At 70.8% G+C, this 111310-nt stretch carries 116 protein-coding genes, 1 tRNA gene, 6 pseudogenes and 1 other annotated feature (2 of these 124 cut by a window edge); of the genes and pseudogenes, 74 read left to right on the top strand and 49 right to left on the bottom strand.

From position 1 onward, the window contains the following. The 3 genes from MTO91_RS02615 to MTO91_RS02605 all read left to right on the top strand — a co-directional run. Window positions 1–14 carry the 3' portion of a hypothetical protein gene (locus tag MTO91_RS02615; protein ID WP_167379071.1) on the top strand. It extends 151 nt beyond the left edge of the window, so only the last 14 of its 165 coding nucleotides appear in the window; its start codon lies off the left edge, out of view; the stop codon is at window positions 12–14. 35 nt (window positions 15–49) lie between these two features. Continuing rightward, window positions 50–595: a Dps family protein gene (locus tag MTO91_RS02610; RefSeq protein ID WP_476653635.1), complete on the top strand. Its 546-nt coding sequence runs from the start codon at window positions 50–52 to the stop codon at window positions 593–595. 284 nt (window positions 596–879) lie between these two features. Continuing rightward, on the top strand, window positions 880–2661 hold the full coding sequence (locus tag MTO91_RS02605) for a BCCT family transporter (RefSeq protein ID WP_253067443.1): 1782 nt from the start codon (window positions 880–882) through the stop codon (window positions 2659–2661). Between the two features lie 36 nt (window positions 2662–2697). On the opposite strand, the gene MTO91_RS02600 is transcribed toward MTO91_RS02605, so the two are convergent. The 3 genes from MTO91_RS02600 to MTO91_RS02590 are packed head-to-tail and all read right to left on the bottom strand — an operon-like array spanning window position 2698 to window position 4320. After that, window positions 2698–3414: a metal-dependent transcriptional regulator gene (locus MTO91_RS02600; RefSeq protein ID WP_073575890.1), complete on the bottom strand. Its 717-nt coding sequence runs from the start codon at window positions 3412–3414 to the stop codon at window positions 2698–2700. A 29-nt stretch (window positions 3415–3443) separates the two neighbouring features. Beyond that, window positions 3444–3998 carry a TetR/AcrR family transcriptional regulator gene (locus MTO91_RS02595; RefSeq protein WP_073575889.1) on the bottom strand — a complete coding sequence of 185 codons (555 nt, stop codon included), beginning with the start codon at window positions 3996–3998 and terminating at the stop codon, window positions 3444–3446. Beyond that, on the bottom strand, window positions 3991–4320 hold the full coding sequence (locus tag MTO91_RS02590; RefSeq protein WP_062399751.1) for a DMT family transporter: 330 nt from the start codon (window positions 4318–4320) through the stop codon (window positions 3991–3993). Before MTO91_RS02590 ends, MTO91_RS02595 begins: the two co-directional genes overlap by 8 nt. Window positions 4321–4437: 117 nt before the next feature. Here MTO91_RS02590 and MTO91_RS02585 point away from each other — a divergent pair, with 117 nt between their 5' ends. From MTO91_RS02585 to MTO91_RS02565, 5 genes are all read left to right on the top strand, one after another. Continuing rightward, complete coding sequence (locus MTO91_RS02585) at window positions 4438–5325, top strand: nicotianamine synthase family protein (RefSeq protein WP_161152809.1); 888 nt, start codon at window positions 4438–4440, stop codon at window positions 5323–5325. A gap of 103 nt (window positions 5326–5428) precedes the next feature. Continuing rightward, complete coding sequence (locus MTO91_RS02580) at window positions 5429–5854, top strand: DUF4383 domain-containing protein (RefSeq protein WP_083658659.1); 426 nt, start codon at window positions 5429–5431, stop codon at window positions 5852–5854. A gap of 317 nt (window positions 5855–6171) precedes the next feature. Beyond that, complete coding sequence (locus MTO91_RS02575; protein WP_100879384.1) at window positions 6172–6918, top strand: response regulator transcription factor; 747 nt, start codon at window positions 6172–6174, stop codon at window positions 6916–6918. A gap of 14 nt (window positions 6919–6932) precedes the next feature. Then, window positions 6933–8312, top strand: a complete 1380-nt coding sequence (locus tag MTO91_RS02570) for a sensor histidine kinase (RefSeq protein WP_253067440.1) — start codon at window positions 6933–6935, stop codon at window positions 8310–8312. Beyond that, entirely contained in the window at window positions 8309–8497 is a 189-nt protein-coding gene (locus MTO91_RS02565; RefSeq protein ID WP_161152811.1) for a hypothetical protein, read from the top strand. Before MTO91_RS02570 ends, MTO91_RS02565 begins: the two co-directional genes overlap by 4 nt. Here the strand turns inward: MTO91_RS02565 and MTO91_RS02560 are convergent. Next, complete coding sequence (locus tag MTO91_RS02560; protein ID WP_161152812.1) at window positions 8460–8810, bottom strand: TraR/DksA family transcriptional regulator; 351 nt, start codon at window positions 8808–8810, stop codon at window positions 8460–8462. The genes MTO91_RS02565 and MTO91_RS02560 overlap by 38 nt on opposite strands. Between MTO91_RS02560 and MTO91_RS02555 the strand changes: the two are divergent. After that, window positions 8771–9043, top strand: a pseudogene (locus tag MTO91_RS02555) (NUDIX domain-containing protein); the annotation flags it as partial. The gene MTO91_RS02560 and the pseudogene MTO91_RS02555 sit on opposite strands and share 40 nt — an antisense overlap. A gap of 67 nt (window positions 9044–9110) precedes the next feature. Further along, window positions 9111–9314 carry a hypothetical protein gene (locus MTO91_RS02550; protein ID WP_476653632.1) on the top strand — a complete coding sequence of 68 codons (204 nt, stop codon included), beginning with the start codon at window positions 9111–9113 and terminating at the stop codon, window positions 9312–9314. Between the two features lie 5 nt (window positions 9315–9319). Here the strand turns inward: MTO91_RS02550 and MTO91_RS02545 are convergent, their stop codons facing one another. From MTO91_RS02545 to MTO91_RS02535, 3 genes are all read right to left on the bottom strand, one after another. After that, complete coding sequence (locus tag MTO91_RS02545) at window positions 9320–10264, bottom strand: acetyltransferase (protein WP_476653631.1); 945 nt, start codon at window positions 10262–10264, stop codon at window positions 9320–9322. Between the two features lie 226 nt (window positions 10265–10490). Further along, complete coding sequence (locus MTO91_RS02540) at window positions 10491–11501, bottom strand: BtrH N-terminal domain-containing protein (protein ID WP_476653629.1); 1011 nt, start codon at window positions 11499–11501, stop codon at window positions 10491–10493. Beyond that, the gene (locus MTO91_RS02535; RefSeq protein WP_476653628.1) at window positions 11494–12018 is read right to left on the bottom strand and encodes a PadR family transcriptional regulator; all 525 of its coding nucleotides are present in this window, start codon (window positions 12016–12018) and stop codon (window positions 11494–11496) included. Before MTO91_RS02535 ends, MTO91_RS02540 begins: the two co-directional genes overlap by 8 nt. A 162-nt stretch (window positions 12019–12180) precedes the next feature. On the opposite strand from MTO91_RS02535, the gene MTO91_RS02530 reads away from it, so the two are divergent. Both MTO91_RS02530 and MTO91_RS02525 read left to right on the top strand, forming a co-directional pair. Then, window positions 12181–12918, top strand: a complete 738-nt coding sequence (locus tag MTO91_RS02530) for a GntR family transcriptional regulator (RefSeq protein ID WP_224403740.1) — start codon at window positions 12181–12183, stop codon at window positions 12916–12918. A gap of 11 nt (window positions 12919–12929) precedes the next feature. Further along, on the top strand, window positions 12930–14192 hold the full coding sequence (locus tag MTO91_RS02525) for a dicarboxylate/amino acid:cation symporter (protein WP_476653626.1): 1263 nt from the start codon (window positions 12930–12932) through the stop codon (window positions 14190–14192). Between the two features lie 149 nt (window positions 14193–14341). Here MTO91_RS02525 and MTO91_RS02520 read toward each other — a convergent pair whose 3' ends face one another. Continuing rightward, entirely contained in the window at window positions 14342–14803 is a 462-nt protein-coding gene (locus MTO91_RS02520) for a DUF1801 domain-containing protein (RefSeq protein WP_476653624.1), read from the bottom strand. Between the two features lie 134 nt (window positions 14804–14937). Here MTO91_RS02520 and MTO91_RS02515 point away from each other — a divergent pair, with 134 nt between their 5' ends. The 7 genes and pseudogenes from MTO91_RS02515 (at window position 14938) to MTO91_RS02485 (ending at window position 19718) form a co-directional block, all read left to right on the top strand. Then, a complete protein-coding gene (locus MTO91_RS02515; protein WP_208820683.1) occupies window positions 14938–15387 on the top strand; it encodes a helix-turn-helix transcriptional regulator in 450 nt (149 codons plus the stop codon). Window positions 15388–15465: 78 nt separating this feature from the next. Then, a protein-coding gene (locus MTO91_RS02510) for an IS3 family transposase (RefSeq protein WP_476653622.1) occupies window positions 15466–16712 on the top strand; the annotation gives its coding sequence in 2 pieces (ribosomal slippage) (window positions 15466–15748 and window positions 15748–16712; 1248 coding nt in all). Then, window positions 15747–15875, top strand: a sequence feature (AL1L pseudoknot). Its footprint overlaps the gene before it by 129 nt. Window positions 16713–16747: 35 nt before the next feature. Continuing rightward, a pseudogene (locus MTO91_RS02505) lies at window positions 16748–17005 on the top strand (IS701 family transposase); the annotation flags it as partial. Between the two features lie 203 nt (window positions 17006–17208). Continuing rightward, a pseudogene (locus MTO91_RS02500) lies at window positions 17209–17343 on the top strand (aldehyde dehydrogenase family protein); the annotation flags it as partial. Between the two features lie 74 nt (window positions 17344–17417). Then, window positions 17418–17519, top strand: coding sequence for an aldehyde dehydrogenase family protein (locus MTO91_RS02495; protein WP_476653620.1), 102 nt, complete (start codon window positions 17418–17420; stop codon window positions 17517–17519). Continuing rightward, window positions 17512–19179 (top strand): thiamine pyrophosphate-binding protein, encoded by a 1668-nt coding sequence (locus tag MTO91_RS02490; RefSeq protein ID WP_476653618.1) that lies wholly within the window; start codon window positions 17512–17514, stop codon window positions 19177–19179. The genes MTO91_RS02495 and MTO91_RS02490 overlap by 8 nt, the downstream gene beginning before the upstream one ends. 8 nt (window positions 19180–19187) lie before the next feature. After that, window positions 19188–19718: a hypothetical protein gene (locus MTO91_RS02485; RefSeq protein WP_476653617.1), complete on the top strand. Its 531-nt coding sequence runs from the start codon at window positions 19188–19190 to the stop codon at window positions 19716–19718. A 48-nt stretch (window positions 19719–19766) separates the two neighbouring features. On the opposite strand, the gene MTO91_RS02480 is transcribed toward MTO91_RS02485, so the two are convergent. The 21 genes and pseudogenes from MTO91_RS02480 to MTO91_RS02380 form a co-directional block, all read right to left on the bottom strand. Then, on the bottom strand, window positions 19767–20567 hold the full coding sequence (locus tag MTO91_RS02480; RefSeq protein WP_476653616.1) for an IclR family transcriptional regulator: 801 nt from the start codon (window positions 20565–20567) through the stop codon (window positions 19767–19769). 145 nt (window positions 20568–20712) lie between these two features. Beyond that, complete coding sequence (locus MTO91_RS02475; protein ID WP_476653614.1) at window positions 20713–21708, bottom strand: substrate-binding domain-containing protein; 996 nt, start codon at window positions 21706–21708, stop codon at window positions 20713–20715. After that, the gene (locus tag MTO91_RS02470) at window positions 21705–22391 is read right to left on the bottom strand and encodes a class II aldolase/adducin family protein (protein ID WP_476653613.1); all 687 of its coding nucleotides are present in this window, start codon (window positions 22389–22391) and stop codon (window positions 21705–21707) included. Before MTO91_RS02470 ends, MTO91_RS02475 begins: the two co-directional genes overlap by 4 nt. A 19-nt stretch (window positions 22392–22410) precedes the next feature. Continuing rightward, window positions 22411–23187: a 3,4-dihydroxyphthalate decarboxylase gene (phtC, locus tag MTO91_RS02465; protein WP_476653612.1), complete on the bottom strand. Its 777-nt coding sequence runs from the start codon at window positions 23185–23187 to the stop codon at window positions 22411–22413. Continuing rightward, entirely contained in the window at window positions 23184–24431 is a 1248-nt protein-coding gene (locus MTO91_RS02460; RefSeq protein WP_476653610.1) for an NAD(P)/FAD-dependent oxidoreductase, read from the bottom strand. Before MTO91_RS02460 ends, phtC begins: the two co-directional genes overlap by 4 nt. Then, window positions 24431–24628 (bottom strand): ferredoxin, encoded by a 198-nt coding sequence (locus MTO91_RS02455; protein WP_379653263.1) that lies wholly within the window; start codon window positions 24626–24628, stop codon window positions 24431–24433. Before MTO91_RS02455 ends, MTO91_RS02460 begins: the two co-directional genes overlap by 1 nt. A gap of 21 nt (window positions 24629–24649) precedes the next feature. Next, window positions 24650–25435: a 3-(cis-5,6-dihydroxycyclohexa-1,3-dien-1-yl)propanoate dehydrogenase gene (gene hcaB, locus MTO91_RS02450; RefSeq protein ID WP_476653608.1), complete on the bottom strand. Its 786-nt coding sequence runs from the start codon at window positions 25433–25435 to the stop codon at window positions 24650–24652. Beyond that, the gene (locus MTO91_RS02445; RefSeq protein WP_476653607.1) at window positions 25432–25749 is read right to left on the bottom strand and encodes a hypothetical protein; all 318 of its coding nucleotides are present in this window, start codon (window positions 25747–25749) and stop codon (window positions 25432–25434) included. The genes hcaB and MTO91_RS02445 overlap by 4 nt, the downstream gene beginning before the upstream one ends. Beyond that, entirely contained in the window at window positions 25746–26393 is a 648-nt protein-coding gene (locus tag MTO91_RS02440; protein WP_476653606.1) for a 3-phenylpropionate/cinnamic acid dioxygenase subunit beta, read from the bottom strand. Before MTO91_RS02440 ends, MTO91_RS02445 begins: the two co-directional genes overlap by 4 nt. Next, window positions 26390–27781, bottom strand: coding sequence for a Rieske 2Fe-2S domain-containing protein (locus MTO91_RS02435; RefSeq protein WP_476653605.1), 1392 nt, complete (start codon window positions 27779–27781; stop codon window positions 26390–26392). The genes MTO91_RS02440 and MTO91_RS02435 overlap by 4 nt, the downstream gene beginning before the upstream one ends. Window positions 27782–27941: 160 nt before the next feature. Continuing rightward, window positions 27942–28673 (bottom strand): IclR family transcriptional regulator, encoded by a 732-nt coding sequence (locus MTO91_RS02430; RefSeq protein ID WP_476653604.1) that lies wholly within the window; start codon window positions 28671–28673, stop codon window positions 27942–27944. Window positions 28674–28770: 97 nt separating this feature from the next. Continuing rightward, window positions 28771–29568 carry a transposase family protein gene (locus tag MTO91_RS02425; RefSeq protein WP_476653603.1) on the bottom strand — a complete coding sequence of 266 codons (798 nt, stop codon included), beginning with the start codon at window positions 29566–29568 and terminating at the stop codon, window positions 28771–28773. Between the two features lie 244 nt (window positions 29569–29812). Continuing rightward, window positions 29813–30679: a polysaccharide deacetylase family protein gene (locus tag MTO91_RS02420; protein WP_476653601.1), complete on the bottom strand. Its 867-nt coding sequence runs from the start codon at window positions 30677–30679 to the stop codon at window positions 29813–29815. A gap of 143 nt (window positions 30680–30822) precedes the next feature. Next, window positions 30823–31674 (bottom strand): alpha/beta fold hydrolase, encoded by an 852-nt coding sequence (locus tag MTO91_RS02415; RefSeq protein WP_476653600.1) that lies wholly within the window; start codon window positions 31672–31674, stop codon window positions 30823–30825. 328 nt (window positions 31675–32002) lie between these two features. Continuing rightward, window positions 32003–32791, bottom strand: a pseudogene (locus MTO91_RS02410) (IS256 family transposase); the annotation flags it as partial. A gap of 134 nt (window positions 32792–32925) precedes the next feature. Beyond that, on the bottom strand, window positions 32926–34725 hold the full coding sequence (locus MTO91_RS02405) for an IS1634 family transposase (RefSeq protein WP_379674665.1): 1800 nt from the start codon (window positions 34723–34725) through the stop codon (window positions 32926–32928). 169 nt (window positions 34726–34894) lie between these two features. Then, window positions 34895–35350 (bottom strand): annotated as a pseudogene (locus tag MTO91_RS02400) (transposase); the annotation flags it as partial. A 1109-nt stretch (window positions 35351–36459) separates the two neighbouring features. Then, window positions 36460–37713 carry an MFS transporter gene (locus tag MTO91_RS02395; protein ID WP_476653599.1) on the bottom strand — a complete coding sequence of 418 codons (1254 nt, stop codon included), beginning with the start codon at window positions 37711–37713 and terminating at the stop codon, window positions 36460–36462. Window positions 37714–38086: 373 nt separating this feature from the next. Beyond that, window positions 38087–38899 (bottom strand): enoyl-CoA hydratase/isomerase family protein, encoded by an 813-nt coding sequence (locus MTO91_RS02390; RefSeq protein WP_476653598.1) that lies wholly within the window; start codon window positions 38897–38899, stop codon window positions 38087–38089. Beyond that, window positions 38896–39663: a cyclase family protein gene (locus MTO91_RS02385; RefSeq protein ID WP_476653596.1), complete on the bottom strand. Its 768-nt coding sequence runs from the start codon at window positions 39661–39663 to the stop codon at window positions 38896–38898. The genes MTO91_RS02390 and MTO91_RS02385 overlap by 4 nt, the downstream gene beginning before the upstream one ends. Before the next feature lie 222 nt (window positions 39664–39885). Then, on the bottom strand, window positions 39886–40917 hold the full coding sequence (locus MTO91_RS02380) for a LacI family DNA-binding transcriptional regulator (protein WP_476653595.1): 1032 nt from the start codon (window positions 40915–40917) through the stop codon (window positions 39886–39888). Between the two features lie 166 nt (window positions 40918–41083). On the opposite strand from MTO91_RS02380, the gene MTO91_RS02375 reads away from it, so the two are divergent. The 9 genes from MTO91_RS02375 (at window position 41084) to MTO91_RS02335 (ending at window position 51737) form a co-directional block, all read left to right on the top strand. Continuing rightward, the gene (locus MTO91_RS02375) at window positions 41084–41755 is read left to right on the top strand and encodes a GntR family transcriptional regulator (RefSeq protein WP_476653593.1); all 672 of its coding nucleotides are present in this window, start codon (window positions 41084–41086) and stop codon (window positions 41753–41755) included. Window positions 41756–42079: 324 nt separating this feature from the next. Then, window positions 42080–42859: an enoyl-CoA hydratase/isomerase family protein gene (locus tag MTO91_RS02370; protein WP_476653591.1), complete on the top strand. Its 780-nt coding sequence runs from the start codon at window positions 42080–42082 to the stop codon at window positions 42857–42859. Between the two features lie 86 nt (window positions 42860–42945). Continuing rightward, the gene (locus tag MTO91_RS02365; RefSeq protein WP_476653589.1) at window positions 42946–44994 is read left to right on the top strand and encodes an acetate--CoA ligase family protein; all 2049 of its coding nucleotides are present in this window, start codon (window positions 42946–42948) and stop codon (window positions 44992–44994) included. A 29-nt stretch (window positions 44995–45023) separates the two neighbouring features. Beyond that, entirely contained in the window at window positions 45024–47411 is a 2388-nt protein-coding gene (locus tag MTO91_RS02360) for a xanthine dehydrogenase family protein molybdopterin-binding subunit (RefSeq protein WP_476653587.1), read from the top strand. A 14-nt stretch (window positions 47412–47425) separates the two neighbouring features. Beyond that, window positions 47426–48283 (top strand): FAD binding domain-containing protein, encoded by an 858-nt coding sequence (locus MTO91_RS02355; RefSeq protein WP_476653586.1) that lies wholly within the window; start codon window positions 47426–47428, stop codon window positions 48281–48283. Further along, entirely contained in the window at window positions 48280–48780 is a 501-nt protein-coding gene (locus tag MTO91_RS02350) for a (2Fe-2S)-binding protein (protein ID WP_476654791.1), read from the top strand. Before MTO91_RS02355 ends, MTO91_RS02350 begins: the two co-directional genes overlap by 4 nt. A gap of 23 nt (window positions 48781–48803) precedes the next feature. Beyond that, window positions 48804–49274 carry a YbhB/YbcL family Raf kinase inhibitor-like protein gene (locus tag MTO91_RS02345; RefSeq protein ID WP_476653585.1) on the top strand — a complete coding sequence of 157 codons (471 nt, stop codon included), beginning with the start codon at window positions 48804–48806 and terminating at the stop codon, window positions 49272–49274. Between the two features lie 101 nt (window positions 49275–49375). Further along, entirely contained in the window at window positions 49376–50152 is a 777-nt protein-coding gene (locus tag MTO91_RS02340) for an enoyl-CoA hydratase/isomerase family protein (protein ID WP_476653583.1), read from the top strand. Window positions 50153–50483: 331 nt separating this feature from the next. Further along, complete coding sequence (locus tag MTO91_RS02335) at window positions 50484–51737, top strand: IS256 family transposase (RefSeq protein ID WP_476653581.1); 1254 nt, start codon at window positions 50484–50486, stop codon at window positions 51735–51737. Window positions 51738–51988: 251 nt separating this feature from the next. Here MTO91_RS02335 and MTO91_RS02330 read toward each other — a convergent pair whose 3' ends face one another. Next, window positions 51989–52786 carry a transposase family protein gene (locus tag MTO91_RS02330; RefSeq protein ID WP_476653580.1) on the bottom strand — a complete coding sequence of 266 codons (798 nt, stop codon included), beginning with the start codon at window positions 52784–52786 and terminating at the stop codon, window positions 51989–51991. Between the two features lie 372 nt (window positions 52787–53158). On the opposite strand from MTO91_RS02330, the gene MTO91_RS02325 reads away from it, so the two are divergent. Then, window positions 53159–54016 (top strand): hypothetical protein, encoded by an 858-nt coding sequence (locus tag MTO91_RS02325; RefSeq protein ID WP_476653578.1) that lies wholly within the window; start codon window positions 53159–53161, stop codon window positions 54014–54016. Here the strand turns inward: MTO91_RS02325 and MTO91_RS02320 are convergent. After that, window positions 53997–54311 carry a hypothetical protein gene (locus tag MTO91_RS02320; RefSeq protein ID WP_476653577.1) on the bottom strand — a complete coding sequence of 105 codons (315 nt, stop codon included), beginning with the start codon at window positions 54309–54311 and terminating at the stop codon, window positions 53997–53999. The two genes, MTO91_RS02325 and MTO91_RS02320, sit on opposite strands and share 20 nt — an antisense overlap. Window positions 54312–54461: 150 nt before the next feature. Between MTO91_RS02320 and MTO91_RS02315 the strand changes: the two genes are divergently transcribed. After that, entirely contained in the window at window positions 54462–55448 is a 987-nt protein-coding gene (locus MTO91_RS02315) for a type IV toxin-antitoxin system AbiEi family antitoxin domain-containing protein (protein ID WP_476653576.1), read from the top strand. A 57-nt stretch (window positions 55449–55505) separates the two neighbouring features. Further along, entirely contained in the window at window positions 55506–56381 is an 876-nt protein-coding gene (locus MTO91_RS02310; protein WP_476653574.1) for a nucleotidyl transferase AbiEii/AbiGii toxin family protein, read from the top strand. An 85-nt stretch (window positions 56382–56466) separates the two neighbouring features. On the opposite strand, the gene MTO91_RS02305 is transcribed toward MTO91_RS02310, so the two are convergent. Next, on the bottom strand, window positions 56467–56814 hold the full coding sequence (locus MTO91_RS02305; RefSeq protein WP_476654998.1) for a hypothetical protein: 348 nt from the start codon (window positions 56812–56814) through the stop codon (window positions 56467–56469). Here MTO91_RS02305 and MTO91_RS02300 point away from each other — a divergent pair. The 3 genes and pseudogenes from MTO91_RS02300 (at window position 56778) to MTO91_RS02290 (ending at window position 60121) form a co-directional block, all read left to right on the top strand. Further along, window positions 56778–57977 carry a TraM recognition domain-containing protein gene (locus tag MTO91_RS02300; protein ID WP_476653572.1) on the top strand — a complete coding sequence of 400 codons (1200 nt, stop codon included), beginning with the start codon at window positions 56778–56780 and terminating at the stop codon, window positions 57975–57977. The genes MTO91_RS02305 and MTO91_RS02300 overlap by 37 nt on opposite strands. Window positions 57978–58055: 78 nt before the next feature. Further along, a pseudogene (locus MTO91_RS02295) lies at window positions 58056–59295 on the top strand (IS256 family transposase). A gap of 22 nt (window positions 59296–59317) precedes the next feature. Then, window positions 59318–60121 (top strand): excalibur calcium-binding domain-containing protein, encoded by an 804-nt coding sequence (locus tag MTO91_RS02290; protein WP_476653571.1) that lies wholly within the window; start codon window positions 59318–59320, stop codon window positions 60119–60121. A gap of 830 nt (window positions 60122–60951) precedes the next feature. On the opposite strand, the gene MTO91_RS02285 is transcribed toward MTO91_RS02290, so the two are convergent. The 3 genes from MTO91_RS02285 to MTO91_RS02275 form a co-directional block, all read right to left on the bottom strand. After that, complete coding sequence (locus MTO91_RS02285; RefSeq protein ID WP_476653570.1) at window positions 60952–61779, bottom strand: hypothetical protein; 828 nt, start codon at window positions 61777–61779, stop codon at window positions 60952–60954. 94 nt (window positions 61780–61873) lie between these two features. Next, window positions 61874–62224, bottom strand: a complete 351-nt coding sequence (cutA, locus tag MTO91_RS02280; RefSeq protein ID WP_476654790.1) for a divalent-cation tolerance protein CutA — start codon at window positions 62222–62224, stop codon at window positions 61874–61876. 32 nt (window positions 62225–62256) lie between these two features. After that, window positions 62257–62583, bottom strand: coding sequence for a hypothetical protein (locus MTO91_RS02275; protein ID WP_476653569.1), 327 nt, complete (start codon window positions 62581–62583; stop codon window positions 62257–62259). Window positions 62584–62596: 13 nt separating this feature from the next. Here MTO91_RS02275 and MTO91_RS02270 point away from each other — a divergent pair, with 13 nt between their 5' ends. From MTO91_RS02270 to MTO91_RS02230, 9 genes are all read left to right on the top strand, one after another. Beyond that, window positions 62597–62881 (top strand): hypothetical protein, encoded by a 285-nt coding sequence (locus tag MTO91_RS02270; protein ID WP_476653568.1) that lies wholly within the window; start codon window positions 62597–62599, stop codon window positions 62879–62881. Between the two features lie 188 nt (window positions 62882–63069). Further along, on the top strand, window positions 63070–63459 hold the full coding sequence (locus MTO91_RS02265; RefSeq protein ID WP_476653566.1) for a hypothetical protein: 390 nt from the start codon (window positions 63070–63072) through the stop codon (window positions 63457–63459). Then, window positions 63456–63797 (top strand): WhiB family transcriptional regulator, encoded by a 342-nt coding sequence (locus MTO91_RS02260; RefSeq protein WP_476653565.1) that lies wholly within the window; start codon window positions 63456–63458, stop codon window positions 63795–63797. The genes MTO91_RS02265 and MTO91_RS02260 overlap by 4 nt, the downstream gene beginning before the upstream one ends. Before the next feature lie 160 nt (window positions 63798–63957). Beyond that, window positions 63958–65541, top strand: coding sequence for an FtsK/SpoIIIE domain-containing protein (locus MTO91_RS02255; RefSeq protein ID WP_476653563.1), 1584 nt, complete (start codon window positions 63958–63960; stop codon window positions 65539–65541). Between the two features lie 62 nt (window positions 65542–65603). Then, window positions 65604–67199 carry a replication initiator gene (locus tag MTO91_RS02250; RefSeq protein ID WP_476654789.1) on the top strand — a complete coding sequence of 532 codons (1596 nt, stop codon included), beginning with the start codon at window positions 65604–65606 and terminating at the stop codon, window positions 67197–67199. A 13-nt stretch (window positions 67200–67212) separates the two neighbouring features. Beyond that, on the top strand, window positions 67213–67410 hold the full coding sequence (locus tag MTO91_RS02245) for a helix-turn-helix domain-containing protein (RefSeq protein WP_158092192.1): 198 nt from the start codon (window positions 67213–67215) through the stop codon (window positions 67408–67410). Further along, window positions 67410–68573 carry a tyrosine-type recombinase/integrase gene (locus MTO91_RS02240; RefSeq protein WP_476653561.1) on the top strand — a complete coding sequence of 388 codons (1164 nt, stop codon included), beginning with the start codon at window positions 67410–67412 and terminating at the stop codon, window positions 68571–68573. Before MTO91_RS02245 ends, MTO91_RS02240 begins: the two co-directional genes overlap by 1 nt. Before the next feature lie 569 nt (window positions 68574–69142). After that, on the top strand, window positions 69143–71902 hold the full coding sequence (locus MTO91_RS02235) for a DEAD/DEAH box helicase (protein ID WP_476653559.1): 2760 nt from the start codon (window positions 69143–69145) through the stop codon (window positions 71900–71902). Between the two features lie 194 nt (window positions 71903–72096). After that, window positions 72097–74097: a site-specific DNA-methyltransferase gene (locus MTO91_RS02230; RefSeq protein ID WP_476653558.1), complete on the top strand. Its 2001-nt coding sequence runs from the start codon at window positions 72097–72099 to the stop codon at window positions 74095–74097. 195 nt (window positions 74098–74292) lie between these two features. On the opposite strand, the gene MTO91_RS02225 is transcribed toward MTO91_RS02230, so the two are convergent. From MTO91_RS02225 to MTO91_RS02215, 3 genes are read right to left on the bottom strand one after another with little or no spacing between them, the layout of a single operon-like run. Next, window positions 74293–74721, bottom strand: coding sequence for an NUDIX hydrolase (locus MTO91_RS02225; RefSeq protein ID WP_476653556.1), 429 nt, complete (start codon window positions 74719–74721; stop codon window positions 74293–74295). Continuing rightward, the gene (locus MTO91_RS02220) at window positions 74718–75524 is read right to left on the bottom strand and encodes a hypothetical protein (protein WP_476653555.1); all 807 of its coding nucleotides are present in this window, start codon (window positions 75522–75524) and stop codon (window positions 74718–74720) included. The genes MTO91_RS02225 and MTO91_RS02220 overlap by 4 nt, the downstream gene beginning before the upstream one ends. Continuing rightward, window positions 75521–76393: a hypothetical protein gene (locus tag MTO91_RS02215; RefSeq protein WP_476653554.1), complete on the bottom strand. Its 873-nt coding sequence runs from the start codon at window positions 76391–76393 to the stop codon at window positions 75521–75523. The genes MTO91_RS02220 and MTO91_RS02215 overlap by 4 nt, the downstream gene beginning before the upstream one ends. An 85-nt stretch (window positions 76394–76478) precedes the next feature. Between MTO91_RS02215 and MTO91_RS02210 the strand changes: the two genes are divergently transcribed. The 10 genes from MTO91_RS02210 (at window position 76479) to MTO91_RS02165 (ending at window position 83189) form a co-directional block, all read left to right on the top strand. Beyond that, entirely contained in the window at window positions 76479–76880 is a 402-nt protein-coding gene (locus MTO91_RS02210; RefSeq protein WP_476653552.1) for a hypothetical protein, read from the top strand. 325 nt (window positions 76881–77205) lie between these two features. Then, a complete protein-coding gene (locus MTO91_RS02205; protein ID WP_075332859.1) occupies window positions 77206–77394 on the top strand; it encodes a hypothetical protein in 189 nt (62 codons plus the stop codon). 3 nt (window positions 77395–77397) lie between these two features. Beyond that, window positions 77398–77736: a hypothetical protein gene (locus tag MTO91_RS02200; protein WP_476653551.1), complete on the top strand. Its 339-nt coding sequence runs from the start codon at window positions 77398–77400 to the stop codon at window positions 77734–77736. After that, entirely contained in the window at window positions 77724–77930 is a 207-nt protein-coding gene (locus MTO91_RS02195) for a hypothetical protein (protein WP_476653549.1), read from the top strand. Before MTO91_RS02200 ends, MTO91_RS02195 begins: the two co-directional genes overlap by 13 nt. A gap of 199 nt (window positions 77931–78129) precedes the next feature. Continuing rightward, window positions 78130–79464: an FtsK/SpoIIIE domain-containing protein gene (locus MTO91_RS02190; RefSeq protein WP_476653548.1), complete on the top strand. Its 1335-nt coding sequence runs from the start codon at window positions 78130–78132 to the stop codon at window positions 79462–79464. Further along, window positions 79464–79679, top strand: coding sequence for a hypothetical protein (locus MTO91_RS02185; RefSeq protein ID WP_208820661.1), 216 nt, complete (start codon window positions 79464–79466; stop codon window positions 79677–79679). The genes MTO91_RS02190 and MTO91_RS02185 overlap by 1 nt, the downstream gene beginning before the upstream one ends. Then, window positions 79676–80332 (top strand): hypothetical protein, encoded by a 657-nt coding sequence (locus MTO91_RS02180; RefSeq protein ID WP_476653546.1) that lies wholly within the window; start codon window positions 79676–79678, stop codon window positions 80330–80332. The genes MTO91_RS02185 and MTO91_RS02180 overlap by 4 nt, the downstream gene beginning before the upstream one ends. 99 nt (window positions 80333–80431) lie before the next feature. Then, window positions 80432–81802 carry a replication initiator gene (locus MTO91_RS02175; RefSeq protein WP_476653544.1) on the top strand — a complete coding sequence of 457 codons (1371 nt, stop codon included), beginning with the start codon at window positions 80432–80434 and terminating at the stop codon, window positions 81800–81802. Beyond that, complete coding sequence (locus MTO91_RS02170) at window positions 81799–81987, top strand: helix-turn-helix transcriptional regulator (RefSeq protein ID WP_476653543.1); 189 nt, start codon at window positions 81799–81801, stop codon at window positions 81985–81987. Before MTO91_RS02175 ends, MTO91_RS02170 begins: the two co-directional genes overlap by 4 nt. Further along, window positions 81987–83189: a site-specific integrase gene (locus tag MTO91_RS02165; RefSeq protein ID WP_476653541.1), complete on the top strand. Its 1203-nt coding sequence runs from the start codon at window positions 81987–81989 to the stop codon at window positions 83187–83189. The genes MTO91_RS02170 and MTO91_RS02165 overlap by 1 nt, the downstream gene beginning before the upstream one ends. 12 nt (window positions 83190–83201) lie before the next feature. Here MTO91_RS02165 and MTO91_RS02160 read toward each other — a convergent pair. After that, window positions 83202–83274, bottom strand: a tRNA-Lys gene (locus tag MTO91_RS02160). Window positions 83275–83616: 342 nt separating this feature from the next. Here MTO91_RS02160 and MTO91_RS02155 point away from each other — a divergent pair. From MTO91_RS02155 to MTO91_RS02125, 7 genes are all read left to right on the top strand, one after another. Further along, window positions 83617–84198 carry a superoxide dismutase family protein gene (locus MTO91_RS02155; protein WP_476653539.1) on the top strand — a complete coding sequence of 194 codons (582 nt, stop codon included), beginning with the start codon at window positions 83617–83619 and terminating at the stop codon, window positions 84196–84198. A gap of 108 nt (window positions 84199–84306) precedes the next feature. Further along, a complete protein-coding gene (gene dusB / locus MTO91_RS02150) occupies window positions 84307–85428 on the top strand; it encodes a tRNA dihydrouridine synthase DusB (protein WP_476654787.1) in 1122 nt (373 codons plus the stop codon). 153 nt (window positions 85429–85581) lie between these two features. Then, window positions 85582–86469 (top strand): GGDEF domain-containing protein, encoded by an 888-nt coding sequence (locus tag MTO91_RS02145; RefSeq protein ID WP_357438466.1) that lies wholly within the window; start codon window positions 85582–85584, stop codon window positions 86467–86469. 1003 nt (window positions 86470–87472) lie between these two features. After that, window positions 87473–88948, top strand: a complete 1476-nt coding sequence (locus MTO91_RS02140; protein ID WP_476653537.1) for an LCP family protein — start codon at window positions 87473–87475, stop codon at window positions 88946–88948. Between the two features lie 98 nt (window positions 88949–89046). Then, the gene (gene phoU / locus MTO91_RS02135; RefSeq protein WP_062399711.1) at window positions 89047–89703 is read left to right on the top strand and encodes a phosphate signaling complex protein PhoU; all 657 of its coding nucleotides are present in this window, start codon (window positions 89047–89049) and stop codon (window positions 89701–89703) included. A 98-nt stretch (window positions 89704–89801) separates the two neighbouring features. Continuing rightward, window positions 89802–90002 (top strand): dodecin domain-containing protein, encoded by a 201-nt coding sequence (locus MTO91_RS02130; RefSeq protein WP_100879374.1) that lies wholly within the window; start codon window positions 89802–89804, stop codon window positions 90000–90002. A gap of 70 nt (window positions 90003–90072) precedes the next feature. Then, a complete protein-coding gene (locus MTO91_RS02125) occupies window positions 90073–90735 on the top strand; it encodes a phosphate signaling complex PhoU family protein (protein WP_208820649.1) in 663 nt (220 codons plus the stop codon). Window positions 90736–90804: 69 nt separating this feature from the next. On the opposite strand, the gene pstB is transcribed toward MTO91_RS02125, so the two are convergent. From pstB to MTO91_RS02095, 6 genes are all read right to left on the bottom strand, one after another. Further along, window positions 90805–91584: a phosphate ABC transporter ATP-binding protein PstB gene (gene pstB / locus MTO91_RS02120; RefSeq protein WP_073575851.1), complete on the bottom strand. Its 780-nt coding sequence runs from the start codon at window positions 91582–91584 to the stop codon at window positions 90805–90807. Between the two features lie 11 nt (window positions 91585–91595). Further along, window positions 91596–92711: a phosphate ABC transporter permease PstA gene (gene pstA, locus MTO91_RS02115; RefSeq protein WP_357438474.1), complete on the bottom strand. Its 1116-nt coding sequence runs from the start codon at window positions 92709–92711 to the stop codon at window positions 91596–91598. A gap of 1 nt (window position 92712) precedes the next feature. Beyond that, on the bottom strand, window positions 92713–93657 hold the full coding sequence (gene pstC, locus MTO91_RS02110) for a phosphate ABC transporter permease subunit PstC (protein WP_073575849.1): 945 nt from the start codon (window positions 93655–93657) through the stop codon (window positions 92713–92715). Window positions 93658–93784: 127 nt separating this feature from the next. Next, window positions 93785–94888, bottom strand: coding sequence for a phosphate ABC transporter substrate-binding protein PstS (gene pstS / locus MTO91_RS02105; RefSeq protein ID WP_224403747.1), 1104 nt, complete (start codon window positions 94886–94888; stop codon window positions 93785–93787). Window positions 94889–95087: 199 nt separating this feature from the next. Next, entirely contained in the window at window positions 95088–95972 is an 885-nt protein-coding gene (gene mshD, locus MTO91_RS02100; RefSeq protein ID WP_476653536.1) for a mycothiol synthase, read from the bottom strand. Between the two features lie 16 nt (window positions 95973–95988). After that, window positions 95989–96774: a winged helix-turn-helix transcriptional regulator gene (locus tag MTO91_RS02095; protein WP_062399702.1), complete on the bottom strand. Its 786-nt coding sequence runs from the start codon at window positions 96772–96774 to the stop codon at window positions 95989–95991. 200 nt (window positions 96775–96974) lie between these two features. Here MTO91_RS02095 and MTO91_RS02090 point away from each other — a divergent pair, with 200 nt between their 5' ends. The 10 genes from MTO91_RS02090 (at window position 96975) to MTO91_RS02045 (ending at window position 102527) form a co-directional block, all read left to right on the top strand. After that, window positions 96975–97805 carry an LmeA family phospholipid-binding protein gene (locus MTO91_RS02090; protein ID WP_357438480.1) on the top strand — a complete coding sequence of 277 codons (831 nt, stop codon included), beginning with the start codon at window positions 96975–96977 and terminating at the stop codon, window positions 97803–97805. 12 nt (window positions 97806–97817) lie between these two features. Beyond that, window positions 97818–98249, top strand: a complete 432-nt coding sequence (locus tag MTO91_RS02085) for a thioredoxin family protein (RefSeq protein ID WP_251783044.1) — start codon at window positions 97818–97820, stop codon at window positions 98247–98249. 20 nt (window positions 98250–98269) lie between these two features. Further along, window positions 98270–98395 carry a putative leader peptide gene (locus tag MTO91_RS02080; protein ID WP_373324057.1) on the top strand — a complete coding sequence of 42 codons (126 nt, stop codon included), beginning with the start codon at window positions 98270–98272 and terminating at the stop codon, window positions 98393–98395. Between the two features lie 64 nt (window positions 98396–98459). Beyond that, window positions 98460–98918 (top strand): DUF4395 domain-containing protein, encoded by a 459-nt coding sequence (locus MTO91_RS02075; protein ID WP_476653535.1) that lies wholly within the window; start codon window positions 98460–98462, stop codon window positions 98916–98918. A gap of 34 nt (window positions 98919–98952) precedes the next feature. Beyond that, window positions 98953–99789, top strand: coding sequence for a sulfurtransferase (locus tag MTO91_RS02070; RefSeq protein WP_476653533.1), 837 nt, complete (start codon window positions 98953–98955; stop codon window positions 99787–99789). 1 nt (window position 99790) lies between these two features. Continuing rightward, window positions 99791–100090: a DUF1416 domain-containing protein gene (locus MTO91_RS02065; protein WP_208820632.1), complete on the top strand. Its 300-nt coding sequence runs from the start codon at window positions 99791–99793 to the stop codon at window positions 100088–100090. Between the two features lie 150 nt (window positions 100091–100240). Continuing rightward, window positions 100241–100411, top strand: coding sequence for a hypothetical protein (locus MTO91_RS02060; protein ID WP_168169561.1), 171 nt, complete (start codon window positions 100241–100243; stop codon window positions 100409–100411). Window positions 100412–100446: 35 nt separating this feature from the next. Beyond that, entirely contained in the window at window positions 100447–101052 is a 606-nt protein-coding gene (locus MTO91_RS02055) for a heme-binding beta-barrel domain-containing protein (RefSeq protein WP_062404071.1), read from the top strand. After that, window positions 101053–101667 (top strand): 5-oxoprolinase subunit B family protein, encoded by a 615-nt coding sequence (locus tag MTO91_RS02050; RefSeq protein WP_357438489.1) that lies wholly within the window; start codon window positions 101053–101055, stop codon window positions 101665–101667. It abuts the gene before it with no gap. Further along, window positions 101664–102527 (top strand): 5-oxoprolinase subunit C family protein, encoded by an 864-nt coding sequence (locus MTO91_RS02045; protein WP_357438492.1) that lies wholly within the window; start codon window positions 101664–101666, stop codon window positions 102525–102527. The genes MTO91_RS02050 and MTO91_RS02045 overlap by 4 nt, the downstream gene beginning before the upstream one ends. A 3-nt stretch (window positions 102528–102530) precedes the next feature. Here MTO91_RS02045 and MTO91_RS02040 read toward each other — a convergent pair whose 3' ends face one another. Together MTO91_RS02040 and MTO91_RS02035 are read right to left on the bottom strand one after the other, a co-directional pair. Further along, on the bottom strand, window positions 102531–104120 hold the full coding sequence (locus MTO91_RS02040; protein WP_476653530.1) for a hypothetical protein: 1590 nt from the start codon (window positions 104118–104120) through the stop codon (window positions 102531–102533). 43 nt (window positions 104121–104163) lie between these two features. Further along, on the bottom strand, window positions 104164–106095 hold the full coding sequence (locus tag MTO91_RS02035; RefSeq protein WP_476653528.1) for a DivIVA domain-containing protein: 1932 nt from the start codon (window positions 106093–106095) through the stop codon (window positions 104164–104166). Between the two features lie 244 nt (window positions 106096–106339). Here MTO91_RS02035 and MTO91_RS02030 point away from each other — a divergent pair, with 244 nt between their 5' ends. The 4 genes from MTO91_RS02030 to MTO91_RS02015 all read left to right on the top strand — a co-directional run bounded on the left by MTO91_RS02030 (window position 106340) and on the right by MTO91_RS02015 (window position 109285). Then, the gene (locus MTO91_RS02030) at window positions 106340–106828 is read left to right on the top strand and encodes a Fur family transcriptional regulator (RefSeq protein WP_374107533.1); all 489 of its coding nucleotides are present in this window, start codon (window positions 106340–106342) and stop codon (window positions 106826–106828) included. Further along, window positions 106825–107952: a CAF17-like 4Fe-4S cluster assembly/insertion protein YgfZ gene (gene ygfZ, locus MTO91_RS02025; protein ID WP_405420000.1), complete on the top strand. Its 1128-nt coding sequence runs from the start codon at window positions 106825–106827 to the stop codon at window positions 107950–107952. The genes MTO91_RS02030 and ygfZ overlap by 4 nt, the downstream gene beginning before the upstream one ends. 220 nt (window positions 107953–108172) lie before the next feature. Further along, window positions 108173–108376 (top strand): DUF3073 domain-containing protein, encoded by a 204-nt coding sequence (locus tag MTO91_RS02020; RefSeq protein WP_062399683.1) that lies wholly within the window; start codon window positions 108173–108175, stop codon window positions 108374–108376. 165 nt (window positions 108377–108541) lie between these two features. Continuing rightward, window positions 108542–109285, top strand: a complete 744-nt coding sequence (locus tag MTO91_RS02015; protein ID WP_405420003.1) for an NUDIX hydrolase — start codon at window positions 108542–108544, stop codon at window positions 109283–109285. A 22-nt stretch (window positions 109286–109307) separates the two neighbouring features. Here the strand turns inward: MTO91_RS02015 and purM are convergent, their stop codons facing one another. Then, window positions 109308–110405, bottom strand: coding sequence for a phosphoribosylformylglycinamidine cyclo-ligase (gene purM, locus MTO91_RS02010; RefSeq protein ID WP_476653526.1), 1098 nt, complete (start codon window positions 110403–110405; stop codon window positions 109308–109310). A 43-nt stretch (window positions 110406–110448) separates the two neighbouring features. Beyond that, on the bottom strand, window positions 110449–111310 hold the 3' portion of the coding sequence (gene purF / locus MTO91_RS02005; RefSeq protein WP_476653525.1) for an amidophosphoribosyltransferase. 725 nt of this gene lie beyond the right edge of the window; the window shows 862 of its 1587 coding nt (coding positions 726–1587); the start codon falls outside the window, past its right edge; it ends in the stop codon at window positions 110449–110451.

Here is a 111310-nt window from a genome sequence, read left to right as displayed (position 1 = left end):
CTGCGGCGTCCTGAACCACGCACCCGTCACGGAAGGACTGCACAGAACCATGGCCACGATCCGTTACACCGTCCCCGGTCTCGAGCGCGGAGACGCCGAGCAGGTCGTCGACATCCTGCAGCACCGTCTGCACGCCCTGAACGACCTCCAGCTCACGCTCAAGCACGTGCACTGGAACGTCATCGGCCCGAACTTCATCGCGGTGCACGAGATGCTCGACCCGCAGGTGGACGCGGTCCGCGGGTTCGTCGACGACGTCGCCGAGCGCATCGCGACCCTGGGCGGCTCGCCCAACGGCACCCCCGGCGCGCTGGTCAAGGACCGCACCTGGGACGACTACTCGATCGGCCGTGACCAGGCGACCGCCCACCTCGGCGCGCTCGACGTGGTCTACACCGGGGTCATCTCCGACCACCGCACCCAGATCGAGAAGGTCGGCGCGCTCGACCCGGTGACCGAGGACATGCTCATCGCCCAGGCCGGCGAGCTGGAGCAGTACCAGTGGTTCGTCCGGGCGCACCTGGAGAACGCCGACGGTTCGCTGAACACGCAGGGCAAGGCCGGTGAGCAGGGCGCAGCTGACGCCTCCCGTTGACCCTCCTCCACGACGCGACGCCGACCCGGGCCCGGTATCCACACGGATACCGGGCCCGGGTCGTGTCGTGCTCCGGACCGGCCGTGACCGAATCGTTCTCCTCGAGCCCAGGGACGGCCGCCCCGGGCATCCGCCCTGCTCACACCCTGGAGCGACCGCGGGACGGCGTCGACGACCCTGTCTCCCGGCCCCGGGCGTCCTGCCCCGTGCGGCCACTCCACCTACAGTCGCGTGCCGGACATTCCACCTGAATCGACGCGTAAACCCCGAACCGGAGGTACACGGTGATCGCCCGCTATCTCAGGGAGCACACGAGCCCTCCCGTCTTCGTGTCGTCGGCGGTGCTCGCACTCGCCTTCGTACTGTGGGGTGCAGTCGCCCCCGCATCGCTCGGCTCCGTCGCCGACGCCGTGAACTCGGCCGTGACCGGCAACCTCGGCTGGCTCTACATCTTCACCGCGAGCGCCTTCGTCGTGTTCGTCGTCGTGCTCATGGCCTCGCGCTTCGGCCGGGTCAAACTCGGGCCCTCGGACTCGACGCCGGAGTACAAGACCGTCTCGTGGTTCGCGATGCTGTTCACGGCGGGCATGGGCATCGGGCTCGTCTTCTACGCCGTCGCCGAACCGCTGACGCATTTCACGAGTCCCCCGACCGGCGAGGCCGGGACGGCGGAGGCGGCGGAGAACGCCATGCTCTACACCTTCTACCACTGGGGCCTGCACCCGTGGGCGATCTACATCGTCCTCGGGCTCTCGCTGGGCTACTTCTCCTTCCGCAAGGGGTTGCCACTGCGTCCCGCCGCGGCCCTCTATCCGCTGATCGGGAACCGCATCAACTCCTGGCCGGGCTACCTGGTGGACGTCGTCGCGGTGTTCGGCACACTCTTCGGGCTGGCGACCTCGCTGGGGATCGGGGCGCAGCAGGTCGGCGCCGGGCTGGAGACCCTGTTCGGACTGGAGAACAGCACTCCGCTGCAGATCGTGCTGATTCTGCTCATCACCTCGGTCGCCGCCGTGTCGGTGCTGCTCGGGATCGACAAGGGCATCCGGAACCTGTCGTTGATCAACCTGTGGTTGGCGCTGGCGCTGATGCTGTTCGTGTTCTTCTTCGGCCCGACCCGGGACCTGCTGAACTCGGCGGCCGCCAATGTGGGCGTCTACGTCCAGCAGCTGCCGGGACTGAGCTTCCAGACCTTCCCCGGTGACACCGACGCGCAGAGCTGGCAGTCGAGTTGGACGTTGTTCTACTGGGGATGGTGGATCTCGTGGTCGCCGTTCGTCGGCATGTTCCTGGCCCGCATCTCCTACGGCCGCACGATCCGCCAGTTCGTCGCCGGTGCACTGTTCGCCCCGGTCGGCGCGTCCATGGTGTGGATGACGGTCTTCGGCGACACCGCCCTGGACATCCTGCGGGCCGACCCGGCGAACCCGCTGGCGGGCGCCCCGGACTCGCCGGAGACCTCGATGTTCCTGCTCCTGCAGCAGCTGCCGGTCCCGGAGATCCTCACCCTGCTCGCGTCGGTGCTGTCGATCGTGGTGGTGGTGCTGTTCTTCGCGACATCGTCGGACTCGGGTTCCCTCGTGATCGACATCCTGACCAACGGAGGAGACCCGAACCCCCGTTGGCAGCAGCGCCTGTTCTGGGCCGTACTCGAAGGCGTCATCGCCGCCGTACTGCTCGGGGCCGGGGCGGCCGCGGGCGCGGATGCGCTCTCCGCCCTGCAGACCGCCTCCATCCTCGCCGGGTTGCCGCTGTGCATCGTGCTGATCCTCATGGCTGTCGGTCTCATGAGGGGCCTGCGCAGTGAGCGGTTCGTCGTCGCGCTGCCGGTCGAGGCATCGCCGGCTCTGGCTCTGAGGAGCAGCACCGCACGAACGGACGACCTCACGACCGAGCGGGCGGAGGTCGACGGCGGCCAGGCCACCATCGACCCCAACGGGGCCCTCTACTCCGAGACCGCGGTCGCCACCATGGCGACCTCGGATGAGGTCGAGCCGGACTCCGGCGACGACGTCCTCGACCACGCGGGGGACGTCGCGCTCGAGCGGCGCCAGGGCTCGACCTGACGGATCCCGGGGCCCGGATACCCGGGCCCCGGGACCTCACGGGTGCCCGTGCTCGTCGCCGCCCACCCACAGGGCCGTCGCGAGCGCCGGGCCCCACTCGTGCTCGGCCTCGCCCGGGGCGGGGTGTGCCTGCTCGCGGGAGCGGCGCAGCCGCACCACGAACGGCCCCTCGAAGGGCTTGCGGGTCAGCAGGTCCACCCGGTCGCCGAGCCGGACGTCGTGCGCGTCGAGGAAACGGAGCACCTCGGGGTCGGTGTCGTCGACGCGTACCAGGGTGCCACCCTCGCCGTAGCGCAGGTCCGGCAGCCGGCGGGCGTGGACCACGGGCATCGTGCCGTCCCGGGCCGGGATGGGGTCGCCGTGCGGGTCGAACCGCGGGTGCCCGAGTCGGGTGTCGATCCGGTCGAGCAGCCGGTCGGAGACGGCGTGCTCGAGCGCCTCGGCCTCCTCGTGCACCTCGTCCCACGCCAGGTCCAGCTCGGTGACCAGGAACATCTCCAGCAGCCGGTGCCTGCGCACCACGGCGAGCGCGGACACCCGCCCGGCGGCGGTGAGCGTGATCCCGGCGTAGCGGGCGTGGTCGACCAGTCCGGCGTCGACGAGCTTGCGCACCATCCCCGACGCCGACGGCGACGAGACCCGCAGCCGCTCGGCCAGCGCGGAGACCCCGACCGACCCCTCCCACCGCTCCGAGAGCAGGAAGATGGTCTTCAGGTAGTTCTCCACGGACTCCGAGAGGCGCTCCGCGCTCATGCCCACCACGGTATCCCGGCGACGGCGGCTCAGGCGGTCCCGGCCGCGCAGAGCCGGGCCAGGAGGGCGGGGTCGACCGGCGAGCCGAGGGCACCGCTCAGGGTGAGCCCGTTGACCGCGGCGGTCAGCAGCGCACGCCGGTCGGCGTCGTCGGGCAGGAGCCGGGCGGCGGCCGCGGCGAGCGCGACGTCCCAGCGGTCCAGCTCACCGCGTAGGTCCGGGCGCCGCGCGGCCAGCAGGAACAGCTCGTACTCGGCGATCGCGGTGACCCGTTCCTGACGGACGCAGTCCTCGACCAGCGCGACGAGGTCGCCCGGGACGGTGACCGCGTCGAGCCGGGCGATCCAGCGGTCGTTGACCGCGGTGAGCGTCGCGACCAGCAGCGCGTCGACACTGGGGTGGTAGTAGAAGACCGCGCTGGGCGGCACGCCGGCCTCCGCGGCGACCGCGCGCTGGCTGACCGCGGCGACCCCGCCGGCGCCGACCAGCCGCAGCGTGGCCCCGACCAGCTCGCGGCGGCGCCGGTCCCCGCGGCGGCGGCGACCGTCGGCCTCGGAGGTGTCCTGTCCGATCGCATCAGGCATGCGCGGTCGCGCCGCCCAGCTCCAGGGCGAGCACCCCGGCGATGACGAGCGCGATCCCGCCGAGCTGGACCCAGGTCAACGACTCACCGAGGAAGAACACCCCGATCAGCGCGACCAGCGCCACCCCGGCCGCGGCCCAGGTTCCGTAGGCGATCCCGAGCGCCATCCCCCGGCCGAGCGCCTGGGACAGCGACCAGAACGCCAGCCCGTAGCCCACCACCGTGATCATCGACGGCACCAGCCTGCTGAAACCCTGCGAGAACCGCAGCGCCACCGTTCCGGTGACCTCGGCGCCGATCGCGAGCGCGAGCCAACCCCACATCGCCGGACTCCTCCCCCTCTGTCCGCTCCTTGCCATATTGTAGAGCGTTCGCTCAAGTTTCCCGCCACCCGGACGACCGAGCACGAAATGGTTGTCATTGGCTTACGGTGGATCATCGTGACCACGCAGAGCAGTCGGACGACCGCGCCCGGTTTCCCCGCACCCCGCCGTCCCCGCGGCGACGGCTCCGTCGCCGCCGTCGCGACACGACTCGTGGACCTGCGACGACGCCTGGAGCGCACCGACCTGCGCCCCGCCCCGGACACCGACGCCGCGTTCGGCGAGCTCGTCGGACTCTGCTGCTTCCCGCCCGCCGGCTGCACCGAGGGCGTCCTGGCACAGGTCGCCCCGCACTCGGACGCCCTGCGGACCCTCGCCGCGACCGGCGAGGGCCACATGGAGAACCACTGGGCGGGCCGGATCGCCGCCGCCCCCGACCCGCGGGCCGAGCTGGACCGGTTCCCCTACCTGGGCAACTACCACGACCTCGTCCGGCTGGAGCTCGCCGCGCTGACCGCCGTCGGACTGCCCGCGCCGCGGCGCGTCGTCGTGCTCGGGTCGGGGCCCCTGCCGCTGACCGGCCTGGTGCTGGCCACCGGGCACGGCGCGCAGGTGCTGCACGTCGACCGGGACCGGGCGGCCGTCGCCGCGGGGGACGCGGTCACCGCCGCCCTCGGGGCGGACGGGCGGGTCCGCAGCCTGGTCGCCGATCTCGACGACCCGCAGCTGTCCCCCGCGCTCGCCGACGAACTGGGCAGGGCCGACCTCGTGCTCGTCGGGGCCCTGGTCGGTCCGGACGCCGCCACCAAGGCCGCGATCACCGCCCGGCTGACCACCGCGACCGGGCCCGGCACGACCCTGCTCGTGCGGTCCGCCGCCGGGCTGCGGACCCTGCTCTACCCGGAGATCGTCCCGGCCGACCTGCCTGCACTCGACGTACTCCTCGAGGTGCACCCGCGCACCGACGTCGTCAACTCCGTCCTGGTGGCTCGCGCCGCCACGTGAGGTGCGTCGCTACCGCGGTTCGGAGCGCCTCCGGCCGGGCAACCGGACCCCGACGAGGGGCGCAGCGACGCGCCGGAGGACGACGGACCGAGGAGGTCGGGACATGATGCGGACGACGGGCGGGTTCTCCCGGCCCTACACCCCGGTACAGCCGGTCGCGGCGGCGTTCGCCGCGGCGTTCCTGCTGGTCGGAGCCCTGGGCTTCGTCCCGGGCGTGACCTCCGGTGAGCTCGCCGTGCTGCCCGGTGCGGGTACCGCGGCGCTTGCCGGGCTGCTGCCGGTGTCGGTGCTGCAGAACGTGCTGCACCTCGTCATCGGCGTGGCCGGGCTGGCCTCGGCGCGCTCCGGTGCCGCGTCGCGGGTGGTGCTCGTGGCCGGTGGCGCCGTCGCGCTGCTGAGCGCCGCCGTCGCCCTGGACGCCGTGGGCGCGGCCCTGGTGGTCGTCGCCGTCGCGATGGTCGGCTGCGCGACGCTGCTGCGCGGCCGTCCCGTGGTGCGTCCGGGCCGCCGCGGGGCCGCCGCGGCCTGAGACCTGGACGGGGCGTGACCCCCGTGGTCCGATGGCGGTGTGTCCGACACACCGTCCGCCGGGACCCCGGTCACCGGACGACACCCCGACCACGGCCACGAGGCCGAGGTCGGCGACCCGGTGTGCTGGCTGGACCGGCTCTGCCCGGACTGCGGGGCGATGCCCTCGCCCACCGACGACGGCGGGCCGCCGCAGACCTGCTGGCGCTGCGGCGCCGCCGTCACGCCCCCGTCGGACTTGCGATCGCCTGACGATCGTGCCGGGCCCGACGCCGGGGTCGACGGAACCGGCCCGGATCCGGTGGAATCGCCGTCATCATGAGCGAACACGGCCGGACCCGGGTGCTGCTGGTCGACGACGACGTCCGGATCGGGCGCGCGCTCGGCCTCGCCCTGGGCGACGAGGGCGTCGACGTCGATGCGGTCCACACCGGCGAGCAGGCCCTGGTCAGTGCGGCTCGCCCGGGCGTCGACCTCGTGTTGTTGGACCTCATGCTGCCGGGCATCGACGGCCTCACGGTCTGCCGGCGGCTGCGCGAGACCGGTGACCTGCCGATCATCATGGTGACCGCGCGCTCCGACTCCGCCGACGTCATCGCCGGCCTGGAGGCGGGCGCCGACGACTACGTCACCAAGCCCCTGGTGGCCGGGGAGCTGGCCGCCCGCATCCGGGCGCTGCTGCGTCGCCGGCGTCCGACCCCGGCGGCACCGCGCCGGATCACCGTCGGCGACGTCGAGCTGCGCCCGGACGAGGGCACCGTGCTCCGCGACGGCGCCCCGGTACACCTCACCCGCACCGAGTTCCGGCTGTTCGCCGAGCTCGCCGCGGCGGGCGGGCGGATCGTGACCCGCGACGAGCTGCTGTCGCGGGTGTGGGGCTACGAGTACCACGGCGACACCCGGCTGCTGGACGTCCACGTGCGACGGCTGCGGCGCAAGGTCGAGCTCGACCCGGACCGGCCGGTCCTCGTGTTGACCGTGCGCGGCGCCGGGTACAAGGTCGGCGACCCCGGACCGGACGCCGCACTGCCGGGCGCCGCCCCCGCCTCGGGCCGCGGCGGGTGAGCGGGCGCGGCAGGATGCGGTCCGTGCTGGACCGACTGCCGCTGGGCCGGCTTCCGCTGCGTCACCGGATCGGCGTCGCGTTCGCCGGGGTGTCGCTGGTGGTGACCGGGCTGTTCGCGACGGTCACCTGGAACCTCGCGTCGTACTACCTGGTGGAGCAGGGGGTGGAGAGCGCGACCCGGCAGCTCGCGGTGAACCTCCAGCTCGTCGAGCGGGCGATGGCCGACACCGCCGACGTCGGCGGGCTCGACGACCTGTTGACGGGCCTCGCGGGTACCCCGGACACCACGGTCGCGCTGCGCCGCGACGGCGCCTGGACGACCAGCGGCCGCGAGGTCGACCCCGACCTGCTGCCGGCGGGTGTGCTGGCGCTGGCGGAGAACGGGACCGGGGCGCGGCAGCGGGTGATGGTGGCGGGGATGCCGAGCGTCGTCGTCGCGGCGCCGATGCCGGGCGGCGACGTGTTCGTCGAGGTCTTCCCGATGCAGCGGCTCGACGCCAACCTGAGGTTCCTCAGCGTCGTGCTGTTCACCGGGGTCGCGGTGAGCGCGCTGCTCGGGCTCGCGCTGGGCCAGTGGGCCGGGCGGCGCGCGCTGCTGCCGCTCACCGCCGTGACCCGGGCCGCGGCACGGATCGCCGGGGGTGACCTGACCGCGCGGCTGCCGTCGAGCACCGACGCCGAGCTCGCCCCGCTCGTCGCGACCTTCAACCGGACCGCCGACGACCTGGAGCAGCGGGTGTCGCGCGACGCCCGGTTCGCCGCGGACGTCTCGCACGAGCTGCGGTCGCCGCTGACGACACTGGTGAACGCGGCCGCGGTGCTGACCCGGCGGCGCGACGAGCTCGCACCGACCGCGCGGGAGGCGGTCGAGCTGCTCGACGGCGAGATCCAGCGCTTCCGCCGGATGGTCCTGGACCTGCTGGAGATCTCCCGCAGCGACACCCTGCAGCGCGAGGACGGCGAGCTCGGTGCACTGGTCCACGGTCTCGTCGCGGTCCGCGGCGGGGAGCACGTCCCCGAGGTCGACGCCCCGGAGCCGGTGACCGTGCGGGTCGACCGCCGCCGCCTCGACCAGATCCTGGGCAACCTCCTGGACAACGCCGACGCGCACGGCGGCGGCGCGCGGCGGATCGGCGTCGCGCCCCGGGACCGGTACGCCCGGATCGAGGTCGACGACGCGGGCCCCGGCATCCCGCCCGAACAGCGGCTGGCGGTGTTCGAGCGGTTCGCCCGTGGCACCCTGGCCGGCAGCCGCGGCGACGGCGGCGGCACCGGTCTCGGCCTGTCCCTGGTCGCCGCGCACGTGCGCCGGCACGACGGCCGGGTGTGGGTGGAGGAACGACCCGGCGGCGGGACCCGGGTCGTCGTCGAGCTGCCGGGGGTGGACAGGTGAGGACGCGGCTGTGCACCGCCGTGCTGGGGCTGCTGCTCGTCGCCGGGTGCGGGGTGACCCTCGACGACGAGCCGGAGCCGATCGACCTGCCCAGCGGCACGACCTCCCCCACCCCGACGGTGACGGTGCTCCCACCCCCGACAGCGACTACCGGCGACGGCGGCGCGGGTCCGACGCGCAGCTGATGCAGGTCGTCGCGGCGGGCAGCGCCTCCAGCCGTTCCGGCGCGATCGGTCCGCCGCAGACGGCGCAACGCCCGTAGCCGCCCGTGGCCAGGCGGTCGGCCGCCCGGTCGAGCTCGTCGCGCTCCTGCTCGGCGGCGGCGAGCAGCCCCTGCAGCTGGGCACGCTGCACCGCGATCGTGACGCCCTCCGGGTCGTGCTCGTCGTCGTGGCTGGTCAGGGCCTGCTGATCGGCGAGCGCGTCGAGCTCGCGGCGCAGCGAGCCGACCCACTCCTGTGCGCGGGCGCGGGCGGCGGCGAGGGTGGTGGGGTCCACCACCCCAGGATGCGCCCCGGCAGACTGCGGTGGTGAGCCTTTTTCGTCCGGTGTCCGGTGTCGGGGTCGTCCTGGAACGCGCCGACGGCACCGTCGCCGTCGGTCACCGGATCACCGCCGGGGAGAGCCCGAGCTGGTCGTTCCCGGGCGGGCACCTGGAGGGCGGGGAGCCGGTCGTCGCCGCGGCGCTGCGCGAGCTCGCCGAGGAGACCGGTGTCGTCGCGGCCTCCGGCACGCTGGTCGCGGTGTGCGTGCGGCTCGACGGCCCGGGCGTCACCCGCACCGGGAGCGACGGGAGCGGTGACGGGGTCCGCGGTGCACGTGCCCGCGCCCGCCGGCGCCGTGCTGCGGGTGACCGAGCCGCACGCGACCGACTCCTGGACCTGGACCGACCCGGACGCCCTGCCCGGACCGGTGTTCGCCCACACCGCCGCCGTCCGGCACGCCTGGCGCCGCCCCGGCGTCGCGCTCGACGGGTGGGACCTGCACCGCGTCGCGACCTGACGCGGCTACTCGCCGGTGGAGCCGGTGGCGAGCTCGACGACGACGTCCAGGTGGCCGAGGTGGCGGGCGTACTCCTGGACGACGTGCAGCAGGGTCCGTTCGATCGTCGCGGGCGGTGCACCGGCCCAGCGCCCGCTCGGCAACCCCGCGGCTCCGGGCCCCACCGACTCCGCGATCTCGCGGGTACGCAGGCCCTGCGCGGAGAGCGCGGCGACGACGTCGTCCGCGCCGACCCCGGGCGGCAGCGCCCACCGCCCGTCGACGTGGTCGGCCCAGGGGTCCGGGAGGTCGGCGTCGACGAAGCCCCACTCCAGCCAGCGGCGCTCCATGCAGCTCAGGTGGTGCAGCAGCTCCGCGGGAGACCAGCCCGACGGCAGCCGTCCGGTCGTGCGGTCGGCCACCGGCAGCGTGGCGTACCTGGCGAGGACGCGGTCGCGGTAGAAGTCGACGTAGCCGAGCAGCAGCGCGGTCGTCGACGACGCCGGGTCGGACGGCTCGGGGAGCCGGTCGCGGCGCAGGTGCAGCAGCGGGAACGGCCTGCCCTGCCCGTCGCGCCCGGAGCGCCCGGTCCGGACGAAGCCGAGGTGCTCGTAGAACCCGACCGCGCCCGGGTTCTGCTCGTTCACGTCGAGCTCCACCCGCGGCATCCCGGTGGTGGCCGCGGCCAGCAGGGCCGATCCGACGCCCCCGCCGTGCGCGGACGGGTCGACGAACAGCGCCTCCACCCGGTGGCCGTCGGTGCCGACCCAGCCGACCGGGGTGCCGTCGTCGCGCTGCGCGACCAGGACCGTCAGACCCGGCAGGGCCGCCGTGCGGACCTCGGTCTCGATCGCGTCGACGTCGGCCGCGGTGAGGAAGGTGTGCGTGGCCTCGACGGCGCGGCGCCAGATGCGGACCAGCCCGGGGTGGTCGGCGGGGGTGGCCGGGCGGACGGTCGGGAAGCTGCTCACCGGGCCAGGATCGCAGCGGTGTCGACCGGGTTCGCCCGGCACCGGCCGGTGTCCCACCACGGGACGGGTGGGCCGGACCGCGGTCGACACCGGGCCCGGAACCGTCGACGATCGTCCCGTGACCGTCCTGGACGTCCTCCTGCCGCAGCTCGTCGCTGTGCCCGGGGCGCTCGCCGTGCCGGCGGGCGGCGGCCGGGCCCGGGGCACCGACTGACCCCGGCCCGGCTCAGAGCGACCGGAGCGTGCCCATGGCCGCGGTCTCCAGGTCCGCGATCCGTAGCAGCAGCCCTGCGGCCTCGGTCAGGCCGGCCGGGTCCCCGTCGAGCCCGGCGCGCTCGACGAGGCCGGCGACGCGGGTCCAGAGCGTCGCCGACTCGGCGAACAGGTCCCGGCCCCGTTCGACCGCCGCGGCGCGTCCGCCCGGCCCGTCGCCGTCGTCGAGCAGCGGCAGGCAGGCGGTGAGGAAGTCGCGGTAGAGGGTCCGGAACAGTGCCCCGCCGGTACCGGCCCGTTCCATGAGCATCGCCATCTGGGGCAGGTCCCGGGGCGGGTCCTCGACGCGGTCGAGCCAGGACGGGGCGCGCTTCGCCGTCGTCCGGATGCCGCGGTGCCCGATGTTGGCGATCGGCGGGTGCAGGAACGCCTCGGCGCACTCGACGATCGCGGGCACGATCGCGGGGACGGGGTCGACCGGCTCCCGGAGCGGTCCGAGGGTGAACGAGCGGTGCGGCGCCGACATGGGTCCGCGCGCCGCGCGCGCCCGGGCCAGACTCTCCAGGCTCGTGCTGACCCGGCCGCCCTGCTGCGCGGTGTCGAGGAGGTACGCGGACTCCTCGTCGTAGCCGAGGAGGGCCACGACGTGACCCGCGAAGTGGACCCGGGACCCGAAGTAGTCCAGGTCGTGGCTGTCGAGCTGCAGCCCGACGGGCACGCCGTCGTCGACGAGGGTGCGCACCTGGTCCCACCCCCGGCGGGCGGACGAGGTCTCCTGGACGCGCAGGTCGAGGCCGAGGCGGCGGGCGAGGGTGCGGGTCAGCTCGAAGGGCTTGACCCGCCCGCCCAGGAACGGCACCGGCTGCCGCTTCGAGTCCCAGTACACGAACGACAGCCCGGAGCCGAGCCCGAACAGCACCGGTTCGGCGAGGTGGATGCCGGCGTGCCCGAGGAGCGCGCCGAGCGCCGTCGTCTCGCAGTGGACGCCTCCCGTGGCCGGGACGCCGGTGGATGCATCACTCATCGGACACCTGGACCCGCTCGGCGAGCCACGACCTCTCCGCACGGAGCTGGGACAGGGAGAACGAGAAGACGTCGCGCGCCTCCGACGGGAGTGGCTCCTGCCCGGTCCGGGCGGCGGCGACCGCGTCGATGCGGGCGTCGAGGCCGACCAGCCGGGTCCGGAGCGCCGCGTCGACCTCGTGTGCGGGGAGCAGGCCCGCGTGGGCGAGGCCGGCGACGAAGGAGCGGGCGGGGACCCCGGCGTCGGCGAGCAGCTCGCGGACGTCGGCGGCCGCGGTACGGCGCCCCCGGTCGGTGATGCGCACGACGCGGCGGGCCTTCGGGGAGGGGCGGACGTCGTCGGCCTCGGCCAGGCCGCGGGCGGTCAGCTTGTCGAGCAGGTAGTAGATCGAGGAGAAGCCGATGTCGGTCCAGCGGCGGACACCGCGCTGCTCGACGACCTGCTCGATGTCGTAGCCGTGGCGCGGGCGCTCGGCCAGGGTCCCGAGGACGACCAGCTCGCCGAGGGTCAGCTCCACGACTGTATTCTAGCACTGGAATAGCGCTCCGGACCGCCTCGCGTGCGACCTCCCCGTGCGAAACACGACGACACCGGCGCGAGACGCCGCCGCAACGTGCCGCTCCTAGCGTCTCCACCTGCTGTATCCAGCCCTGGACACAGCAGGTGAGGAGGCTTGTCGATGTCGAGTGCCGTCGACGAGGCGGGGACGCCGCCGCTGCGCGAACGCGTCTACGCCGTGCTGCGGGACGACGTCGTCAACGGCGACATCGGCGCGGGCACCCGCCTGACCGAACCGAAGCTCGCCGCGCGGTTCGGCATCTCCCGCACCCCGGTCCGCGAGGCCCTCGGCCGGCTCGTCGCCGACGGCCTCCTGCAGCGCGAGGAGGACTACGGCTACTCGGTCGTCGTCCCCGACCTGGCGGGGGTGCGTGACCTCTGGGAGGTCCGCATCGCGGTCGAGCTGCGCGGGATCGACCGGTGCCGGGAGAACCCGGGCACCGTGCACGACGCCGGAGCGCTCCGGGCGGAGCTGGCCCGCTGGCACCGGATGCTCGAGGAGCCGCCCGCGGCGGGCCCGGGCTTCGTGCTGGAGGACGAACGGTTCCACAGCACGCTGCTCGCGGCGTCGGGCAACCCCGAGCTCGTCGCGGTGCTGGCCGACGTGCACCGCCGGATCCGTCGGGTGCGGATGAACGACTACGTGCTCCCCGGCCGCGTCGAGGCGGCCGTCGCCGAGCACGTCGCCGTCGCCGAGGCGGTCCTCGCTGGACGGCTCGACACCGCGCGCCACCTGCTGCACCAGCACATGGGCGCCTCGCTGGAGATCGTCACCGAACGCGCCGGTCGCGCCCTGCTCGCCACCGACACCCGGGGCCGCCGCCGTGGCCCGGCCACCCTCGACGTGAGGACCTCATGAGACTCGCCGCGATGAAGCATCCCGCCGTCCTGATCGCGCTCGCCGCGGTCGCCGGGATCGTGTTCGGTCTGGTCGCCGGCGAGTGGGCCGGCAACCTGAAGGTCGTCGGCGACGCCTTCATCCGGCTCGTCCAGATGGCGATCGTGCCGCTGGTCATGACTTCGGTGATCGCGGCCTGCGGGTCGATGACCGGGTCCGGTACCGGCAGGCTCGCGCTGCGGACCTTCGCCTGGATGATCGGTCTGTCGGTCGTGGCCGCGGTGGTCGCGGTCGCGCTCGGGCTCCTGTTCCGCCCGGGCGCCGGCATGGTCGCGACGGCCGCGCCGGACGCCGCGCTGCCGCCCGCGGCGGCCCCGGAGAGCTGGCAGGACACGGTCCTGGGCTTCTTCACCACCAACGTCGTCGAGTCGATGGCCGAGGCGGCGATGGTCCCGATCATCCTGTTCTCGCTGCTGTTCGGCGTCGCCCTCAACCGGCACGTCCACGCGACGGGCAACGCACTCGTCCTCGACGTCGTCGGGCAGCTGCAGCAGGTCCTGCTCACCCTCATCCGGCTGGTCATGTACGTCGCGCCGATCGGGGTCTTCGCACTGCTCGCCGACCTGTCCGGCCGCATCGGCTTCGCCGTGGTCGGGTCGGCACTGGCCTACCTCGGCACCAACCTGCTGGGCGTCGTCGTGCTCACCGTGCTGTTCGTGGCGATCGTCGCCGCGCGCACCTGGCTCAACCCCGCGCGCCTGCCCCGCACGCTCGCGGAGCAGACCGCCGTCGCGGTCACGACGACGAGCTCGGCCGTCACCTACCCCACCGTCCTGCGCACCACGATCGAGAAGGTCGGCGTGAGCCCGCGGGTCGCCAACTTCACGCTGTCGGTGGGGCTGACCATGGGGTCCTACGGCGCCGTCCTCAACTACACGATCGTCGGGCTGTTCCTCGCCCAGGCCGGGGGCGTCGACCTGTCCGCCGGGCAGATCGTGTTCGGGATGGTCCTCGCGATCCTGCTCAACATGGGCACGATCACCGTGCCGGGCGGGTTCCCCGTCGTGGCCCTGTTCCTCGCCACCACCCTCGGGCTGCCGCCCGCGGCCGCCGGGCTGCTCATTGCCGTCGACTGGTTCACCGGGATCCTGCGGACGTTCCTCAACGTCAACGCCGACACCCTGGTGGCGATGCTCGTCGCGCACCCCGACGGGGAGATCGACCGGGACGTCTACGACGGTGCGCGCGCCGAGGATCCCGTGGAGACGGCGGTCGGGAGCGGCTCGGGAGCCTGACCGGCGGAACGACGCGTTCGCGGGGCTCGGCAGTCATGTCGGTCAGGGGCCGGACCTGCTCCGCAGTCCGATACGCCCCCGGCAGCGACCTCACCCGGGCCGGGAGGGCGTTCGACCCGCCGGGCGGACGCCATCCGGGGGGGGCGGCGTCAGCCTGCGGCCTTCTCGACGAGTGCGGCGACAGTATTCGTGGCGTCGTCGTTCAGCGCGGTCACGGCGAACGAGGTGGGCCACAGGCCGCCGTCGTCGAGGCCGGCCTCGGGGGTGAAGCCGAAGGTCGAGTAGCGTTCTTTGTCGTCGTGGCCGCTACGGAAGAAGCACACGACCTTCCCCTTCCGTGCATAGGCCGGCTGGCCGTACCAGAGCTTCGGTGACAAGCCCGGGGCGCTGCTGGTGACGATGGCGTGGATGCGTGCGGCGATCGCTCGGTCCGGATCGGCCATGCCCTCGATCTTCGACAGCACGTCAGCCTCGTCGGCGGCCGCCTTGTTGCCCCGGCCCCGGCCCGCCTGCGTCCTCAGCTCGGCCGCGCGTTCCCGCATGGCGACACGCTCCTGCTCGGTGATCCCCCAACTGTCGTCGGCGGTGGTCTCGTCGGACGTGGATCCCATCTCGGCTCTCTCCTGTGGTCGGGGGCTGTGTGCTGTGTGGACGAACGCGACGGAGGTCGGCGGCGGCGGGGCTTCTCGAATCGTGATCGATATCGAGGTACGGGCGGCCGGCCCGTGGATGCGACGATGCCGAGGTGGCTCCTGGTCGCGCGCAGGCGCAGCGGTTGCGGGACATCGTGGTGATCCGCCGGGTCCGGGACCGGATCGACCGTGAGTACGCCCAACCGCTGAATCTCGAGGCCCTCGCCCGCGGCGCGAACATGTCCGCCGGCCACCTGAGCAGGGAGTTCCGCCGGATCTACGGGGAATCGCCCTACGCATACCTGATGACCCGGCGGGTCGAGCGCGCGATGACGCTGTTGCGTCGCGGGGACCTCACCGTCACCGAGGTGTGCTTCGCGGTGGGCTCCTCGTCACTGGGGACGTTCAGCACCAGGTTCACCGAGCTGGTGGGCGTGCCGCCGAGCGTCTACCGCCGCGACCACTCGCGAGCAGCCGAAGGTATCCCGCCGTGCCTCGCCAAGCAGGTCACCAGACCGATCAGGATTCGAGAAGCTGAACCTCCGCAGCCGGATCTAGCGTGAGTGGCATGGACATCACCATTCACTATGTCTCGCGCCGGGTTTGATGGAGGGTGTCAAGCCAGGAGATGATGAGCAGCGATGGCAGCCCCACGGAAGCACCCCAACGAGCTGCGGGAACGAGCGATCCGGCTGGTCCTCGACGCCAAGGTCGACCCTGTCAACGCCGGCAGGAACGTCTGCCGCCGTATCGGTGACCAGCTGGGAATCCATCCGGAAACCCTGCGCGGCTGGGTGAAGCAAGCCGAGATCGACGCCGGATCCCGGCCTGGGACGACGACCGATCAGGCCGCTCGGCTGGCGGAGCTGGAGCGGGAGAACCGTGAACTCCGCCGGGCCAACGCCATTCTCAAGTCCGCTTCGGCTTTCTTCGCGGCGGAGCTCGACCGCCCGCAACGGTAGTCACCGACTACATCGACAAGAACAGGAACGAGTTCGGGGTCGAGCCGATCTGTGCCGTGCTGAAAGACGCCGGTATCCCGATCGCCCCGAGTACCTACTACGCGGCGAAGACCCGTCCACCCTCGGCCCGGGCGGAACGCGACATCCTCGTCTCCGCCGAGATCGCACGCGTGCACGCCGAGAACTACGGCGTCTACGGCGTCCGGAAAGTCTGGGCACAGCTGGGCCGCGAAGGCGGCGTGGACGACCGGCCGGTCGCGCGGTGCACCGTCGGCCGGCTCATGAAAGCCGCAGGCCTGCGCGGTGTCCGGCGGCAGCGGGTGCCGCGGACCACCATCCGTGCCGACAGCCCCGACCTGCGCCCGGACCTGGTCGAGCGCGACTTCACCGCGACGGCCCCGAACCGGTTGTGGGTCGCCGACATCACCTACATCAAGACGCATTCCGGTTGGGTGTATGCCTCGTTCGTCATGGACGCGTTCTTCCGGAGAATCGTGGGTTGGCAGCTGTCACGTCATCTCTACACCGATCTCGCCCTGGACGCACTCAACATGGGGATCTGGATCAGGGAACACAGCGGTGCGGATCTGTCGCAGTTAACGCATCATTCGGACCGCGGCGTCCAATACGTTGCCATTCGCTACACTGAGCGGCTCGGCGAAGCCGGTGTCGTCGCTTCCGTCGGGTCGGTCGGCGATTCCTATGATAACGCGATGGCGGAGGCATTCAACTCGTTGTTCAAGGCCGAATTGATCCGCAACAAGGGGCCGTGGGCAGGGATCAGCGACCTTGAACTCGCGGTCGCCGAGTACGTCGACTGGTACAACCACCGCCGACTACACGGCGAACTCGGCTTCGTCCCGCCGGTCGAGTACGAGATCCAGAACGCCACCACCACGACCGCCCGGAAGCCCGCCGGAGCATGAGAACTCAGCCTCTACCAAACCCGGCACTTGACAGGGAGCTGGCGTTCTACCGCTGCGCCGCCCCCGCGGCCACGCCGCTGCGCGAGCTGGTCCGCGTCGCCGGCGCACGCTGGGCGATCGAGGAATGCTTCCAGACCTCCAAGAACGAAGCCGGCCTCGACCACTACCAAGTCCGCTCCTACCGAGCCTGGTACGCCCACATCACACTGGCCATGCTCGCCGCCGCCTACCTGTCCGTCACCCGCGCACAGGAGGCCGAAAAAGGGGATCTCCAGCCGAGCGGACCGGCCTGATCCCGCTGAGCGGCAACGAGATACGGCGTCTGCTCGCCACCCTCATCCTCACCCCAGCCGCCTGCCTGGCCAGCACACTCGCCTGGTCCACCTGGCGCCGACGACGCCAGCACCAGGCCCGGACCTGCCACTACCGCCGCCGCGGCCCACGCCCACCAGCCTAACAAAACGCCGTTGCAGTACTAACCGGCGTCCGCCCGGGCATGCGCATCGAGCAGGAGGAGGTGTTCGGGCCGGTCATGTCGGTGCTCACCTTCGACGAGCTGGACGACGCCGTCCGCATCGCCAACGGCGTGCAGTTCGGGCTCACCGGCAGCATCTGGACCCGTGACGTGTCCACCGCGGTGACCCTCGCCGACCGGCTCGACGCCGGATACGTGTGGGTCAACGGCTCGTCGCGGCACTTCTGGGCATGCCCTTCGGCGGCACCAAGTCCTCGGGCATTGGCCGCGAGGAGAGTATCGAGGAGCTGCTGTCCTACACCGAGCTCAAAGCGGTGAACGTCCTTGTCTGAGGTCTCCGAGGCGCGCACCGGCGCCGACCTGGTCGCGGGCTGCCTGGTCGCCGAGGGCGTCACCCACGTGTTCGGGTTGCCCGGCACCACGGTGATGGACCTGATCGACGTCGTGGCTCAGAACCCGCACCTGCGTTATCTGTCGACTCGCCACGAGCAGGTCGCCGGGTTCATGGCGGACGGCTTCTCCCGGGCGGGCGACGCCTTGGGGGTGTGCCTGGCCTCGCGTGGCCCGGGGGCGGCGAATCTGTCCATCGCCGTACAGAACGCGCACGACGAGTCGATCCCGATGCTCGCCCTGATCGGTCAGGTGCCCGGCAGCATCACCGAGCGGCGGTCGTTCGAGGAGATGGACGTCGTCGCGGCGTTCCGGCCCTTCTGCAAGTGGGTCGTGGAGATCCACCAGGTGGACCGCATCCCCGAGCTGCTGCAGCGGGCGGTCCGCACGGCGGTGTCCGGCAGGCCGGGCCCCGTCGTCGTCTCGCTGCCGCTGGACGTCCTGCAGGCGGTGGTGGCGGCGGTCCCCGGGCCACGCACCCGGATCCACGCCCCGGCCCCCGCCCCCGCGGGCGTCGCCGAGGCGGCCCGGCTGCTCGCGGACGCCGAGCGGCCGGCGATCATCGTCGGCGACGGGGCACGCGACCCGGAGGCGGTGCTGCGGCTGGCGGAGGCGATTGGTGCACCCGTCGTGACGACGTGGTTGCGCAAGGGCGCCGTACCCCACTCGGACCCTGCCTTCCTCGGGGCGCTGGGCTACGGGGCGCACGAGGTGTCCGACCGGCTCGTCCGCGAGGCGGACGTGCTGGTCGCGCTCGGCTGCCGGTTCTCGGAGTTCACCACCAAGCGGTGGACCCTCATCCCCGAGTCGGCCGCCCTGGTGCACGCCGACGGCGACCCGGAGGAGCTCGGTCGGGTGTACCCGCCGACGGTGGGGATCGTGTCCGACGCCGCCGACGCCGCCACGGCCCTCGCCGCCGCCCTGGACGGCGTCGACCCGGACCGGGACGGACGCCGCCGGGCGCGGCGGACCGCGCTGCGCAAGGAGTTCGACGAGGTGCGCGTGCCGGTCGAGGGCGCCCCGCAGACCGGCGCGGTCTCTTCAGGCGCGCTGACCGCCGCGGTGCAGCGCCTCGCCGACCGCGAGGGCGTCGTACTGGTGCAGGACGTGCACACGTTCGGGCCGTGGATCGCGCGACACGTCACCGTCGACCGGCCGCGCAGCTACTACGGCTCGGCGGGCGGCGCGATGGCCTGGGGCTTCCCCGCCGCGATGGGCATGGCGCTGGCCCGACCGGACGAGCGCGTGGTCGCGATCAGCGGCGACGGCAGCTTCTGGATGGTCGCCCAGGACCTCGAGACGTACGTGCGCGAGGGCATCCCGGTGATCAACGTGATCGTCAACAACTACGCCTACGGCAACACCCGCGACCGACAGCGCACCGCGCACGGCGGCCGCTACCACGGTGTCTTCCTCGACAACCCGGACTTCGCCGAGTACGCGCGCCTCACCGGGGCCCTCGGCATCCGGGTCACCTCCGACGCCGAGATCCCGGCCGCGTTCGACAAGGCCCTCGCCCATCCCGGCCCGGTGCTGATCGACGTGGTGCAGGACCGGATGGAGGGACTGCCCCCGGGCCTCGTCCCACCCGCGGCGAAGTGAGTCACCCGGTGGCCGCGGACCCGCTCCCGGTCAGCGTGCTGACCGCCCGGACCGCACGCGGTCCGGGCGGTGCGCTGACCGACTGGGCGCAGGACCTCTGCCGCGCGGCGGCGACGATGCCCGGCCATCTCGCCACCCATATCGGCGAGGAGTCGGTCGATGGGCGGACGACGGTGCACGTCGGGGTGACGTTCGCCTCCGCGGAGGACCTCCTGCGCTGGGAACGGAGCACGGCCCGCAGGCACCTGCTCGACGAGGTCGCGGCGCTGGCCGACGGGGAACCGCGGACGTTCTCGGTGGACGGGCTGGAGCAGTGGACCCCACGGGGGTCGTCGAAGCTCCGGACGACGCTGCTCATCTGGATCGTGCTGTTCCCGATCGCCCTGCTGATGAACCTCCTCGTCATGCCCCTGCTGGAGGAGTGGCCGGTGGCTGCCCGCACCCTCCTGCTGACCGCGGTGCTCGTCCCGGGCGTGGTGCTGGGCACACTCCCCCTCCTCACTGCCCTCCTTGCGGCATGGAGTGGACGATCACGCTGACCGACCGAGGAGGGAACGGACAGGACACCGCCTGGACCTCAATAAAGGTCAGCCGTGCAGCACCGCGCTCGCCTCGTCCACGGCGGCCCGCAACGCCGCCGCGATCTTGCTCTGCTGTTGCCTTGACATCCGCGAGGTCGGGAGCGAGACGTTGAAGGCAAGCCGGGCGGGGGCTCGGTTGGGGGCGAAGGCGACCGCTACGGACGACACGCCCTGTTCGCTCTCTTCAGAGCTGGCGGCGTACCCCCGCTTGCGGATCTGGGCAAGCTGCCGCTCAAGCTCGACTCGGCTGCGGATGCTCTTCTCCGTCAGCCCCTGCAGCTCGTCCCCCGGGTACAGCGCGCGCACCTCGTCGTCGGACATCTGGGCCAGCATGGCCTTGCCGGTCGAGGTGGACGAAGCCGGCATCGACATGCCCAGGCGTGACGACACCCGCACTCCCTGCGGACTTTCGAGGGCGTCGATGAACCGCACCGTCGTCCCGTCGAGGAGACCGAGGTGGACGGTCTCGCGCAGCTCGGCGTTGAGCCGCTCGAGGAACGGGTGCAACTCCTTGCGGAAGTCGAAGCGCTGCAGGATCGAGTAGGCGACCCCGGTCAGAGCGTTACCCGGTCGGTACACCTTCGACTGCGGGTCCTGCCGGACGAAGCCCCGGTAGAGCAGCATCGCCAGCATTCGGTGCGCGGTGGAGGAGGCGACGCCCAGGTACTCGCTGATGTCGGTGAGCCGGACCTCGGACCGCTCGCCGAACAGCAGGAGGATCTTGAGCGCGTTGTCGACCGACTCGATCGGGTACTGCGGCGGCCTCGGCCCCGCAAGCGCGGCCGCATCGAGATCGGATTTCTTCACAGCAGAGAGCCTACCCTGCGAGAGGGACGACTGACCAAGACCATCGGGGGCACCGGCACGCCGCAGCGGACCGTCCGGACCCGGGCGAACCGGGGGACGGGGGTGGCGGACGCAGCGCCGCCCCGGCGACGCGTTCACGTCGCCCTCAGATGACGAAGGTCTCTCGCGTCTCGGGCGCGAACAGCTCGTCCGCGGCCCAGCGCCGCGCGGTCAGCCCCTGCTGGTGGGCGTACCGCAGGAAGACCTCCAGGACCGACCGGTTCGCGTCGAGGCCGTAGGGCCAGAAGTCCCGGCCCAGCAGCGACCGCGTCCGCTCCAGCTCGTCGACCAGCCACGGCACCATGTAGGGGTTCGCCGCCACCTCGCCCATCCGGGCCTCGGTCAGCGCCTTGGCCCGCTCGAACGCGGTGAACAGCGACCGCGCCACCCACGGGTGGGCGTCGTAGATGTCGCGGCGCAGCACCACCGTGTGCATGATCGGGAAGATCCCGGTGTCCGCGGCGTACCGCTCCTCCTCGGCCCGCGGGTCTCGGAAGAGCGTGCGGACGGTGCCCTCCCCCGCAAGCAGCGGGCGGGGCGTGCGCGGGGCGTAGAGGGCGTCGATCTCGCCGTCGAGCAGCATCTGCACGAGGGTGCGGTCCGCCGGGATCGGCTCCACCTCGATGTCTGCCGGCAGGTCCAGCGCCTGTTTCTCGATCCGTCCAGGCTCGTGCATGCCCCCGGTGCGGTACCGCACCGCGGACACGGGGAGCCCGTGTCGGTCGGCCAGGATCCCGCGGATCCACACGTTCGCGGTCAGTTGGTACTCCGGTACCCCCACCACGCCGCCCGCCAGGTCCGCCGGGTGCTCCCGCTCGTCGTCCGCGCGGACGTAGACGCCGTGATGGCGGAACGCGCGCGACGGGAAGACCGGGATGGCGACGAGATCGGGCTGGTCGGCGGCGGCCACGTGGGTCACGTAGGACGCTAGGGACATCTCGGCGACCTCGAACTCCCGGTGCCGCAGCATCCGGAAGAAGGTCTCCTCGACCGGGAGGTCCAGGTAGGTCAGCGCCACGCCGTCCGGACGCACCCGTCCGTCGGACAACGCCCGGGTGCGGTCGTAGTCCCAGCAGGCCAGGGTGATCGGGACCCGGCTCACGCTGCGGCCAGCTGTCGGACGAGATGGTCCCAGACCGCTCCCACCGCGCGCTCGTTGTAGATGTGCTCGCGCTTGGCGGCGGACTCGACGGGATCGGACCAGGTGGGCCAGCCGCCGAAGGACTGGGTGAGCAGCTGCTGGTAGCAGGCGCGCTCGAGGACCACGGCGCGGACCGTGGCGGTCTGCAGGTCCGGGCCCACCGTGACGATGCCGTGGTTGACCAGGAACACGGCCGAGGCGTCACCGAGCTCGGCCGCCACCTGCTTGCCGAGCTCGGGAGTGAGGATCAGGTCCGCGGTGGCCGTGAAACGGGGCACGGCGGGCGGCACGAACATGTTCGCCGCGTGGCTGACCGGGCGCAGCGGCTGCCCCGTCGCCGCGAGGGCGACGGCGTGCGGCGGATGGGTGTGCACCACGGCGCCGACGTCCGGCCGGGCGGCGAGGATCTCGGTGTGGATGGGGTACTCGCTGTGCCGCGGGCCGTCCCCGGCGCGGACGGTGCCCGCGCCGTCGACGAGGTGCACCCGCTCCGGGGTGACCTCGCCCAGGCTCCACTCGGCAGACTTGATCCAACATCCCTCGTCGTCCCGGACGGAGGCGTGCCCCCAGATCAGGTCGTCGTGTCCCTGGGCCGCCAGGATGCGGGAGGCCGTGGCCACGAGGTCGCGGGCGTCGTCGCTCATCGACGGGTGTCCTTCCGTACTAGGCGGGAGTGGCGGGGAGCCCGTCGGGATCCACCACCCCGCGGAGCCGGGCGAGCTCGTGTCGCCAGGCGGTGTCGGTGTTGAAGCCTGCGCCGAGGTCGGGGAGCGCGGCCATGTCCTGTTCGGGGAGGTCGACGAGGGTGCCGCCAGCGGACACGATCCGCAGCGAGAGCCGCGCCAACCCGTCCACGCTCACCGCCTGCAGCACGGCCTGCTCGACCGTGGCTGCGGCGCTGGTCAGGCCGTGGGCCCGCAGGAGCACGACGGGGCGCTCCCCCAGGGCGTCGGTCATCTCCGCGGCGAGGCCGCGAGTGCGGACGAGCACGCCGCGGGGGTAGACGGGGACGCCGCCCGCGGCGAGCCGGGTGCCGGGGATGTCGAATGCGCCGACGATCGGCCGGATCGCGATGCCGGCGAGGTCTGCTGCGACCACCTCAGGGGGGTGCGCGTGCAGGACGGCCTCGACATCGGGGCGGCGGCGTAGGACCTCGGTGTGCAGGGGCAGCTCGTTAGGGGGCGCGTAGCCGTCGAGCTCACCCGGGGCGCCCTCGGCGCCATCCAGGTCGACGAGCCGGATGTCGTCGGGGACCGTGTGCCCGAGGCCGCGCTCGCGCGAACCGCGGCAGCGCACGAGGAGTCGGTGTGCGTCCACCCGCAGACTGATGTGGCCGAGGATGCCGTCCGCGAGCCCGCGGCCCGCGATCACTCGGCAGCCCTGCGCCACGATCTCGCGCAGCGCCCCGAGCTCGGTCGAGACGGGCGCTGCGGTGCTCACCGTGCCCCCGCGCCGGTCGGGCGTGGGGCCTGCCGGGCACTCTCCAGCAGCCCCTGGATGTCGGCCGCTGTGCTCGGCGGCGTCGAGGGCTTGCTCAGCGCGCGGCGGCAGGCGACCAGAGCCTTGGGCCAGTTGACGGTCAACGCGCCGATGAACCGGCCCGTGCCGTCCCCGTAGAGCACGGCGAAGGACCGCGCGGGATCGGCGCCGTCCACCCGCACGTGGGCCAGGTCGCCCCCGGTGCGGCCGACCAGCTGGATCTTCCAGTCGTACTGGTCGCTCCACACGTACTCGACGGGCGCGTGGCTGCGCAGGTCCTCCGGGTGCGTGATGTTGTGCGCCACGCACACGGCCTGTTCGACGGCGTTGGTCCAGTGCTCGAGCCGAACGTAGCGGTCGTACACCGGGTGCCACCACCGGGCGACGTCACCGACGGCCCACACGTGGGGCGCCTCGACCGAACCGCAGTAGCTGTCGCACAGCACCCCGCCGTCGGTCGGGATGCCGCTGCCCGCCAGCCACTCGTCGTTCGGGATTGCCCCGATGCCGACGACGACCGTCGTCGCGGGCAGGACGCCGCCGTCGTCGAGCACGACCTCGAGGGCCCCGCCGGCCTCCCGGACGTCGGTGACCCCGACACCGAACCGCGTCGTCACGCCACGACCGGCGTGCAGGTCGCCGAAGACCCCGGCCACCTCCTCGTTCAGCACGCGCGACAGCGGCACGGCGACCGGGTCGACGACGGTGACGTCGGTGAGCCCCATGCAGAGCGCCGTGGCGGCGACCTCCGCGCCGATGAACCCGGCGCCGATCACGACGAGGGGCCCGCCCGCGCGCAGCGCGGTGCCCAGCCGGTGGGCGTCGTCCAGCGAGCGGACCACGTGCACCCCGGGCGGGGTGCCCCACGGCGAGGGGCGGGCCCGCGCACCGGTGGCGACGACCAGGTCGTCGTAAGGCAGCTCGGTCCCGTCCGCCAGGCGCACGGCCCCGTGTGCGACGCCGACCGCAGCGCTCCCCAGCCGGAGCTCGATGCCCGCTTCGGCCGCCGCCTCGCGGGTCAGCAGGCCCACGTTCTCGACGCTCGTGGTGCCGGCTAGCAGCCCCTTGGACAGGGGCGGCTTGTCGTAGGGCAGCTCGGCCTCGTCCCCCACCAGGACGATGTCGCCGTCGTACCCGGCGGCCCGCAGTGCTTGAGCCGTCCGCACCCCGCCGACGGACGCCCCGACGATGACGGTGCGGGTCATCAGTCGTCCTCGATGACCAGCGCCGACACCGGGCAGCTGCGCGCCGCCTCCTCGACCCGACCCCGCTCGGAGTCGGCGACGGTGGTGCGTAGCAGCACCACGATGCCGTCGTCGTCGATGTCGAACACGTCCTCCGCGCCGACCACGCAGTTGGCGTACCCCTGGCACGCCTCGAGATCGGCCTTCACGACCGCCATGTCGTCTCTCTCCTTCTACTGTCAGGCCTTGGCGCCGATGCCGCCGTCGGGGTGCACGACTCCGCCGGTGATGCCTCGTGCGCGGTCCGATGCCAGGAACACGTAGCTCCAGGCGTGGTCCTCACCGGACAGGGCCACCTTCAGCGGCACACGCGCGGCGAGCTCCTCCGCGCGGCCGGGGGTGTCGTTCAGCCTGCGCTCGTCCAACCCGAGGCTGCCGATGCCGCGCAGGTCGGTGTTCAGCGTGCCGCCGGGCGCCACGCCGTTGACCCGGATCTCCGGCGCCAGCTCGTGCGCCATCGCCGTGACCAGCCCGCGCACGGCGAACTTGGTGGACACGTAGAGGACTCCGCCTCGGCCCGGGTAGTACGCCGAGGTGGACTCGGTGAGCAGGATCGAGCCCCGGCTCTCGCGCAGCGCCGGCAGTGCCGCCTTCACCGAGTGCAGGTGACTCTTGACGTTGACCCGGAAGATCTCGTCGAACGCGTCGTCGATCCGATCCGCGTCGAGTTCGCCGACGCCGCGGTAGAAGTCGAACACGCCCACGCAGTTGACCAGGACGTCGAGACCACCGAAGGCCTCGACGGCCGCTGCGACGGCCTCCTCGTTCGCCTCCCGCGTGGTCGCGTCGCCGACGACCACGGGCAGACCGGGGATCTCGGCGGCGAGCTTCTCGCACTTGGCCTCGTCCCGCTCCAGGACCGCGACCTGAGCGCCCTCGGCGCGGAACGCGTCGACCACGGCGCGGCCGATTCCGGAGCCGGCTCCCACGACCAGAGCGCGCTTGCCCTCGAGCCAACCGCTCATGTCTCCTCCTCGAACAACGGGCCGAACGGGTGGCCGATCATGGCCGAGAAGGTGTCCGCGTTCTGCCAGGTCAGGGACTCCACCTCGAGCGGGCACAGGGCCACCCACTGGCCGGACTTCGGGGACTCGATCAGCAGGCGGGCGCCGTTGCGGGTCTCCACCCGCGACACCCGGATCTCGGAGAACTCGTTGCCGACGGTGATGGCATCCCCGGTCTGGTGGGCCTTCAGCTCGCGGAGCTCGGCCGCAGCGGCGGCCGCGGCGGCGGCGTCCTCGGCCTCGCCCTCCCACCGCAGGCCGGCAGGGCGGGTCACAGGAACACCGCCAGGTTCTGGGTGCGCAGCACCGAGTCGTCGACCAGGATCGTGCGGCGGGCCAGCTGCCAGCCCTCCCCCACCCGGCGCAGGAGGTCCTCGCGGCCCGCCGAGATCACCGAGGCCTCGCGTACGTCGCCACGGCTGCGGTAGAGCAGGATCGCGGTGTCGACGATCAGTTCGTCCGGATTCGGGGTCGCGAACGTGCGGACGTTGGTGACGTGGTGGCGCAGCCGCGAGGGCGGGTCCTCGGTCCAGGCGTGCTCGGTGAGGAACCGCGCCACCCGGCGCGAGAGCGAGTACTTGTTCTCGTCGAAGTGCGCCATGTGCGGTGCCGAGTCGAAGCCTGCGGTCAACGCGGTGGTGACCCGCACCGGCATGATGTAGTGGATGTCGTCGGTGAGGATGTCCAGCCAGTCCTCGTAGTTCTGCGCGTCGAGGATGTAGGCCTCCTCCACCATCCACTGGTGGGCCTGCAGGTGCCGCGGGTCGTCGAAGGGCAGGGCCCTACCGGTTCGCTCGGTGCGCGGCGCATGCCCCCCGAGGCGGGATCGCGCCGAGTACGGACCGCCGTTGCCGGTGGGCTTGGCGCCGACCTTCTCCTCGGCGGCCTTCGGGCCGGTGGGTGCGGTGTCGAGGCTCATTCCCCCTCCTCCTTCCCGTCCGCCGGGACACCGGAGACCTCGACCTGCGAGACCTTGTCGGCCGGCTTCTCCAGCATGTCCGCCCACCGGTTGAGCAGATGGCGCTGGTTGTACTCGCCGTACCCGACGTGGGCCTCCCCCGGACCCGCGTACTGCTCATGGGTCAGCGGCGGAACCACCTCGGTGCCGTCCTCCAAGATGCCCATCCGGCTGTTGAGCAGCAGCCGCCGAGCCATGGAACCCGCCGCGGTGTTGGTCAACGACACCCAGTTCTCCACGTCGTCCTGCTCGAACATGCCCGTCGAGCCGAAGCACATCAGGTACGCCTTGTAGGACAGCGCCTTGAACTCCTCCGGCGCGTCGGCGTCCACCGCGAACCAGGACAGGACCTCGGTCTCGTCCGGGCCGACCGGCTGCCAGGTCCGCAGCGAGATGAACGGCAACACGTCGTCGGAGTCCTCGACCCGGGGCCAGTTGTGCACGAAGCTCATGTTCGGGAAGATCGACGCCGCCGAGATCATGAAGCCGTCCCGGCCGATCACGTCGAGCTGGTCCTGGGACCACTGCTGCTTCATCTTCTCGATCATCACGTCGGGGTAGCCGACGTAGCGCAGCTTCTCCTCCAGCGTGCCCGGCGGCAGCTTGTAGGTGGTGCCGCCGCCGTTGCCCGCCCAGTAGGTGTTGCCGTCCTTGCGCTTCTCCGCCTTGGGCTCGCGGAACAGCCCAATCTCCACGACCGAGGTGTGGGTCTGCGGCGTGTGGTACATGTCGCCGGCGAAGTTCTCGGCGCCGATCTTCCAGTTCGCCTTGACCCGCCAGCGCTGCGGTCCGCGCAGCTCGATCCCGCTGCTCGACTGGCGGGTGTAGTAGTCGAGGAAGAACGTGAAGTCCCCCAGGTACTCCCGCAACGGCGGGGCGTCCGGGTCCATGCTCAGGAAGATCAGCCCGTTGTAGGTATCCAGCGAGGGCGCCGGCAGAAGGGTCTGCCCCTTGCGCCTGAAGCCCGCTTCGCCGCCGTAGGCGTCCTTGTGGAAGGGCAGGCCCACGATCCGGCCGTCGTTGCGGTAGGACCAGCCGTGATAGGGGCAGCGGAAGTGGCTCGCGTTGCCCATCTCGGCGCGGCACACCTGCATGCCGCGGTGCAGGCACATGTTGAACAGCGCCCGGACCTGACCGTCCTCCCCCCGGGAGATGATGAACGAGTCGTCCAGCACGCGGCGGACCACGTAGTCGCCCGCCTGCGGAATCTCCGACTCGTGCCCGACGAAGAGCCACGCCCGGCTGAACAGCCGCTCCCGCTCCAGCCGGAAGATCTCCTCGTCGTTGTAGATGTGCGCAGGGATCATGCCCCGCCGTACATCCCCCAGCACGAGGTCGAGGTTGGTCATCGACGACTCCTTGCTACTTTCTGTCTGTCAGAGCATTTATCCGCTTAACAGAATCCTGGACGGAACCTCGCGTGTCAAGACGCGCTGTGTCACTGGGCCCTACACAGCACGACACCCCTGCCCAGAAACACTGGACAGGGGCGTCGCGGACGAGAAACGCTCAGCCGTGCAGCACCGCCCCCGCTTCGTTAACAGCAACCTGGAGCGCTCTACCGATCCGGGCCTGGTCCTCCCGAGACATCCGGGAGGACGGGACGGCGACGTTGAACGCCAGCCGAGCCGGGGCGCGGTTCGACGCGAAGGCCACGGCGACGGAGGAGACGCCCTGCTCGCTTTCCTCTGAGCTGACCGCGAAGCCCCGCTTGCGGACGAGGGCCAGCTCTCGGTCCAGGTCCGAGCGGCTGCGCAGGCTCTTGTCTGTGAGCCCCTCCAGCTCCTCCTCGGGGAAGAGCGCGTGAACCTCCGCCTGCGACATCTGCGCGAGCATCGCCTTGCCGGTCGACGTCGAGGGCGAGGGCATCGACATTCCGAGCCGCGAGGCGACCCGGACCCCCTTCGGGCTCTCGATCGCGTCAATGAACCGGACCATCGTCCCATCGAGCAGGCCGAGGTGCACCGTCTCGCGCAACTCGACGTTCAGCCGCTCGAGGAACGGATGGAGCTCCTTGCGGAAGTCGAAGCGCTGCAGAATCGAGTAGGCCACCCCGGTCAGCGCCGTCCCTGGGCGGTAGACCTTGCTGCCTGGCTCCTGCCGCACGAAACCGCGGTAGAGCAGCATCGCGAGCATCCGGTGCGCCGTGGACGACGCTACGCCGAGGTAGTTGTTGATGTCGGTCAGCCGCACCTCCGACCGCTCTCCGAAGAGCAGAAGGATCTTCAGGGCGTTGTCCACTGATTCGATCGGGTACTGCGGAGGCTTCGGTCCGGCGCCATCACCCGGCTCCGGCGGGCATTTCTTCACAGCAGAGACTGAGCCTTTGCCAACCTGATCAAGCGCTGGCGATCATGAGGGTCTGAACTGCGGCGATGAGCTTGCCGGCGGTGTTCGGGCTGGAGCGGATCTTGCGGAGGATCTTCCAGTTCTTCAGCTCGGCGTTGATCCGCTCGCCGGGACCCCGCCGGCGTGCGTGCGCTGCGTTGACCTCCTTCTGCGCCCGCGACAGTCGCCGGTAGCGGCCGGTGTCGGGGTCGAGTCGGCGGCGTCGCTGCGGGACCGCGACTGTCGGTCCGGCGCCTTGATAGGCGGTGTCGGCCGCAGCGGGGATCTCATGTTCGGACAGGGCGTCGATGATGCCGTGTTCGCGGGCTGCGCCCATGTCGTGGCGGGCACCGGGCAGCGGCGGGGAGATCCACACGAGTCGGCCGACCGGGTCCGCGATGACCTGCACGTTCAGCCCGTGGGCCTTGTGCTTGCCCGAGTAGAACGCCCGGTCGTAGCCGCTGGCCATGCCGACCCGATCGATGCGCAGCAGGGTGCCGTCGACGATCACGAACGCCTTCCTGGTGGCGACCTCGATCGCCTGCTCCAGCGTCGGCGCCATCGCCGCGAGGAGGTCGAGCGCCTCACCGATGTAGCGGTAGACCGTGGAGGTGCCGATCCGGAACCCGCAGGCCAGGTCGGCGTAGGTCTCGCCCTTGCGCAGGTAGGCCACCACCAGCAGGGCTTGTCGCCCCGCGGTCAACTTGCGCCAGCGGCTCCGGGGCAGATTCCGGTGCGCTCGCAGCGCATCGGAGTGCACGCCGAGCGCGCGGCTGGACACGGTCATCCCCGACGGGTAGGACAACACTTCGAAGCTCCTGGTCAGACGGACAGATCTAGGCAATCGCCCGTCTACCAGGAGCTTCACCCATTCGACGGCATGCCACGCCGTACAGGTCCTGACCTGCCTGTACGTCAGGTTGGCAAAGGCTCAGTGACGCGAGGGCCAGCAGTTCACCAACCCGGTCACCGCACGACCAAGCCCGAATACAAGGCACCTCGACACAGGTACGGCGGCAGCGGCAGGCCCATCCATCGATCGTCGCCTGCGACTACGCCCCGGAGACCGTCGCCCTGAAGTGGTCAGCGATGTCGTCCGCGGTGGTGATCCAGACATCGGGCTGCTCGGCGATAAATTCGAGGGCCAGGTCCAGATACTTCTGCCGAAACGGCTGATTGATGATGAAGGGATGTAGGCCCAGACCCAAGACCCGTCCACCGGAGGCCGAGTCTTGGCTGAGCTGCTCGTATTGGTCCTTGACCAGCTGCAGAAAATCCAAGCCACTGAGGTTTCGGCTGGCACAAAGCATGACATCGTTGAGCTCGGTCGCATACGGGACACTGAGCAAGTCGCCGACGTTCAGACGGAACGGTTGGTCGTCTGCACACCAGTCGAGTACGTAGCCGAGCCCGAGCTCGTTCAGAATTCTCGGCGTCTCGAACGTCTCGCTGAGAGCCGGTCCGATCCACCCCTTGGGTCGACTTCCTGTATGGGTCTCGATGATCGAGACGACGTCGGTCAGGTAGGCGACTTCTTCCTCCTTGCTCATGCCCGTCTGAAACGTCGCATTGTCGCGACCGTGCGCAACCCATGACCAATTCCGCTTCACACCGGCTTCGATGACCTGCGGGTACCGAATACAGGCATCGGAGTTGAGGAACGCTGTCCCGCGAATTCCATGACGATCAAGCGAGTCGAACATCCGCCAGATCCCGACACGCATTCCGTAGTCGCGCCAGCCATAATTGAGGGCGTCAGGGACCAGGGCCGCCGTACCGGGGAAGATTGACGTCGAAGGTCGGTCGATGGGGTAGTGTTCGACAGCCACGCCCGCATAGAACGCGACTCGTTTGCCGTCGGGCCACGTAAAGTCGGGTCGATCGACAATTGGACTGTAGTCGTACAGTGTATTATCCATGGTTCCTCACATCAACACTGATGGCGTGGTGCGGCGACTACATCGACTTCGACGTCAAGCGCTCCGCCCCCTTGGGAGGGGGACGCACGATTCATCGTGGCTCGAGAGCTAGTGTCGCCGCTGCTATTTGCGGGCATCGCTGGCTACAGTTCGATAAACGAGCCCACGGTCGCCGCGAAGAGCTTGCGCTGGTCTCGGAATACCTGGTGACCCGCGTTGTTTAGAAGGTGCATTGAGCTGTTCTTAGTCTTCTCAGTGATCATGTTAAACAACAGGTGGCCCGACGCCACAGGTGCAGAACGATCGTTCACTCCCCAGATTAGCAGTGTAGGCACTGGGATTCCCGTCTCGCGGAACTTCCGCTGCAGGTCCTCGCGTGCGGCCGCCAGACTCGGAATCCAATGCGCTTCAGCATTTCGGTTGTAGCTCGCGACAGCGGCCTGCTGCTTATCGCTCTCCAGCATCTGCGCGGCAATTTCCACATAGTCATCCGGAAGCGGACCTTCGGCGACGGCCTGCGCTGCGTGGTAGTGCTGCACGAGTCCTGCGGCGTCTGCCGGGGCGGTGCGTTCGACGTTGTTGTAAAAGTCCATGTCACTGCCGGTGGTGGGGGCAGGTGCAGCGGACGCGCTGCTGACGACAACCAACTTCTTCACTCTGTCAGGAATTTTGAAAGCAACAATCATCGCCGTCAGTCCGCCACGAGAATGGCCGACCAAGGTCAGGTTCCGTAGGTCAAGCATCTCAATGAAATTGACCATATGCTCGGCGACGCCGTTGACGGTCCAGTCCTCGTCGTTCAGCGGCAGTGCCGTCTCACCTTGGCCGAGCTTGTCGACGGCGAGGACCCGCCCGTACTTGCCAAGATCATGGATTGTCTCACCCCAGGACTCCAGGCCCAGGGGGACGAAAAAGCCGAAATGTCCACCATGGATCAGGAGGACAGGGTCCGCGTCCTGCTTGTCGTCGAAGTAGCGGGTCTCGACCCCCTTCACTTCTACACGCTGGATGCAACTCTTGAGCTCAGAGATTCCCATTCGGGTTCCTTTATTGTTGTGAGGTCCTTACCGGAGCAGAGCTGCTCCCTGCAGGAGCCTTCTGGCGAGCAGAGGCGTGATCTGCAGGGCAGATGCTGCACGGTGTGGGGTGTTCTTGTCAACAGCCCAGAGCCATAGCGCAGGGCGGGTCCCGCTGATCAGCATCGGATGGGTGATGCGGGGTGTGCGCGTCTACTCCCCCCGTACAGGCAAGGGCGTGTGTGTCGTAGAACGTCGCGAGCATGGCCCTGGAGCAATCGTCAAGACCTGTGGATGAAGATCTTTTTTAGGCGGCTTCGGGTTGGGTGTTCTCGGTAGGGCGTTCGACGAGCTTGCCGGCGTCGAAGCGGGCTCCGGCGCGGACGAGCGCGACCAGGTGCGGCCCGTTCACGGCGCGCCAGCGGTCCTGGGCGGCTTCGATGAGCTTGAACGCCATCGCGAGCCCGGCCGCGCGAGAGCCGGGCCCGCGGGTAACTCTGGTGCGGTGGCGGACGGTCGCGAAGGTGGACTCGATCGGGTTCGTGGTGCGTAGGTGCTGCCAGTGCTCGGCGGGGAAGTCGTAGAAGGCGAGCAGTTCGTCGAGGTCGTCACGGACCTTCGCCACGGCTTTGCCGAACTTCGCCCCGTAGGCCCCCTCGAACGCGGTGACCGCGTCCAGGGCGTGGCGGCGGTCTTCGGCGTTCCAGATCTCGGCCAGGGCCTTCTTCGCCCCCGGATGCGCCGACTTGGGTAGCGCGGCGAGGACGTTGGCGGTCTTGTGGACCCAGCAGCGCTGCTCGCGGGTCTCGGGGAAGACCTCGCGCAGACCGCCCCAGAACCCGAGCGCGCCGTCCCCGACCGCGAGCACGGGTGCACGCATGCCCCGGCGGGCGCAGTCGCGCAGCAACTCCGCCCAGGACTCGCAGGATTCGCGGTAGCCATCGGCCAGGGCGACGAGCTCTTTGCGGCCATCAGCGCGGACTCCGATCAGCACGAGCAGGCACAGCTTGTGTTCCTCGAGGCGGATGTTGACGTGGATGCCGTCGGCCCACAGGTAGACGTAGTCCACGCTCGACAGGTCCCGGCGGGAGAACGCCTGCTGGTCGGTCTTCTAGCCGGGGTTCCGCAGCTGTCGGCCGGGTGAAAGTGCCCGAATGTGGGGTCTGAGCTGGGCAAACAGGTGTCGGCCTGGTGACATGTCGTGTCACTAGGCGTAGGTGTTGTGCCTGGTCAGCGCGTTGCGGGCTGCTCGGGGTCGAGGTGCAGGATCCGCGGTGGCAGCGCGAGGTCGAGGGCGGTGTATAGCCGGCGGGCCTCGGTGCTGGGCTGGCTGGTCTGGCGGAACATCCCGGCCGGGCCGGTGAAGGTGCCGACGTGCAGGCGCTGCAGCTCGGTGCGGGCGCGGGGCCAGCTTGTGTGCGCGCGGGTCTCGACGATGCGGGCCAGCAGCAGCGCGAGCCAGCAGAGCAGGACGTGGGCGCGGATGCGGTCCTCGAGCCGGTGATAGACCGGGCGCAGGTCGAGGACCTGTTTCATGTCGCGCCAGCCGCGCTCGACCTCCAACAGCTGCTTGTAGCCCAGCGCGATGTCCTCCGTCGTGAGGTGCGGGTCGCTGGTGCGCAGCAGGTACTTGCCATCCAGCTTCGCGTCGGCGGCGATCTTGGCGGCATCTATGCGTAGTAGCCCGCCCGGTGTGACGCGCAGGAACCGGTTCAGCCCGGGCTTGGTGGAGATCACCCCGCGCAGCTCGGCACGCTTCGACGGTGAGAGCCGGTCCGAGCCGGCGATCATCGCTTCCAGGCGGTCGACGAGCCGGGCACGGACCGCGGCGTCCCGGTCGGCGGCGTCGGGGTTGCGGCAGATCACGAACCGCTCGGTCTCGGAGATCTTGACTTCCTTGACCCGCAGGTTCGCGTTCACCTCCTGGTAGCGGCCTTGCCGGGCCATCGCGGCGGTCGCCTCCGCCGAGCCGGAGCGTAACTTCTCACCGAGGATGTAGCCCCCACCGCCGGCGGACAGGTGACGCCGGTTCTCCTTGGAGGTGAACCCGCGGTCGGCCACCCAGATGACCTTCCCCAGCGTCCAGTCCCGCATGTCGTCCTTGACCTGGCGGATCAGCGGCGAGTCGGACGTGTTGCCCGGCCAGCACCACACCCGCACCGGGATCCCGTCCCGGGTGACGGCCATGCCGACCACGACCTGGGGCAGGTCGTCACGGGAGTCCTTCGACTTGCCGTGGGTGCGGAACCCGGCCTGTCCCGCCGCTCCCGGCGGCGGCTCAGCGCGCTCACCGCCATCTGCCCGTTCGGCGTCCTGCCCGGCGTCCTGCTCGACGGGGCGGCCATGCTGGTCGCGCCAGACTGGGGCGTCGGCGTCCTCGGTCTCGAAGTAGGTGCTGGTGGTGTCGAAGAAGATCAGGTCCACTTCCAGGTTGAGCAGGTCGGCGACCGCGTCGAACACTCCTCGCGCGAGCCGGTCCTCCACCGCGATCAGCCAGTCCATGGCCCGGTAGCAGGCATCGTCGGACACCGTGTCCAGACCGGGAACGTGCACGTCATGGGCGACCCAGCCGGTAGCGGCCAGCTTCGAGGACGGCGCCAACGCCCGGTTCGCGACCAGCGCGAACAGCACCCGCTCCACGACCGGATCCCGCCGTGATCTCCCCCCTGATCTGCCGGAGGTCCCGGCGGCGAGGCGGCGCAGCAGCGTGTCGATCCCCAGCCGATGCCACAGCCCGTCGAGCAGCCACACCCCGCCCAGCGGGCGGGACTCGATGAACTCCAGCCCCGGCACCCCGACCGCCCGCGCCCGATCCGGGCCGACCGCGGCGGGTTCGACGCCCACGACCCGGGTCAGCGCGGCGATCAAGCGTTCGATCGCAGGCCGGTCGAGCTGATCGGCCCGGCCGAACGAGTACAGCACCTTCGTCCGCGCGGTCTTCGCTGTCGGGTCCCACTCGTTGTGCGCCAACTGCAGGTAGGACACCTTCGACCCGTCCCGGTTCCGCCGGGTCGACGTACGCACGAACACGCCACCAGACCTTACACGGTCCGTAGCAGCTCAACGGCCCTATCTCGGGTTAAGTCGTGTTACTAGGGCTTTCGAACGACCGGACCAGGTCTCACCCCGCTGACCTGCACCAACGCCCGTGATCATGCACCAGATCACACGTTAGCTGCGGAACCCCGGTCTAGGTCTCGGTCAGTTTCGTGACCGTGGACGCCGAGAGCCCCGCGGTGGAGCTGAGGAACTGCCCCAGCGCGGGCACGAAGTCCCCCGACGAGAGGCCGTGCAGGTAGAGCAGCGGCAACACCTCGGTGATCTTCGGCGTCCTGCGGCACCACAGGGGCAGGATCGCCGAGGAGAACCGCCTGCGTTCGCCGGTGTCGGGGTCGATGCGGCGGTCGTCCACCCGCGGCGCCCGCACCGCCACCGCGCCCGCGGACGTGGCCACCTCGCGGGGCTGATGCGAGCCGTTGCGCACCACCAGCCGCCGCCCGTGCTCGTCACGTTCGTCGGCGTGGCGGGCGATGTAGTCGTCGACCTCGGCCTGCAGGGCCTGGGCGAGCATCCGGCGGGCACCCTCGCGGACGAGCTCGTCGATCAACGCCGGGCCGTCCGCGGGACGGGACTCCTCGGTGTTTTCCGGGGCCAGGAACTACGGTGAGCACGGGTCGTGCCTTCCCGACCGGCGTTGGCGCGCCGGCCTTGCCTGAGGGCCTTCAAGATGATCGGGAGGGTACGACCCGCCCCCGGCTCATCCACAGGTCTCAAGCATTGCTCCCTCCCGGGCACCACCAGCGAGAACGCCGAGTTGCAGGCGGCTCGACGGCTAATCGCTGAGCTCGAGGCCGAGGTCGCGATCCATCGCCGGGCCGCGGAGCTGCTCGGCCAGGTGGTCGACCCAAAATGGCTACGAGGCGATCGCGGTGATGGCCTCAGCGAAGCTGCCAGTCCAACTGGCCTGCCGGGTACTCGGCGTCGACGGGTCTGGCTACTACAAATGGCGCTCAAGGCCACCCTCGGCCCGGCCACTGCGCCATGCCTGACTCATCGAGCAGATCCAGGTCAGGCCGCGACCGCGCCTTCTACAAGGCGCACGGATAGAACGTGCAGGTCATCGCCGACCCGATCGGCAGGCTCGTGTGGATCTCCCCACCGATGCCGGCGCCCGCCACGACGTGGGAGCCGCCGCGGACACGGCATCATCGACGACCTCACCGACGCCGAGATCCCCGCGGCCCCCGACACCGCTACCAGGGCGCCGGGCCGACGGTCGCCGTTCCGCAGCGGCGGCGACGGCTCGATCCAGACACCGGCCGCTATCGCCCGCTCTCGCGCAACCAGAGGGACGTCAACGCCGCCCACGCCCGCCGCCGCGGCCCCGCTGTGCGGGTCAACGTCGAGCTGAAGAACTGGCGCATCGTGCGCAAGATCCGTTCCAGCCCGAACCGGGCCCGCGAACTCGTCGCCGCAGTTCAGAGCCTCATGATCCCGACGCATGATCAGCTTGGCAAAGGCTTGGTGTCCGCGAGCCGGAGCGTCAGAGAGCCCGTCCCGCACCCGACGTCGAGTACCCGCGTGGTGCCCAGCTCGTCGGCGAGGGCGAGGTATGGCCCAGATCCCCGTGCTCCCGGTGGAACTGGTCGTAGAGCGGAGCGAGGCGAGGGTGGCCGAAGAGTATGTCGGCCTCCCGGCGGTGGTGCCGACCGCGAGCGGCCCGGGACGGAGTTGGGCGGCGGCCGAGAAGCTCGGCGAGCAGGGTCAGGTGAGCTCCCGGCCCTTGGTCTCCGGGCTGAGCAGGGTAGTGGCCGTTCCGATCGTGACGAGGATGACCATGTAGAGGGCGAAGACCCACTGGAGGTCCCGGCTGCCCAGCCAGGTCAGGACATAGGGCGCCGTGCCACCGAAGATCGCCACGATGAAGGAGTAGGGCACGCCGATCCCGGACGCGCGGACGGCGGTGGGGAACTGCTCGGCGAACACGGCGGGCATGATCGCGATGAAGGCACCGAGGAAGAACAGGGCCACCATCATGATCACCGTCAGTCGCACGGCAGAGTCGTTGATGCCCAGCAGCAGCGGGAACGACAACAACATGAACGAGATGCTGTAGACGAGCAGGAGGGGTTTGCGGCCGAAACGATCGGACAGCGCACCCCACAATGGGAGCGTGAGGATGAAGAACAGATTGGCGATCACACTCGCCCACAGCCCGCCCGTCGACGGCACGCCTGCGGTCGAGATGGCGAAGCCCGTGGCTCCGACTGCCCAGGTGTAGTAGACGACCGTGCTCGCCAGGCTGAACCCGACGATCCGGGCGAGGCTGCGCTTATTGGCGGCGAGACCGCGCCTGAGATCCCGCACGGAGCGCCGCGCTACCACCTCGCTTTCCTGTTCCTGCTGGCCGGTGAAGGCATCAGTCTCCGGGAGACTGGTCCTGAGGTAGAGCGCGGCCAACCCGAGGAGCCCGCCAAGCAGGAACGGGATTCGCCATGCCCACTCTCGCAGGGAGTCCGAACCGAACAGGCTGCTGGCCCCCGCACCGATCAGGGACGCGAGCACGATGCCGACGGTGACCGAGACGTAGAGGCTCGAGGACCACAGCCCGCGGCGCGCGCGGGGCGCGATCTCGGCGATGTAGGTGTAGGACGCCGCGATCTCGCCTCCGTGCGCCAGGCCCTGCCCGAGCCGGGCGAGGACCAGCACCACCGCGGCCCACACTCCGATCTGCGCGTGCGTCGGAGCGACGCCGATGACCAGGCTGCCAGCGGCCATCAGCAGCATCGAGGTCGTCATCGCATACCGGCGCCCCCTGCGGTCGGCGAGCAGACCGAACACCAAGCCGCCGATGGGACGCATGAGGAAACCGACCGCGAACACGGCCAAGGTGGACAGCAGCGCCCCGGTGGCGCTGTTGTCGATGAAGAACTGGGCGGCGAAGAACGGCGCAAAGATCGCGTAGACGCTCCAGTCGTACCACTCCAGTGCGTTGCCGACCCCGGCGCCGAGCAGCATGCGGAACCGGTTCTGCGGGGGCTCGGCGGCGGTCTCGCCGGCGGGGTCAAGGGGCTTCGACGGTCTCTGGCTCGGCGCAGACATTGGGCCTCCAGGTAGTGGGCAAGGATTGAGGAGCGGCTACCGGCGGGTGTGGGCAGCCGAGGTGCACCCGCGGCGCGAGGCTGCGGGGCCGTGCGAGGAGAGTTCGGGTTCGTCGTGGTCCGAGGTGCCCGCCGGTTGACGTCCCGCGGCGAGCGCGGCAGCAGACGTGGCGGCGGGGTGCGGTGCCGCGGCACGCCGTTCGATCAGGTGGACGACCGGGGCACTGCCCGTGCCGAGGACTCTCCGCGGCACGGGCGAGGCTTCGGAAAGGTCGTGTCGGTCGGCTGTGCTACGGGCGCGCCGGTGCCGGGACGTCCTTCATCCGGGCGATGCCCTCCAGTGCGAGGCCGTAGCCGAGCAGGCCGTGGAGCCGGGCCCGGAGATCCTCGGTGAGCACGGTGCGGGTGTACCGGCGCACCAGCCGCGGTTGCCGCAGCAGCAGCGCCGCCAGCTCGTGCGCCCGCTCCCGCAGCCGCTCCCGTGGCAGCACCTCGTTGACCAGCCCCATCTCCCGGGCCTCGGACGCCAGGAGCTTCTGCCCGGTGAGCAGGAAGTAGCGGCCGCGGGTGGGGCCCATTAGCAGGGGCATCACGATGTGCATGCCGTCGCCGGGAACCATCCCGCCGGAGAAGTGGGCGGTGTCCTGGAAGTAGGTGTCCTCGGAGGCGAGGACGATGTCGGAGACGAGCGGGATCTCGGCGTGCCGCACGGCGGGGCCGTTGATCGCGGCGATGACCGGCACTTCGATCGAGAGCAGGTTCGGCAGGAGGTGCTTGCCCTCCCAGTAGATCGGGTCGTAGCTCTCCGGGGTCATGGTCGCACGGTTCGGGTGCTTGCCGGGCTCGATCGCCGGACCGCTGAAGGCGTCCCCTGTCCCGGTCATGATGACGACGTCGTTCTCGCGGTCCCGGGCGACCTCGCGGAAGGCGTCCTCGAACTCGTTGTGCGCCAGGAGGCTCCACTGCAAGGAGCCGTCGTCGGTGTGGAACCGCATCTCCAGCACGCCGTTGGTGCGTTCCATCCGGATCGTCTTGAAGCGGTCCCGGTAGGACTCGAAGGTCGACGACGCGCGGTCGAGGTGGGTCATGGCGTTCTCGCTCACTGGGAGACGTCCTCCGGTTCGTCGACGATGGCCACGGCCCGGGTCCACCCCGCCGAGGCGGCGTGGATCTTCACCGGGAAGCAGGCGATGGTGAATCCGTGCGGGGGCAGGGTGTCGAGGTGGCGCAGCTTCTCGATCTGGCAGTATTCGGTGGTGCGGCCGGCCTTGTGGCCCTCCCAGATGATCGAGGGATCGCGGTCGCAGGCGTAGCGTTCGGCAACGAAGCGAAAAGGCGCATCCCAGCTCCACGCATCCGTGCCGACAACTCGGACGCCCCGGTCACAGAGGTAGAGCGTGGCCTCGCGACCCATCCCGCAGCCGCTCTGCGCGTACTCCGGGCTGCCGAAGCGGCCGCCGGCCGAGGTGTTGACCACGACGATGTCGAAGGGCGCCAGGGTGTGCCCGATCCGCTCCAGCTCCCGCTCGATGTCGGCGGCCGTGGCGACGTAGCCGTCCTCGAAGTGCCGGAAGTCGAGCTTGACCCCCGGCCGCAGGAACCAGTCGAGGGGCATCTCGTCGATTGTGTGGGGCCGGCTGCCGTCCTCCATCAGGGAGGAGTAGTGCCACGGGGAGTCGACGTGGGTGCCGTTGTGCGTCGACAGGTGCACCGTCTCCAGGGCGAAGGCCTCGCCGTTCGGCAGGTCCTCGGGTTGCAGGCCGTCGTAGCGGCGCTGCAGCATCGGGACGGTGTCCTGATGCGAGGTGTACTCGATCTCGAACTCGTAGCCGGGCGGGTCCGACGGGACACCGTTCCGCAGCGTCATCGAGATGTCCACTAGGCGTCGCACTGACTGTCCTTCCCGTCAGGTCTGGGTGGCTGAGGAGGTCTCCACATGCGTCACGGCGCGATCTGCCATCGAATCCGACGGGCGCTACGCCGCCTCGTGGGCGGCTTGGTAGGCGACGCCATCGTCGTTCTTCCGCTGTGTCTCGCTCTCGCGGCAGGGACGGTAAGCAGCGCCCACAACCTCGTCAAACATTTGATATCAAAGCGGGGAAACCGGTGCGGTCGAATAGCGCAGGACGAGTTCGGGCGGGCCCGACACAACCACGCGGCGGGACGCTTCCCCGGCGATCAGCATCAGCGCCAGCTCGACCGCCTCCTCGCCGAGCCGCTCGGTCGGCAGGGCCACGGTCGTCAGCCGCGGGGTCAGGAAGTCCGCGAGCTGGTTGTCGTGCAGGGCCAGGACGGAGACCTCGTCAGGAACGGCCACGCCGACCTCCTGGACCGCTGCCAGCATCCCGACGCCCATCGGGAAGGTGCCGGCAAGGAGCGCCGTGGGTTGGACCCGGCCGGCGAGTGCGCGTAGCGCGCCGGCGTGACCGGCGGGGGCGTCCCGCCCCGGCATCTCGATCACCTGGGGCTGGACACCATGCACGGCGCAGGCGCGCACGAACCCGCGCGAGCGCCGCACCATCGTGTCGAGCGTGCGAGGGCCGAACACCCCGCAGATCGAGCGGTGCCCCAACGCGGCCAGATGCCCGACCGCGAGGGCCGCGGCCTCGGCGTCCCGCAGGACCACGCTCGCGGCGATCCCGCGCACCTGCCGGTTGACCAGGACGACCGCGCCCGGCCCGTCCTCCACCAGCTGGCGCAGTGCCTCGTCCCGGACCCGTCCGGAGGCCACCAACAGGGCATCGGCCCGGCCGTGCACCAGCATGCTCGTGATCGTCTCGTGCGGATCGCCGGCCGCGTGCGTACCGATCACCAGCCCGTAGCCGTGCTGCCTCGCCCGCTGCTCGACCCCGTGGGCGATCGAGGAGTAGACGGGGTTGGAGAAACTCGGCAGGAGCAGGCCCAGCGTCATCGTGCGGGCAGGCCGCAGACCGCGAGCCGTGGCGTGAGGGTGGTAGCCGAGCTCGTCGGCCGCCTCCAGGATCCGCGCGCGGGTCGCCTGCGAGGCAAACCCCTTGGGGTCGTTGCGGAGCACCCGTGACACCAGACTGACGTCCACGCCGGCCCTGCGAGCGACATCCGTGAGCGTCGGGCGGCGCCGGACGGATCCCTCTCCCTCCATCGTCCTCATCTCTTCGGCCGTGGCCGCCCGCCGGCCTGGTGCGACAGCGGGTCCCGGCTGCTTGGATTTGCGCGCCGTCGTCGTGGACCTCATGAGGCCCGGGGTACGGTTCAAGGGCTTTCTCCAGGACCGTGCTCAGCAGTGATATCCGCAGCGGAAGGTGCGCATGCAGTCGATGGCCAACGGGTCGGCGAGCCTGGCCGAGCGCGCCGTCCTGGCCGTCCGGCAGCGCATTCACGACGGCCAGCTGCTGCCCGGCCAGCCCATTCGACAGCTCGCGCTGGCCGAGGAGCTGGGGATGAGCCGGGTGCCCCTGCGCGAGGCGTTGAAGACGCTGCAGGCCGAGGGCCTGGTCGGTTCCGGGCCGTCCGGCGGGTTCGCGGTGACCCGGCTGTCCGCGGACGAGCTCGGGCAGTTCTACCTGATGCGGCGGCTGCTGGAGTCCGAGGTGCTGCGCCGGGTCGATGGCGTGTCCGAGGCCGACCTGCAGCGGCTGACCGAGCTGAACGCGCGGATGGGCGACCTCGTCGACGCCCCGTCGCCCGAGTGGCGCCCGCTCAACCACGAGTTCCACTTCCGGATCTTCGGCCTCGGCGGCGACCTCGGCCACGTCCTCACCGAGATCGACCGATTGTGGGACCGGACGGCCCCGTACCGGGCGGTCTACAGCAGCGAGCGGACGGTGCGCGCCCGCGTCATCGAGGAGCACGCCGCCCTCATCGCGGCGTTGCGCGAGTGCGACGTCGAGCGCCTGGTCCAGCTGATGGACGTTCATCGCGGCACGAGCGAACGCGAGGTCCTCCAGGTGCTCACCAGGCCCGGCCTACCCCGCGACTGACCGACCGCACCCCGTTCCGTGCTCTCCGTCGCCGGCGGGGGGCCAGCCGCATCGAAGCCTGATCAACTCGGCCTCGCGGTCTTGACGTCACGACCGCCGCCCTTGTATTCATTACTGTATTCAACGTCAGCGCGGTCCCGTGAGTCAACGACGAGGTGACGCCGGAGAGCCCGGGCATCCCAGGCACCGGCCTCGCCGGGGCCGCCGTCCAACGTCCTGCTCGTCGCAGACGTTCCTGCGGCCCGGCCCCTTTCCGGCGGAAACCTCCGGGACCGACAGCAGTGCTCGTTCTTCGAACGACTTTGTAGAGAGGTCATCAGCTCCGTGCACGAAGGGCTCCACGTAGACGTTTGCGACCGCGTCGGCTACCTCACGATCAACCGACCTCACCGGAAGAACGCCTTGGACGAGGCGACGATGGCGGGCCTCGTCGAGGCCTTCCAGCGCTTCGATCTCGACGACGACGTCTGGGCCGTCCTGGTCACGGGCAGCGGGAAGGACGCGTTCTCCTCCGGGCGCGACCTGAAGGAGGCCTCCAGTCGTGACGCCGCCGGCGCGGCGCCGCCGACGCCCATGCGGCATACGACTCGGAACCCGTTCGAGGTCGTCCTCGAATGCCGCAAGCCAGTCGTCGCGGCTATCAACGGCTGGGCTCTCGGCGGCGGCCTGGAGCTCGCGATGGCCTGCGACGTCCGGATCGCCGCGGACCACGCCAGACTGGCCCTGCCCGAGGCGTTGCGCGGCATGGGCGCGCACTTCGGTGCGGCGGTTCTGCCGCGCCTGGTCCCGATGGGCGTCGCGTACGACATGCTCTACTCGGGCCGGGTGATCACGGCGGACGAGGCTGCCCGCTGGGGTCTGGTAAACGCTGTCGTCCCCGGTGATGAGCTCGAGTCCGCCGCCGAGGCCTACGTGCGCACAGTGCGCTCCCGGGCGCCGCTGAGCGTCCGTCGCTTCAAGGCCGTGCTGCAGCACACCGTGCACCTGCCGCTGTCCGCGGCGCTTCGGCTCGAACTCGATCCCGACCCGAACAGCAGCGAGGACCGGGTCGAGGGTGTCCGGGCCTTCGTCGAGAAGCGCGAGCCGCAGTGGCGCGGACGGTGACGGGTAAGGCCGCGGCGGCGGTGGCAGAGCACCGGCCGCGGCGACAGCAGGACGAGACTTCTTCGGATTCATCGAGGGGATATGCCGTGTACCGAGAGCCGCTGTCGCCCGGCGCCGTCTCCGCGCGACTGGCCGCCGCAGGTGTGTCGCTGGCCCGCGCCGCGACCGTCGGCGCGGTCGAGGAGGTCGCCGACGCGTTCACCGCGCTCGGGGTGACCCCGGTTGTGCTGAAGGCCGGTGGGCTCCTCCACAAGAGCGACAGCGGAGGAGTCGTGCTGGGGCTCACCGACGCCGCATCGGCGACCGCCGCAGCGGCCGAGATCGTCGCCCGGAACGGGCCCGGCGCCTTCCCGCTGCTCCTGCAGCAGCAGGTCGGCGGCCTGGAGATGCTGGTCGGGGCGCGCCGCGACCCCCAGCTCGGGGCGGCGATCATCGTCGGGCTCGGCGGCGTCGCGACGGAGATCCACCAGGACGTCGTGACGATGGTGGCACCGGTGTCCCCGGAGCAGGCGAGGGAGGGGCTGCAAGAGCTCCGGAGCTGGCCGTTGCTGACGGGCTTCCGCGGTGGACCGGAGTGCGACGTCGCGGCGCTGGTCGACACCGTCGTCGCCGTGTCCCGGCTCGTGGCCGACGACCCCACGATCCTCGAGCTCGACCTCAACCCGGTCATGGTGTCCGGTACCGGGGCCGTCGCGGTCGATGCCCGGATCATCCGCGCCGACGTCCCGCCGATGCCGGCACGGCCCCGTCCCGACCTCGACCGGATGCTGCGGCCGGAGCACGTCGCCGTCGTCGGCGTCTCCGAGGACGCACACAAGACCGGCGCACGGTTGTTCCGCTATCTCGACGCCCACGCCTTTCCCGGGCGGCTCGACCCCGTGCATCCCAGGGGCGGACAGGTGCGCGGCCACGACCGGGCCCGGTCGCTGGCGGACGTCGACGGATCACCCGATCTCGTCTGCGTCAGCATCGCCAGCCGCTCCGTGTTGGACGTGGCGCGCCAGGCCGTCGAGAAGAGGGTCGGCGGGGTGATCGTGCACAGCTCGGACTTCGCCGAGTCCGGCCCCGAGGGGCGTGCCGCCCAGGAGGAGCTGGTCCGGATCCTGGCCGCCGGCGGGATCCCGCTGGCCGGCCCGAACAACATCGGCATCGTCGCGCCGCACCACAAGCTCGCCGCGTCGATCTCCGGCGGCCTGGAGTGCGAGCTGGTCCCCGGCAACGTGGCGGTCCTCTCCAGCTCCGGCGCACTCGGGGGTTGCCTGGCGACCCGCCTGATGGGCGCCGGTGTCGGGCTCTCCTACTGGATCCACGCCGGGAACGAGGCCGATCTCGTCATCGCCGACTACCTGGACTGGCTGGTAGACGACGAGACGACGACGGCGGCCGGGCTCCTCCTGGAGGACATCAAAGACGGCCCCCGGTTCATCGAGGCCGGACGGCGGATGGCCGCCGCGGGGAAGCCAGTCTTCGTCTTCACCATGGTGCGCACTGACCGGGCCCGCGAGGTGGCCCTGAGCCACACGGGCGCGATGGTCGGCTCGCTGGAGATGCGCGAAGCCGTGGTCCGGGCCGCCGGCATGGTCAGCGTGCCGTCGTTGCGCGTCCTCGAGGACGCCCTGGTGCTGTCGTCCCAGGACCGGCGACCGGCCGGCGACCGGCTGGCCGCGGTCACCTTCTCGGGCGGTGCCTGCTCCATCGTGGCGGACGAGGGCGCCGCGGCGGGCATCGAGTTGCCGGAGCTCTCCGAGAAGACCCGCCGGTCGATCCGCCCGTACCTGCCCTCGTTCGCCGCGGTGCGCAACCCGCTGGACTGCAGCTACGAGATGCTGAGCCGCCCGGCCGCGTTCGAGCGGATCATCAGCACGCTCGGGGAGAGCGGCGAGTTCGACGCGGTACTGCTCCAGTTCACGACTAACGCCGACCCGTACGCCAAGGACACCGCGGAGAAGGTCGTCGCCCTGCGCGACAAGGTCCCGGTTCCGCTGTACGTCTCGCGTTACGGCGGCGCCCAGCTAGCACCCAAGGCACTCGAGGTGTACCGGGAGCACTCCGTGCACGTTCTCGATGCGCCCGACCGCGCCACCAGTGCGATCGCGGCCGTCATGGCCGGCCAGCGGGCGCTGCGGTCCCGGTAGACGGCGAGCGGAGAACGGAGGCAAGGAACATGCGAGAGTCGAGCACCCCCCGGGTCCGGCCGGGGACCCGCAAGGACATCGTCACCGGCACAGCGCGCTACGTCGACGACGTGCGCCTCGACCGGCTCCTACACATGGCGGTCGTCCGGAGCACGCAGGCCCACGCCCGGCTGCACAAGGTGCGGACGGCCGAGGCGCTGGCGACGGGGGGCGTGGTGGCCGTGTTCACCGCCGACGATCTCCGCGATCGGATCGACCCGATTCCCCCCTTCCTGAACCCCGCCGCGTTCGGTGGCCGGAAGGTCGACGTGTGGCCCCTCGCCGCGGACGTCGTGCGGTACGTGGGCGAGCCGATCGCAGTCGTCGTGGCCGAGGACGCCCTCACCGCCGCCGCGGCCGCGCGATCGGTGCGGGGTGCGTACGAGGTGTTGCCGCATGTGTACGCGGGCGCGGACGCGGTGCGGGACGACGCTCCGCAGCTCTACGAGCAGGACGGCTGGCCGACGAACGTCATCATGCACCGGCGGACGCTCAATGGACCCGTGGACGAGGTGTTCCGGGATGCTCCGCACGTCGTCCGGGAGACCTTCGAGATCCAGCGGTACACCGCGACCCCCCTCGAGCCGCGCGGCTACGTCGCGGAGTGGACGGACGACGGATCGTCCGACGGTCGCCTGACGCTCTACGCCGGCTGTCAGAACCCGCACCAACTCCGCTGGACTGTGGCCCGGACGCTGCGCATGCCGGAGGAGTCGGTCCGTGTCGTGGTGCCCACAGTCGGCGGGTCCTTCGGGCTGAAGATGCACGGGCACCCCGAGGAGGCGCTGGTCTGCTTCGTGAGCCGTGCCTGCCGTCGCCCGGTGAAGTGGATCGAGTCCCGCGAGGAGTGCCTGCTGGTCGGTGGCCGGGAGCAGACGCACGACGCCGAGGTCGCGTTCGACGACCGTGGGGTGATCCTCGCTCTCCGCGATGCGATCGTCGTCCCCGTCGGTGCCGTCTCGGCCACCGTCGGGTGGGGAATGGCGGGCGTGAGCGCCGCCACGCTTCCCACCGCGTACCGGGTCGACGTGGTGGACGTAGACCTCCGGGTCGTCGCCACCAACAAGCCGCCGTGGAACGCGACCCGGGGCTTCGGCAAGGAGGCCGCCGTGCTGATCATGGAGCGGCTGATCGATCTCGTGGCCCGCAGCCTGAATCTCGACCCGCTTGAGGTCCGCCGGCGGAATCTCTTGACGCCGAACGAGCTCCCGCACCGCCTGCCGAGCGGGTACGCGATCGACAGCGGCGACTTCCCGAGGCTCCTCGAGCTCGCCGCGGACCGGGCCGACTACCACGGTCTGCGGCGGCGACAGTCGGAGCTGAGCACCGAGGACCGGGTGATCGGCGTCGGCGTCGCGTTCGAGATCACCCCCGAGGGGGGCGGCCACCAGGGAAAGCTGCACGAGACACAGCTCGGCAACACGGACACCGCGTCCGTACGCCTGTGCCCCTCGGGTGCCGTCGAGGTGCTCACCGGGGTGACGAGTCCCGGGAACGGGAACGACCTCGGCATCGCGAAGCTCGTCGCGGCCGAGCTGGGGCTGTCGCGCGAGCAGGTGTCCGTCCTGCAGGGCGACACCGATCGGGGCCCCTATGGGTACGGGAACAACAGCAGCAAGGGCCTCACCATCGGAGGGGCCGCGGCTGTGCTCGCGGCCCGTGACCTGGCCGGACAGCTCCGGCGGGCCGCGTCGCTGGTGCTTCAGGAGGACGAGCAGCGGATCACGCTCCTGGACGGGCTGGCGAGCACGCCCGACGGACGATCGGTCGGGATGGCCCGGCTGTACGGCGTCCTGCATGCGTCGCCCCCTCATCCGGGGGGGCCGTGGGCGTCGGAGTTCACCCGGACGTACCGGCCCCGCCAGACGGAGATCGTCGGGGAGGAGACCGCCTACCCCTCGACCTACCCCTACGTGTCCAGCGCGGCATATGTGGCCGTCGTCGCGGTGGATCCCGGTACGGGCGTGGTCGAGCTGGACCGGCTGGTCGTCGCCGACGACTGCGGGGTGGTGGTCGACGAGCAGCACGTGGTGGGGCAGTTGCACGGAGCGGTCGCGATGGGACTCGGGGGCGCGCTCTACGAGCACAGCTCGTTCGACGCATCCGGCCGGCTGGTGGCGAACGACTTCAAGAGCTATCTGGTACCGCGTGCCACGGACATGCCCCAGCTGGAGGTCACGCATCTCGGGACCCCCAGCCCCAACACGTTGCTGGGGACGAAGGGGGCGGGCGAGGCCGGCATCGGGGGTGCGATGGCGGCGACGGCGAACGCGGTGGAGGACGCACTGAATCGCTTCTCGAACGCCCGTGTCCGGACCTTCCCGCTGACCCCGCCTCGCGTCCTCGAACTCATCGCCCAGGGCACGGAGGCCGGCTGATGGTTACGGCGTGGATGGTGCGACCGGAGTCGGTCGAGGAGGTCGACGCCTGCCGGCAGGAGTATCCCGAGCACGTTCTCCTCGCCGGCGGGACGCTCACCGTCCCGGCCCTCCACAAGGGGAACCTCGAGGCGCCGGGGGTCATCGACCTCAGCCGCGCGGGTCTGGCGTACATCCGACCCGAGGGCGACGAGCTGCGGATCGGGGCGATGACGACCTACGCGGATGTAGTCGGTTCGGAACCCGTCCGGGATCACGCCCCGCTCCTCGTAAGGATGGCTCAGGGCATCACCGGCGGCGTGCAGATCACCGGGCAGGGCACCCTCGGGGGATCGGCGTGCGCGGGCCGGCCCCACTCGGACTTCCCCGCGGTGGCGTGCGCGCTGGATACGGCCGTCGTGATCCGCGGGGGCGGGACGGAGCGGACGGTCCCCATGTCCGGATTCCTCCAGGGTGCGCAGTCCTGCGATCTCGCGCCACACGAGTTCGTCGTGGAGTTCCGGCTGCCGAGGCCCGTGGTGACGGAGTCCTCGTACCACAAGCTGAAGTTCGCAGCCGGTACGTGGCCGATCGTCACGGCGGCCACGACCGTCGAGGCCCGGGACGACGGCGCCACCGCGAGACTGCGGCTCACGCTCGGGGGCGTAGGCAACATCCCCCTCACGGTCCGCGGTGACCGATTCCCGATGGACGACCTGCTGCGGGAGGACTCGGTGGCATCGGTCCTGCGCGCGCTAGAGGCGGCGTCCGCCGCCTACGACGGGTGGTGGAGCGACGTCTACGCGCCCGGTGACTACCGGAAGCAGGTGGCGCCGCACGTGGCACGGCGCTCGTTGAACGGCCTCGAGGCGACGTGGGGGCGAACCGCATGACACAGCGAGCTCAGCCGGAGGAGATCCCCTTCTCGGCCCGAATCAACGGAACCGACAGGTCCTCCCCCATCGATCCTCGCGCGCGTCTCGTGGACGTACTGCGGGAACGGTTCGACGTCCGGGGTGTCCGCGTCGGCTGCGGGAATGGCGACTGCGGCAGCTGCACGGCGCTCGTGGACGGGGTCCCGAGGAAGTCGTGTCTGCTGCTCGCCGCGCAGGCGGAGGGCAGGTCGCTCGAGACCCTCGAATCGCTCGCGGGCGACGGGGGCGAGCTGAACCCGGTCCAGCAGGCCTTCGTCGAGAGCTATGCGTTCCAGTGTGGATTCTGCGTCCCCGGAATGGTGATGTCTGCAATGGATCTGCTGAGCAGGAACGACGACCCCTCGAACGAGGAGGTGCGACGCGCGATCGACGGGAACATCTGCCGGTGCACCGGTTACCAGAACATCGTCGCGGCGGTCCGGCGCGCAGCCGACTCGCGACGCGATGACGGATGAGCAATTTCGGTAAGGAGCAATGAATGGTCAGGAAGCTGACGACGTTGTGGATCCGCAGTTCGGTCTTCGCCACCGGAGAGCGGATCCCGGCGAAGTACACGGGTGAGGGCCCCGACGTATCCCCGCCGCTGGAGTGGGGAGGGGTGCCCGAGGGCACCGCGGAGCTGGCCCTCATCAGCGACGACAACGACGCGCCGCGGCCCTCGGCCTTCACACACTGGGTGCTGCACGGCCTGCGGCCCGAGGCGGGTGGTCTGGAGGAAGGGGCGGTCGGCGACTTCTGCCAGGGCTACAACGACTACGGGACGATCGGCTGGCGGGGTCCCATGCCCCCGGTGGGACACGGGACGCACTACTACTACTTCTGGCTGTTCGCCCTCGACAAGAAGATCGAGGCGGGTGACGGCCTCTCCAAGCAGGAGCTGCTCGACCTGATGGACGGTCACATCCTCGGGCAGGAACGCATCGTAGGGACCTACGACCGGACCTCCTGACACAGGCCGCCATCGAGGCCCGGGCGCGCGATCGGCGCCCGGCCTCGATGGCCCTGTGCGTTCCGGGAAAGAGCACGAGCGGACAGTTGTGGATGGGTGAAATGACGAGCGGAACGTCCGGGGAGGTCTCGGTCGCTGTCGACCGGGACACGCACGTGGGGGTGGTGGAGATCCACCGGCCCCCGCACAACTACTTCGACACATCTCTCATCCGGGAGCTCGCGGCGATCTGGGAGTCACTGGATGAGGACCCGGACTGCCGAGCGATCGTGTTGTGCTCGGAGGGGCGCAACTTCTGCGCCGGCCGCAACTTCGCAGGCGAGCGTGCCGAGGGCGACGATCCCGAGTCGCTCTACACCGAAGCCGCTCGCCTGCTGGCCACGGGCACGCCCTGGGTCGCGGCGGTCCAGGGGGCGGCCATCGGCGGCGGTCTCGGCCTCGCGATGGCGGCCGACTTCCGGGTGGCGAGCACCCGGGCGTCGTTCAGCGCCAACTTCGCCAGGCTCGGCTTTCACCACGGCTTCGGCCTCACCGTCACGCTCCCGTCGGCGGTGGGCCACCAGCGGGCCACCGAGCTCCTCTATACCGGGATGCGGATCGACGCCGAGCAGGCAGCGGCCATCGGCCTGGCGGATCGGGTCGTCGACAAGACGAGCCTGCGGGAGGAAGCGACGGCGTTCGCGGGCAGCATCGCGGCCGCCGCGCCCCTCGCCGTCCGGGCCATCCGCGCCACGATGCGAGCCGATCTGCTCGAGCGCTTCCGGGCGGCGACCGCGGCGGAAGCGGCGCGGCAGGGACCGCTGCGCGAGACGGCAGACTTCCGGGAGGGGGTGGCGGCAGCGCGCGATCGCCGCACACCCCGCTTCACCTACAGCTGACCGGAGGCGGATCAGCATGGGTGTGACCGGCCGATCGGTGGGATCGGGTCCGATGCACGGGGAGCATGCACGGTCCGGACGTCCGCGCTGCGCAGCGACAACGTGTGAACCGCCCCGGGATTGCTGGAGGCTCTGATGTGCCTCTTCTATCGGCGGTGTTCCGTCCGGGCTCGAGTCATTTCCGAGGCCGTTCGGCCTGTCCCGTGGCAGCGAGTGGCGTCCATCAGAGTGGTGTGCGACCGGCCCGGTGACGGGCGGAGCCTCGTGTAGGGCGGCCACCGCGTGATCTTCTTGAACACCTCTCACAGAACTCAAGAAGGACGACCACGCGATGACCGCACCCTCCAGTATCGACCCCACCCGGTTCCTGCACGAGCAGCTGGCCCAGGCGAGTCCGGACCTGCTGCGTCAGATGCTGACCACCTTCATCAACACCCTGATGTCCGCGGAGGCCGACGCCGTGTGCGGCGCCGACTACGGCGAGCGCACCGACGACCGGGTCAACGTGCGCAACGGCTACCGGCACCGCGAGTTCGACACCCGCGCCGGCACCCTCGACGTCGCGGTCCCCAAGCTGCGTACGGGCTCCTACTTCCCGGACTGGCTTCTCGAGCGCCGCCGCGCCGAACGGGCCCTGACCACGGTCGTGGCGACCTGCTACCTGCTCGGGGTATCGACCCGGCGGATGGAGAAACTCGTCGACTCGCTCGGCATCACCCGGTTGTCGAAGTCGCAGGTGTCGGTGATGGCCGCCGACCTCGACGCCCACGTCGCCGAGTTCCGTGCCCGCCCGCTCGATGCGGGTCCCTACACCTTCGTCGCCGCCGATGCCCTGGTGCTCAAGGTCCGTGAGGGCGGCCGGGTCGTGAACGTGCACGCCCTGCTCGCCACCGGGGTCAACGCTGACGGTCACCGGGAGATCCTCGGCCTGCAGGTCACCTCCGCCGAAGACGGCGCCGGCTGGCTGGGCTTCTTCCGCGATCTGACCGCCCGCGGCCTGACCGGGGTCCGCCTGGTCACCTCCGACGCGCACGCCGGGCTGGTCGCCGCGATCGGGGCGACGTTGCCCGGAGCATCGTGGCAGCGGTGCCGCACCCACTATGCGGCGAACCTGATGTCGGCGACACCGAAGGCGAGCTGGCCGTGGGTGAAAACGTTGCTGCACTCGGTCTACGACCAACCCGACGCCAGCTCCGTGCATGCCCAGTTCGACCGGATCCACAGTGCTCTCGACGAGAAGTTCCCCCAGGTCGCAGCCCACCTCGACGAAGCACGCGCCGACGTGCTCGCGTTCACCGCGTTCCCGAAGGAGGTGTGGCGACAGATCTGGTCGAACAACCCCACAGAACGCCTCAACCGCGAGATCCGCCGCCGCACCGACGTCGTCGGGATCTTCCCCGACCGCGACTCACTGATCCGCCTCGTCGGCGCGGTCCTGGCCGAGCAGCACGACGAGTGGACCGAAGGACGCCGCTACCTCGGCCTCGACGTCCTCGCCAGAGCCCGCGCAGCCACCGACCCCAGCCCCACCGACGACCACGAGGAGACCATCCCGACCCCAACTATCCCGGCGCTCAGCGCCTGACCCAGCAAGATCACGCGTCAGCCGTCACACACCACGCCCGGGGACTTGACCTGGCAGCGGGAGCCGCCGTTCAGTCCTTGGGGTCCTCGTAGTACTCGGGAACGCGCTGCAACGCTGGTCGGGAAGGTACGACCGGTGTTCACCGTAGTTCCTGAAGCTGGCAACGCTGATGACCCCCGCGATGGGTTGTCGTTGATCGACGAGATCGCCCGTGACGGTGCCCGCCGAATACTGAGCCTTTGCCAACTTGATCAAGTGCCGGCGATCATGAGGGTCTGAACTGCGGCGATGAGCTTGCCGGCGGTGTTCGGGCTGGAGCGGATCTTGCGGAGGATCTTCCAGTTCTTCAGCTCGGCGTTGATCCGCTCGCCGGGACCCCGCCGGCGTGCGTGCGCTGCGTTGACCTCCTTCTGCGCCCGCGACAGTCGCCGGTAGCGGCCGGTGTCGGGGTCGAGTCGGCGGCGTCGCTGCGGGACCGCGACTGTCGGTCCGGCGCCTTGATAGGCGGTGTCGGCCGCAGCGGGGATCTCATGTTCGGACAGGGCGTCGATGATGCCGTGTTCGCGGGCTGCGCCCATGTCGTGGCGGGCACCGGGCAGCGGCGGGGAGATCCACACGAGTCGGCCGACCGGGTCCGCGATGACCTGCACGTTCAGCCCGTGGGCCTTGTGCTTGCCCGAGTAGAACGCCCGGTCGTAGCCGCTGGCCATGCCGACCCGATCGATGCGCAGCAGGGTGCCGTCGACGATCACGAACGCCTTCCTGGTGGCGACCTCGATCGCCTGCTCCAGCGTCGGCGCCATCGCCGCGAGGAGGTCGAGCGCCTCACCGATGTAGCGGTAGACCGTGGAGGTGCCGATCCGGAACCCGCAGGCCAGGTCGGCGTAGGTCTCGCCCTTGCGCAGGTAGGCCACCACCAGCAGGGCTTGTCGCCCCGCGGTCAACTTGCGCCAGCGGCTCCGGGGCAGATTCCGGTGCGCTCGCAGCGCATCGGAGTGCACGCCGAGCGCGCGGCTGGACACGGTCATCCCCGACGGGTAGGACAACACTTCGAAGCTCCTGGTCAGACGGACAGATCTAGGCAATCGCCCGTCTACCAGGAGCTTCACCCATTAGAGGCCACGCCACGCCGTACAGGTCCTGACCTGCCTGTACGTCAGGTTGGCAAAGGCTCACTGGCTGAGGCCCTGCAGGCCAAGGTTGATGCCTACATCCCGCTTCGCGGCCGATCGCGACGAGCACGGCGCCGGCCCGCACGCGGCGGGGCCGGTGGGGAAGACCGGCATCCGCCGCGCCCACGCCCCGTTCACGTTGATCCGGTGACCGGTTCATCACTTCTGGGGATCCGGGTCCGATCCTGTGACGAGTTATGCCGCGGTCGCGATTAGAAGTCGAGACCCTCGACCAAACGGAGCAGCTCAATGGTTCGTACGCCCGCGCGCATCCTCGCCGCCACCGCCGTCGGCGCCCTGATGGCTCTGACGGTCGGGGCGTGCTCGGGCGGCGATCCGATCGCTGAGTACGTCGCTGACGTCCGCGGCGAGCTGTCGGACGGCGACAACGCGAGCGTCAACGACAACGGGATCATCTTCGCCGGGAAGGCGATCTGCGGGATGAAGGACCAGGCTCAGGCCAACCCTTCCTCGTTCGGTAACGAGAAGGTCGTCGCGCTGGCCCTGGACAACTGCGATGTGCTGGCGACCGCCGACCCCACACCGGGCGACGGCTACCCGGCGGGCGGCGAAGGCGCCGCCGCGGGCGAGAGCGAGGCCAACGCGGCTGAGAGCAGCGGGTTGACCGACCGCGGCGCAATGTCCGCCCAGGTCGGCCAGCGGATCGAGTTGTGGGGTCCGCCGCAGGTACCGCAGCCTGGTCAGTACGTGACGGTGACCGCGATCCGGCCTGTCACAGCATGCAAGGGCAAGGCGATCGGCGACCAGGGGCAGAGCATCCCCGCAAAGCCGAAGAACGGCAGATTCTTCGCGGTCGACATGAAGATCGAGAACACTCCCGCGTACGACAGCGCCCAGCCCGGTTACTACGCGGGCTCGTCCCAGCAGTACGACTTCGTGGCGGCCGACGGGACCGCGCTGGACAAGGTCGACACCCTGGTCGCCTTCTACTGCACCGGCGAAGAGTCGCCGTTCAGCGACCTCAAGCCCGCTCGGGCCTACACCGGCACGAAGTACGTCGACATCTCGAACTCAGCGGGCTGGCTGATCTTCGGCCAGTCGACCTACGCTGGAGCCGGCTACGAGTTCAAGATCCCCGCCGCCTGACCCCCGGGTCGTCGGACGCGTCTACCCCGCCGGTCGCCGTCTGCGCGACCGCTGGCGTGTTCATCCTCCGCCCTGGGGTCAACGGTTCGTCCGGGCTGCCGTCCTCGACCTCGATCCGCAGATCCGCGGCATCGAGGACGACCCGGACCCTGCGCGGCGCGGCCGCGTGCTCGACGGCGTTGATGACCAGTTCCGTGCACACCAGCTCGGCGTCGATCCGGCCGTCCCCCGCCGGGATCAACTGTCGCAGCCGCGACTGCAGAGCCGGCAGGCATGACGCGTCGCTGAACTCCACGGCGAACGACCGACCAACCCGTTACAAGCCGGCCGGGCGCCGCCCCATAGACCTGGGCGCGGATGACCTGACGAGCCAAGTGCTGCAGTAGTTTCATACACGCCCATCCCGATACTGCGATAGTTTCGCTCTGAATGTTACTATTGCAGAATGAAGGGTGACGGGGAGACCGTGCTCGCCGATATCGCGGCCGGCCAATGGGGCCTGGTCACCACCCCCCAGGCCGTCGCAGCCGGCCTCAGCCGCGTACAGCTATCGCGGCTGAGCAAGGCCGGTGTCCTGATCCGGCTCAGCCACGGCGTCTACGCCCTGCGGGGCTCACTAGGCACCGAGAACCTCGAGCTGCTGGCCGCGTGGCTCACCCTTGATCCCACCCGGCTCGCCAGCGACCGCCTCGACAACGGACCCCGCGGACCGGTGGTGTCCCATGCCTCCGCTGCTGCCCTCTACAACCTCGGCGACCTCGACGCCGATCGCCACGAGTTCACCGCCCCCACCCGCAAGCAGACCCGACGAGCCGACCTGCGGCTTCATCGCGGCACCCTCCCCGAGGAGGACGTGACCCTTCATCGTGGGCTCCCCATCACGACGCCTACCCGCACGATCGTCGACCTCCTCGCAGACGGCCACGACGGGGGTCACGTGGCTGGTGTCCTCGCTGACGCGGTGCGGACGCGGCAGATCGACCCTGGCGCGCTCGCTACCCGCATCGGCCCGTACGCAGCTCGGTTCGGCCTCCCCCGCGGCGACGGCTCCGCGCTGCTACGACACCTGCTAGAGATCGGCGGGGTCGCCGAGCAAGCGGACGCGGACGTGATTGCGGACGTCGCTCGCGCGGCCCACGTTCCGGTCCCGGCAATGATGGCCGCCCTACAAGAGGCCCAGCTCGCGCCTATCCGCGAGGCGCTCGACCGGCTTTCACCCCTGGCCGCCCTCAGGACGAACCAACTCGCGCCGATTCAGGAAGCGCTCGACCGGCTCTCGCCCCTGGCCGCCCTGAGCGAGGCCCAGCTAGCCCCCGTCCGGAAGGCGTTGGAATCGCAGGTGTCGCCGATCAATGAGGTGGCCAAGCGCGCCCTCCTGAACCCTGGCGCCGCGCGCGGGGCAGCGGACCGTTCGAACAGCGAGGATGAGTAGGCCATGCCGGTGTCCCATCCGACCGGGTATGCCACACCCCAAGCGATGTGGGCTGCGGTGCAGTCCCGCAGCAGGAACACGGCGAAGCTCACCGGGGCGACCACCAACAACGTGGCGCGCCAGTTCGTCTACGACCGGTTCCTGGCCCGTCTGTTCACCCACGTCCCGGACGGGACGTGGGTCCTCAAAGGCGGCACCGCGCTGCTGGCGCGGGTCCGGTCTGCGCGGCACAGCCGCGATATCGACCTGTTCCGCAGCGCCGGCCCCCTCAACACCGCCCTCGACGAGCTACGCAGCGCTGCTCGCCTGGATCTTGACGACCACCTCCGGTTCGTCCTCCCAGGCGCCCCGAAGCTCAGTGCCGAGCGCCCCGGACAGCCGGGCAGCGAGCTGGCGACGGTGAAGATCGAGAGTTACGCCGGTGTACGCAAGGTGAGCGACTTCAGCGTCGATGTCGTCATTGGAGCGATTATCACTCGCGATCCCGAGGTCCTTTACCCGGCGCCGACCATCTCGCTTCCCGGGATGCACAGCCCGCCGTATCAGCTCTACCCGGTTGCCGACCACATCGCCGACAAGGTCTGCGCCACGATCGAGCGGCACGGCCCCCTACTGCTCCCTTCCAGCCGTGTCCGCGACCTCGTTGACCTCGTGGTCATCGCCCGGACTCAGCGAGTCGCCGCGGACGCACTTCGGGAGGCCATCACAGCTGAATCCCTGCATCGCGAACTGGACCCGATCACACGGTGGGCATGCCCGGATGAATGGGCAGGCACCTATCCCAAGCTCGCCCAAGACGTCGCGAAATGCCGCGACCACCGCGTCTTCAGCCAGGCCTCGGCCCTGGTGGCGGCCTTCCTCGATCCCGTCCTCTCCGGCGAGCTGACCGCGGGCACGTGGGATCCGGAGCGGCTCAGCTGGGCGGCTACGTGACCGGTGCCGCGTTGAGCCATTGGCCTCCTCCGGCCAAGGGCTCTGCCTACGTAGAAGGCGCCGAGCGCCTTCGTGCATGAGGCGCTTACTTCGCGGCTCCCCGGGTGACGATGTGGGCGCTGGCCTGCCCGAACCCCTCCAGGGCAAAGCCTATAGCGACGAGGACGTCAGCCACGGCGTAGTTCATCGTCTCCTGCACGCCCACGTACGAGTCATGGCCGTGGACGAACTCGATCGCCATCCGGTCGTGTTGGGTCCAGGCCACGACCACGCCGTCGGGGTCGTTGGTGGGGGTCAGGCACACTCCGCCGGTGGCTGCCTTGGCGGCGCAATGGTGGAGCTCGAACCCGGCCTCGACGAGCGCGGTCGCGACCTCGCGCGCAAGGTAGCCTGCGGGTGCCAGGTCAGCCGGGCGCCGTAGCCGTAGGTCCACCGGTAGCGGTCGCGCTGGACAACTGGGCCGCGGACTCCCGCGGCTGGGGCATCACCGTCTGGGCCGTGGCCCAGGACCTCGCCCAACTGGAAACCCGCTGGGGCCGCACCCGCGCCCACACCATTTTCGCCAACCTGCCCACCCGGATCGTCCTGCCCGGGGTCGCCGCCCGCGAGGACCTCGAGCACCTGGCCTACCTCGCCGGGCGCCGCACCGTGGTGAAGACCAGCGAAGGCCGCAGCCACACCGGCGACGGCCGCTGCACCCGCTCGCGCAACCAGGCGAAGGCCCGCGAACCGGTGGTCACCGGCCACACCATCTACGGGCTGCCCCGCTGGCACGCCTACGTCCTCGGGCTGGGCACCAAGCCGGCGATCGTCCGGTTCGAGCCCGGCTGGCGCCGCCGCCGGCGGCGGCTCATCCCGGTCCCGTCGGTCCGTCGACCGGGGGAAACCGCGCGTCGCACCGGTCCCCCTCACCGCCGTTCCCGACCCGGTGGAGGATGCCGCCTGATGAACGACTCCACCCCACCCGGCCCCGACGACCCCACCGGCGTTGACCCCACCGATGCCCCGACTGGCCCCGGCGGGCCCGCCACCGCGCCCGACGGCGGGCCGCTCAACCGCCGTCCCGGCGCCGGGGAGACCACCTGGATCGTCGAGCTGCGCCGCCTGCGGACCGGGCTCACCGACCTCGGATCGCGGATCGAGGGCCTCGCCGGGCGGGTGGAGGACTACACCGGCCACCACAACCACCTCGCCGCGGTCGTCTCCGAGCAGATCGCCCCGGCACTGGCCGCGCTGCGCCGGTTCAGCACCGAGGAGCTCAACCGCCAGGCCGGCCAGCTCGACGAGGTCCTGACCACCCTGCGCCGCAGCGCCCCGGTCCACTGGCCGGCCCTCACCGCCGCGCAGGCCCGCGCCCAGTGGCCGATCCTGGCCCAGTGGATGGCCGAGGTCCTCGTCCCCTGGTACGAGATCACCCGTGACGAGCTGCCCGACTGCTGGGCATTGCACCGCCCCGCGCTCCTCGAGCTGTCCTGGTTGCGCAGCGCCCACGTCCAGGCCTACCTACGCTCGTCTGCGCCCAGCGTGGCAGGGGAGTGGCACCTGCGCTGGCGCCCCGGTTGCGTCCACGGAGGTGGTGTACGGCGTTGCTGCTGATCAGCGGCGTGGCGTCGGGATGTGAGACGGCCACCGCGTGATCCTTCGAGTGCTTGGGTTCTCGAGGGAGGAGACGCGATGGCCGCGTCAGACAGTGTGGACGTTGCTGGCTGGTTGGACGAGCACCTTGCTGCGGCGAGCCCGGACCTGCTGCGAACAATGGTCAAGCAGTTCACCGAGGCGTTGATGAGTGCCGAGGCCGACGCGGTGTGCGGTGCTGGCTACCGCGAGCGGTCTGATGGGCGGGTGAACAGCCGCAACGGGTACCGGTTGCGGGCCTGGGACACCCGTGCCGGCAGCGTCGAGCTCGCGATTCCGAAGCTACGCTCGGGTAGCTACTTCCCGGAGTGGCTGCTCGAACGCCGGCGGCGCGCCGAGCAGGCCCTGATCTCGGTGGTCGCCACCAGCTACCTGCTCGGGGTATCGACCCGGCGGGTGGAGAAGCTGGTCGGGCAACTCGGCATCGCGAGCCTGTCGAAGTCACAGGTCAGCGAGATGGCCAAGAGCCTCGACGCGCAGGTCGAGGCGTTCCGGTCCCGCCCGCTGGATGCCAGTCCCTACACGTTCCTGTGGCTGGACGCGCTCACCCAGAAGGTTCGCGAAGGCGGTCGGACGGTGATCGTGCACGCCCTGGTCGCGGTCGGGGTCACCGCCGACGGGCCACGCGAAGTGTTGAGCTTGGACGTGGTCTCGGGTGAGGACGGGGCGGGCTGGTTGGCGTTCCTGCGGTCGCTGGTCGCGCGCGGGTTGTCCGGGGTCGCGCTGGTCATCTCCGATGCTCACGCCGGGCTGGTCGAGGCCATCGGCGCCACCCTGGGTGGCGCGAGCTGGCAACGATGCCGCACCCATTACGCGCGGAACCTGGCGACGCGGGTGCCGAAGTCTGCGCAACCATGGGTCCTGACCTTGCTGCGGACGGTGTTCGATCAGCCCGACGCGGACGAGGTGCACGCCCAGTTCGACCGGGTCGTCGACGGGCTGGAAGCCAAGTTCCCCGCGGCTGCCGCGCACCTCGACGCCGCCCGGGCGGACCTGCTGGCGTTCACCCCGTTCCCGCGGGAGGTCTGGCGCCAGATCTGGTCGAACAATCCGCAGGAGCGGTTGAACAAGGAGATCCGCCGGCGCACCGACGTGGTCGGGATCTTTCCGGACCAGGCGTCGGTGATCCCGGCTGGTCGGGGCGGTGCTGGCTGAGCAGACCGATGAATGGGCCGAGCAACGCCGCTACATGGGCGTCGAGGTCCTCACCAAGGCCCGCCAGGCGGTCCTGCCCGCCCCGACCGAGGAGGTGGTGACAGCGACCGCGATCAGCGCATAAGTTGACCGTCGGAGGTCACGAAGTGGTCGTCTTCATCCACCACTTCCACGGACACAACCGTCACCTGGGGATTCCCACCCGCGGACTGGTGGTCGTTCAGGGTCGATTCCGGCCCTTGTCGCGTCGTTTCGTGTCCCAAAAGCGTCCCGTCGAGATCCCGACGATCAACGGCCAGGTCGCACGCTGCGACGGGGCGGTAACACCTTGCGGCCAGCGACCGACCATACGGTCGCGTTCCGGACAGCCAGTCGCACGGGCGCGCTCCCCCTGCTCCTCCCCTCAGAACGCGAGTCCAACGGTGGCATCTCAGGAGACCTCGACCGACAAGAAGCAGGAGGGCAACCCCCTTCTTGGATGTGGGTGCCTACTGGTCATCTTGTTGCTCATCGGTGGCCTCGCTGCATCGTGCCTGGGCGGTTCCGACGAGCCTTCGGACCAGGCACTTCCGACCGCGGCTCCGCCGACAACGACGAGTGCCGCCCCGCCCACCACCTCGACGGCGCCGACCACGACCTACAGCGTTCCTGCTCCGGCACAGCCCGTCGCCGACCGTGACTGCGCGGACTTCAGCTCTCAGAGCGAGGCTCAGGCCGCGCTGCTCCCGGGCGACCCCGAGCACCTGGATCCGGACAACGATGGCGTGGCGTGCGAGAACCACACCTACGGTTCGGACTACAGCTCACCGGACACCTATGTGCCCGCTCCGCGGGCGCCGGCGGACGAGGACAGCAGCAGTGGCGGCACCCGACCGCGCTCGGGCAACTCCGGGCACCGGTGCCTCCCGGGTGAGCGCGATGGAGACAACGACGGGTACTGCGGCGAGTGACGATGACCTACCTGCGGCCAACGGGGTGTGCCTGCACCTCCCCCTTCCCCCTCGTATAGGCCGCTCTGCTCGTCGTGGAGTCGGGGGCAAGGGTGGCGCAGCCATCGCGGAGCGACGCCGAAGGCGCCCTTGCGGCCGGCGCCACGACGTGGACACTTCTCCGGCCGAGGGGGATGCTGAGACCTATGACGACTTCCCGAAAGGACGATGGGTCGTAAGCGCCCTACGCGGGGCCAGCAGTTCTATCGTCGCCCCGTCTCAGTTCCAGGACTCCCCCCGGGGACGATCCAGGCTCTGGACCAACTCGCCGAGCCTGAGCTCAGTGCAGCCGCTGTTGCGGACGCCCTGGATCAGTGGCGCTGGTACATCGAGATTCCTGTCGAACCTCGACGCCTGGAGAAGGACCCCTACGACGAGTGGGTAGGCGAGGCCGCTCGCATCAGGCTCGACGCCGCGGTGGCCGCCCTGCCTGTGCGTGAGGCTCGGCCGCTTCGCCGGATGGTCGCCGCGCTCGACCGGCGGTTCCTGTCGGTGACCGTGCCTGATCCGTCAGTGTCCTCGTTGGCGCCGTGGTGGCAGCGACGTGACTGGTTCTGACCGCATCCTTGGGCAAGACGCCGCACATGGCCCGTGGGGCCGGGTAGACGGCCACGGCGCCGCGAACGGGCCGGAGGTGTAGTGAGCGAGCGACGGGGCCGGCGTTGCCGGCCCCGCGCCGCCGGAGGCGGCGCCTTGATCCTCAAGAGCCGGAATCGGCAGCTGATCGACCTGAGCCGATTCGTGGTACACGACGCGGACTACGACTGAGTCGGACCGCAATGACAGCCGTATTACTGCCAGAACCAGCCCAGATCCAGCTCACACGTCGCGGGAGAGACGGGCGCGGAAGACGACTCCGAGAACAGGAGCTTGTTCAGCCGCACAACCCCAGGTGAAACCGCAGTTCCGGGCGAGCATATCTCACGGGCGAGCACGGAACCTGAAGGAATTCGCACAGTCGATCGGATATCCGGCCTCTGCAGCGTTAGCGAGACATCGTCGACAGCCAGCACATAGCCGATCGATGCAGTCGGCGATCTCACATCTCCGAACTCAACACGTTCAAGTGGATAAACCGGCGAAAGCGCAGTCCATGCAAATACCCACGTGCCGATTACGGAGATAAGCATCGCCCCCATCGCTGCAAAGCAGAGATGTAGCCGACGCCTCACCTTGGCGGGCCACCGACGCTCACCGATCAACTCAGGCGAACGGACTAGGAAGGCAATGAAACCTATAGTTGATACAGCGAGCGCCATGAAAAGTCCATTTGAGTCGCGGGCGCCGAAGAAGTAGAGCGCCAAAGCGACCTGAGATGCCTGCAATGCGATGATCCATCGAACCATCCGCCCACGAGCTTTTGGGTCTTGATAGACATCCCGCTCACGCCATTCGTACTGGAAGACGCGAAGCGCGATCAAGGCCGGCAGGAAGAAGAACGTGTTCAGAAACAGTACCAGGGCGGTGCCGATCCAGATGTTCAGCAGATTCGCAGTTGCTAAGATTGTTGCAACGCTTTGGATATTCCCCGACGCAAGGAACCAGATCTTTACTGCGGCGATTACTGACGGGACGACAGCAATCCAACCCGCGATAGGTACCCGGCGAACAGGCGCCATAATGAAGCTGCCGCGCGATGGACACCGCCGCCCAGTCTGCCTCCTACTATTAACTGTCCTTCTGTAGGGAGTGCGACGCCTCGACACGTTCTGGCTACTCATTAACCTGAGTTTCGCCCGAATCTCCAGGAGCAACGCTCGGAAAAACCTGTTCGGTTTGCCTGCGGATCCAAGCCAAATAGTCCGGACTGCCATCGTAGATCGGTCGGGCGCTGATACTTGGAACAACGTAAGGGTGAACCTCCGCCGCTCGCTCGACAATGACCGAGATGAGACTGCGGCGCGTATGCAAGGATGCCCGACCCTCGGTGCGGTCGTGAACCTCGTCGCCCCACCGATAGGTGGAGCGGACGGGAGCGAAGTTATGGACGTTGGAAGCGAGCCGATCGACGACGAGGCTGCGAGTGAACCCGCGTAACCACTCGGAATCGGGCGCGGTAATCACAACCTCGCAGAGCTCGATCTCGTCAGATGAGTTCACGACGTACTGCCACGAGCAGCGATGAGGTCGGTCATTGCACGATCGGAATCCTCACGGGTCCGCCCCATCGTGGCCCAACCGGTCATGACCTGGTCGTCATAGCCGAGCCCCACCCAGCGGCCGTTGAACTCGATCCCGTGCGGGTGCATCGCGAGGAACATCGTTCCCTTGGACCGCACAGCGCCGTCGGCTGCGGCGTACCAACCGGTGAGGATCTGGTTGTCCCAGAGGCGCAACTCGCCAGACCACAGATAGCCACCCTCGGCCTGGCTGAGCCCGCGCTGAGTCGCAGCGATATGAACGAGGTCGCCCTCCTGGCGCATATGGACGGGCTGGGTGGCAATCTTCTCGGTCTCGGTCCTCGACGCCGACCCCGAGGCCCGCCGCACCGACAAGACGGTCACGGTGAAGATCGCGGCCCCGCACCAGCCGGTCCCGCCCGAGGCCGCCGCCGGGCTGCCGTTCCGCCCGGTCGAGTTCGACGGCCTCAGCGTCACCCCGTACGTGCAGGAGACCGGAGGCCGGCCCCGCGTCGCCTACAGCTTCCGCGCCGCCGGGATGCGCGCCCCCACCGGTCACGGCCACCGACCGGCACCGGGCAAGAACCAGGACGCGGCCTGAGCTGCCACTCACCGCCGCCCAACCAGGTGGAGGGAAGCCCGTGCGTAGCGGGCTCCCCTCCGATCTTCCTCGCCCCTCGTAGCCCTGCCAGGCACTGAGACTCGGAAGGACACCGAGCGTAGATGCACACCTCCCTACCCCGTCGTGCCCACAGCACGACTGACCCCACCGACGGCCAGGTGGTGCCGGTGGCCCGTCTCGTCGAGGCCGGCCTCCGTCGCACCAGCCGCGCGATCCGCGACACCGCACGACCCCCGACCGGGGACCTGCTCGCCCACGCCACCCGGGCCCGGCGCCTCGCCGAGCTCCACACCCGCCGCGCCCGCTGGTGGACCGTCCTGGAACGCGACACCGCCACCAACGGCGTCCCCGCCATCTACGTCGAGGCCGTCGTCACCGCCGTCCTCGACAACGAACGCCAGGCCCGCTATTGGACCGACACCGCCGACGACTGGCAGGCCCTCGCCGACGGCCGACCCACCTCCGACGTCGCCGGGGCGATGTCGAACTGGGCCGACCTCGGCCTCACCGACCCCGCCGCGCCCGGGCTCCCGAACGCCTCGGCGGTGGCCCGATGAGCGCCCAGCCGAGCGGCCGCGCGGTTCTGCGGTTGGTTCCGATCACCGACCCCACCACCGCGACGACCGACACCAGGTGGCGCGACGATGCCGCGTGCGTCGGGCTGGACACCGAGCTGTTCTTCCCCGTCGACGACCGCGCCGCCTCGGTCGAGACCCCGCGTCGAGTGTGCCGGGGCTGCCCCGTGCGTACCGCGTGCCTGGCCGACGCGCTGGCGACGGAGGATCCGGCCCGCCGGTTCGGAATCGTCGGCGGCACCACCCCCGGTGAGCGCCGGACCCTGCACCGCGCCGGGCTCACCCTCTCGGCCTCGACCGTCGGGGGTGATGTCGCGTGAGCGCCACGCCCGCCCCGCGTCCGTCTCGCTGCGAGGTGTGCCGGGCCCCGCTGCACGAGCGGCCGGACCCGCGTCGTCGTCGCTGCGCCGACCACCTGGACCAGCTCGTCCTGGTCCCGCTCGCCACCGTTCGCCCGGCTCGTCGGAAGGGAGGCCGTCGATGACCACGACCGGAACGCTCGTGATGCTCGGTGCGGGTGCGGCGGTGCTGTTGTTCCTGCTGCATCAGCTCGGCCAGTTCCTCGGCCGGATCCTGGAAGCGCTCGCCGCGGTGGCGGTCGTGTTCGTGACGCTGTGGCTGGTCTGCAAGGGCACCGCGGTCGCCGTGGTGTGGCTGGTCCGGCACTGGCGCACCACGCTGACCGCCGCCGGTGTGGGTGCGTGGTGCTGGCTGCTCGGCTGGCCCTCGCTCCTGGTCACCGTCGCGATGGCCGGTGTCGGGCTGGGGTTGTGGCGGCTGGCGTCGGTGCCGTCGTTCGACCGGCTGGCGGGGCGTCGTCTGCGGGCGTGGTGGCTGCGCTGGACGCGGTACGCGCCTCGGCTGCCGCGCTGGATGCGGGCGTGTCAGCTGACGGTCCCGGACCCGGGGACGCCGGTGGTGGTGCAGGTGAACCCGCTGGCCCGAACGTCGACGGCGCCTCGGCAGCGGCCGCGTCGTGACCAGATTCCGCGAGTGCTGGGGGTGCGGTCGGGGCCGTCGTGGGACGAGGTGCGGGTCCGGCTGGTGCCGGGGCAGACCCCGGAGGCGTTCGACCAGGCTGCGCGGGCGCTGGCGGTGGCTCGTGGGGTGGCGCGCTGTCAGGTGCGGGAGCTGGCGCCGAACGTGGTGTCGATCGACTTCCAGCGTCGCAACCTGCTGGCCGGGGTGACCTCGGCTCCGGCGGTGGAGCACTCGGCCAGTGTCGACGGGTCGTCGGTCGATCTGCGCCGGGTGTGGTCGGGGCGGACCGAGTACGGCACCGACTGGCACCAGTCGCTCATCGGTGGGCACACGCTGGTCGCCGGGGCGACGGGGGCGGGCAAGGGTTCGCTGATGTGGGCGCCGCTGCTGTCGATCGCTCCGGCGATCCGGGACGGTCTGGTGCGGGTGAACGGGATCGACCCGAAGGGTATGGAGCTTGCCTACGGCCGCCGGCTGTTCCACCGCTACGCAGTGACCAGCCGCGACACCCTGGACATGCTCGACGAGCTCGTCGAGTCGATGGAGGCCCGCAAGCGTGATCACGCCGGGTCGGTCCGCACGGTCCCGGTCACTCGGGAGACGCCGCTCGAACTGGTCGAGTTCGACGAGATCGGGGCCCTGATCCGCTACGTCGGGGACCGCAAGACCCGGGAGGCGATCACCGAGCGGATCGCGCTGCTGACCACGCAGGGCCGCGCGCTGGGCTTCACCGTCCGGGGCTACGTGCAGGAGCCGACGAAGGACACCGTCCCGGTCCGGGAGCTGTTCCCGCGACGGGTGTGCCTGCGGGTGGCGTCCAGGTCCCACGTCGGGATGGTGCTGGGTGAGCACGCCTACGACCGGGGTGCGTGGGCGAACCGGATCGGGGAGTCGGAGGCCGGCGTCGGCTACCTGTTCGGCGAGGGCATCCGCGAGCCGCTGCGTGTGCGGGCGGGGTGGGTGTCGGACGAGGCGATCAAGGCCCTGGAGGGCTTCGTCACCGGCGTCGTCCCGCGGACCACCGCCGGGCGGGTGCTGGCGCTGCCCTCCCCCGCCGGGCATCAGGCCGGAGGTGCCGCGTGACCGCCCCGGAGAGCCCCACCGTCCCGATCGACCAGGACAAGCTCACCCGCGCCCAGAAAGCCATGCTCGCGCTGTCCAACGAGGTCGCCACGCAGCTCGCCGAGGACCACGGCGTATGCGTCCGACCGCTCGCCATGCGCCGCATCGACCAGAGCAGCGGGGGGTTCGACGTCGTGCCCGTGCCGTGCGGGTCGACGCGGGAGGACCAGTGCCGCCCGTGCGCGGAGAAGGCCAGACGCCTGCGCATGGTGCAGTGCCGCGAGGGCTGGCACCTCGAGGACGAACCGATCGCCAAGCCCGCTGACCCGTCCGCGGCGCAGAAGGAGCTGATGACGGTGCGGGCGGACCTGCACGCCGCCTACACCGACGCCCGCACCAAAGGCGACGAGGAGGAGTGCGAGGAGATCCGCGAGACCGTCGCCGAGGTCGACGCCGAGCTACGCGCCCTCGGGGTCCGCGGTCGGCTGGCTCCGCTCGACCCGACACCTCAGACCGTGCGCCGCTCGACCCGCCGCCGGCAGGACGCACCGAACCTGCCCCGCCGCCCGGTCGAGGACCGCACCCTCGGGCGGGTGTTCGGCGGGAAGTACCGGCCCTCCACGTTCCTCACCCTGACCCTCGACACGTATGGGCGGGTGGACAAGCACGGCGCCGCGCTCGACCCGGACTCCTACGACTACCGCCGGGCCGCTCGCGACGCGATCCACTTCTCGAAGCTGCTCGACCGGTTCTGGCAGAACACCCGCCGCTGCGTCGGGTGGGACGTGCAGTACTTCGGCACCGTGGAGCCGCAGAAGCGCGGAGCCCCGCACTTCCACGCCGCCATCCGCGGCACCATCCCCCGCTCCGAGCTGCGCGCGATCACCGCCGCCACCTACCACCAGGTGTGGTGGCCGCCCCACGACGAGATCGTCTACTCCGGGGACCGGCTGCCGCGCTGGGACAACCACCACAAGGCGTTCGTCGACCCCGACACCCGGAAGCCGCTACCAACCTGGGACGAGGCCACCGACCCCGACGTCCTCGCGGCTCCGGCGCACACGGTGGTGTTCGGGCCCCAGGTCCACGTCAAGGGCATCCTCGGCGGCTCTGAGGAGGCCGGCCGCCACATCGGCTACCTCACCAAGTACCTCACCAAGTCCGTCGGACAGGCCGCCGGCCTCGACGAGTCCGCCACGTCACGGCAGCGCGAGCACGCCCGCCGCCTCGCCGCCGAACTCGCCATCACCCCGTGCTCGCCGCGCTGCCCCATCTGGCTGCTCTACGGCATCGAACCCAAGAGCGCCCGGCCAGGAACGACGCCAGGGCATTGCAAGGGCAAAGCCCACAAGCCCGAGCACCTCGGGATCGCCGGGCGCCGCGTGCTGGTCTCCCGGAAGTGGTCCAACAAGTCGCTCTCGGACCACCGCGCCGAGCGGACCGCGTTCGTTCGGCAACTGCTCGACCGCGCCGGGGTACAGCCCGCCTATGCCGTCGACGACGGCCCGTTCACCTGGGAGACCACCAAGCCCGGGGACTCGGACGTGCCACCCCGCACGGTGCTGCTGCTCCATGCGATCAACCAACGCTCCCGATGGCGCGCGGACTACGACGCCGCCGTCCTGGCGACCAGCGATGCCCCGCCCGACCGTTCGGCAACTCGTGATCACGCGGCCTGACAGGAGACCCGACATGGACGACATGCAGCTCATCGCGCCGCTGTGGACGGTGCAGGACGTCTCGGAGTACCTGCGGGTGCCGGTGCAGACGCTCTACTCGTGGCGCCAGACCGGCTACGGGCCGCCGTGCCGCCGGGTGGGCAAGCACCTGCGGTACCGGCCGACCGACGTCGCCGCGTGGCTCGACGGCCTCGACGACGGGGTGGCGTGATGGCGCGCCCGCCGATGCCGCTCGGCAGCTACGGGGCCATCACCGCCTGGGAGGACAGCTCCGGGTGGGTCGCCGAGACCCGGTTCCGGGACTTCGACGGGGTGTCCCGCCAGGTGAAGCGGCGTGGCAGGTCCAAGGCCGCCGCCATCCGTGCGCTGCGCGCCGCGCTCGTGGACCGGCAGACCCCGGTGAAGGAGTCCGAGGTCGTGCCCGACACCCGGTTCGGCAAGGTCGCGGACCTGTGGCTCGCCGAGGTCGAGGAGGCTGTGGAGTCCGGTCGGCGCAGCCCCGGCACGCTCGACATCTACCGGTCGATCTACCGCCGCCACGTGCGGCCGGCCCTCGCCGACCTGCGGGTCCGGGAGATCACCACACCGGTCGTGGACCGGGCGCTCGGCGTCATCAAGCAGCGCTCGTCCTCCCGGGCCCGGACGGCGAAGATCGTGATCTCGGGCGTCATGAAGCTCGCCGCCCGGCACGGCGCGATCGCCTACAACCCGGTCCGGGAGGTCGCCCGGATCGACTCCGAGCCCCGCCGGCCTCCGCGCTCGCTGACCGCGGCCGAACGCACGGCCTGGCTGGATGCGGTGGAGCAGAGCACGAAGGCACGGGACTGGGACCTGCCCGACCTGACCCGGATGATGCTGGCGACCGGTGTCCGGATCGGTGAGGCCCTGGCGGTCGGCTGGTCGGAGGTCGACCTCGACGAGGGCGTGGTGGACGTCCGTTGGCGTCTGGTCCGCCGTACCGGGGTCGGCCTGCTCCGGCTGCCGTCGACCAAGTCGGGCCGCAAGGGTGAGCGCCTGGTCCCCATCCCGTCGTGGGGGCTGACGATGTTGAAGCGCCGGCGCCTGGCGATCGGCCCGGGTGTGGAGGCGGTGTTCCCGGACTCCCTGGGCGGCTGGCGCGACCCCGCGAACGTCCGCCGCGTGTGGCGCCAGGTGCGCGACGACGCCGAGCTGGACGGGCTCGTGAGCCACACGCTGCGTAAGACCGTGGCGAGCTTCCTGGACGACGCGAACGTGACTGTCCGGAAGATCAGTGACCAGCTGGGCCACTCCAAGATCAGCATGACGCAGGACCGCTACCTCGGGCGCAGGCTCACCGACCGTGAGACGGCCGAGGTCCTGGAGGGCATGTTCGACAACGACGGGGACGGGTAAGTGGTCCCAAAGTGGTACTGCGATCTTGGTGAGATGATCAGCGCGACGCTGTGACCTGGTGATTGTGTGGGCCCCCGGGGGATCGAACCCCGAACCCGCGGAGACAAGATCCACTTCTTCTGGCTGCGCTCGACGTTCGCCGTCGCCACTCATGCACTGCGCGGACTCGCCGCCGCATCTTCCACCGACGACGGTCCGCCGTCGGCTTCTGCCGTTGAATTCCGGGGGTAACCCGGGGGGCGAGCCCGCTCCCCCGCGCCTTCTGAGTGCCATCCCGTCGACCTGTCGCCAGACCGACCGTGCGGGCGCCCGTGGGCGGCCCTCGACGCTGCCGCACCGACCCTGCCACGATCCGCCCACGGGCGGCCGTGCGGTACGCCCTCCGGGAGGTCGACGGGATGGCACGGTCCCCCGCCATCCCGGAGACCTGCCTCCCGGCGAGGGGACGCACTGGAGCTGGAACCAGAGCTGCTGCTACCACGATCGTATGGCGCTGACCGGCTGACGAAGAGCAGTTAGTAAGGTCACCACGGTTATCCTCACGTGCGCCGGCCTCTGAAGGAACGATCTTGAAGCTGGAACTTCTCGACTATCAGGCAGACGCTGCGGACAAGGTCGCAAGGTCCCTGGTCAGAGCTGCCCGAGAGCACCGTGACGACCCTACGGAGCTCTCGGCCGTCGTACTAGCGGCACCGACCGGAGCAGGCAAGACCGTCGTTGCCACAGCGGTTGTTGAAGCGTCACTCGACGATGACGAGACGACGCCCGGAATTGGCGAGGCCACCTTTCTTTGGGTGACAGATGATCCTAGCCTGAACCGACAGACGCTTCACAAGATGATGGCAGCGTCTTCTGCCCTACAGCCAAATAGACTGATTACGATCGACAGTGACTTCGACGAAGAGATATTCGAACCCGGTCGGGTATACTTTCTCAACATTCAGAAACTCAGCACGACGGCAAATCTTGCGAAGCCGCGTAGCGACCACCGCGAGTGGTCTCTTTGGGAAACAATCGCGAACACAATCCAGAAGCGACCCTTCGGCTTCACCGTTATCATCGATGAAGCACATCGAGGCATGAGTGCTAACGGCGCACGCCGCGATCGCGACACAATTGTTTCGCAGATAATCGGCGGCGGATCAACTGGACGGCCGGCGGCGCCCGTGGTGTGGGGTATTTCCGCTACGCCGAAGCGGTTCGTCAATGCGATGACGGATCTCGGACGCAATACTCGAGCGCACACTATCGACGTCGACGACGTCCGATCCTCTGGCCTCCTGAAAGACCAGATCGTCCTTGGACATACCGACGGCGTAGAAGCCGCCGAAACGACCCTCGTTCGCCATGCAGTACGGCGGACCCGCCAGTATCACGACCGATGGCGTGAGTACACCACGTCGAGTGGGGACGAGGATGTTCTTCCAGCTCTCGTGGTTCAGGTGGCAGATAAGCCTTCGGCTAACGATCTAGCAGATTTGGTAGGCACAGTACTCGACGAGTGGCCGGAAATCTCTGCATCGAACATTGTTCATGTCTTCGGCGACCACTCCGATCTACAAGTTGGAGAGTCGAAGATTCACTGGTGCCCGCCCGAGGACATCCAAGACCGAAGTTCCGCGCGAGTCGTCTTCTGCAAAACCGCAATCACAACGGGATGGGACTGCCCTCGCGCCGAGGTGCTCGTGTCACTGCGAGTCGCTAAGGACATTGACTCGATCACCCAAGTTATGGGCCGCATGGTTCGCACTCCACTTGCCCGGCGAGTTAACACTGACGAGAGCCTCAACTCAGTCCATTGCATTCTTCCTCGCTTCGAGCGAGCCGCCGTTGACGCTATCGCCGAAAAGTTTCGACGGGGAGACGACGATCTCCTAATCGCGACCCACTCGGTCGTCACGACACCCGTTACACTTACACGGAACCCAACCCTTAGCGGCGGACCGAGTCAACCACAGACGACAACAGAGCGTTCGTCCGATAATGCCGGCTCGGATCCCAGCCGCGACATCGGATCGACCGACACAACCGAATCATTCCTCGTTAGCCCCGGTAGCCCGAACACAACCCAATCGCCAACAAGCTCGCGCCCTGCAGGCAGCCCCACTTCACTTCCGCCAATCGAGCCGTCAACCACACCAGATTCTCCTGACCTATTTAGCGATAAGTGTCCTAACCAGGAACTCAAGGCCTCCAACGGCTCCACCGCTATCTTCGAAGTGATCGAACGACTGCCTTCCTATACAATTCCTCGCCGCTCCTACCGGTCGCCAATTTCACGTCTTTCAACACTCGCAACCCTGCTGGCGAAGTCGTACGGCTCTCACACCATTCACCCTGCAGCACAGTCCGAGTTCCGGAACCAGCTGCTGGCTGCGATCGACGTTTATAAGTCGATGCTGGAAGAAACTGGCGAGCTAGACGATCTCCTGACGCACGCGCGCACGACCAGACTCTTCGAGAAATCGATACATCTTGGAACCGCTGGCTCGTCCATCGACACAAGCACTGCTATAGCACTCGACTGGCGCGGCCTCGAGTACCTTATGAACCGCGCCAGAAGTCTGCTTCCAGAGGGCCTAGCGAATGCTTATGCGTCTCGAAATGCACCGACGGATGACGACGTTGCCGAAGCGTTCATCTTGACAGTAGCTCTTGCGAGTCAGGAGAATTTGCGGCAGGAACTCGACACACGTGCTTCTCAGCTTCTTGAGAGCTGGTTTGATCGATTTGCTTCGTCCATCACTCACCTTAGTGATGCCGACCAGGACGCCTTTGACCGAATCAAGCGCGAAGCGGACCGCCCGCTCCGCACGTCGATAATCGTGCCGACTCGCAGGACCGAGGACGCGATCGGCGAGAGTTGGCCCAAGCACATCCTGTCGGATGATCAGGGCAACTTCAGGGTTTTGTTGTCAGACTGGGAAGCTCACGTTGTCAAGACTGAGCTAGAGTCTGGCTGTGTCGCCTGGTACCGAAATCCAAGTAGTGGTCGCCACTCTCTCAAGATTCCCTACACTACGAGTGCAGGGGTAGCTGGCATGTCACCCGACTTCATCTTCCTCAATGAGGTCAGTGGCAAGTTGACTGCTTCCATTGTCGACCCCCACGGAACTCACCTTGCAGACGCAGCTGCCAAGCTACACGGAATCTCCAAGTACTCTATAGAGCACGCGGATGAGTTTCAGAGAGTTCAATCGGTCGCCCAGATTGATGGCCAGTATCGAATGCTCGACCACTTTCGGTCAGACGTACGTGAAGCGATTCACAACCTCTCGCGCAGCGCTTCCACCGATGACATCTTCAGAGAGTTTAGTGTCCGCTACTAGGCGAGGGGCGACCGATGGCTCATATTGACAATCTTATCGACTCAGTTCGTGACCCCGAGCTTCGAGCGGCCCTTAAGGCTGAATACGATAAGACCACGAAAACTAGAAGCCTAGGCTTGGTCTTCGACCGGCATCAGCCGGAGAGCCTTCTCCTACCTCGACTTAGACCTCGTGTAGGGGACAGAGTCAGCGTGATGATGCCCGGAACCCGGGATCGTACGCAGACCGATCAAACAGGCCTCTGGACTGTCGCGAACTTGGAAAGAGACTCGAACTTTGCGATCCTCCATGATGCGGATGGCGAGGTACGCCGCGAGCCTCTTAGCAGAGTCGTTGTCATTCGCGAGTTTGGCGATCCAATCTACCCAGGCCTGGTCTCAACCGGATCGGTCCTTCGCGGTGGCGGACAGGATGGAGCGTCGGCAGGCAAGCCGTTTCATTCCGTAATTAATAGCGAGAACTACCACGCCCTTGAAGCCCTTCTTTATCCGTTCGAGGGGCAGATCGACGCGATTTACATTGACCCGCCCTATAATTCAGGGGCTAGGGACTGGAAGTACAACAATAACTACGTCGATTCAAATGACCCGTATCGCCACAGCAAGTGGCTGTCCTTTATGGACCGCCGCCTGCGAGTTGCCAAACGGCTATTGCGGCGTGACGAATCGGTCCTGATTTGTGCGATCGACGAGAACGAAGTGCACCGTCTCACGCTACTGCTTGGTCAGATCTTTCCGACCAGTAAGATTCAAATGGTTAGCGTGCTAATCAATCCTGCGGGTGCATCGATCGTAGACCAGTTCACCCGTGTCGATGAGCAACTACTGTTCGTTCACATCGGGGGCGCACGGCCAGCACGCACACGCACTGACACAACACCTGGAGTGTCTACACTCGCAGATGCGGAAGGGAAGGCGAAAACCTTCCGGTGGGAGGTGCTGCAGAGATCGGGTGGAAATTCGCGTCGACAAGATACAAAAGCCAAGTTCTTCCCAATCTATGTCGATGAGGACAGCAAGAGGATCGTCGGCTGTGGGGATCACCTAGCTGAAGGGCTACCGCGTTCGGCGGCACCGGCTCCCCCCAGAGGCTGCTTCGAGGTCTGGCCGATCAAGAGCGATGGATCCGAGGCCTGCTGGCAGGTATCCGATAAGACATTTCGGAAGTACTTAAATGAGGGACGGATACGCCTCGGAAGGAAGGATAAGAGAACTGGCCGTTGGGGCTTCTCGTTCTTGACTTCAGGTCACATGCGCGCAATCGAACAAGGAGAGCTCGCAGTAGTTGGGACTGACGAACACGGCACCCTCGTGGTTGAGACGGTCGAGAATGTGCGACGGTCTCAGATTGGCAAGACAATCTGGACAAATCCTGCTTATAGCGCAACTACGCACGGGTCGATCATGCTTAACTCATTCATTCCCAGTAGAAAGTTTCCCTATCCCAAATCACTCTATGCAGTCGAAGATGCTTTGCGCTACTACCTAGTCGACAAACCGAACGCACTGGTATTGGACTTCTTCGGAGGATCAGGCACGACGCTCCACGCCGTTGCTCGACTTAACCATCAAGATTTTGGTAGCCGCCGATCGATAATCGTAACAAATAATGAAGTATCACCGGGGGAGGCAAAGGACCTTCGAGCGCGGGGATACGTTCCGGGCGACAAGGAATGGGAAGCGCAAGGAATCTGCGAGCAAATCACGAAGCCGCGAATTACATCGGCGTTGACAGGGTACACCCCGAATGGCGAACCTGTCACCGGCAACTATCGCTTCGTCGATGAGTTCCCATTCAGTGACGGCTTTAGTGAGAACGTTGAGTTCTTTGACCTTACGTACGAGGATCCGGCACTTGTTTCGCTCGGACGACGCTTTGAAGCGATCGCGCCGATGCTATGGTTGAAGGCGGGAGCGCAGGGGCGTCGCATATCTGAGATTGAGTCGAATGGATGGAGCGCACCCGACGATGCGTCCTACGGTATACTGTTCGATACCGCGAAATGGTCGGACTTCGTTCAGGCGCTCTCCGCGAGACCGGCAGATGCATTTCAGCTGAGACAGATCTTCATCGTTACTGACTCAGCGTCCGAGTATCAGCAGATTTCGGCCCGCTGCCCAAGAGGGGTCGCGACTTCCCGTCTCTATGCTGACTACCTCCGCACCTTTGAAATCAACACCTCTCGGCGACACTGACGATGCCGTGACTTCGGAGTTACTCCAGAGCGAATCGGGCACCGTCCGGGGACCGGCCGGAGGCCGCATGCCCCGGACGGTGCGATGGCTAGCGCACGTTCACCGACTGCTAGCGCCCGAAGGGCGCCTTGATACCGAATGGAAGGTTTAGACACGGCGAGCGCTGTCGCCGCCCGATGGTGCGATTCGTGCTGTTCAGGAGGGGTGGACGATCGTCCCGTCGTGAGCCCGTGAGCGGGGTTCTGCGATGAGCGCGTCGAGAACCCGGACGGCGTAGGCAGGCATCATGCGGTCCTCGACCTCGTCAGCCGTGAGCCACTCGACGCGCTGAGATTCCGCGGTGGTCGTCGGCGCGCCGGAGACGAAGTGGCAGCGGTAAACGATGGCGACGACGCCAATAGTCATGTTCTTGTAGACCCCGCTGAGGTGGTCGACGGCGACGGTCACACCCGTCTCTTCGGCGATCTCCCGGACGACACCTTGCTCGAAGGTCTCGTCCTGTTCGAGGACCCCGCCCGGCGCTTCCCAGCGGCCGTTGTCGCGGCGCTGCACAACGAGAATGCGTCCGTCTTCGCGGACGGTGACCCCGGCGACGGCCACGGAGTGGCGCGGCACGCTGGTCATGTTCGGTTGGGCTGCCAGACGACGAGGGTCTTGTCGTCGTGCGGCTTGGCTCGTGGGAGGGCCTGCCCGTTCGGGTCGTTCTCGGTCTCCCAGCGGTGCAGCCGGCCAAGCAGAGCTTGGAGCTCCGCGTCGTCGCTGGCGGCAACATCAGCCCAGGGCAGGCCGAGATGGTCGATGACCCGTTGAGCGCCGTCGGTGGCGATGACGGCCCAGGAGACGGATTCGTTGGTGAGCTGCATGGTCTCGGCGTGGTGTCCCGCGGCGGGGTCGGCTTCGGCGATCCAGTAGCCGTCCTGGGTATTGCGGGCCTGGACTTCGCAGCGCTGGATGGTGGTCAGGAGGTCGCGATGTCCGTCGTCGTAGCCGTGGCCGTGACGTAGGCGCTCGTGGTAGTTCCGGCGGGCGGCTGGGGCGACGGTGGAGAGGCGATCGTCGCGGAGGCGAACCTCTCCCCCGCTGGTCAGTCCGAGCACGATGGTGTTGTCACCGAGTGCCGCCACCTCGATGGTTGTCTCGGTCCACCGGAGCAGGGCCACAGTCGATGACGGACCTCCCCCGGGTGCGATTCCCAGGGTGCCCGTGGCGTCGGCGATCGCCTCCGCGATGACGTCAGGCAGTTCGTCGCGGCCTGCGAGTCGGGTAGCCAGGGCGTCAAGCAGGGTGTCGACGTAGCGCTCAGCCGGTGGGACCTCGGGTGCGCTTGCGGTGGCACCGTCGAGCACGACGATGCCGTGCGGTGTTGCGATCCACCGGTCTTGCCCGGGAAGTGATCCGGCCGGTAATAGCGCACCGTGGATGCTCACTGGGGCCACCGTCGGGGCGGCACCAGGATGTCCAGACGGGTGGGGTTCAGCTCGTGAAACTGTCCCCCGATGGCCATGCTGAACGAGTCGTCACCGAACTCGGCCCACAGTTCGGGCACATGCTCCATGAGGTAGTGCGCCGCTCCCACCGACCCGAGGGCGTGGATCCCGGCAATGTGGACCACTACAGCGCCGGAGGGCATCGCATGGCGGGCCACGTAGGCGACGTCTGCGCGGCTGGGCTGCTCGTCGTCCATCGGGGACAGGAACCGCTCGCCGGTCTCGTGGTCGATGATGGCCCAGCGGGCGCCGTCGCCGATCGACATCGTGAGAAGCGGGTCGCGCTGCATGAGCAAGTTCCCAATGTGCGCTGACGCGGGACCGCAGACCACCACGGCGTCGCGCTCGGGTTCCCACTCCTGCCGCGGGTCGATGATGCGACGCTCGACGGTGAACGCCAGGCGCTCGGTCTCCTCGGTCAGGTAGGCACCGGTGGCGTCGTCCTCGGTGGCGATGACGACGTCCTGACGGTCGAGCAGGCGCCGGCCGGGTAGTGCGATGTCGAGCGGACCGACGCCGAAGAACGCCCGATGCGGCGGGGGCGCGGTGTTCCGGATCTGGGTGATCCTGCCCTTGGTCAGGCCGAACGCACGGGCCACCTCGGTATAGCTGCCGCCGAGCTGGTCACGAGCCTCTTCGACCGCGGCGCGACGGATGCGCGCGAGTTCCACCGATCGCTGCTGGTAGGTAGCCAGCAGGTCGGTTGCACGCCGACCGCGTCGGACCGGATCCGGCTCCGAACGCAGCGCGTGGAACTCCTCATCAACATCAACCACGCCCGCCAGTTTAGGCCCCTTGACAAGGGCCACGCCCGGCGCCATGCTTGTTTAGCCCCCTGAACGAGCTGTCTGACCGAGCAGGAGTTTAGGGGTATCAACGACGAGAGGTGGAACGATGAGGGATCTTCCGGTGGTGCTCGACAGCTACAAGCTCACGGTGGTGGAGCCGCCCGCACCCAAGACCCGACAGGACGCCAACGGCGCGGAGGTGCCGGTGACCGACCGGGACGGGGTGACCCAGTTCGTGGTGTCGCTGTTCGCGAAGCTCCAGGTGGCGGCGGGGCAGCGGGCGCCGAAGGGTGAGGAGATCAAGGTGACCCTGACGACGGACCCGGGTGAGGGGTTCGGGGAGGACGCCCGGGTGCAGTTGATCGACCCGAAGATCAACCCGTACTCGATCGAGTCCGCCGACGGGCGCACGGTGTCGGGGATCGCGTTCAAGGCGATGGGCCTCAAGCACGCCCACCCCGCTCCCGCGCCGATGCGACGGGGCAAGGACGACGAGAACCACTCCTGACCGACCTCTGAGTCGTCGGTTCTGCCCGCGAGCGTAAGCGGGCCGGTCGCCTGATGTAGCGGCCCACTTTCTGTTGCCGGAATGGTGTTCCGGCAATTCCCAGCAATTCCGAGACGGGGACACCTATGTCCCCTGCCAAGGGGTGATCTGCGGTGGTGTGCGGCGAATGCAGCGGTAGCCGAGCGTGCGATGTGTGCGACGGCTACGGCGAGTCGACCTGCGGTGTCGAGTGCGGGGCGTGTGGTGGCTCCGGGGTCTGCCCGGGCTGCTTCGGAGACGGCGAGACCCACGGCCCGGCGCCGTCGGTCGGAATGGAGATGACGGCATGAACACCAACACGAGCGTCCGCCCACGGGTGACGACCGGGGTAGGTCGCCTGGTCCGGCGATTGGAGATCGAGCGGCGCCGCTGGGCCCGCACCGAGCACCCGGTGGTGGCGACGGAGCAGGCGTGGCGGGCCGGAGTCGCCGAAGGGCTGCGCCTAGCCCAGCTCGCGATCCGCAAGGGGGTCTGAGCCGTGGCGATCAACCTCGGGGCCCGCGACCGGGTCAAGACCCTGCCGAAGGTCAACCGGCGAGCGCTGCGCAAGTACGGAGAGTTCTGGCGGGCCTTGCAGCTCGTCGGCGACGCCCTCGCCGAAGCCGACAAGGTCGCCGCGAAGGCCACCGACTCCAAGTCCAAGCGGTCCGGGAAGGGGATGTCAGCGAAGGCCGGCGTCCAGGGGGAGCACTGGTCGACCGCGTCGCCGGAGGAGATCCGGGCCTCGGCCAAGACCGCGCACGCCTCGCTGCGGGTGATGGCGTCGTCGGCGAAGAAGTGGGAGGCCGAGCTGGTCTCCCGCGAATGGAGGAAGTGAACGCCATGTCGAAGGCTGTGGACCGCACCGTTGAGGAACTGGATGCCGCGATGCGCGAACTCCGGCGCTCGTTGCACGGGATTCCGTATCGGACGGGTGGGTTCAAGAACACCCACGACAACCTCGCCCGCGACGTCGCGCACCTGACTGTGCACCTGGATTCGGCCCGTGGGGCATTGCGCGAACAGAAGTAACCCATCTCTGGGTGGTGGGGTCGCCCGCTGCACTGATTCTTGGCGGAAACACACAGCGGGCGCCCCTGCTACCCGACACACATTCTCGTGAGGACTGGTAGCAGTGAACAAGCGTAGTAGCTCTGCAACACGCATGAACGGCCCGGCACGCACTCATGTGGGTCGTGCTTCTCGGCCGCCGGGTCGGGAGTTCCAGGCGTTGGCCTGGACCGCGCGTCATCCCGGGTTCGTCGCGGTCCCTTTGATCGTCCTGGGGCTGGCGCTGATGCTCGGCCCGATCGTCACGGTGGTCTTCCTGACCGTGCTGGTCGTCTCTGTGGCGGTCTGGGGTCGTGCCCATCCGGCGAGTTTCGATCGGTTCGCCGCACCGGCTCTGCGGGCCACGTGGCGGCGGTGGACGGTCTACCGCGGCCGTCGCTGGGCCCAGCTCATGTCCGACTGCGGACTGACCAAGGAGCACCGCCACACCGGCGATCTCCTCGTCCCGCGGGTGCTGCGGGTCCGGTCGTCCTCGGCGTCGATCGACACCGTCTACGTCCGCATGGTCCGCGGCCAGGATGTCGCCTACTGGCAGGAACGCTCCTCGATCCTCTGGGAAGCCCTGATCGCGCACCGGGTCGCCATCACCCGCCACCGCCCGGGCGTGGTCGCGATCGTCATCGAGTGGGAGCTTCCGTTCACCCGCACGATCCCCGCCCCGGACATCCCGGAGACCACCGAGGATGTGGACCTGGGTGCGGTGGAGATCGGGGACAACGAGCGCGGCGAACCGTTCACTGCTCCCGTGATCGGCGGGCACCGGCTCGTGGCCGGCGCTTCCGGAGCGGGCAAGGGCTCCGTCCTCTGGTCGACGCTGCGCGGGGTGGGTCCGTGCATCCGCGACGGCATAGTGCGGGTGTGGATGGTGGACCTCAAGGGCGGGGTGGAGACCGAACAGGGCGCACCGCTGTTCCACCGCTACGCCACCTCGATGCCACAGGCACTGGAGCTGCTCACGGAGTTCCGCGACGCCATGCGGGACCGGCAGGACGACATGCGCGACCAGAACATCCGCGCCTGTACCCCCTCCACAGGAACCCCGGTGGAGCTACTGGTCATCGACGAGATGGCCATGCTCACCGCCTACGGCGACCGCACCTCAGTCCGCGACGCACTCCGCCTGCTCGCGGAGGTCATGACCCAGGGCAGGGCGTCACTGTTCGCCGTCCACGGCTACCTACAGGAGCCCTCCAAGGACGTCGTGGACGTCCGGGAGCTGTTCACCCAGCGCATCTGCCTCGGCGTCACCGCCGCCTCCCACGTCGACATGGTCCTCGGCGAAGGCGCACGGGAGCGAGGTGCGCTGGCCGATGAGATCCCCGGCGACGCCCGCCACGCCGGGATCGGCTTCGTCATCGACAAGGGCTCCCGCCTCCCGGTCCGCTTCCGGGCCGCGTTCGTCTCCGACGACGACATCGCCGACCTGGTGAGCCGCTGCACCCCGCCGCCGGACGCGGACGTGATCGACCTCGACACCGAGCGGGGGGCCGCCTGATGGGCACCACCACCGCATGGGTGCTCCGCACCTGGGCCAGGTTCACCCTGCTGTTCGCGCTGATCGTCGGCGGGACCTGGCTCTACCTGGGATCAGCGTCGGGTTGGTTCTGGGTCGTGACCGCTGGTGCGGTCGTCGCGGAGTGGTACGTGATCCGGCAGCTCGCCCGGGAGTGGTCGTGGGAGGCCCGCGCCACTTGGTGGTGGTCGGCATGACCGGCACGGTTCAGGGTGCGTTGTTCGGGGAGCCGGTCACCGTCGAGACCACCGACCACGGCCCCGCCGCGACGCAGGACCCGCGCGAGGTCGCCCGGGTCGTCGCTCTGGCTCAGGACCCGGGGCTGTTCGTCATCGAACGCAGCGGGCTGGTCCTGCGCGCCGACCCGGCCCGGCCTGGCTGCGCCGACGCGGTCGCCCGCCACGACGGGGACACCGTCGGCCAGCTTCTCGACACCGGACACCTGCGGCTCGGCGGCACCCACCACCTCCACCACAACGGCGCTGAAGGTCCCACCCGCTCGGTGCTCGTGCCGAAAGCGACGCGGGACATGGTGTCCCGCTGGGACCACCTGCGGCCCATCCCGGAACCGACCCGGTCGCCGGAACCCACGAAGGAACCGCAGCGCTCCACCGGCGTGATCAACGTCGATGTCGTCGAGCCCGGTAAGGCGCTGGTCTGCCTCGGCGCCACCGGTCAGGGCGGGACCGTGCTGCGCGACGGAGGCCGCTACCGCGTCGAGAACGACCACGGCGCACTCGTCGGCCACGCCAGCTCCTACCGGGCCGCTGCCCGGCTCCTGGCTCGCTACCACGGCTTCACACCGGGGCCGGTCGAGATCGAGCACGAACACCGCCTCTACCGCCGCTGACCCCGGCCGATCCGGCCCGGCCCCGCCGTGTGAGACCAGCTCCCGGCGGGGCCCGGCGCCACCCCACCCCACTCACTCGTCCCTCGGAGGGATGCCGTGATGACGGCTGCCACGACCACCCAGCACGACCACGATCTGTCTCACCTGCTGCGTTCGGAGAACTTCCAGACTTGGCGGCGGGAGGTCACCGCCATCGGCGGCTGCGCCGCCCCCATCCATCTCACCGGCTCATCCCGCATCTACGACCGCGCCACCGGCACCGTCGTCGCCGAACGGGAAGGCGAGATCCTCGCCCCCTGCGGCAACCGACGGGCCAGCGTCTGCCCGGCCTGCTCGGACCGCTACGCCTCCGACGCCTACCACCTCCTGCGCTCCGGAATGGCCGGCGGCAAGGGCGTCCCCGACAGTGCCGCCACCCACCCGCGGCTGTTCGTCACCCTAACCGCGCCCTCGTTCGGGCCGGTGCACACCCGGCGGGTCACCGCCCGCGGCCTCGTCATCCCCTGCCGCTGCGGCGACAAGCACCACCGCGACGACCCCCGCATCGGCTGCGCTCTCGACCCCGACACCCACGACTACGTCGGCGCGGTCCTCTGGCAGGCCCACTCCGGAGTCCTGTGGAACCGCTTCGCCATCCGCCTCCGACGCCTCCTCGCCCAGATCTTCGGCGTCCGGGTCCGCGACTTCCGCGACCACGCCCGCCTGTCGTACGCCAAGGTCGCGGAGTACCAGCGTCGCGGACTGGTCCACTTCCATGCGGTCGTGCGCCTCGACGGCCCCGACGGGCCCTGGACCGCGCCACCGGCCGGGATCACCACCGAGGCGCTCCACGCCGCGATCCGGGACGCCGCCCACGACGTCTCGCTCACCGTCGACAGGCCCGACGGGGCTCCGCTCCTGCTCGCGTGGGGCACTCAGGTCGACATCCGCCCCATCACCAGCACTACCGCGGCCTCGCTCGAGAACGACGACGGCGAGATCACCGACAACGCACTCGCCGCGTACGTCGCCAAATACGCCACCAAGGGCACCGGCAAGAGCGAGGCCACGGATCGGCCGATCCGCGACATCGTCCACCTCGACCACCTCGACATCACCCCGCACCACCGCAGGTTGATCGAGACCGCGTGGGAGCTCGGCGGCTGCGAGGAGTACGAGGGGCTGAACCTGCGCCGGTGGGCGCACATGCTCGGCTTCCGCGGCCACTTCCTCACCAAATCCCGCGCCTACTCCACGACGTTCGGGGCGATCCGCGGCGACCGGCGCACCTACCGGCTCGGGGAGACCCTGGCCGCCCTGGACACCCCCACCGAACCGGGCGCGGTGCTGGTGGTCAACGACTGGTCGGTCGTGCACATCGGGCACCGGAACGACGCCGAACGAGAGATCGCACTCGGCATCGCCGAACGCCGACGCGAGCAACGCCAGACCCGCAGCACCGACCGCACACACCTCGGGAGGACCTCATGAACGGGATCGAGAAGTTGTGGGGCGTCAAGGATGTCGCCGAGTACCTCGGCATCCCCGTCCAGACCCTCTACCGCTGGCGCTGCCAGGGCTACGGGCCCCGGGGCCGGCGGATGGGCAAGCACGTCCGCTACATCCCCGACGACGTCCGCGAGTGGGTCGCGTCCCTGCAGGACGAGGTCGCCTGATGGCACGCCCTCCCCTGCCGATCGGCACGCACGGTCGCATCCGGGTCTACCAGCTCGGCCAGAAGCGCTACCGCGCACGGACGAGCTACCGCGATCACGACGGGGTCGTGCGTGACGTCGAGCGAAACGGCCCGAGCAGATCCGGGGCAGAGAACGCCTTGCGGCTGGCCCTGCGCGACCGCGGCCGGGTCTCGCAGGGCGGAGAGGTCACCCGCGACTCGACCGTGCGCGAACTCGGGGAGCTGTGGCTGGCCGAGATGGACCGCGCCGTCCGGCTGGGCAAGCGCTCACCGACGACCGCCGAGGCCTACCGCTACCGCTGGGACCGGCACGTCCGCGACGGCGTCGGCATGCTCCGGGTCCGTGAGCTGACCGTGTCCCGGCTCGATCGCCTCGTGGTCGAGGTCCACGACCGCTACGGGGCCGGTGCTGCGAAGACGACGCGCACGGTGCTCAGCGGCCTCGTCGGCCTGGCGGTCCGCCACGACGCGCTCGACCGCAATCTCGTGCGCGACGTCGGCCGGATCGAGAACACGACCTCGTCCGCCCGGTCACTGACCGTGGTGCAGGCCGTCGACCTCCGGGAGAAGATCAGCGCGAATCCGAAGGCCCGGGAATGGGACCTGGTCGATTTCACCGACTTCATGCTCTCGACCGGCCTGCGTATCGGTGAGGCGGCCGCCATCACCTGGCCGTCGCTCGATCTCGACGCCGCGACGGTCGAGGTCCGCGGCACCGTCGTCCGGATCAAGGGCCAGGGCCTCACGATCAAGCCCCGGCCGAAGAGCAAGAGCGGTTTCCGCACGCTGGAGCTGCCGGGCTGGGCGGTGGCGATGCTCCGTCGTCGACGTGCCACGAGCGTGCCGAACGAGTGGGAGGTCGTGTTCACCGCCCCGCACGGTGGGCTGCGGGACCCGTCGAACACCCAGTCGGACCTGCGCAAGATCTTCGACGCGGCCGGGTACGCGTGGGTGACCTCCCACGTCTACCGCAAGACCGTGGCGACCCTCATGGACGAGGCCGGCCTCACCGCGCGCCAGGCCGCCGACCAGCTCGGGCACGCCAAGATCTCGATGACCCAGGACAACTACTTCGGTCGCAAGGTCGCCCAGACAGGGGCCGCCGGAGTCCTGGAGGTGTTCAGCAATCCCGGGGGTAATCCGGGGGTGGATCTTGATGGTTCTGAGGGACCAGGCTCGTGACCTGGGAGAATGTGGGCCCCCGGGGGATCGAACCCCGAACCCGCGGATTAAAAGTCCGCTGCTCTGCCGATTGAGCTAGAGGCCCCTGACCGCCCCCGGACACCCCGGGCCGGGCTCGCCACCGGTTACCCCCGGCCGGTCGTGGCGAACCGGACGCCACCTTACCGTCCGCAACCGGGCATCTCGTCGTCGCGACACCATCACCGTGTCGGGTGTCGCTCACCGCGTCGCTCCCTCGAACGACCGGATCCGCTGTCACAGAGCGGTTCCCGGGCGGGGCGGGCGGCGTCGCGGGCACGTGCGGGCCGCGGGGCCGCCTGCGGGGAGGTACGGGAACCGGGCGTGGCCGCCACACGAACCGGTGGAACCTGCCTCGATGTCCGTTCTCGCAGTGCCCACCCCGGCCCGACGAACGATCATCGTCGACATGATCCACGTACGCTCCGTAGCCTCGATCGCCCTGCTCGGCGCCGCTGCGCTCGTCCTCACCGCCTGCGGCGGCAGCGGCGGGGACGAGCAGCCGCAGAGCGCCGCGACCCGGGTCTCCGCAACGTTCGCCCAGGGCGGCGAGGGACCCGCCCACACCTACGACGCCGCGCTGGTCCCGGCCGGCTCGACCGTCGAGGTCACCAGCGCGGAGCAGGACGGCTCGACCGTCACCGTCCTGAAGGTGACCGGTCTGCAGCCGAACCGCACCTACGGGGCGCATGCGCACACGAAGCCCTGCACCGCGGCCTCCGGCGCCGACGCGGGCCCGCACTACCAGTTCTCCGAGGACCCGGTGACGCCGAGCGTCGACCCGTCCTACGCCAACCCGATGAACGAGATCTGGCTCGACGTCACCACCGACGCGAACGGCGCGGGCGAGGCGACCGCGACCGTCCCGTGGGTCTTCCCGGACGACCGGCGCGCGGAGTCCGTTGTCCTTCACGAGAAGCCGACCGCCACCCACGCCGGGCACGCCGGCACCGCGGGCGGACGCCCCGGCTGCGTCACCGTCGACTTCTGACCGACGCCCAGGTCGGCGCCGCGACGCCGGCCTGGGACACTGGTGGGCGTGACCGTGTTGGACAGCGTCCGCGACGCGCGGACGGACACCCCCGCCCGCCGTGACCGCGTGCTGCCGCCGTTGCGCATCGGCCCGTTCGAGGTCGACACCCCCGTGGTGCTCGCGCCGATGGCCGGCATCACCAACCCCGGGTTCCGCCGCCTGTGCCGTGAGCAGGGCGCCGGCTACTACGTCTGCGAGATGATCACCGCTCGCGGGCTGGTCGAGAAGAACCCGCTGACGTTCCGCATGATCGCCTTCGACGCGGACGAGCACCCCCGCTCGATGCAGCTCTACGGCGTCGACCCGGTGTCGATGCAGCGGGCCGCGGAGATGATCGTCGAGCGCGACCTGGCCGACCACATCGACATGAACTTCGGCTGCCCGGTCCCGAAGGTCACCCGTCGTGGTGGCGGGGCGGCGCTGCCGTTCAAGCGGGAGCTGTTCCGTCGCATCGTGCGGGCCGCGATCACGGGCGCCGGGGACCGCCCGGTCACCGTGAAGATGCGCATCGGCATCGACGACGAGCACCACACCCACCTCGAGGCCGCGCGGATCGCCGTCGACGAGGGCGCCGTCGCCGTCGCGCTGCACGCCCGCACCGCCGCCCAGCGCTACTCCGGCACCGCGGACTGGGACGAGATCGCCCGGCTGCGCGACGCCGTCCCGTCCCACGTCCCGGTGCTGGGCAACGGCGACATCTTCTCCGCGCAGGACGCCCTGGACATGGTCGCCCGGACCGGGTGCGACGGCGTCGTGGTCGGCCGGGGCTGCCTGGGCCGACCCTGGCTGTTCGGGGACCTGGAGGCGGCGTTCGCCGGGCGCGAGCTGCCGGCCGCCCCGAACCTCGGTCAGGTCGCCGCGACGCTGCGCCGGCACGCCGTGCTGCTCTGCGAGCACATGGGCGACCACAAGGGCATCCGCGACGTGCGCAAGCACATCGCCTGGTACCTCAAGGGCTTCCCGGTCGGCCCGGAGCTGCGGCGCAGCCTCGGGATGGTGGAGTCGATCGACCACCTCGACGAGCTGCTGTCCGGGCTGGACCCGGACGAGCCGTTCCCGGCCGACGCCGACGGTCCACGCGGGCGCCAGGGGTCCCCCGGTCGCGTCGTGCTGCCCGAGCACTGGCTCGACGACCCGGACGACCCGTCGATCCCCTTCGGGGCGGACGTGGAGCACTCCGGAGGTTGATCACGGCGACCCCGGGGCGAACACGCGTTACCCCGACCCGGGGGAACAAGGGCGCCGAACGGGTGCCGACGCCCCGTACGCCTCAAGCGTCCCGGGGGTGTCACCGATGAACAGTCCCAGTGGCCGAACGGCTCGACGACGGGGAGGTGGACCATGACCGACACCGCATGGACGGTGCGCAGGCTCGTGCGGTCCGCACGCCGTCTCGACCCGTCGCCGCCCGCTCCCGGACCCGACACGCCGGGCGACGACGTCGCCCCCGCCTCCCCCGCGGCCCGCGCGGCCCTGCACACCGCGGCCGCCGAGCGGCTCGCGGAGCACCGTCGCTACGAGCAGGCCTACCTGCACCTGCGCGAGGCCGTCCGGCTCCTGCACGGCCTCCACGCGCCCAGCCCCGCCGACGAGCTCGACCGGCTCCGCCGTGAGCACGCCGAGGCCCGCGAGCAGAGCCGCCGCGACAGCCTGACGGCGTCGTACAACCGCCGGTATCTTGACGAGCGGCTGATCGACCTGCTCGCCGCGGGCACGGACCTGCCGGTCTGCCTGGCGCTCGCCGACATCGACCACTTCAAGCTGGTCAACGACACCCACGGGCACCCCTTCGGGGACCGGGTCCTGCAGCGGATGGTGCTGGAGCTGGGCCGGGCCCTGCCGCCCGGGGCGTTCTGCGCTCGCTACGGCGGCGAGGAGTTCGCGCTGGTGCTGCCCGGGCTGACGGCCGAGGAGGGCGTCGCGGCCTGCGAGACCGCCCGGGAGAGCGTCGCCGCGCACGACTGGAGCGACCTGCACCCCGACCTGCGGATGACGATCAGCATCGGCGTGGCCCGGTCCCGTCCCGGCGACGACGACGTCGAGGCCCTCGTCACCGAGGCCGACGTGCTCCTCTACACGGCCAAGCAGGCGGGCCGGAACGCCGTCGCCCACCGCGACGCCGACGGCCGGGTGAGCCTCGCCGGCGCGGCATCCGGACGCCGGTCGATCCCCCAACCGGAGCAGGGTGCGTCGCGCCCCGCGCCACCCGCGCCGAGCCGGGCCGAATAAGATCCTCGGTGCGGTCCCCGCGACCGCACGATCCCGGAAGGGCGCGCTCCCCCGACGTCGCGCCCGTCACGCGCTTCCGCTCCGGCGGTCGCGACGAGGAGGCCCGGTGCAGGACGGCGACGACGAGGTGCGCCGGTCCCGGCGTACGCGTCGGCGCCCGGACGACGCGGGCCCGCCCGCGCCCCCCGCACCGCAGGGCCCTCCCGGGGCGCAGGTCCCGCCGCCCGGAGCGCACCCGTCGGGCCCGCACGGGCGCGCCGGCGCACATCCGTCCGGGCCGCAGCCCCGTCCCGCCTCCGGGACCCACCCCTCCGGGCCGCAGCCGCGCCCCGCCACCGGAACCCGGCCCGCGGGGCCGCAGCCGTCGCAGCCGCGGGTCGCCGACGTCCCGCCGCCGGGACCGGTCCCCCCGACCGGTGTGCGTCGCGTGCGCGGCGGACCCGTGCCCCGCCGTCCCGGTGAGCCGCCGGCGCCGCAGCGTCCACGCCCGCGCGACGGTGCCCCGTCGCGGACCACCCCGGTGCCGCCCGCAGGGGCCACCACCCGTCCGGGATCACCCGGTGGCCCCGGTGCACGGCCCGCCCACTCCCCCGTGGAGGACCCGGCGAGCGCGCGCGCCGTCGGCCCGGCCGCCGTACCCGCCCCGGCCAGCGGGGCCGCACCGGCGCCCCGGACCGGCCGCGCCCCGGGGACCGCAGCGGCCACCGCCGACCGTCCGGCCGCGGACACCGGCACACCCTCGGCCGCGGCAGCACGCCCGGACACCGTGCCTCCCCGGAGCACAGCCGGCACCCGGACCACAGGGGACGCCGGAAGCACCGGATCCGGCCGGGACACAGGGAGCACCCGGCATCCGGGCAAGACCGACGACACCGGAGCCACCGGGAGCGGCCGGACCGATGACGCGGCGGAGACCGGACGGGCGGGGGCAGGTGCCTCGCCGCCGCGGCCCGCCCGCCGCGGCGCCGCGGACTCGCGCGTCACCGAGGTCTTCGACGCGCTGGTGCCGCGCCGCCGTCGTCGCCGCTACCGGGACGGCCCGCCCGTCGAGGACACCACCACGGCGCAGGAGCCCACGCCGGAGGCGGACGCTCCCGGGGGCGCGGAGCCGGGACCGGCCGGGGCCCCGCCACCGGCCCGGCTCGACCCACGCGCCCGCGCGCTGCGGATCGGCGCAGCGGCGGCCGCGGTGCTCGTCCTGGTCACCACCGCCTACGGGTTCGCCGGACGCAGCGAGGTGCACGACGGCGTCCGCGACGTCGCCGCCCTCGCCCGGGACAGCGACGCGATCCTCGACGCCGACGTCCAGGCCGGCGACCGCAACGTCCTGGTGCTGGGCCTGCAGGCCGACCGCGCGGGCACCGCGGAGTCCGCGCGCACCGACACGGCGGTGCTGGTCCACCGGCCCGCGGGCGGCGGCCCGGCCGTCACCCTGTCGATCCCCGCGACGCTGGAGGTGTCCCGGCCGCCGTGCCGGCGCTTCGACGCCGCCACCGGCACCTACGGCGACACCGTGCCCGCGGAGTCCCGCACCGCCTTCGCCACCGCCTACGACGTCGGCGGCCCGGCCTGCAGCGTCGGCGTCGTCCAGCAGCTGACCGGCATGCCGATGAGCGGCTTCGTCGCGCTCGACCTGGCCGGGACCCCGCAGCTGGTCGACGCCGTCGGCGGGATCGAGGTCTGCACCGAGCGTCCGGTCGTGGACCCGGTGCTCGGCCCGGTCGTGGAGGGGTCGGGCACCGTGGAGCTCGACGGGCCCACCGCGGTCCGGTTCGCCTCCGCCGCGGGCACCGCGGACAGCTCCCCGGCGAACCGGGTCCGGCGCCAGCAGCGCGTGCTCGCCGCAGCGCTCGGCGACGCGCTCTCGACCGCCTCGCTGCTGACCCCGGGTGCGCCGGGCCGCTCCGCGGCCGGGGTGTCGTCGGCGCTGTCGGCGGACGGAGCCGACGCCGGCGAGATCCTCACCCTCGCCCGCGGCCTCGCCCGGTCCGGCGCCGCCGGCGACGCCGACACCCCGGTGTTCCTGTCCGTCCCGGTCACCGAGACCCCGAACACGCGGGGCCAGCTGGAGCTGCGCCGCTCCGAGGCCCGCACCCTGTTCTCCGCGCTGCGCGAGCACGAGCCGCTGCCCGAGAGCGCGACCGCACCGGCCTCCCGGTCCGCGGCCGCCCCGGCGCCGGGCACCGTCGTGAACCTGGTCGACGCGACAGGACGTCCCGGTGCGGCCGACCGGATCGCCGCGGACCTGCGCGAACGCGGCTACGAGATCGGCACCGTCACGCCCGGTCCGGCCGCACCCGGCGCGCAGGTCCGCTACTCCCCCGACAACACCGACGCCGCGGGCACGCTCGTGGAGGCGCTGCCCGGCGCGCGGCCCGTCCCGGACCCGACCGGGAGCCGGGTGCTGGAGCTCGTCGTCGGGGCAGGCGACGCGGCCCCGGTGCAGGCCGTGCCCTCCGACGACACCGACTGCGGCTGAATCGCCCATACCCCCCGAACGGGGGGTGTCGTCCAGCGTTCACGGCGGGTTCACCCGCTGCAGCTGAACCTTCCCGTCCGGGGGCCTAGGCTCGGGACATGCGCGACACCTATCAGGAGCAGCTGGACGAGCTGGCCTCCGGCCTGGCGGACATGTGCGACGACGTCGCACGTGCCATGGCGCGCGCCACGACAGCGCTGCTCGAGGCCGACCTCCAGCTCGCCGAGCAGGTCATCTCCGAGGACATCAAGATCGACGACGTCCGTGCCGCCGCGGAGCACCGGGCCTTCGGCCTGCTCGCCCTGCAGGCGCCGGTCGCGACCGACCTGCGGGTCGTCGTCGCCGCGATCCACGGTGCGGGTGACATCGAGCGCATGGGCGACCTCGCCCTGCACGTCGCCCAGGCCGCCCGTCGCCGGCACCCGCAGACCGTGCTGCCCGACGAGGTGAAGTCGTACTTCGCCGAGATGGGCCGGGTCGGTGTGGAGCTCGCGGAGAAGGCCGGGCGGGTCATCCGGACCCGTGACCTGGACGCGGCGAACGAGCTCGAGGCGGACGACGACGCCGTCGACGACATCCACCAGCACATGTTCACCGTGCTGATGGACCGCAACTGGACCCACGGGGTGTCCGCCGCGGTCGACGTCGCACTGCTCGCGCGCTTCTACGAGCGGTACGCCGACCACGCCGTCGCCGTCGCTCGCCGGATCGTGTACGTCGTGACCGGCCAGATGCCCGGTCCGCTCGCTGTCTGAGAGCGCTGTTGCCCCGTTCGACGTAGTCGATACACCCCGCTCGGCGAACGGTCGACCGATCGAGTTTGACGGTGCGACGCCGGGGGCACGTCTGCGTCATGGAACACGCGGGCTGCGTCGTCACAGAGGTCGTCGGGACCTCGGACGAGAGCGTCGAGGCTGCGATCCGGGACGGCATGAGCCGGGCCGGACACGCCCTCGAGTGGTTCGAGGTGACCGGGGTCCGATCGACCGTCCTCGGCTCCACCGAGCGCTTTCGGGTCGGCCTGCGCGTCGGCCTGCGGGCCCGCGCCGCCTGACCCGGCGTTCACCGAGCATTCACCGGTCCCGTGCCGTAGCCGTCATCGACTCCGATCTAAGGTCGTCGCCATGCGCAGGGAGACGCTCGACGACAACCTGACGCAGCTCCGGGCCATGCTCGACGAGATGGGTCCGCTCGTCGCCTCCGCGTTCCGCAACGCGTCCGAGGCGCTCCTGTGCCACCGCCCCCGGCTCGCCGAACAGGTCGTCTCCCGCGACCCCGTCATCGACGGCCATCGCGACGCGATCGAGTTGCTCGCCGTCGAGACCATGAACATCCACCAGCCGATGGTCGCGCCGCTGCGCTCGGTGATCACCGCTCTGCGGTGCGCCCAGCAGCTGGAGCGGATGGGTGATCTGGCCCGGCACGTCGCCGCCACCGTCGTCCGCAACGCGGACCGTGCGGTGCTCGCCGAGCAGGCCCGCCCGCTGTTCCGCGACTACGGGAACCGGGTCGCGGCCATGGGTGACAAGGCCGTCGAGGCGCTCCGCACCCACAACGTCGTCCTCGCCGCCGAGCTGCGTGACGACGACGACGTCGTCGACGCCCTGCACCGCCAGGTCTTCGAGCTGATGTTCGGCCCGGACTGGACCGCGGGGGTGCCCGCCGCCGTCGACGCCGCGCTGCTGGCCCGCTTCCACGAGCGCTACGCCGACCACTGCGTGCACCTGGCCGACCACGTCGTCTACGCCGTCACCGGCGGCACCGTGGACGAGCTGCCCGCGCTCTGACCCCACCCGCGACGACGACGGCCCCGGCCCGCGTGCGGGGATCCGGGGCCGTCGTCGTGCTGCGGGGACTCAGCCGAAGCGACCGGACACGTAGTCCTCGGTCGCCTTCTGCTTCGGCTGGGAGAAGATCGTCTTGGTCTCGTCGAGCTCGACCAGCTTGCCGGGCTTGCCGGTGCCCTCGATGTTGAAGAAGCCGGTGAAGTCGCTGACCCGCGCCGCCTGCTGCATGTTGTGGGTCACGATGACGATCGTGTAGTCGTTCTTCAGCTCGTTGATCAGGTCCTCGATCGCGAGCGTGGAGATCGGGTCCAGGGCCGAGCAGGGCTCGTCCATCAGCAGAACGTCCGGGCGCACCGCGATCGCGCGGGCGATGCAGAGCCGCTGCTGCTGACCACCGGAGAGACCCGAACCGGGCTTGTCGAGCCGGTCCTTGACCTCGTTCCAGAGGTTGGCGCCGCGCAGCGACCGCTCGACGGTGTCGTCGAACTCGGACTTCGAGGCCTTCTTGTTGTTGAGCTTCATCCCGGCGATGACGTTGTCGTAGATCGACATCGTCGGGAACGGGTTGGGCCGCTGGAAGACCATGCCGATCTGGCGGCGGACGCCGACCGGGTCGACGTTCGCGCCGTAGAGGTCCTGGCCGTCGAGCTCGAGCCGGCCCTCGACGCGGGCGCCGGGGATGTTCTCGTGCATCCGGTTGATCGACCGCAGGAAGGTCGACTTGCCACAGCCGGACGGGCCGATCAGGGCCGTCACCGTCTTCGGCTTGATGGTCATGTTGACGCCCTCGACCGCGAGGAACGCCCCGTAGTAGATGTTCAGGTCCTTGGCTTCGACACTCTTGCCCATGTCGGGAGTCCTTATCGGGTCTTCGGGGCGAAAATGCGGGAGATGACGCGGGCGAGGATGTTCAGCACCATGACGATGAGCATCAGCACCAGGGCCGCGGTCCACGCCCGGTCGATGAACGCCTCACGCGGGATACCGGGCACCGCGTAGGAGTAGTACGAGAAGACGGGCAGCGTCGCCATGGGCCCGGAGAACGGGTTGAGGTTGATCCCGAGAGCGGCACCGACCGTGACCAGCAGCGGCGCGGTCTCGCCGATGACCCGGGCGACCGCGAGCGTGATGCCGGTCGCGATACCGCCGGCGGTCGTCGGGATGACGACCTTCAGGATGGTCCGCCACTTCGGGACCCCGAGGGCGAAGGCGGCCTCACGCAGTTCGTTCGGGACGATCTTCAGCATCTCCTCGGTGGAGCGGACCACGATCGGGATCATCAGCACGGTCAGGGCGACCGCACCGACGAACCCGAAGCGGACCCCGGGCCCGAGCAGCAGCGCGAAGAGCGCGTAGGCGAACAGGCCCGCGACGATCGAGGGGATACCGGTCATCACGTCGACGAAGAAGGTGATGGCCCGCGCCAGGCGCGAGTTGTTGCCGTACTCCACCAGGTAGATCGCGGTCAGGATGCCGATCGGGATCGACATCAGGGCGGCGAGCCCGGTGATGATGAGCGTGCCCTGGATGGCGTGCAGACCACCGCCGCCGACACCGACGATGCCGCGCATGGACTGGGTGAAGAAGGTCGCGTCGAACCGTGCCCAGCCCTCGGAGACGACGGTGTAGAGGACCGACACCAGCGGCAGCATGGCCAGCAGGAACGCCGTGGTGACCACGACGGTGACCAGACGGTCGGTGGCCCGGCGACCGCCCTCGACGACCCGGGACACGACGTAGGTCGCGACCGCGTACACGACGGCGGTCGACACCACCCAGAGCCCGACGCCGGAGCCGAGGAGGGCGACGAGCCCACCCGTCAGGACCGCGGAGGCCACGAGCAGCGCCCACGGAGCCCAGGTCGGCAGGCTTCCCGTACGGCGCAGCACCGTGGGCGTCGCAGCGGGGGTCTCCAGACCGGTACTGGTCACGGGTACCTCGGTGTCGGTGCGGTTACGTTCGGTTCCGGTGGACATCTCAGTTCGCTCCGGAGAAGTCGCGGCGGCGCTCGACGATGTAACGGGCGAGCATGTTCACCAGCAGCGTGATCACGAAGAGCACGAGGCCGGAGGCGATCAGGACGTTCACGTCGAGCCCGGAGGCCTCGGGGAACTGCAGGGCGATGTTCGCCGCGATCGTCGACGGGTTCTCGCTGCTGATCAGGTTCAGCGTCACCGCACCGGAGACCGACAGGATCGTGGCGACCGCCATCGTCTCCCCGAGCGCGCGCCCCAGACCCAGCATCGCCCCGGAGATGACGCCCGAGCGGCCGAACGGCAGCACCGCGAGCCGGATCATCTCCCAGCGGGTGGCACCCAGGGCGAGCGCGGCCTCCTCGTGCAACTTCGGCGCCTGGAGGAAGACCTCACGGGCCACGGCGGTGATGATCGGCAGGATCATCACCGCGAGGACGACACTGACGACCAGCATGGTCCGGCCGGTGACGGAGGGCGGTCCGGCGAACAACGGGATCCAGCCGAGGTAGTCGTTGAGCCAGACGCTCAGCGCCACCGACGCAGGGGCGAGGGTGAAGGCACCCCAGAACCCGTAGACGATCGACGGGACCGCCGCCAGGAGGTCGACGACGTAGCTCAGCCCCTGTGCGAGCCGGCGGGGCGCGTAGTGGCTGATGAACAACGCGACACCGACCGCGAGCGGCGTCGCGATCAGCAAGGCGATCACGGCACCGAGGACCGTGCCGAAGATGAGCGGGGCGATGTAGGCGGCGAGCCCACCGTGCACCTCCTCCGCCGGAGCGACGAGAGCGGGTGCGGCCTCGGAGACGAGGAATGCGGCGACCCCGGCCAGGACGACCAGGATCAAGATCCCCGCACCCTTCGCCGAACCGGCGAAGATGCGGTCACCGAGCTGGCCCGGAGGCTTGCCCGATACGGGTTCGGGCTTCGTTTCCGTGGTGGTCACAGTGATCCCTGTGGGTGCGATCGTGCGCTGGGCAGGGGAGAACGGCACCGGGGAACCCCGGGCTCGGTGTCCATGATGAACACGGCCCGGGGCCCCTGGCTAGATGACATCCGACTCAAGCCGACGGTCAGCCGGCGGCCTTGATCTGGTCGATCACCGGGGTGATCTGGCCACGCAGGGTCTCCGAGAGGGGCGCCGAGCCCGCGTTCTGCGCCGCGGTCTGCTGGCCGTCCGTGCTGACCACGTAGTTCAGGAACGCCTTGGTGGTGTCGGCCTGGGCGGCGTCGGGGTAGGTCGGGCAGGCGAGGAGGTACGACACCAGCACCACCGGGTAGGCACCGCCGGTGGCGGTCCTGTTCAGGTCGAAGGCGAACGAGGTGTCGCCCTGGCCCTCGACGCGCGTGGACTCCTCGAGGATCTTCGCGGCGGCCTCGGCGGTCGGCTCGACGTTCTGGTCGCCCAGCTTCACCTTGGCCTTGCCCAGCTCGCCGGCCTGCGACGCGTCGGCGTAGCCGATCGTGCCGTTACCCGCGTTCACCGCGCCGACGACACCGGACGTGCCCTGGGCGGCCTCGCCGCCCTGGATCGGCCACTCGCCGTCGCCCTCATCGGTCCACACCTGCGCCGCGGCCTTGTTGAGGAAGTCGGTGAAGTTCTCGGTGGTGCCCGACTCGTCCGAGCGGTGCACCGGGGTGACCGCCGTGGCCGGAAGCTGCACGCCCGGGTTGTCCGCGGCGACCTTGGGGTCGTTCCAGGTCTTGATCTCGCCCTTGAACAGGCCCGCGATGGTCGCCGGCGACAGGTTGAGGTCCTGCACACCGTCGAGCTTGTAGACGATGGCGATCGGCGAGACGTAGTTCGGGATCTCGATGACCGAGCCGCCGCAGCGCTGCCGCGCCTGGTTCAGCTGGTCGTCCTTCAGGTACGCGTCCGACCCGGCGAACTGGACCGCCCCCTGGACGAACTGCGTACGGCCACCGCCCGAGCCGACCGGCTGGTAGTTGACCGTCGCGCCGGGGTTCGCGCCGGTGAAGCCGGCGATCCAGGCCTGCATGGCCGCCTGCTGGGAGCTCGCGCCCGCACCGGCGATCTGGCCGGTGACGCCCGAACCCTGGGCGTCCGAGCCGCCGCCCTCGTTCGCCGCACCGCAGCCGGCGACGAACAGCGCGCAGGACGTGGCGATACCGACGGCAGCCAGGCGCGCCCGGGGCGCACGCCGCTTGGTCTTCACTGCAGTTTCCTCCGAGTCGGCAACGAGCCGGTTGCGGGACGGCGGTCTGGGTGACCACCCGGCCGCAGACGCTAGGAGTCGACGTTGGACGCCACCCCCACGGAAGATGAACGTGGGATGAACAGGGTCGGCGACCGGGTGGACCTGCGTCACACGTTCGAACGAACCTCGTCACCGGTCGTCGAACGGTGACCGAGTCTCACCGGGCGTAGTTGACGTCCGCGGCGTGCACGGCGAACCCGAGGCGCTCGTAGACGGCCACGGCGGGGGCGTTGTCGGCCTCGACGTAGAGCAGCACGGTGTCCAGCCCGCGGTCGTGCAGGTGGTGCAGCCCGGCGAGCGTCAGGACCTTCCCGAGCCCCCGTCCGTGGGTGGCCGGGTCGACGCCGAGGACGTAGACCTCGCCCACGGCCCGCTCGTCGCCGGTCGCCGGGTGGACCTTGGTCCAGTGGTAGCCGAGCAGGGTGCCGCCGCCGTCGACGGCGAGCAGGAACCCGGCCGGGTCGAACCAGTCCTCGGCCTCCCGCGCAGCGAGTTCGGCGCCGGTCCAGCCGCCCTGCTCGGGGTGCCAGTCGAAGGCGGCGTTGTTGACGCGGAGGAACTCGTCGTCGTCGCGGCCGGGCTCGAAGGCGCGGATTGTGACGCCGTCGGGGACGGTCAGGGCGGGCAGCGGGCCCGCCGCAGGGGTGCGGCGCATCTGCCAGAGGACGCGGTCCCGGCGGTAGCCGCGGCCCGCGGCGAGCCCCTTCGCGGCGTCGAGGTCGCCGTGCGCCCACACGTGCGGGTCGGCGGTGACCTTCTCGACCGCGGCGACGAGCGCGCCGCCGATCCCCCGCCGCCGCGCGCGGGGGTGCACCGCCAGCTCGGCGTAGGTGCCGTCGACCTGGGCGTAGCCGGCCACGGCTCCGTCGTCACCGGGGACGACGAGGTGCGTCACACCGTCGGCGGGGGCGTCCGGGCGCAGGTGCATCAGGAACTGCTCGGAGAGCGGTTCGGCGCCGTCGGCGGCGGTCGCCGCCCTCAGCAGGTCCTGCACCGCGGAGACGGTGGCGGCGTCGAGACGGGCGTGCTCCTGCGGGTCCACGAGCGCCGACCCTAGGTCACCGCGGCACCCACGCTCCACGTCCCGGGCCGGTCGGGGGCCGGGCGCCGGGCAGGCGACGGTCCGGGACGGGCTCGGGGTCCGCGTCGTCCTGGTCGGGCGGCGCGGACAGCCCGCCGCGCGACGGGCGGACGAACTTGTAGCCGACGTTGCGCACGGTGCCGATCATCTGCTCGTGCTCGCCGCCGAGCTTGGCGCGCAGCCGCCGGACGTGGACGTCGACGGTGCGGGTGCCACCGAAGAAGTCGTAGCCCCAGACCTCCTGCAGCAGCTGCGCCCGGGTGAACACCCGTCCCGCGTGCTGCGCGAGGTACTTGAGCAGCTCGAACTCCTTGTAGGTGAGTTCCAGCAGCCGGCCCTTGAGCCGCGCCGAGTACGTCGCCTCGTCGATGACGAGCTCGCCGAGGACGAGCGCGCCACCCCCGGACGCGGATTCGGCGCCGGGACGCGACCGCAACAGCCGCAGCCGCGCGTCCACCTCGGCCGGGCCGGTGTCGGGGAGCAGGATCTCGTCGACCACCCACTCGCCGGACACGGCGACCAGGCCGCCCTCGTTCAGCACGGCGATCACCGGCGCGTCGGTCCCGGCGCTGCCCAGCAGCCGGCACAGGCTGCGCGCGGCGACCAGGTCGGAGCGGGCGTCCACCAGGACGGCGTCGTGCGGACCGGCGTCGAGCAGTGCCGCCACCTCGGGCGCCGCGGTCCGCACGTTGTGCGGCAGCAGCGACAGGGCGGGCAGAACGGCTGCCGCATCCGGAGCCGTGGTCAGCAGGAGCAGTTCCATGGACTCCCCCTTCTCGCGATACGCGGACGATACCGGGACGTCACCCCACGGTCAGCCGCAGAGCGACGGGTTTCACGCCACGAACTGGATCGTTCCGGTCGGGGACCGGGACCGCTCCGGGGCCCGGGGCCGCCCACCGGGCCGGCGACCGGGCTCTCTACCCTGGTCAGGACGTATCCCGATCCTGTGGAGGCCCGGTCGTGGGACGCCCCGTCCGTCGCGTGCTCGCCACCGTCCTGGCGGTGGCCGCCGTGCTCGTCGTGGGCGACCTCGCCACCGGCGCGGCGGTCGAGTCGGGCGTCTCCCGTGCGCTGCGCGACCGGCTCGACCTCCCCGAGGACCCGCGCGTGCAGGTGCACGGCTTCTCGGTCCTCGCCCAGGCCGCGACCGGCCGCTACGACCATGTCGAGATGACGCTGCAGCGGGTCCCGGTCGGGCCGCTGCGCACCCCCGAGCTCCAGGTGCAGATGTACGGCCTGCGCGGGGACCTGTCCGACCTCGCCGGGCCCGGACCCGCCCGGTTCCGCGCCGCGGCGGCCGAGGGGATCGTGCAGGTCAGCCCGAACGACATCCGCCGGATGGTCGTCGACGCCGGCGGGCCGGTCGCCGGGGTGACGCGGCTGTCGGTCGAGGCCGTCGACGCCAACGCGATCGACTCGGTGATCCAGGCCGGCGGCGACCCGACGCTGCGCGGGCTCGACCCGCGCAACGCGGCACGGTTCGTCGCGGAGATGCCGGTGGACGGGGCCGACGCGCAGGTGGCCGTGCTGGCCGTGCTCCTCGTCGACCACGGCACGATGCGGATCGTCCCGCGGGACGTCCGCATCAACGGCTCGGACGAGCCGGTGCCGGACGCGGTCCGCACCTCGATGCTGCGCGCGCTCGCCGTGGACATCGACCCGGGTCCGCTGCCGCTGGGCGTCACCGCGACCTCGGCGGGCGTTCCGGAGTACAACGTCCTGCAGGTCGCCGGATCCGTGCGCGACCTGAGCGTCGGCGGAGGACCGGGCACGTCCCGCTCCGCGGGCTGAGAGGAGGCGGCGGTGGACGTCACGGGTGCGGTGGTGCTGGTCGTCGTCCTGCTGGTGGCGACGCTCGCCGGGCTGGTCCTGCGCAGCCGTTCGGGGCGGCTCCGGCCCTCCGGCGACGACGGCGGCGCGCCCGCCGTGGCCGGGCCGGGCTGGGACCTGGCCGGGACCGAGCCGGACGGGCGCCGGGCGCTGCTGCTGCAGCTGTCCTCACCGGTCTGCGCGCCGTGTCGGCAGACCGCACGCGTCCTCGGCGACCTGGCCGCGGCGGACCCGGGTGTGGCGCACGTGGAGGTCGACGTGGCCGAGCGCGTCGACGTCGCCCGGGCGCTGGGCGTGCTGCGGACCCCGACGACGGTCGTCTTCGACGCCCGCGGTGCCGAGGTCCTGCGGGTCTCCGGGGTCCCGCGCACCGACGAGCTCGTCGCCGCCCTTCCCACCGGCTGAGAACGTGTGTGTGATGTCCGGTGGGCGCCGACCGCTGGGCTCGGCGCGGATCGTCGGCTAGGCTCGGTTCCGTGAACTGGCCGCTGACCCGACGCCGCACGGTCGATCTGTGCCGCCTCGCCGGCTGCCTGTGTCTCGACTCCTGACCCGCGTGTCCTGAGCCCCGGCGTCCCGCGACGCCGAGGTTCCCACCCCGGTTACTGGAGTCCCATGTCCGTCACGGACCGCGGATCCGCGCTCACCGAGCCCCGGCTCGACCCGCGCGGGGTCCGCTTCTCCGCCGCGATCACCACCGTCGTCCTGGCGCTGGTGTTGCTGTCCGGCAGCGGCCTGCTCGTACTCGCGCAGGCCGTCGTCTTCGCCGTCGGCGCGTTCGCCGGCATGCGGTTCGCCCCCTACGGCGTCGTGTACCGGCACCTCATCGCGCCCCGGCTGGGCCCGCCCGCCGAGCGCGAGGACGCCACCCCGGTCCGCTTCTCGCAGACCGTCGGGCTGGTGTTCACCGTCGTCGCGGCGGCCGGCTACGTGTCCGGCCTGACCGTGCTCGGTGTCGTCGCCACGGCGGCGGCCCTCGCGGCGGCCTTCCTCAACGCGGCCTTCGGCTTCTGCCTCGGCTGCGAGATGCACGGGCTCCTCGCCCGCCTGCGCGGCACCGCCGCGCAGTCCTGACCGTTCCACGACACACGATTCGGGAGAGATCGACATGAGCCGCGAGGACGTCCTCGTCACCGCCGACTGGGCGGAAGAGAACCTGGAGACCGACGGGGTGGTGTTCCTCGAGGTCGACGAGGACACCACCGCCTACGACGGGGGCCACATCCCCGGTGCGGTCAAGGTCAACTGGACCGACGAGCTGCAGGACGCGGTCCGTCGCGACATCCCCACCAAGGAGCAGTTCGAGCAGCTGCTCTCCGCCAAGGGCGTCTCGAACGACGACAAGGTCGTGCTCTACGGCGGCAACAACAACTGGTTCGCCGCCTACGCGTACTGGGAGTTCAAGCTCTACGGCCACGACGACGTGGTGCTGCTCGACGGCGGCCGCAAGAAGTGGGAGCTCGACGGCCGGACCCTGACCACCGACGTCAAGGACCGCCCCGCGACCTCCTACACCGCCAAGGAGGCCGACAACTCGATCCGCGCGTTCCGCGACGAGGTCGTCGACGCGATCGACGCCAAGAACCTGGTCGACGTCCGGTCGCCCGACGAGTTCTCCGGCAAGATCCTGGCCCCGGCCCACCTCCCGCAGGAGCAGAGCCAGCGTCCGGGTCACGTGCCGAGCGCGATCAACATCCCGTGGTCGAAGGCGGCCAACGAGGACGGCACGTTCAAGTCCGACGACGAGCTCGCCTCGCTGTACAAGGAGGCCGGCTTCGACGAGGGCAAGGCGACCATCGCCTACTGCCGCATCGGCGAGCGCTCCAGCCACACCTGGGTCGTGCTGCACGAGCTCCTGGGCCACTCCGACGTCAAGAACTACGACGGCAGCTGGACCGAGTACGGCTCGCTGATCGGCGTGCCGATCGAGCTGGGAGCGAAGTGACATGTGTGCCGCACCTGACCAGAACCTGACCCTGCCCCCGAACACGGACCTCTCCAAGGAGACCGTGCTCGCCGGCCGCGTCGTCGCCGCCGGCGACCCGGTCGCCGGGGCCTTCGTCCGGCTGCTCGACGGCACCGGGGAGTTCACCGCGGAGGTCGTGTCCTCGGCCTCGGGTGACTTCCGGTTCTTCGCCGCCCCGGGCACCTGGACCGTCCGGGCGCTGTCGCGCTCGGGCAACGGGCAGTCCGAGCTCGTCGCCGACGGGCCGGGGCTGCACCAGGCGGAGATCGCCGTCGCCTGACCGGTCCCCGGGGCTCGCCCCGGACCACCGCACGTGCTCACGAACGGGCCCCTCGTACGAACCTTTCGTACGAGGGGCCCGTTCGTGCACGGGGACGGGTGGGCGCGGCCCCCGGTGCACGCCCCGGGGGCGGCGGTAGAGTCGCCGGTCGTGCACTGGTTCTCCACCGGGCTGTTGATCGCCCTGTCCGCGGGAACCGCCGCCTGGGCCGGCTGGTTGCTCCGTCGCCTGTTCGTCGTCGAGCCCGCCGCCGCGCCCGGGCCGGGTCCCGATCCCGAACGGGACCCCGACGACCACCACACCGAGGAGCAGACCCCGTGACCGACCCCGAGCCCGCCGCAGCGTCCGACGAGGAGCTGCAGACCACGATCACCGGTCCGGAGAACGCGGCCCCGGACTCCCCGCAGCGCAACCGGCCGCAGTGGCCCGACCTGCCCGTCGACGACGACACCGCCAACCTGCGCCAGGGCCCCGACCTGCACGAGGCCTGCCTCGGCCTGCTGCCGCTGGTCGGTACCTGGCGTGGCACCGGCGAGGTCGTCTACCCGACGATCGAGGGCCCGTTCCACTTCGGCCAGCAGATCACCTGGGCGCACGACGGGCGACCGTTCCTGTCCTACGAGGCCCGGTCCTGGCTGCTCGACGACGACGGCGGGATCATCCGCCAGGCCGCCCGCGAGACCGGGTTCTGGCGCCCCCAGGAGGACGGCTCGATCGAGGTCCTGATCGCGCACCACACCGGGATCGTCGAGGTCTACTACGGGCCGCGGGGCGACATGCGCTCCTGGCAGATCGAGACCGACGCCATCGCCCGGACGCCCTCGGCCAAGGAGGTCACCGCGGCGAAGCGGCTCTACGGCCTGGTCAACCAGGGCGACCTCGCCTACGTCGACGAGCGCGCGATGGTCGGGCAGCCGATGCAGCCGCACATCTCGGCCGTCCTGCACCGCGTGGTCGGCTAGTTGGTCGCGGTCCGGGTCCGCCGCTGCGGTGGGCGGGCGGTGCTGCTGGAGGTCGACGACGCCGCCGGGGTGGCGGCCGTCGTCGCCGCCGTGCGGGACGCCGCGCTGCCCGAGGTGCGGGAGCTGGTCCCGGCCGCCCGGACCGTGCTCGTCGAGGTGGCGCCCGGAGCCGCCACCGAGCGGGTCGTACAGGTCGCACGGGCCGCGGACGCGGCCGCCGGCGGGGCGGGCACGGGCACCGTCCACACGCTGCCCGTGACCTACGACGGCGAGGATCTCGCGCTCGTCGCCGAGACCGCGGGCCTGTCCGTCGACGAGGTGGTCGCACTGCACAGCGGCGCGGAGTACCGGGTGGACTTCTGCGGATTCGCGCCGGGCTTCGGCTACCTCTCGGGGCTCCCGGAGCCGCTGCGGCAGCCACGCCTGGAGAGCTCGCGGACCGCGGTGCCCGCCGGCTCGGTCGGGATCGCCGACGTCTACAGCTGCGTCTACCCGCGGCGCTCCCCCGGCGGCTGGCGGCTGATCGGCCGCACCGACACGGTCCTGTTCGACCCCGGGGCCGACCCGCCCGCGCTGTTCACCCCCGGCGACCGCGTCCGGTTCGAGCCCCGGTGAGCGCGCTGCTGGTGGTGCGGGCCGGGCCGCAGGCGCTGGTGACCGACCGCGGACGTCCGGGGCACGCACACCTGGGGGTGCCGCCGTCGGGCGCGCTGGACGGGCCGGCCTACGAGCTGGGGAACCGTCTGGTCGGCAACGACGACGGCGCCGCCGGGCTGGAGCTGCTCGGCGGCGGGCTGCGGGTGCGTGCCCTGGGGGGCCGGACCGTCGCCGTCACGGGGGCACCCGCGCCGGTGTGCGTCGACGGCAGCCCGGCCGCGTCGCACCGGGCACTGCACCTGCCCGACGGCGCCGAGCTGACGGTCGGGACGCCGGTCGGCGGGCTGCGGTGCTACCTCGCCGTCGCGGGCGGGCTGGAGCTACCGCTCACGCTGGGCAGCCGCAGCACCGACCTGCTGTCCGGGCTGGGGCCCGACCCGGTCGCCGACGGCGACGAGCTGCCGGTCGGCCCGTGGTCCGGCGGGATCCCGGTGTCCGGGCCGGTCCCGGTGTCGCTGCCCGGTGCCGTGGTCGGGCTGCGGGTGCGCCCCGGCCCCCGCGACGACTGGTTCGCCGACCCACGCGCCGCCCTCGCGGATCCGCTGTGGACGGTGACGGCCGACGGGAACAGGATCGGGGTCCGTCTCGACGGGCCGTCCCCGGAGCGGCTTCCGGAGCTGCGCGACCGGGAGCTGCCGAGCGAGGGGATGGTGACCGGCGCGGTGCAGGTGCCGCCGGACGGGCCGCCGGTGGTGTTCCTCGCCGACCGTCCGACGACCGGTGGCTACCCGGTGATCGCCGTCGTCGAGCGCGCCGACCTGCCGCTGCTCGCCCAGGCCCCGCCGGGGACGGGCGTGCGGTTCACCGTGCTGCGCTGAGGCTCAGCGCTCGGCGTCCTCGCCGTCGAGGATGGTGCGGACCTCGTCGACGGCCATCCCGGACAGCCGGCCGATCTGCGCCGGGTCGAGGCCGCACTCGTGCAGGTGCCGGACGGCGCCGGCCAGGTCGTCGCGGCGGCGACGCAGGACCTCGTCGAGCTCGGCGATGCGGTCGCGGGTGTCGTCGAGCCGCTCGGTCGCGTCGACGGCGCGGGCCGGGTCCTCCAGCAGCACACCGAGCAGCCGGTCCTTCGCGTCGCCGGCCGCCGGGGTGCGCGCCCCCGCGGTCGGGACGACGGCGAGCGGCAGCTCCTGCTGCTCGCCACCGGGGGCGTCGGGCTGCGGGTCGACGACGCCGTCGGTGGCGCGCAGGCGCGCCCGCTGCACGGCGCGGGCCGCGAGGGCCTGCTGCACGGCCCGGGAGACCGGTTCGGGGGTCGGCCGGGACGTGATCTCGGACCCGGCGGGCGGGGTCGGCGCGGGGGGTGGCGCCGCCGGGATCCCGGACGTCGCGGGGAGGTCCTCGGCGGCCGGCTCCGCGCGCTCGGCCGACCAGGGCGGCAGCGGGCCGGCCGCGGTGTCCTTCGGGGCGGCCGGAGCCGGGTCCGCGGCAGGGGGCACGGTGTCGTCCCCGGCGGCCGGGGCCTGCCCGGCTGCGGCGGGCGTGGCGTCCGGGCCGGGCGCGACGACGTCGGTGAGGTCGTCGACGATGCGCAGCCGCGCGACCGGCCACTCCGGGACCGGCGGCGTGGCCGGGTCGTCGGGGGTGCCCGCGGCGTCCCGGGCCGCGGTGGTGTCGGTCGGGGCCGCGTCATCGGCCCCGGCGGCGTCGGTCGCCGCAGCGGAGTCGGTCGCGGCGGAGTCGGTCGCGGCAGCGGCGGTCGCGGCGGCGTCGCTCGCGACGGCGGCGTCGGCCCCGGCAGCGGCGTCGGCCCCGGACGGATCCGCGGCACGGAGCGTGGCGGAGGCACGGCCCGGGTCGGCGGTGTCGGTCCCGGTCCCTGCGTCCCGGACCCGTCGCAGCCCGGTCGACCGGGGGCGCGGGGTCGGCCGTGGCCGGGGCAGTGGCTCCACCGCGGCACCCGACGCCCCGGTTCCCGACGCGGCACCCGGAACCGGCGACGCCGCGGCGAGCGACACGGCGGCCGTCGCCTCCGGGTCGCGCCCCCGGGCGAGTGTGGCCGCGTCGGGCTGCTCGTCGGCCGGGGCGAACAGCGCCTCCAGCGAGCCCTCGGCCCCGTCGTCGTCGCGGGCGGCGTGGCGCCCTGCACCGGAGGAGACGACGGCGCCGGCGTATGCGGGTACCCGGGGCAGCGGACCGGTGTCCGCGCCGCGCTCGGCGACCACGTCCGCGACGGTCCGTGCACGGGCCGGGCGCGGCGGGTCGGCCGGGCCACCGGCCGCCTCACCGGTCCAGTCCGCAGAGGACGGCTGCGGGTCCGCGGCCGCGCGCGGGGGCTCGAGCGGCAGCGGCCCGGGCGCGGGGGTGCGGCGCACACGCCACACACCCCACAGGACCAGGACCACGAGCACGCCCGCGCCCAGCACCGCCACGAGGGGCAGGACCGGGACCGTGAACGAGCCGAGCTGCATGGGCCCGGACCTTATTGGGGTCCCGGGCCCCGCGCGGGGAACCTCAGCTGCTGCGCGTCCCCGTCGACGGCTGCGCCGCGCCCGTCCGGCCCTTGTCGCCGGTGGCCGCACCGGAACCGTTGCGGGTCGTGCCGTTGCCCTTCTCGCCACCCTGCGACGACGGCTCGGACGCCGACGACGCACCGTTACGACCGTTCTGACCGTGGCCGGCCTGGCCGGAGCCGTTGCGAGACCCCTCCGGACCGGGTCGCGCCGGGCCGCGCCCGGCGGCCGGGTTCGCGGTCGTCGGCGGCTCCGCGTCGGCCTTCGTGCCCTCGGCCGCGGTGCCCTTCTCCCCCGCCGGCGGCTTCTGCGAACCATCCGTTGGGGTGTCACCGGAACGGCGGACGGCGCCGACCGCGACCGTGCGCTCGGCGTCGCCGCCGGGCGTCGGACGCGGGTCCTGGCGCGGCACGGCCGACGTCTTCGGCTCCGCCTCGACCGGGCGGGACTCCGACGCGGGCCGGAACAGCTCGGCGGGCTCGGGCTCGTCCCCGGGCCGGACGGCGGTGGTGCGCTCGGCACCGCCCTGCTGCCCGGTGGGGGCCGGCGACGGGCGCGGGCCCGGTGCGGGCCGCGGACCCGGCCGCGGGCCGGCGGGCTTGTCCCCGTCGGCACCGCCGGGGCGCGGGCCCTGGGCGTCCGTCCGGGCGGGCTGCGGTGCCCCGGCCGGGCGGTCGGCACCCGACCCGCCGGTACCGGGCTTGGCCGGACCGGAGTCGGGCCGGGACTGGGACCCGGAGTCCTGGCGCGCCGGGGCGGGCCCCGGCTGCGGACGTGGACCGGGCCGCGGCGCGGGTGCCGCATCGCCCGACGGCGACGCCTGGGCGGCGGCCGGTCGGGCACCGTTCACCCCGGCACCGTTGACACCGGCCGCGGGGGCCTGCGGGCGGCCGTTCGGGGCGCCCTGCGGACGCGCGGGCCCCTGATCCTGCTGACCGGGACGCTGCTCGGACCCCGGGCGCTCCTCGGCACCGGACCGGGCACCGGGGCGCTGCGGCTCCGGTGCGCCCGGGCGCGGCCCGGGACGACCGGACCGCTGGTCCGCGGAGTCGGGACGGCCCTGGTCGGAGCGACCCTGGTCGGGACGCCCGGGCCGGGCGTCGGCCTGCCCCGGGCGTGCGGAGGCGTCCGCCCCCGTACCGGCGGCAGCGGCGGCCGGCGTGGCGCCGGCACCGGACTGCGGGGCGGGCTTGGCGCCCGCACCGGACTGCGCGGCGGGCTTCAGCCCGGGGCCCGGCTGACCGGCGGGCTGGGCGGCACCGGGCTGGCCGGCGCCGGGCCGCTCGCCCGCGGCGGGCTTCGCGGAGCGGTCGTCGGACGACCCGGCCTCGCCGGACGGCCCGCCGGGCTTCTGCCCCGGACCGGGGACCGGCCGGATCTCGTGGCGGGCCTTGTCCCCGGTGGCCGGGGCCTTCCCGACCTCGGCGCGCAGATCGTCGCGACGCCGGGTCAGCTCCCCGACCTCGGTGCGGAGCTTGTCGCCCTGCTCACGGGCCCGGTCGGCGTCCGCGCGGGCGCGGTCGACCTGCTTGCGGGCCTCGGTGACGACACGCTCGGCGTCGGCACGGGCCTTGCTGCGGATCTCCTCCGCCTCCTCCTCCGCCTTCTGCAGGATCGCCTGCATGCGGTCGGAGAAGTTGTCGACGGCACCGTGCCGGTCGGAGTCCGAGGGCCCCGGGCCGGGACGCGGCCCCGGACGCGGTGCCGGACGCGGCGGCCCGCCGGCCGGACCGGCGGCGAACCCGCCGGGCGGCGGCACCGGCATCGGCGGCGGCATGGGCCGGCTCCGCAGTGCGTCGATGTCCGCGCGCATCCGGCCCATGAGCCGCTGCATCTGGACGATGTGCTCGTCCACCTGCCGACGGTCGTAGCCGCGGAGAACGACGTCGAACCGCGGGGAACCGCCCGGGCGGTCCGCCCCGTCTGCCGTCATCGCCTCTCCTCAGGTCGTCGACATGGGTGCCCTCGGAGGGCACGTACGAGGTCGGCGGACCGACGGTTCGGCGCGACCTCGCCGGTCAGGGTAGTCACGACGACGGGGTCGCGGCGAACCACGCAGCGTGCAACGGTCGTCCGTCGGCGTGGCGGGCCCCGCGACGGACGGTTCCGTGACACGATGTGCGGTCACCGTCCTCGTGGCCCGAGCCTACCGGGCCGTACCGAATACCATCGGCGGTGTGGACAGCACACTGAAGGGCACGTTGCACCGGCGTGGGCTCCGGATGACCCCTCAACGCCAGCTCGTGCTGGACGCGGTCCGGGAGCTGGGGCACGCGACACCCGAGCAGGTGTGCAGCCGGGTCCAGGCGACGGCGCCGGCGGTGAACATCACGACGGTGTACCGGACGCTGGACCTGCTCGAGGAGCTCGGCGTCGTCCGGCACGCCCATCTCGGGCACGGTGCGCCGACCTACTCCGAGCACCAGCACCGCCACGTCCATCTCGTCTGCCACCACTGCGGCCGGGTGGACGAGGCGCCGACCGAGCTGCTCTCCGATGTGGCGAGTCGCACGCTCGCCGACCTGGGCTTCCACCTGGACGCGACGCACGTGGCCCTGTCCGGCACGTGCGTCGACTGTGCGCACGACGACGACGAGGACTCCGCCGACGGAGCCCCCGAGCAGGACGACACGGCGCCCCAGGAGGGCGCGGAGGGAGACCGGTGACCGTTCCCGGATCCGAGCAGGACCCCGACACCACCGACAACGCCGAGGACACGCCCCCCGACCCGGACGACGTCGTCGCCGCGCACCACGGCGACCCGCCGGCCGAGCAGCGGGCGATGGCCCGCTCCGCCGCCGTCGTCGACCGCGGGCACCGCGAGGTGCTGGCGGTGACCGGCGAGGAGCGGCTGTCCTGGCTGCACCTGCTGCTCACCCAGCACGTCAGCGAGCTGCCGCCCGGCACCGGCACCGAGGCCCTGGTGCTCGACGCGCAGGGCAGGGTGCTGCACCACATGGCCGTCGCGTCGTCGGCGGACACGGTCTGGCTCGACACCGAGCCCGGCGAGGGCGCGGCACTGCTCGACTACCTGGCGAAGATGGTCTTCTGGTCGAAGGTGGAGCCGCGTGACGTCACCGCCGAGCTGGCGGTGCTGTCGGTCGTCGGCCCGGAGACCCCGGCCGTGCTCGCCGCGGCGGGGCTGCCGGTGCCCGATGCGCCGAACGGCGTCACGGCCCTGCCGGACGGCGGCTTCGTGCGACGGATGCCGTGGCCGGGCCGGGACGCGGCGGACGTCGTCGTCCCCCGCGGGACGAAGGAGGCCCGCTGGGCGGACCTCACCGCGGCCGGGGCGCGGGCCGCCGGGACGATCGCGTTCGAGGCGCTGCGGGTGGAGTCGCGCGCACCGCGCCTGCACCGCGACACCGACGACCGCACCATCCCGCACGAGGTCGGCTGGATCGGCTCCGCCGTGCACCTCACCAAGGGCTGCTACCGGGGCCAGGAGACCGTCGCCCGGGTCGCGAACCTGGGGCGCCCGCCGCGGCGCACGGTGCTGCTGATGCTCGACGCCGGCGACGAGGACCTGCCGCGCACCGGCGACCCGGTGGTGCGCGACGGCCGCACGGTCGGCCGCGTGGGCACGGTCGTCCAGCACCACGAGCTGGGCCCGGTGGCGCTCGCGCTGCTCAAGCGGTCGGTCCCGGTGGACGCCGAGCTGACCGCGGGTGTCGACGACCGGGTCTCCCCCGCGACGATCGACCCGGACTCCTACGAGCCGGACCCGGACACCCCGCCGCCGGGCCGCGCGGCCCGGGAACGGACGGGTGGCGCCGCGCGTCGCGGATGACGCGCGGCCCGGCCGGACCGCCGTGGGGCGACCACCGGGTGAACATGCGGGGCCCCGCGCCGGTCCGGGGCCGGGTCCGCCTGTGACGACGGCGGTGCCGCGTCGCATGTTCCGGGGTGAGCAGGGTACGGTTGTTTTCACGACATTGATGAGACGAGAGGGGCCGCCGGGTCGTGCGCAATGACCGGCCGCCCCTTCCCTGTTGTAAGGGGGACCTGCCATGGGGCGTGGACGAGCCAAGGCCAAGCAGACGAAGGTGGCCCGTGAGCTCAAGTACAGCTCCCCTTCTATGGATCTCGACGCCTTGCAGCGGGAGATCGGTAGCGCGACGGCGGTGACTACCGACAGCCGCGAGGACGACTACGGCGAGTACGACGACCTCGCCGCCAAGTACAACGACGAGGACGACGACCCTCGCCGTTGACGGCCACCCCGGCGCCCGGCCCCCCGTCGTGACACGGCGGCCCGGGCGCCGCGGCACGTGCCGACCCGGGCGGTTTCCCCCGGCCGGTCGGATAGGGCAAGATCATCACCAGTCTCCTGTGAGAGGCTTGGTCACCGATCCCGTCACGCCCGAGGTGTTCAGCAGATGCGCGGCAACCTGTTCGCGGTCGCCGTCAACCTCGTCGTGCTGACCGTGCGGTCGGACCGTCTGCACGTGCTGCTCATCGAGCGGGGCGAGCCCCCGTTCCTCGGGCACTGGGCCCTGCCCGGTGGTTTCGTCCGCCCGGAGGAGGACCTCGTGCACACCGCCAGCCGGCGGTTGGGCGAGGAGACCGGGGCCGACACCGGCAGCGCCGTGTGCGGGCACCTCGAGCAGCTGGCGAGCTACGCCGCACCCGACCGCGATCCCCGTGGCCGGGTCCTGTCCGTGGGCTACCTCGCGCTGCTGCCGGACATGCCGGAGCCGACGCCGGGTGGCGGGGCCGCCGCGTCCGCGTGGTGCGCCGTCGACGACGTGCCGCCGCTGGCGTTCGACCACCGGCGCATCCTCGCCGACGGCGTGGAGCGGGCGAAGTCGAAGCTCGAGTACACGACGCTCGCCGTGTCGTTCTGCCCGGACGAGTTCACGGTGACCGACCTGCGCCGGGTCTACGAGGCCGTCTGGGAGACCTCTCTGGACCCGCGCAACTTCCAGCGCAAGGTGACCTCCACTGACGGCTTCCTCGTGCCGACGACGACGCTGGTCACCGGCGGCCGCGGGCGGCCACCCCGGTTGTTCCGCCGCGGCCCGGCGACGGCGCTGCACCCGCCGATGCTGCGTGAGTCGCACCGCGCCGGGAACCGGCAGCCGGCGCCGCACGACACGGAGCTGCACCACTCCGTCGAGTGAGGGCGGACGGCGCGGGACCGCCTCAGAAACGGGGGTGCTCCCCGCGCAGCTGCACCCGGGCGCCGAGCTCGCCGGAACCGGCACCGTCGACGTCGCCGATCCGGCCGACCTCACCCAGGATCCAGGCGGGGACGTGCCGGGCGGTGAGGACGGCGAGGGCGCGGTCGACGTCCTCGGGCGGCAGCACCGCGACCATCCCGACGCCCATGTTGAACGTCTTCTCCATCTCCGCGCGCTCGACCCGGCCGCGGGACTGGATCAGCTTGAAAATCGGGGCCGGGGTCCACGAGCCGCGCTCCACGGTGGCCGCGAGGCCCTCCGGCAGCACCCGCTCCAGGTTGCGGGCCAGCCCGCCGCCGGTGATGTGGGAGAACGTCCGCACGCCGGTCTCGGCGGTGATCGCCAGGCAGTCCTTGGCGTAGATCCGGGTCGGGACGAGCAGTTCCTCGCCGAGGGAGTGGTCGAACTCCTCCAGCTCACCGGCCAGCGGCAGCCGGGCGATGTCGAGCAGCACGTGGCGGGCCAGGGAGTAGCCGTTGGAGTGCAGCCCGGAGGAGCCGAACGCGACCAGCACGTCGCCGGGGCGGACGCGCTCGGGCCGCAGCATCTTCTCGGCGTCGACGACACCGACACCGGTGGCGGAGAGGTCGTAGGCGCCCTCCTCCATCAGCCCGGGGTGCTCGGCGGTCTCGCCACCGAGCAGCGCGCAGCCCGCGGTCTGGCAGCCCTCGGCGATGCCGCGCACGATCGTCGCCACCCGGTCGGGGACGATCTTGCCGATGGCGATGTAGTCCTGCAGGAACAGCGGCTCGGCCCCGCAGACGACCAGGTCGTCCACGACCATCGCGACGAGGTCCTGGCCGATGGTGTCGTGCTTGTCCATCGCCTGCGCGATCGCGACCTTGGTGCCGACGCCGTCGGTCGAGGCGGCCAGCACCGGCTCGGAGTACTTGCCGAACTTCGCCGCGAACAGACCGGCGAAACCGCCGATGCCGCCGCGCACCTCGGGCCGGGTGGCCTTCTCGGCGAACGGACGGAAACGCTCGACCGCCTGCTCCCCCGCGTCGATGTCCACCCCCGCGGAGGCGTAGCTGGCGGGGCCGGGCTCGGTCGAGGGCATGCGAGGTCTCTCCAGGTCGGGACGGGGTCGTGATCGGGTGCCGCTACGGGCGGGTCAGCGCTTCTCCGGCACCGTATCCGACGGACAGCGGGCCGGGATCGCCAGAGGCGGCGCCGGACGCCGTCGGCTCCGGGACGTCCTCCAGCAGGTGCTTGCCGAGCTGGGCCTCCTCCGGCAGCGGGATCGGGTACTCCCCGTCGAAGCAGGCGCAGCACAGCCGCGAGCGCGGCTGCTCGGAGGCGGCGACCATCTGCTCGACCGAGACGTAGCCGAGGCTGTCCGAGCCGATCGAGCGTCGGACGCCCTCGGTGTCGGCGCCGTTGGCGATCAGCTCGGCCCGGCTGGCGAAGTCGATGCCGTAGAAGCAGGGCCAGCGCACGGGCGGCGAGGCGATCCGCACGTGCACCTCGAGGGCGCCGGCCTCGCGCAGCATCCGCACCAGCGCGCGCTGGGTGTTGCCGCGGACGATCGAGTCGTCGACGACGACCAGCCGCTTGCCCCGGATGACGTTGCGCAGCGGGTTCAGCTTCAGCCGGATGCCGAGCTGGCGGATGGTCTGGCTGGGCTGGATGAAGGTGCGCCCGACGTAGGCGTTCTTCACCAGGCCCTGGCCGTAGGGGATGCCGGAGCCCTGGGCGTAGCCGATGGCGGCCGGGGTGCCGGACTCCGGGACCGGGATGACCAGGTCGGCCTCGACCGGGTGCTCCTCGGCGAGCCGGCGGCCGATCTCCACCCGGGTGTCGTAGACCGAGCGGCCGGCGATGGTGGTGTCCGGGCGCGCCAGGTAGACGTACTCGAACACGCAGCCCTTCGGCTCCGGGGCGGCGAAGCGCTGGCTGCGGATGCCGTCGGCGTCGATCGCGATGAGCTCGCCCGGCTCGACCTCGCGGACGAACGAGGCGCCG

The sequence above is a fragment of the Pseudonocardia sp. 2-7 genome (genome assembly GCF_056341085.1).
Note: the sequence above shows the minus strand (reverse complement) of the source record. Positions and strands in the feature narration are given on the sequence as shown.

Bases quoted from the DNA above. Each gene is read 5' to 3' on its own strand.
- MTO91_RS02095 (WP_062399702.1), bottom strand. From the start codon at position 96,774: ATGGAACTGCTCCTGCTGACCACGGCTCCGGATGCGGCAGCCGTTCTG.
- MTO91_RS02440 (WP_476653606.1), bottom strand. From the start codon at position 26,393: ATGAGCCTCGACACCGCACCCACCGGCCCGAAGGCCGCCGAGGAGAAG.
- MTO91_RS02125 (WP_208820649.1), top strand. From the start codon at position 90,073: ATGCGCAGGGAGACGCTCGACGACAACCTGACGCAGCTCCGGGCCATG.
- MTO91_RS02380 (WP_476653595.1), bottom strand. From the start codon at position 40,917: ATGGAGGGAGAGGGATCCGTCCGGCGCCGCCCGACGCTCACGGATGTC.
- MTO91_RS02040 (WP_476653530.1), bottom strand. From the start codon at position 104,120: ATGCAGCTCGGCTCGTTCACGGTCCCGGTCCTGCCCCTCGTGGCGGTG.
- MTO91_RS02385 (WP_476653596.1), bottom strand. From the start codon at position 39,663: ATGACGCTGCGGAACGGTGTCCCGTCGGACCCGCCCGGCTACGAGTTC.
- purM (WP_476653526.1), bottom strand. From the start codon at position 110,405: ATGCCCTCGACCGAGCCCGGCCCCGCCAGCTACGCCTCCGCGGGGGTG.
- MTO91_RS02170 (WP_476653543.1), top strand. From the start codon at position 81,799: ATGAACGGGATCGAGAAGTTGTGGGGCGTCAAGGATGTCGCCGAGTAC.
- MTO91_RS02230 (WP_476653558.1), top strand. From the start codon at position 72,097: ATGATGCCCGGAACCCGGGATCGTACGCAGACCGATCAAACAGGCCTC.
- MTO91_RS02015 (WP_405420003.1), top strand. From the start codon at position 108,542: ATGCGCGGCAACCTGTTCGCGGTCGCCGTCAACCTCGTCGTGCTGACC.
- MTO91_RS02285 (WP_476653570.1), bottom strand. From the start codon at position 61,779: ATGGCGCCTGTTCGCCGGGTACCTATCGCGGGTTGGATTGCTGTCGTC.
- MTO91_RS02360 (WP_476653587.1), top strand. From the start codon at position 45,024: ATGCGAGAGTCGAGCACCCCCCGGGTCCGGCCGGGGACCCGCAAGGAC.
- pstB (WP_073575851.1), bottom strand. From the start codon at position 91,584: ATGGGCAAGAGTGTCGAAGCCAAGGACCTGAACATCTACTACGGGGCG.
- MTO91_RS02580 (WP_083658659.1), top strand. From the start codon at position 5,429: ATGATGCGGACGACGGGCGGGTTCTCCCGGCCCTACACCCCGGTACAG.
- MTO91_RS02470 (WP_476653613.1), bottom strand. From the start codon at position 22,391: ATGAGCGACGACGCCCGCGACCTCGTGGCCACGGCCTCCCGCATCCTG.
- MTO91_RS02240 (WP_476653561.1), top strand. From the start codon at position 67,410: ATGGCGCGCCCGCCGATGCCGCTCGGCAGCTACGGGGCCATCACCGCC.
- MTO91_RS02540 (WP_476653629.1), bottom strand. From the start codon at position 11,501: ATGAGTGATGCATCCACCGGCGTCCCGGCCACGGGAGGCGTCCACTGC.
- MTO91_RS02590 (WP_062399751.1), bottom strand. From the start codon at position 4,320: ATGTGGGGTTGGCTCGCGCTCGCGATCGGCGCCGAGGTCACCGGAACG.
- MTO91_RS02570 (WP_253067440.1), top strand. From the start codon at position 6,933: ATGCGGTCCGTGCTGGACCGACTGCCGCTGGGCCGGCTTCCGCTGCGT.
- MTO91_RS02340 (WP_476653583.1), top strand. From the start codon at position 49,376: ATGACGAGCGGAACGTCCGGGGAGGTCTCGGTCGCTGTCGACCGGGAC.
- MTO91_RS02335 (WP_476653581.1), top strand. From the start codon at position 50,484: ATGACCGCACCCTCCAGTATCGACCCCACCCGGTTCCTGCACGAGCAG.
- MTO91_RS02035 (WP_476653528.1), bottom strand. From the start codon at position 106,095: ATGACGGCAGACGGGGCGGACCGCCCGGGCGGTTCCCCGCGGTTCGAC.
- MTO91_RS02225 (WP_476653556.1), bottom strand. From the start codon at position 74,721: ATGACCAGCGTGCCGCGCCACTCCGTGGCCGTCGCCGGGGTCACCGTC.
- MTO91_RS02395 (WP_476653599.1), bottom strand. From the start codon at position 37,713: ATGCTGCTCGGCGCCGGGGTCGGCAACGCACTGGAGTGGTACGACTGG.
- MTO91_RS02575 (WP_100879384.1), top strand. From the start codon at position 6,172: ATGAGCGAACACGGCCGGACCCGGGTGCTGCTGGTCGACGACGACGTC.
- MTO91_RS02130 (WP_100879374.1), top strand. From the start codon at position 89,802: ATGGAACACGCGGGCTGCGTCGTCACAGAGGTCGTCGGGACCTCGGAC.
- MTO91_RS02145 (WP_357438466.1), top strand. From the start codon at position 85,582: ATGACCGACACCGCATGGACGGTGCGCAGGCTCGTGCGGTCCGCACGC.
- MTO91_RS02345 (WP_476653585.1), top strand. From the start codon at position 48,804: ATGGTCAGGAAGCTGACGACGTTGTGGATCCGCAGTTCGGTCTTCGCC.
- MTO91_RS02205 (WP_075332859.1), top strand. From the start codon at position 77,206: ATGAACACCAACACGAGCGTCCGCCCACGGGTGACGACCGGGGTAGGT.
- phoU (WP_062399711.1), top strand. From the start codon at position 89,047: ATGCGCGACACCTATCAGGAGCAGCTGGACGAGCTGGCCTCCGGCCTG.
- MTO91_RS02075 (WP_476653535.1), top strand. From the start codon at position 98,460: ATGTCCGTCACGGACCGCGGATCCGCGCTCACCGAGCCCCGGCTCGAC.
- MTO91_RS02455 (WP_379653263.1), bottom strand. From the start codon at position 24,628: ATGGCGGTCGTGAAGGCCGATCTCGAGGCGTGCCAGGGGTACGCCAAC.
- MTO91_RS02495 (WP_476653620.1), top strand. From the start codon at position 17,418: ATGCCCTTCGGCGGCACCAAGTCCTCGGGCATTGGCCGCGAGGAGAGT.
- MTO91_RS02255 (WP_476653563.1), top strand. From the start codon at position 63,958: ATGACCACGACCGGAACGCTCGTGATGCTCGGTGCGGGTGCGGCGGTG.
- MTO91_RS02525 (WP_476653626.1), top strand. From the start codon at position 12,930: ATGAAGCATCCCGCCGTCCTGATCGCGCTCGCCGCGGTCGCCGGGATC.
- MTO91_RS02020 (WP_062399683.1), top strand. From the start codon at position 108,173: ATGGGGCGTGGACGAGCCAAGGCCAAGCAGACGAAGGTGGCCCGTGAG.
- MTO91_RS02165 (WP_476653541.1), top strand. From the start codon at position 81,987: ATGGCACGCCCTCCCCTGCCGATCGGCACGCACGGTCGCATCCGGGTC.
- pstA (WP_357438474.1), bottom strand. From the start codon at position 92,711: ATGTCCACCGGAACCGAACGTAACCGCACCGACACCGAGGTACCCGTG.
- MTO91_RS02375 (WP_476653593.1), top strand. From the start codon at position 41,084: ATGCAGTCGATGGCCAACGGGTCGGCGAGCCTGGCCGAGCGCGCCGTC.
- MTO91_RS02315 (WP_476653576.1), top strand. From the start codon at position 54,462: ATGAAGGGTGACGGGGAGACCGTGCTCGCCGATATCGCGGCCGGCCAA.
- MTO91_RS02065 (WP_208820632.1), top strand. From the start codon at position 99,791: ATGTGTGCCGCACCTGACCAGAACCTGACCCTGCCCCCGAACACGGAC.
- MTO91_RS02435 (WP_476653605.1), bottom strand. From the start codon at position 27,781: ATGACCAACCTCGACCTCGTGCTGGGGGATGTACGGCGGGGCATGATC.
- MTO91_RS02600 (WP_073575890.1), bottom strand. From the start codon at position 3,414: ATGAGCGCGGAGCGCCTCTCGGAGTCCGTGGAGAACTACCTGAAGACC.
- MTO91_RS02260 (WP_476653565.1), top strand. From the start codon at position 63,456: ATGAGCGCCCAGCCGAGCGGCCGCGCGGTTCTGCGGTTGGTTCCGATC.
- MTO91_RS02350 (WP_476654791.1), top strand. From the start codon at position 48,280: ATGACACAGCGAGCTCAGCCGGAGGAGATCCCCTTCTCGGCCCGAATC.
- MTO91_RS02155 (WP_476653539.1), top strand. From the start codon at position 83,617: ATGATCCACGTACGCTCCGTAGCCTCGATCGCCCTGCTCGGCGCCGCT.
- MTO91_RS02275 (WP_476653569.1), bottom strand. From the start codon at position 62,583: ATGCGCCAGGAGGGCGACCTCGTTCATATCGCTGCGACTCAGCGCGGG.
- MTO91_RS02195 (WP_476653549.1), top strand. From the start codon at position 77,724: ATGGAGGAAGTGAACGCCATGTCGAAGGCTGTGGACCGCACCGTTGAG.
- MTO91_RS02325 (WP_476653578.1), top strand. From the start codon at position 53,159: ATGGTTCGTACGCCCGCGCGCATCCTCGCCGCCACCGCCGTCGGCGCC.
- MTO91_RS02420 (WP_476653601.1), bottom strand. From the start codon at position 30,679: ATGGATAATACACTGTACGACTACAGTCCAATTGTCGATCGACCCGAC.
- MTO91_RS02520 (WP_476653624.1), bottom strand. From the start codon at position 14,803: ATGGGATCCACGTCCGACGAGACCACCGCCGACGACAGTTGGGGGATC.
- MTO91_RS02185 (WP_208820661.1), top strand. From the start codon at position 79,464: ATGGGCACCACCACCGCATGGGTGCTCCGCACCTGGGCCAGGTTCACC.
- hcaB (WP_476653608.1), bottom strand. From the start codon at position 25,435: ATGAGCGGTTGGCTCGAGGGCAAGCGCGCTCTGGTCGTGGGAGCCGGC.
- MTO91_RS02595 (WP_073575889.1), bottom strand. From the start codon at position 3,998: ATGCCTGATGCGATCGGACAGGACACCTCCGAGGCCGACGGTCGCCGC.
- MTO91_RS02175 (WP_476653544.1), top strand. From the start codon at position 80,432: ATGACGGCTGCCACGACCACCCAGCACGACCACGATCTGTCTCACCTG.
- MTO91_RS02355 (WP_476653586.1), top strand. From the start codon at position 47,426: ATGGTGCGACCGGAGTCGGTCGAGGAGGTCGACGCCTGCCGGCAGGAG.
- MTO91_RS02180 (WP_476653546.1), top strand. From the start codon at position 79,676: ATGACCGGCACGGTTCAGGGTGCGTTGTTCGGGGAGCCGGTCACCGTC.
- MTO91_RS02460 (WP_476653610.1), bottom strand. From the start codon at position 24,431: ATGACCCGCACCGTCATCGTCGGGGCGTCCGTCGGCGGGGTGCGGACG.
- MTO91_RS02530 (WP_224403740.1), top strand. From the start codon at position 12,181: ATGTCGAGTGCCGTCGACGAGGCGGGGACGCCGCCGCTGCGCGAACGC.
- MTO91_RS02210 (WP_476653552.1), top strand. From the start codon at position 76,479: ATGAGGGATCTTCCGGTGGTGCTCGACAGCTACAAGCTCACGGTGGTG.
- MTO91_RS02610 (WP_476653635.1), top strand. From the start codon at position 50: ATGGCCACGATCCGTTACACCGTCCCCGGTCTCGAGCGCGGAGACGCC.
- MTO91_RS02245 (WP_158092192.1), top strand. From the start codon at position 67,213: ATGGACGACATGCAGCTCATCGCGCCGCTGTGGACGGTGCAGGACGTC.
- MTO91_RS02250 (WP_476654789.1), top strand. From the start codon at position 65,604: ATGCTCGCGCTGTCCAACGAGGTCGCCACGCAGCTCGCCGAGGACCAC.
- MTO91_RS02070 (WP_476653533.1), top strand. From the start codon at position 98,953: ATGAGCCGCGAGGACGTCCTCGTCACCGCCGACTGGGCGGAAGAGAAC.